The sequence below is a fragment of the Pelotomaculum propionicicum genome, assembly GCF_004369225.1.
In the GTDB taxonomy this organism is placed as follows: Bacteria; Bacillota; Desulfotomaculia; order Desulfotomaculales; family Pelotomaculaceae; genus Pelotomaculum_B; species Pelotomaculum_B propionicicum.
In genome coordinates this window covers 1-115,343 of sequence record NZ_QFFZ01000008.1, presented here as the reverse complement: position 1 = coordinate 115,343, position 115,343 = coordinate 1, and the positions used below count along the sequence as shown (strand labels likewise).

Annotated in this window: 101 protein-coding genes, 1 tRNA gene, 1 other RNA gene, 1 pseudogene, 1 riboswitch and 1 other annotated feature; of the genes and pseudogenes, 16 read left to right on the top strand and 88 right to left on the bottom strand. The window is 50.0% G+C overall.

Translation table 11 applies throughout. The annotated features are described in order from the left end of the window. Positions 1-87: 87 nt before the first annotated feature. The 22 genes from Pmgp_RS05855 to Pmgp_RS05750 all read right to left on the bottom strand — a co-directional run bounded on the left by Pmgp_RS05855 (position 88) and on the right by Pmgp_RS05750 (position 34,501). A complete protein-coding gene (locus tag Pmgp_RS05855) occupies positions 88-1,446 on the bottom strand; it encodes an MFS transporter (RefSeq protein ID WP_134213036.1) in 1,359 nt (452 codons plus the stop codon). 30 nt (positions 1,447-1,476) lie between these two features. Then, complete coding sequence (locus Pmgp_RS05850; RefSeq protein WP_134213035.1) at positions 1,477-2,808, bottom strand: acetyl-CoA hydrolase/transferase family protein; 1,332 nt, start codon at positions 2,806-2,808, stop codon at positions 1,477-1,479. Between the two features lie 63 nt (positions 2,809-2,871). Then, a complete protein-coding gene (locus Pmgp_RS05845) occupies positions 2,872-3,756 on the bottom strand; it encodes a MaoC/PaaZ C-terminal domain-containing protein (RefSeq protein ID WP_134213034.1) in 885 nt (294 codons plus the stop codon). Between the two features lie 278 nt (positions 3,757-4,034). After that, complete coding sequence (locus tag Pmgp_RS05840; RefSeq protein WP_134213033.1) at positions 4,035-8,276, bottom strand: methyl-accepting chemotaxis protein; 4,242 nt, start codon at positions 8,274-8,276, stop codon at positions 4,035-4,037. A gap of 269 nt (positions 8,277-8,545) precedes the next feature. After that, entirely contained in the window at positions 8,546-10,303 is a 1,758-nt protein-coding gene (locus Pmgp_RS05835; RefSeq protein ID WP_192902806.1) for an HD-GYP domain-containing protein, read from the bottom strand. A 63-nt stretch (positions 10,304-10,366) separates the two neighbouring features. Next, the gene (locus Pmgp_RS05830; RefSeq protein ID WP_134213032.1) at positions 10,367-14,242 is read right to left on the bottom strand and encodes a methyl-accepting chemotaxis protein; all 3,876 of its coding nucleotides are present in this window, start codon (positions 14,240-14,242) and stop codon (positions 10,367-10,369) included. A gap of 340 nt (positions 14,243-14,582) precedes the next feature. Continuing rightward, entirely contained in the window at positions 14,583-14,909 is a 327-nt protein-coding gene (locus Pmgp_RS05825) for a hypothetical protein (RefSeq protein ID WP_134213031.1), read from the bottom strand. 151 nt (positions 14,910-15,060) lie between these two features. Continuing rightward, entirely contained in the window at positions 15,061-15,612 is a 552-nt protein-coding gene (gene yabQ, locus Pmgp_RS05820) for a spore cortex biosynthesis protein YabQ (RefSeq protein ID WP_134213030.1), read from the bottom strand. A 43-nt stretch (positions 15,613-15,655) separates the two neighbouring features. Then, positions 15,656-15,937 carry a sporulation protein YabP gene (yabP, locus tag Pmgp_RS05815; RefSeq protein ID WP_134213029.1) on the bottom strand — a complete coding sequence of 94 codons (282 nt, stop codon included), beginning with the start codon at positions 15,935-15,937 and terminating at the stop codon, positions 15,656-15,658. 101 nt (positions 15,938-16,038) lie between these two features. After that, complete coding sequence (locus tag Pmgp_RS05810; RefSeq protein ID WP_134213028.1) at positions 16,039-20,406, bottom strand: methyl-accepting chemotaxis protein; 4,368 nt, start codon at positions 20,404-20,406, stop codon at positions 16,039-16,041. 368 nt (positions 20,407-20,774) lie between these two features. Further along, on the bottom strand, positions 20,775-21,428 hold the full coding sequence (locus Pmgp_RS05805; RefSeq protein ID WP_134213027.1) for a response regulator: 654 nt from the start codon (positions 21,426-21,428) through the stop codon (positions 20,775-20,777). A 15-nt stretch (positions 21,429-21,443) separates the two neighbouring features. Further along, complete coding sequence (locus Pmgp_RS05800; RefSeq protein ID WP_134213026.1) at positions 21,444-23,447, bottom strand: PAS domain-containing sensor histidine kinase; 2,004 nt, start codon at positions 23,445-23,447, stop codon at positions 21,444-21,446. Positions 23,448-23,692: 245 nt separating this feature from the next. After that, entirely contained in the window at positions 23,693-24,640 is a 948-nt protein-coding gene (locus Pmgp_RS05795; RefSeq protein ID WP_134213025.1) for a SpoIID/LytB domain-containing protein, read from the bottom strand. Between the two features lie 49 nt (positions 24,641-24,689). After that, on the bottom strand, positions 24,690-24,944 hold the full coding sequence (locus Pmgp_RS05790; RefSeq protein WP_134213024.1) for an RNA-binding S4 domain-containing protein: 255 nt from the start codon (positions 24,942-24,944) through the stop codon (positions 24,690-24,692). Positions 24,945-25,014: 70 nt separating this feature from the next. Then, positions 25,015-25,290 (bottom strand): HU family DNA-binding protein, encoded by a 276-nt coding sequence (locus Pmgp_RS05785; protein ID WP_134213023.1) that lies wholly within the window; start codon positions 25,288-25,290, stop codon positions 25,015-25,017. Between the two features lie 84 nt (positions 25,291-25,374). Then, positions 25,375-27,015: a nucleoside triphosphate pyrophosphohydrolase gene (mazG, locus tag Pmgp_RS05780; protein WP_134213022.1), complete on the bottom strand. Its 1,641-nt coding sequence runs from the start codon at positions 27,013-27,015 to the stop codon at positions 25,375-25,377. A gap of 175 nt (positions 27,016-27,190) precedes the next feature. After that, on the bottom strand, positions 27,191-27,751 hold the full coding sequence (gene spoVT / locus Pmgp_RS05775; RefSeq protein ID WP_134213021.1) for a stage V sporulation protein T: 561 nt from the start codon (positions 27,749-27,751) through the stop codon (positions 27,191-27,193). A gap of 124 nt (positions 27,752-27,875) precedes the next feature. Beyond that, positions 27,876-28,844 carry a peptidylprolyl isomerase gene (locus Pmgp_RS05770; protein ID WP_192902804.1) on the bottom strand — a complete coding sequence of 323 codons (969 nt, stop codon included), beginning with the start codon at positions 28,842-28,844 and terminating at the stop codon, positions 27,876-27,878. 31 nt (positions 28,845-28,875) lie between these two features. Further along, entirely contained in the window at positions 28,876-32,460 is a 3,585-nt protein-coding gene (gene mfd / locus Pmgp_RS05765; RefSeq protein WP_134213019.1) for a transcription-repair coupling factor, read from the bottom strand. A 294-nt stretch (positions 32,461-32,754) separates the two neighbouring features. Then, the gene (locus Pmgp_RS05760) at positions 32,755-32,991 is read right to left on the bottom strand and encodes an anti-sigma-F factor Fin (RefSeq protein ID WP_192902803.1); all 237 of its coding nucleotides are present in this window, start codon (positions 32,989-32,991) and stop codon (positions 32,755-32,757) included. A 51-nt stretch (positions 32,992-33,042) separates the two neighbouring features. Then, positions 33,043-33,609, bottom strand: a complete 567-nt coding sequence (gene pth, locus Pmgp_RS05755; RefSeq protein WP_134213017.1) for an aminoacyl-tRNA hydrolase — start codon at positions 33,607-33,609, stop codon at positions 33,043-33,045. 253 nt (positions 33,610-33,862) lie between these two features. Beyond that, positions 33,863-34,501, bottom strand: coding sequence for a 50S ribosomal protein L25 (locus Pmgp_RS05750; RefSeq protein WP_134213016.1), 639 nt, complete (start codon positions 34,499-34,501; stop codon positions 33,863-33,865). A gap of 112 nt (positions 34,502-34,613) precedes the next feature. Between Pmgp_RS05750 and Pmgp_RS05745 the strand changes: the two genes are divergently transcribed. Next, positions 34,614-35,414 carry a PRC-barrel domain-containing protein gene (locus tag Pmgp_RS05745; protein ID WP_134213015.1) on the top strand — a complete coding sequence of 267 codons (801 nt, stop codon included), beginning with the start codon at positions 34,614-34,616 and terminating at the stop codon, positions 35,412-35,414. Positions 35,415-35,594: 180 nt separating this feature from the next. Then, complete coding sequence (locus Pmgp_RS05740) at positions 35,595-36,257, top strand: cell wall hydrolase (RefSeq protein WP_134213014.1); 663 nt, start codon at positions 35,595-35,597, stop codon at positions 36,255-36,257. 179 nt (positions 36,258-36,436) lie between these two features. Here the strand turns inward: Pmgp_RS05740 and Pmgp_RS05735 are convergent, their stop codons facing one another. From Pmgp_RS05735 to ispE, 8 genes are all read right to left on the bottom strand, one after another. Then, positions 36,437-37,381: a ribose-phosphate diphosphokinase gene (locus tag Pmgp_RS05735; protein WP_134213013.1), complete on the bottom strand. Its 945-nt coding sequence runs from the start codon at positions 37,379-37,381 to the stop codon at positions 36,437-36,439. A 46-nt stretch (positions 37,382-37,427) separates the two neighbouring features. Next, the gene (gene glmU, locus Pmgp_RS05730) at positions 37,428-38,795 is read right to left on the bottom strand and encodes a bifunctional UDP-N-acetylglucosamine diphosphorylase/glucosamine-1-phosphate N-acetyltransferase GlmU (RefSeq protein WP_134213012.1); all 1,368 of its coding nucleotides are present in this window, start codon (positions 38,793-38,795) and stop codon (positions 37,428-37,430) included. A gap of 199 nt (positions 38,796-38,994) precedes the next feature. After that, positions 38,995-39,249, bottom strand: a complete 255-nt coding sequence (spoVG, locus tag Pmgp_RS05725; RefSeq protein ID WP_134213011.1) for a septation regulator SpoVG — start codon at positions 39,247-39,249, stop codon at positions 38,995-38,997. A 108-nt stretch (positions 39,250-39,357) separates the two neighbouring features. Next, complete coding sequence (ilvA, locus tag Pmgp_RS05720; RefSeq protein ID WP_134213010.1) at positions 39,358-40,578, bottom strand: threonine ammonia-lyase; 1,221 nt, start codon at positions 40,576-40,578, stop codon at positions 39,358-39,360. A gap of 80 nt (positions 40,579-40,658) precedes the next feature. Continuing rightward, positions 40,659-41,723: a GNAT family N-acetyltransferase gene (locus Pmgp_RS05715; RefSeq protein ID WP_134213009.1), complete on the bottom strand. Its 1,065-nt coding sequence runs from the start codon at positions 41,721-41,723 to the stop codon at positions 40,659-40,661. Positions 41,724-41,869: 146 nt separating this feature from the next. After that, a complete protein-coding gene (locus Pmgp_RS05710) occupies positions 41,870-42,625 on the bottom strand; it encodes a nucleotidyltransferase family protein (RefSeq protein ID WP_134213008.1) in 756 nt (251 codons plus the stop codon). After that, positions 42,625-43,299, bottom strand: coding sequence for a GntR family transcriptional regulator (locus Pmgp_RS05705; protein WP_134213007.1), 675 nt, complete (start codon positions 43,297-43,299; stop codon positions 42,625-42,627). The genes Pmgp_RS05710 and Pmgp_RS05705 overlap by 1 nt, the downstream gene beginning before the upstream one ends. Before the next feature lie 83 nt (positions 43,300-43,382). Then, positions 43,383-44,240 carry a 4-(cytidine 5'-diphospho)-2-C-methyl-D-erythritol kinase gene (gene ispE / locus Pmgp_RS05700; protein WP_134213006.1) on the bottom strand — a complete coding sequence of 286 codons (858 nt, stop codon included), beginning with the start codon at positions 44,238-44,240 and terminating at the stop codon, positions 43,383-43,385. Between the two features lie 144 nt (positions 44,241-44,384). Here ispE and Pmgp_RS05695 point away from each other — a divergent pair, with 144 nt between their 5' ends. Continuing rightward, positions 44,385-44,939: a L,D-transpeptidase family protein gene (locus Pmgp_RS05695; RefSeq protein WP_134213005.1), complete on the top strand. Its 555-nt coding sequence runs from the start codon at positions 44,385-44,387 to the stop codon at positions 44,937-44,939. Between the two features lie 308 nt (positions 44,940-45,247). Further along, positions 45,248-45,970: a ZIP family metal transporter gene (locus tag Pmgp_RS05690; protein WP_134213004.1), complete on the top strand. Its 723-nt coding sequence runs from the start codon at positions 45,248-45,250 to the stop codon at positions 45,968-45,970. Here Pmgp_RS05690 and Pmgp_RS05685 read toward each other — a convergent pair. Further along, a complete protein-coding gene (locus tag Pmgp_RS05685) occupies positions 45,960-46,406 on the bottom strand; it encodes a DMT family transporter (protein ID WP_134213003.1) in 447 nt (148 codons plus the stop codon). The two genes, Pmgp_RS05690 and Pmgp_RS05685, sit on opposite strands and share 11 nt — an antisense overlap. A gap of 275 nt (positions 46,407-46,681) precedes the next feature. On the opposite strand from Pmgp_RS05685, the gene Pmgp_RS05680 reads away from it, so the two are divergent. Beyond that, the gene (locus Pmgp_RS05680; RefSeq protein ID WP_134213002.1) at positions 46,682-46,987 is read left to right on the top strand and encodes a hypothetical protein; all 306 of its coding nucleotides are present in this window, start codon (positions 46,682-46,684) and stop codon (positions 46,985-46,987) included. 218 nt (positions 46,988-47,205) lie between these two features. Here the strand turns inward: Pmgp_RS05680 and Pmgp_RS05675 are convergent, their stop codons facing one another. The 9 genes from Pmgp_RS05675 to yabG all read right to left on the bottom strand — a co-directional run bounded on the left by Pmgp_RS05675 (position 47,206) and on the right by yabG (position 55,904). Next, the gene (locus Pmgp_RS05675) at positions 47,206-47,835 is read right to left on the bottom strand and encodes a hypothetical protein (protein ID WP_134213001.1); all 630 of its coding nucleotides are present in this window, start codon (positions 47,833-47,835) and stop codon (positions 47,206-47,208) included. 19 nt (positions 47,836-47,854) lie between these two features. After that, positions 47,855-48,151, bottom strand: coding sequence for a YbaB/EbfC family nucleoid-associated protein (locus Pmgp_RS05670; RefSeq protein ID WP_134213000.1), 297 nt, complete (start codon positions 48,149-48,151; stop codon positions 47,855-47,857). A gap of 120 nt (positions 48,152-48,271) precedes the next feature. Continuing rightward, complete coding sequence (locus tag Pmgp_RS05665) at positions 48,272-49,351, bottom strand: SPOCS domain-containing protein (RefSeq protein WP_134212999.1); 1,080 nt, start codon at positions 49,349-49,351, stop codon at positions 48,272-48,274. 26 nt (positions 49,352-49,377) lie between these two features. Further along, positions 49,378-50,916, bottom strand: a complete 1,539-nt coding sequence (locus Pmgp_RS05660) for a DUF3794 and LysM peptidoglycan-binding domain-containing protein (RefSeq protein WP_134212998.1) — start codon at positions 50,914-50,916, stop codon at positions 49,378-49,380. A gap of 170 nt (positions 50,917-51,086) precedes the next feature. Next, positions 51,087-52,496, bottom strand: a complete 1,410-nt coding sequence (locus Pmgp_RS20205; RefSeq protein WP_243119742.1) for a CAP domain-containing protein — start codon at positions 52,494-52,496, stop codon at positions 51,087-51,089. A 5-nt stretch (positions 52,497-52,501) separates the two neighbouring features. Continuing rightward, a riboswitch (cyclic di-AMP (ydaO/yuaA leader) is annotated at positions 52,502-52,736 on the bottom strand. A gap of 201 nt (positions 52,737-52,937) precedes the next feature. Continuing rightward, the gene (locus tag Pmgp_RS05645) at positions 52,938-53,351 is read right to left on the bottom strand and encodes a FliH/SctL family protein (protein ID WP_134212997.1); all 414 of its coding nucleotides are present in this window, start codon (positions 53,349-53,351) and stop codon (positions 52,938-52,940) included. 99 nt (positions 53,352-53,450) lie between these two features. Continuing rightward, positions 53,451-53,867 (bottom strand): hypothetical protein, encoded by a 417-nt coding sequence (locus Pmgp_RS05640; protein ID WP_134212996.1) that lies wholly within the window; start codon positions 53,865-53,867, stop codon positions 53,451-53,453. Between the two features lie 2 nt (positions 53,868-53,869). Beyond that, on the bottom strand, positions 53,870-54,874 hold the full coding sequence (locus Pmgp_RS05635; protein WP_134212995.1) for a chymotrypsin family serine protease: 1,005 nt from the start codon (positions 54,872-54,874) through the stop codon (positions 53,870-53,872). A 136-nt stretch (positions 54,875-55,010) separates the two neighbouring features. Further along, positions 55,011-55,904 (bottom strand): sporulation peptidase YabG, encoded by an 894-nt coding sequence (yabG, locus tag Pmgp_RS05630; protein WP_134212994.1) that lies wholly within the window; start codon positions 55,902-55,904, stop codon positions 55,011-55,013. 131 nt (positions 55,905-56,035) lie between these two features. Here yabG and Pmgp_RS05625 point away from each other — a divergent pair, with 131 nt between their 5' ends. Next, on the top strand, positions 56,036-56,848 hold the full coding sequence (locus tag Pmgp_RS05625) for a glycosyltransferase family 2 protein (RefSeq protein ID WP_134212993.1): 813 nt from the start codon (positions 56,036-56,038) through the stop codon (positions 56,846-56,848). Between the two features lie 305 nt (positions 56,849-57,153). Here Pmgp_RS05625 and Pmgp_RS05620 read toward each other — a convergent pair whose 3' ends face one another. From Pmgp_RS05620 to metG, 7 genes are all read right to left on the bottom strand, one after another. Beyond that, complete coding sequence (locus tag Pmgp_RS05620) at positions 57,154-57,633, bottom strand: ribonuclease H-like YkuK family protein (RefSeq protein WP_134212992.1); 480 nt, start codon at positions 57,631-57,633, stop codon at positions 57,154-57,156. Between the two features lie 73 nt (positions 57,634-57,706). Next, a complete protein-coding gene (gene rsmA, locus Pmgp_RS05615) occupies positions 57,707-58,597 on the bottom strand; it encodes a 16S rRNA (adenine(1518)-N(6)/adenine(1519)-N(6))-dimethyltransferase RsmA (protein WP_134212991.1) in 891 nt (296 codons plus the stop codon). 123 nt (positions 58,598-58,720) lie between these two features. Further along, the gene (locus tag Pmgp_RS05610) at positions 58,721-59,740 is read right to left on the bottom strand and encodes a resuscitation-promoting factor (RefSeq protein ID WP_134212990.1); all 1,020 of its coding nucleotides are present in this window, start codon (positions 59,738-59,740) and stop codon (positions 58,721-58,723) included. A 611-nt stretch (positions 59,741-60,351) separates the two neighbouring features. Beyond that, positions 60,352-60,774, bottom strand: coding sequence for a UPF0158 family protein (locus Pmgp_RS05605; RefSeq protein ID WP_134212989.1), 423 nt, complete (start codon positions 60,772-60,774; stop codon positions 60,352-60,354). Positions 60,775-60,825: 51 nt separating this feature from the next. Then, positions 60,826-61,362 carry a cob(I)yrinic acid a,c-diamide adenosyltransferase gene (cobO, locus tag Pmgp_RS05600; protein ID WP_134212988.1) on the bottom strand — a complete coding sequence of 179 codons (537 nt, stop codon included), beginning with the start codon at positions 61,360-61,362 and terminating at the stop codon, positions 60,826-60,828. A gap of 74 nt (positions 61,363-61,436) precedes the next feature. Continuing rightward, a complete protein-coding gene (locus Pmgp_RS05595) occupies positions 61,437-62,204 on the bottom strand; it encodes a TatD family hydrolase (protein ID WP_134213045.1) in 768 nt (255 codons plus the stop codon). Between the two features lie 158 nt (positions 62,205-62,362). Continuing rightward, entirely contained in the window at positions 62,363-63,910 is a 1,548-nt protein-coding gene (gene metG, locus Pmgp_RS05590; protein WP_153189189.1) for a methionine--tRNA ligase, read from the bottom strand. 57 nt (positions 63,911-63,967) lie between these two features. Then, positions 63,968-64,225, bottom strand: a binding site (T-box leader). 188 nt (positions 64,226-64,413) lie between these two features. Between metG and Pmgp_RS05585 the strand changes: the two genes are divergently transcribed. Then, positions 64,414-64,668 carry an AbrB/MazE/SpoVT family DNA-binding domain-containing protein gene (locus Pmgp_RS05585; RefSeq protein WP_134212987.1) on the top strand — a complete coding sequence of 85 codons (255 nt, stop codon included), beginning with the start codon at positions 64,414-64,416 and terminating at the stop codon, positions 64,666-64,668. Positions 64,669-64,719: 51 nt separating this feature from the next. Here Pmgp_RS05585 and rsmI read toward each other — a convergent pair whose 3' ends face one another. The 6 genes from rsmI to Pmgp_RS05555 form a co-directional block, all read right to left on the bottom strand. Beyond that, positions 64,720-65,580, bottom strand: a complete 861-nt coding sequence (gene rsmI, locus Pmgp_RS05580) for a 16S rRNA (cytidine(1402)-2'-O)-methyltransferase (RefSeq protein ID WP_134212986.1) — start codon at positions 65,578-65,580, stop codon at positions 64,720-64,722. Positions 65,581-65,923: 343 nt separating this feature from the next. Further along, complete coding sequence (locus Pmgp_RS05575) at positions 65,924-66,256, bottom strand: initiation control protein YabA (RefSeq protein ID WP_134212985.1); 333 nt, start codon at positions 66,254-66,256, stop codon at positions 65,924-65,926. Further along, positions 66,256-67,134, bottom strand: a complete 879-nt coding sequence (locus Pmgp_RS05570; RefSeq protein ID WP_134212984.1) for a PSP1 domain-containing protein — start codon at positions 67,132-67,134, stop codon at positions 66,256-66,258. The genes Pmgp_RS05575 and Pmgp_RS05570 overlap by 1 nt, the downstream gene beginning before the upstream one ends. A 28-nt stretch (positions 67,135-67,162) precedes the next feature. Then, entirely contained in the window at positions 67,163-68,188 is a 1,026-nt protein-coding gene (holB, locus tag Pmgp_RS05565; protein WP_134212983.1) for a DNA polymerase III subunit delta', read from the bottom strand. Then, on the bottom strand, positions 68,157-68,807 hold the full coding sequence (gene tmk, locus Pmgp_RS05560) for a dTMP kinase (RefSeq protein WP_134212982.1): 651 nt from the start codon (positions 68,805-68,807) through the stop codon (positions 68,157-68,159). The genes holB and tmk overlap by 32 nt, the downstream gene beginning before the upstream one ends. An 11-nt stretch (positions 68,808-68,818) precedes the next feature. After that, complete coding sequence (locus Pmgp_RS05555; RefSeq protein ID WP_243119741.1) at positions 68,819-70,258, bottom strand: aminotransferase class I/II-fold pyridoxal phosphate-dependent enzyme; 1,440 nt, start codon at positions 70,256-70,258, stop codon at positions 68,819-68,821. A gap of 187 nt (positions 70,259-70,445) precedes the next feature. On the opposite strand from Pmgp_RS05555, the gene Pmgp_RS05550 reads away from it, so the two are divergent. Further along, complete coding sequence (locus Pmgp_RS05550) at positions 70,446-70,712, top strand: hypothetical protein (protein WP_134212980.1); 267 nt, start codon at positions 70,446-70,448, stop codon at positions 70,710-70,712. On the opposite strand, the gene Pmgp_RS05545 is transcribed toward Pmgp_RS05550, so the two are convergent. From Pmgp_RS05545 to Pmgp_RS05490, 12 genes are all read right to left on the bottom strand, one after another. Then, positions 70,667-70,858 carry a sigma factor G inhibitor Gin gene (locus Pmgp_RS05545; protein ID WP_192902802.1) on the bottom strand — a complete coding sequence of 64 codons (192 nt, stop codon included), beginning with the start codon at positions 70,856-70,858 and terminating at the stop codon, positions 70,667-70,669. The genes Pmgp_RS05550 and Pmgp_RS05545 overlap by 46 nt on opposite strands. A gap of 99 nt (positions 70,859-70,957) precedes the next feature. Further along, positions 70,958-71,203: a 4Fe-4S dicluster domain-containing protein gene (locus Pmgp_RS05540; protein WP_134213042.1), complete on the bottom strand. Its 246-nt coding sequence runs from the start codon at positions 71,201-71,203 to the stop codon at positions 70,958-70,960. Positions 71,204-71,208: 5 nt separating this feature from the next. Continuing rightward, positions 71,209-71,787: a 2-oxoacid:ferredoxin oxidoreductase subunit gamma family protein gene (locus Pmgp_RS05535; protein ID WP_134212979.1), complete on the bottom strand. Its 579-nt coding sequence runs from the start codon at positions 71,785-71,787 to the stop codon at positions 71,209-71,211. Continuing rightward, entirely contained in the window at positions 71,780-72,541 is a 762-nt protein-coding gene (locus Pmgp_RS05530; RefSeq protein WP_134212978.1) for a thiamine pyrophosphate-dependent enzyme, read from the bottom strand. The genes Pmgp_RS05535 and Pmgp_RS05530 overlap by 8 nt, the downstream gene beginning before the upstream one ends. A 99-nt stretch (positions 72,542-72,640) precedes the next feature. Beyond that, positions 72,641-73,732, bottom strand: coding sequence for a ferredoxin oxidoreductase (locus Pmgp_RS05525; RefSeq protein ID WP_134212977.1), 1,092 nt, complete (start codon positions 73,730-73,732; stop codon positions 72,641-72,643). Positions 73,733-73,771: 39 nt separating this feature from the next. Beyond that, positions 73,772-74,437, bottom strand: coding sequence for a hypothetical protein (locus Pmgp_RS05520; protein WP_134212976.1), 666 nt, complete (start codon positions 74,435-74,437; stop codon positions 73,772-73,774). A gap of 453 nt (positions 74,438-74,890) precedes the next feature. Continuing rightward, positions 74,891-75,157 (bottom strand): pro-sigmaK processing inhibitor BofA family protein, encoded by a 267-nt coding sequence (locus Pmgp_RS05515; protein ID WP_134212975.1) that lies wholly within the window; start codon positions 75,155-75,157, stop codon positions 74,891-74,893. A 51-nt stretch (positions 75,158-75,208) separates the two neighbouring features. Continuing rightward, a complete protein-coding gene (recR, locus tag Pmgp_RS05510; protein ID WP_134212974.1) occupies positions 75,209-75,811 on the bottom strand; it encodes a recombination mediator RecR in 603 nt (200 codons plus the stop codon). Beyond that, positions 75,812-76,129: a YbaB/EbfC family nucleoid-associated protein gene (locus tag Pmgp_RS05505; RefSeq protein ID WP_134212973.1), complete on the bottom strand. Its 318-nt coding sequence runs from the start codon at positions 76,127-76,129 to the stop codon at positions 75,812-75,814. Positions 76,130-76,404: 275 nt separating this feature from the next. Beyond that, positions 76,405-78,048 carry a DNA polymerase III subunit gamma/tau gene (gene dnaX, locus Pmgp_RS05500; RefSeq protein WP_134212972.1) on the bottom strand — a complete coding sequence of 548 codons (1,644 nt, stop codon included), beginning with the start codon at positions 78,046-78,048 and terminating at the stop codon, positions 76,405-76,407. Between the two features lie 119 nt (positions 78,049-78,167). Next, positions 78,168-78,485, bottom strand: a complete 318-nt coding sequence (locus Pmgp_RS05495; RefSeq protein WP_134212971.1) for a type II toxin-antitoxin system RelE/ParE family toxin — start codon at positions 78,483-78,485, stop codon at positions 78,168-78,170. Next, on the bottom strand, positions 78,469-78,753 hold the full coding sequence (locus Pmgp_RS05490; protein WP_134212970.1) for a type II toxin-antitoxin system Phd/YefM family antitoxin: 285 nt from the start codon (positions 78,751-78,753) through the stop codon (positions 78,469-78,471). The genes Pmgp_RS05495 and Pmgp_RS05490 overlap by 17 nt, the downstream gene beginning before the upstream one ends. 187 nt (positions 78,754-78,940) lie before the next feature. Between Pmgp_RS05490 and Pmgp_RS05485 the strand changes: the two genes are divergently transcribed. Then, positions 78,941-79,219, top strand: coding sequence for a DUF3795 domain-containing protein (locus tag Pmgp_RS05485; protein ID WP_134212969.1), 279 nt, complete (start codon positions 78,941-78,943; stop codon positions 79,217-79,219). Positions 79,220-79,270: 51 nt separating this feature from the next. Here the strand turns inward: Pmgp_RS05485 and ffs are convergent. The 17 genes and pseudogenes from ffs to Pmgp_RS05395 all read right to left on the bottom strand — a co-directional run bounded on the left by ffs (position 79,271) and on the right by Pmgp_RS05395 (position 99,599). Further along, positions 79,271-79,536, bottom strand: an RNA gene (ffs, locus tag Pmgp_RS05480) — signal recognition particle sRNA large type. A gap of 16 nt (positions 79,537-79,552) precedes the next feature. After that, a tRNA-Ser gene (locus Pmgp_RS05475) sits at positions 79,553-79,642 on the bottom strand. 315 nt (positions 79,643-79,957) lie between these two features. Beyond that, on the bottom strand, positions 79,958-81,424 hold the full coding sequence (locus Pmgp_RS05470) for an S-layer homology domain-containing protein (RefSeq protein WP_192902801.1): 1,467 nt from the start codon (positions 81,422-81,424) through the stop codon (positions 79,958-79,960). A 1-nt stretch (position 81,425) separates the two neighbouring features. Beyond that, positions 81,426-82,562 carry an outer membrane protein assembly factor BamB family protein gene (locus tag Pmgp_RS05465; protein WP_192902800.1) on the bottom strand — a complete coding sequence of 379 codons (1,137 nt, stop codon included), beginning with the start codon at positions 82,560-82,562 and terminating at the stop codon, positions 81,426-81,428. A gap of 176 nt (positions 82,563-82,738) precedes the next feature. Then, positions 82,739-84,850, bottom strand: a complete 2,112-nt coding sequence (gene recQ / locus Pmgp_RS05460) for a DNA helicase RecQ (RefSeq protein WP_134212966.1) — start codon at positions 84,848-84,850, stop codon at positions 82,739-82,741. A gap of 189 nt (positions 84,851-85,039) precedes the next feature. Next, positions 85,040-85,840: pseudogene (locus Pmgp_RS05455) on the bottom strand (protein kinase family protein); the annotation flags it as partial. Positions 85,841-85,876: 36 nt separating this feature from the next. Beyond that, positions 85,877-86,182, bottom strand: coding sequence for a zinc-ribbon domain-containing protein (locus Pmgp_RS05450; RefSeq protein ID WP_134212964.1), 306 nt, complete (start codon positions 86,180-86,182; stop codon positions 85,877-85,879). Positions 86,183-86,283: 101 nt separating this feature from the next. Continuing rightward, the gene (locus tag Pmgp_RS05445; protein ID WP_192902799.1) at positions 86,284-87,405 is read right to left on the bottom strand and encodes an efflux RND transporter periplasmic adaptor subunit; all 1,122 of its coding nucleotides are present in this window, start codon (positions 87,403-87,405) and stop codon (positions 86,284-86,286) included. 54 nt (positions 87,406-87,459) lie between these two features. Further along, entirely contained in the window at positions 87,460-90,645 is a 3,186-nt protein-coding gene (locus Pmgp_RS05440) for an efflux RND transporter permease subunit (RefSeq protein ID WP_134212962.1), read from the bottom strand. 67 nt (positions 90,646-90,712) lie between these two features. Then, positions 90,713-91,270, bottom strand: coding sequence for a TetR/AcrR family transcriptional regulator (locus Pmgp_RS05435; RefSeq protein ID WP_134212961.1), 558 nt, complete (start codon positions 91,268-91,270; stop codon positions 90,713-90,715). A gap of 609 nt (positions 91,271-91,879) precedes the next feature. Beyond that, complete coding sequence (locus tag Pmgp_RS05425) at positions 91,880-92,863, bottom strand: patatin-like phospholipase family protein (RefSeq protein WP_134212960.1); 984 nt, start codon at positions 92,861-92,863, stop codon at positions 91,880-91,882. Further along, positions 92,860-95,928, bottom strand: coding sequence for an efflux RND transporter permease subunit (locus Pmgp_RS05420; RefSeq protein ID WP_134212959.1), 3,069 nt, complete (start codon positions 95,926-95,928; stop codon positions 92,860-92,862). The genes Pmgp_RS05425 and Pmgp_RS05420 overlap by 4 nt, the downstream gene beginning before the upstream one ends. Continuing rightward, positions 95,925-97,055 (bottom strand): efflux RND transporter periplasmic adaptor subunit, encoded by a 1,131-nt coding sequence (locus Pmgp_RS05415; RefSeq protein ID WP_205077947.1) that lies wholly within the window; start codon positions 97,053-97,055, stop codon positions 95,925-95,927. The genes Pmgp_RS05420 and Pmgp_RS05415 overlap by 4 nt, the downstream gene beginning before the upstream one ends. A 144-nt stretch (positions 97,056-97,199) precedes the next feature. Further along, positions 97,200-97,835: a TetR/AcrR family transcriptional regulator gene (locus Pmgp_RS05410; RefSeq protein ID WP_192902798.1), complete on the bottom strand. Its 636-nt coding sequence runs from the start codon at positions 97,833-97,835 to the stop codon at positions 97,200-97,202. A gap of 83 nt (positions 97,836-97,918) precedes the next feature. Then, a complete protein-coding gene (locus tag Pmgp_RS05405) occupies positions 97,919-98,311 on the bottom strand; it encodes a hypothetical protein (protein WP_134212957.1) in 393 nt (130 codons plus the stop codon). Positions 98,312-98,329: 18 nt separating this feature from the next. Then, on the bottom strand, positions 98,330-99,190 hold the full coding sequence (locus Pmgp_RS05400) for an ankyrin repeat domain-containing protein (protein WP_192902797.1): 861 nt from the start codon (positions 99,188-99,190) through the stop codon (positions 98,330-98,332). Between the two features lie 157 nt (positions 99,191-99,347). Continuing rightward, positions 99,348-99,599: a hypothetical protein gene (locus tag Pmgp_RS05395; RefSeq protein WP_153189188.1), complete on the bottom strand. Its 252-nt coding sequence runs from the start codon at positions 99,597-99,599 to the stop codon at positions 99,348-99,350. Positions 99,600-99,775: 176 nt separating this feature from the next. Here Pmgp_RS05395 and Pmgp_RS05390 point away from each other — a divergent pair, with 176 nt between their 5' ends. From Pmgp_RS05390 to Pmgp_RS05380, 3 genes are all read left to right on the top strand, one after another. Continuing rightward, positions 99,776-101,926, top strand: a complete 2,151-nt coding sequence (locus Pmgp_RS05390) for a Tex family protein (RefSeq protein ID WP_243119740.1) — start codon at positions 99,776-99,778, stop codon at positions 101,924-101,926. 219 nt (positions 101,927-102,145) lie between these two features. After that, a complete protein-coding gene (locus Pmgp_RS20820; protein WP_134213039.1) occupies positions 102,146-102,226 on the top strand; it encodes an ArsC/Spx/MgsR family protein in 81 nt (26 codons plus the stop codon). A gap of 103 nt (positions 102,227-102,329) precedes the next feature. Then, the gene (locus Pmgp_RS05380) at positions 102,330-102,725 is read left to right on the top strand and encodes a MarR family winged helix-turn-helix transcriptional regulator (protein WP_243119739.1); all 396 of its coding nucleotides are present in this window, start codon (positions 102,330-102,332) and stop codon (positions 102,723-102,725) included. A gap of 25 nt (positions 102,726-102,750) precedes the next feature. Here the strand turns inward: Pmgp_RS05380 and Pmgp_RS05375 are convergent, their stop codons facing one another. Next, on the bottom strand, positions 102,751-103,572 hold the full coding sequence (locus Pmgp_RS05375) for an ABC transporter substrate-binding protein (protein WP_134212954.1): 822 nt from the start codon (positions 103,570-103,572) through the stop codon (positions 102,751-102,753). Positions 103,573-104,035: 463 nt separating this feature from the next. On the opposite strand from Pmgp_RS05375, the gene Pmgp_RS05370 reads away from it, so the two are divergent. From Pmgp_RS05370 to asnS, 3 genes are all read left to right on the top strand, one after another. Further along, positions 104,036-104,242: a type II toxin-antitoxin system HicB family antitoxin gene (locus Pmgp_RS05370; protein WP_134212953.1), complete on the top strand. Its 207-nt coding sequence runs from the start codon at positions 104,036-104,038 to the stop codon at positions 104,240-104,242. Between the two features lie 128 nt (positions 104,243-104,370). Next, entirely contained in the window at positions 104,371-104,493 is a 123-nt protein-coding gene (locus tag Pmgp_RS05365) for a S26 family signal peptidase (protein ID WP_134212952.1), read from the top strand. Between the two features lie 339 nt (positions 104,494-104,832). Continuing rightward, positions 104,833-106,224 carry an asparagine--tRNA ligase gene (gene asnS, locus Pmgp_RS05360; RefSeq protein WP_134212951.1) on the top strand — a complete coding sequence of 464 codons (1,392 nt, stop codon included), beginning with the start codon at positions 104,833-104,835 and terminating at the stop codon, positions 106,222-106,224. A gap of 106 nt (positions 106,225-106,330) precedes the next feature. Here asnS and Pmgp_RS05355 read toward each other — a convergent pair whose 3' ends face one another. After that, positions 106,331-107,314 (bottom strand): MFS transporter, encoded by a 984-nt coding sequence (locus tag Pmgp_RS05355; protein WP_134212950.1) that lies wholly within the window; start codon positions 107,312-107,314, stop codon positions 106,331-106,333. 431 nt (positions 107,315-107,745) lie between these two features. Here Pmgp_RS05355 and Pmgp_RS05350 point away from each other — a divergent pair, with 431 nt between their 5' ends. Then, on the top strand, positions 107,746-108,750 hold the full coding sequence (locus Pmgp_RS05350; RefSeq protein ID WP_134212949.1) for a sulfurtransferase: 1,005 nt from the start codon (positions 107,746-107,748) through the stop codon (positions 108,748-108,750). Positions 108,751-109,388: 638 nt separating this feature from the next. Here Pmgp_RS05350 and Pmgp_RS05340 read toward each other — a convergent pair. The 4 genes from Pmgp_RS05340 to Pmgp_RS05325 form a co-directional block, all read right to left on the bottom strand. Continuing rightward, complete coding sequence (locus Pmgp_RS05340; RefSeq protein WP_153189187.1) at positions 109,389-109,568, bottom strand: hypothetical protein; 180 nt, start codon at positions 109,566-109,568, stop codon at positions 109,389-109,391. A gap of 510 nt (positions 109,569-110,078) precedes the next feature. After that, positions 110,079-112,937, bottom strand: coding sequence for a DEAD/DEAH box helicase (locus Pmgp_RS05335; RefSeq protein WP_134212947.1), 2,859 nt, complete (start codon positions 112,935-112,937; stop codon positions 110,079-110,081). Next, positions 112,937-114,538 carry an SWIM zinc finger family protein gene (locus tag Pmgp_RS05330; protein ID WP_134212946.1) on the bottom strand — a complete coding sequence of 534 codons (1,602 nt, stop codon included), beginning with the start codon at positions 114,536-114,538 and terminating at the stop codon, positions 112,937-112,939. Before Pmgp_RS05330 ends, Pmgp_RS05335 begins: the two co-directional genes overlap by 1 nt. A 34-nt stretch (positions 114,539-114,572) precedes the next feature. Next, on the bottom strand, positions 114,573-114,950 hold the full coding sequence (locus tag Pmgp_RS05325) for an RQC-minor-1 family DNA-binding protein (RefSeq protein ID WP_282432878.1): 378 nt from the start codon (positions 114,948-114,950) through the stop codon (positions 114,573-114,575). Positions 114,951-115,343: the final 393 nt, after the last annotated feature.

Here is a 115,343-nt window from a genome sequence, read left to right as displayed (position 1 = left end):
TGGTTGGCTGTTCCAGAATTTCTTTTTGAGGGACGACCGGAAGCTTTTTTACCCGGCCGCCCAAACATTGTGTCCTGTTGTTGGTTTTTAAGCTTTAGCGGCGTTCTCAGCCTGAGTATGTGCCATTGATTTCATCTCCTTGGCCGTAGCGACAAGGATAGCGCCAATTATTGCAAGCGCCGCGATGAAGATCCACGCCCAGGTGTACGACGCGCCCGCATCGGTCTTAATAACCAACCGGCTCATGACCAGCGGCGCTCCAGCCGCGCCAACAAAGTAACCGAACGCGTTAATAATACCCAGGGCTTTTGCGTGTACTTCCGCGCTAAAGATTTCCGCGGGCCAGGCGAACCAGGCGCCCCAGCAGCAGTTTGCGAAGAATCCGCAGGCCGAAAGAGTCAGGAGCAGCGCAATTGGGCTGACACCTTTTTGGAAAAAGGCAAAGAGCAACAAAAACGGGATAACGCCGATATAAGAAACAAGTATTACGGGTTTGCGTTTCCCTTTGAATAACTTATCGCTTAATGTTGATCCCAGTAATGACCCGATTACTCCACCCGCGAAATAGGTGCACGACCACAACCCCATCGTATTCAGGTTGAAACCAAATGTTTCTTTCAAATACAGCGGGATCCAGCTGAAGGCGGCCCAGGCCAGCGCCTGGATGACAATATAGGCGATGCATATTTGAAGCCAGCCCGGGTAAGTCATGATCTTGCCAATTGAGATTCTTTGCGCGGCAATTTTTTCCTGACTTATATTTCCCTTTTGAACCTCTTCTAAAGTATAAACACCGCTCGCAATTTCGTCTTCATAGCTCTCGCTGATTTCTTCAGGCGACAGGCCTTTTTTTTGCTCAGGTCGATCATGTATAAACGACAATATTAACAGGAAAGGCACTATACCAACCAAGGCCGCGATAGTAAATATAGGACGCCAGCTTCCCAGCGCGGTAATCAGCGCCGTCACAATAATCGGAGTAAATGACGGAGTCAGGATCCAGGCGTAGGACAAAGCTGCTTGCGCCTGTGCTCTCTGGCGCTTGGCAAACCAACGCACTAGAATTCTTGAACTCGGTACAAATTCAGTCGCACAGAGGATACCGAAAACTATTTGCCTAAAGTACCATTCATTTACACTATGAATATGAGCCAACCACCAGGTAGCCAGGCTCCATGCTATAATTGAAAAAAGCAGAACCCGTCTTGCGCCGAACTTATCGGTAATAAATCCCACCACAGCCTGCATCGGTCCGTAAAAAGCGAGCATTAAAAAAGTACCATTGCCATACTGCGCATAGGTCATGTTCAGGTCTTTCAACATTGGCGCCGCAACTACGCCCATCGATACCCTGTCAAAGTATTGGACACTGTAACAGATCATGAGCACAGCAGCAACCCAATACCTGTACCTCCACCAAGTTTCCTTAATAGCTGCAGTTGTCATTTACTTGCCTCCTTTTTTAGGGGGATTTGGCTAACGTTTATTGCTCTGACGCCAGATACCCATGTCCTGGGCGCTTTTAATCAGCTCTTCGCGGAAATCCGGGTGCGCGATATTTATCAGGGCCGCCGCCCTTTCCCACAATGACTTGCCCTTTAAGGTGGCAATCCCGTACTCGGTCACTATACTCGGCGCCATACCGCGGTGAATGGTGACGGCGGAGCCGGTTTCCAGGGTCGGCCGGATCCGGGAGAACAACTTGCCGCCTTTGCTGAAAGATGAAGTCATGCAGATAAAGCCTTTCCCGCCGTTAGACCTGAAAGCGCCCAGGGCAAAACAGATGGAGCCGCCGGTGCCGCTGATCTGCCTGGTGCCGGAAGACTCCGAGTTTATTTGTCCGAAAAGATCCACGTCAATACAGTTGTTGATTGACACAAATTTATCCAGCCGTCCGATCACGGCGGGGTCGTTGGTATAGTTAACCGGCATTAAAAGGACCATGGGGTTATAGTTAATAAATTCGTAAGTTTTTTGGGTCCCAAGCGCAAAAGTGGCCACTATCTTATACTTGTCTATGTTCTTTCTCGCTCCGGTGACCCGCCCTTTTTCAACCATCTCCACCATGGAATCTACAAACATCTCGGTGTGAATGCCGAGATCTTTCAGGTCGGAATCCGCAATCATTTCTCCCACCGCGTTTGGCATGCCGCCAATGCCCAGCTGCAGGCAGCTGCCGTCTTCAAGCTGCTCCATAATAATTGACGCGATCTTTTTATCAATATCATTAGGCACGGCGCCCGGTATTTCAGCAATGGGGTAGTCGGTCTCAATGATATGGTCCACCTTTGATATGTGGATTACTTCCTCTTGACCAAAACAGCGCGGTATATTGGGATTGACTTCCAGAATGATCTTTTTGGCCTTTTCACAAATGGCCATGGTGTGAGAGACCTGAGGGCCGAAATTAAAGTAGCCGAACTTGTCCATAGGCGCGACCGGGATCATCGCCACATCCACGTCCATATATTCGCGGTAATACTTGGGCAATTCGTGGTAGACCAGCGGCATATACGAGCAAAGCCCCTGATCGCTCAGTTTGCGCTCATAGCCGCTGAACTGCAGCCCGATATAGGTAAAATGCTCCCTGGTAGGGTCGACTTTCGCCACTTCCGGCGTTCCGGTGGAACGGGTACAGTTGCGGATCTTCACATCCCACAGTTCATCTTTTCGCGCGGCCAAAGCCTTGTCCAGCACAACCGCCGAACCGGAAAAGGAACCGTACTCGACCCAGTCGCCTGATTTCACTACCTTGACCGCTTCTTCCGGCGTAACAAGTTTTCGTTTATATTCCTCCGTATAATCCATGATCTATCCTTCTTTCTACCAAGTCTTTGCCTTTTTAAACCTTCAGTCTAATCTGGATTCACCTTACAAGCTAGCTTTAACATAGCCGTAACTCACGGCTACTTTTCCCGTTGTCTCGTTTAAAACCTGGAAATACAAATCCACAGTGTCGCCTGATACCTTACGCTCAAACAATTGAACTCTCAGATTGTCATTGGCAAATATCATGGATGTAAATTTACCCGCGAGGACTTTTACACGCCTGGCATCCCCGCCCAGTTCACGGTTAATAACCTCTTTAATACCGATCGCCAAATTAGCTGTTCCATGCAAAACATTGGATTTCAGGCCAACCGAACGGGCAAATTTCGGTGAAGTGTGAATAGCAAAAACCAGATCTCCACAACCGTCATAAATATACGGTAAGGCCTGGCTGCAGAAACCGGGAGATTCCCATAACGCATTACCGTTATATTTTGTTTGTTGGTACTCAGGCAAAGAGCCTTTTCCACCGTCAGGACATTCCACGCCCCGGAGCATTGAGCCAACATATTCAGTGTAGTAGGGTTCACCGCTCTTAAAATCCTCAACATCAAACTTGAAAACAATATTGGTACCGGCCCTTTGCGGAATCATGGCGGAAATCTGAGACTTGATGCGGACCTTGACTCCTGGCCGAAGTAGGCGTTTAAAGTCAATGTACTCAGTGTAGTGCATCAGTTGATCCCATACTTCTTGCGGGTAAGGAAGGCCGGGAGGCGCGTATTTTGCACGGTCTGCCAGAATAATACGCCAGATCAGGGTAACCGGAAACATGGGCGACGCATAGAGTCCGCCTTCTTGTTCCTCATCAAAATACAAGGGGTTCATATCATCAAGGGAAGCCGCATAGTTTGTTGTCATACGCCAGGTAATTTCTCTGACGTCTTCCTTCCATGGTACTCCGACAAATTTAGAATCAACGGTCATAAATAACCGGGATAAAACAAAAAGGAGATAATTACTCTCCTTTAAAATGATTGATTTTAAGCAAAACAATAAACAATTTGCTTGTTTTGCGACACTTCCTCTTATAGCTTAGCAGTAACGCGCACCTGGCTTTGTGGCGCATGCTGAAAGCCAGCATATAAAAAACATGAAAAACCCCGGGCAGGTTAACTTTGAACAAGCCGGGGCCTTAATTGATAATCGCTGTAACTGTAACTTATCTAAATAAACATTATAAACATTGGTGCTCTTTCCCATTCCTAAAACTTGCCGTAATCAGAATCATCCAAAGAGATAACATCCTCCGGGTTTAACCTGCCGCCGGTCGGTGAAGTTACAACTTCCAACCTGGACTTCTTCTGTTTGTGGGCCAAGTAAGGCCTGCCCGCTCTCACCGGACCGGCCGTGAAGGAAGCGCCGCCGCCCTGCTTTTTGAGTTTAAATTTGCTGAGCATCTGCCTGACCATCTCGGATTGGCTCGACATCTCTTCGCTGGCCGCGGCAAGCTCTTCGGAACTGGCGGAGTTCTGCTGGGTGACCTGGTCTACCTGGCCCAGGCCTTCGTTAATCTGGCCTATGCCGAGCGCCTGCTCCTTGGAGGCTGAAGCTATCTCGCTGATGAAGTCGGTGACTTTGCTGACGCCCATGACAATCTCCTCAAGCGCGTTAGATGTTTCCTCGGCGATTTTAGTGCCGACTTCGGTTTTCTTGATTGACCCCTCGATCATCTCGGCGGTCTCTTTGGCGGCCTTGGCGCTGCGCTGGGCCAAGTTGCGCACTTCCTCGGCCACCACGGTGAACCCTTTGCCGTGCTTGCCGGCGCGGGCCGCTTCCACCGCGGCGTTTAAGGCCAGCAGGTTGGTCTGGAAGGCGATTTCGTCGATAGCTTTAATTATTTTTGAAATGTTGGTGGCCGACTCGTTAATGTCACTCATAGCCCTGACCATGTTGGCCATCTGTTCATTGCCCCGCTCGGCGTTGGCCCTGGCCTGGGTGGCCAGCCGGTTGGCCTGGGTGGCGTTTTCAGCGTTCTGCCTGGTCTGGTCGTTCATCTGCTGCATGGAGGAGGTAATTTGGGCCATGGTGCTGGCCGATTCGGCCGCGCCCTGCGACAGCGCCTGGCTGGAATCCGACACCTGCTGCGCGCCTGTGTTGACCTGTTCGATGGCAATGGCAATCTGGCTTAAAGTTTCGTTTAAGTCTTCAATTGTTCTGTTGAGAGCGTCCTTCATGATTCCGTAGTCGCCCTTGTAGTTGCCGGTTACCGCTACATCAAGATTCCCTTTGGCAACTTCCTGCAGGCACCTGACCGCCTCTTTCTTGATAATCTCATTGAGCTCCTCCAGGGTGCTGTTGAGGGCGTCCTTGATGATAGCGTGGTCGCCCTGGTAATTACCGTTCACCCTGATGGACAGGTTGCCTTCGGCCATCTGCTTAAGACACTCTGCAGCTTCGTTGATCGGGTTGATTACCGCGTCCAGCATATTGTTGACACCTTCTATAATCTTGCGGTATTCTCCCTCGTGCTGACCGGCGTCGGCGCGGGTTCCCAGCTTTCCTTCAACCGCGGATCCGGCCAGCATATTGGCGTCGTCAAGAAGCTTTTGAATGGCGTCATGCATCCGGATCAGGCCTGGCGTCAGTTCGTCATGATCACACCAGCGCCCGACTGTTTTGAACTTTTCCAAACTACTGAGATCACCCTTGGATGCACTGATGACCGCATTTGTGATATTTCCCATGCGGAAGTGGACCCGGTTAAGCGCATCCTTGAGGTCATTCCAGATTCCTGTATAGTCTTTATCCACTGTTTTGCTGAGGTCGTTGACCTTCAGCCGGTCGAGTACGTCCATAATCTCATTGAGGGGCGCGGCGACAGCCTCTAGCAACCCGTCCATACCTTCCATCAGTTTACGGTATTCGCCATTGTACCTTCCGGTATCGGTTCGTTTGTCCAGTTGGCCCGACGCAGCAGCGAGGGCTGAGTTTTCCACGTCAGCAATCAATTCCTGAATAACCTCCATCATTTTGACAAAAGAAGGGATCAACTCGTCATGCTCACTTCTGCGGCCAACTTTCTTAAAGACTTCCAGATCACCGAAATCTCCATCGCTTATTTTAGTAACAGTTGCGACTATATCTGAGAGTCTTTCTGTTGTAGTGTTGGTGGCGTTCTTCATCTCTTCCCAAATGCCGTTGAAACTCTTCTCAATCTTTTGGCTGAAATCGTTGACCGCTGTCCGCTCCAGCACTCTGATCAGCTCACGTACCGGCTCGGCCGCGGCTTCCATCATACTATTCAGGCCGCCCACCAGCTCACCCCAGTCGCCGCTGAAAGCCGTCGCCTCACAGCGCGCTTCCAGCCTGCCTGCCTTAACAGCCTGGACCATGTTGTCCACTTCCTTAATCAGGCTTTGCAGGGTTTCCCTGATCTGATCCATCTTTTCACTGGCGAAGACTTGCTTGCCCGGCAGCCTTTCCATGACTTTGGAGAAGTCGCCTTCCGCGTAAGCCGCTACTACTTTCAGAAGTTTACTCATATTTTTGACATGTGTTTTAACCACTTTGTTGACCTCTGCGGTCATTTCCCGGTAAACTCCTGTAAAGCCTTCCTCAGGGATATAAAAGTCAATGGCGCCGTCGTTATGGGCCTTGGATAAATTGTTCATCCCGGCGACAACACTGTTGATACTGTCGATGCAGGTGTTCAGGTTGTCCTTGATTTCGTTGAAGTCGCCGTTATAATTGTCTGTGATCCTTGGTGGAATATCTCCTTTACTGATCCTGTCAACATACTCCGCGGCAACGTTTAGCGGGCCGATTACCGCGTCAAGGGTGTTGTTAAACCCTTCGATAACCTTGCGGTACTCTCCCTCGTGCCTGTCAGCGTCCGCCCTGGCGTCCAACTTGCCTTCCACTGCGGCGCCGGCCAGCATATTGGCGTCGTCCAGCAGCTTTTGAATAGCGTCATGCATTTTAATAAATCCAGGCACCAATTCATCATTAGCACTTTTTCGGCCGACCTTCTTGTACATATCAGAGTCGCTCAAGTCGCCCTCGCTGACTTTGACAATTGTATGCTGAATATTGACCAGCCCGGCGTTCAACTCGTTGACAGTGTGTTTAAGCTCATTCCAGATACCGCTGTAATCCTGCTCCATCTTCTTGCTGAGGTCGTTTACCGCCATTTGACGCATGATCACCATTATTTCCTCAACCGGTCCGGCCACTGCTTCCATCAGGCTGTTCATCCCGTAGACCAGTTCACTCCAATTGCCGGTGAAGGCCTCCGCATCACCGCGAGTGTCCAGTCTACCCTCCCTGACCGCGACAATCAGACTGTCGGTTTCTTTTAAGAGGCCATTTACAGCATCTATGCAGCCGTTAAGGTTGTTTTTAATCTCGTTGAAGTCACCGTTATATATTTCGGTAATTCTAGGCGGAATGTCGCCCTTGCTGATCCGGTCAATATATTCGGCCGCCACGTTTAAAGGCCCAACCACGGCGTCAAGGGTCTTGTTGAATCCTTCAATAACATTACGGTACTCACCTTTGTGCCTGGCCGCGTCGGCACGGGTATCCAGCTTGCCTTCCACCGCCGCCCCCGCCAGCATGCCGGCGTCGTCCGCCAGCTTCTTAACAGCTTCGCTCATACTTATAAGAGCGGGAATCAATTGGTCGTTGTCACTTCTCTGTCCGACTTCCTTCATCACAGCCAGGTCGCTGAAATCACCCTGGCCCATATTTTTCATTGCCCTTATGGCGTTCAACACTCGTGCCTGTACTTCATTAGCGGCGTTTTTGAGGTCATCCCATGCTCCTTTATAATCCCCAGCCATGTTTTGGCTATAGTCATTCATAGCCATCCTGGTGAGGACCGCAAATAACTCATCAACCGGCACTGCCACAGCTTTAATCAGGCCGTTCATACCGCCGACCAGCTTACCCCATTCACCATTATAAGCCGCCGCGTTGCCACGGACATCCAGCCTGCCCTCACCCACGGCATGGGTCAGGCTTTCCATCTCTTGCAGCAGATCATTAATGACATCCACGCAACCATTCAGGCTGTTTTTAATTTTATTGAAGTCACCGTTGCAGGCGTCAGTGATCTTCGGCGGGATGTCTCCCCTGGCAATCCGCTCCACATACTCAGCCGCGATATGGAGCGGCCTGGTTACTGTGTCAAGGGTGTCGTTCACCCCCTTGATGACTTCCCGGAATTCCTGAGCCACCTTGCTTTCATCGCCTCTTGTGTCCAACCTGCCTTCTCTGACCGCAGCCGCCAGTCGTTTGCTTTCAGTAAGCAGAGCATTGAAAGAAGTTTTTACAGACATTGCGGTAAAGAAACTTAAAACACCACCGGCCAATAAAGATATACCGCACAAAATGATACTGGCGGTCATGTTTTTTAAAATACTTCCACTAAAGCCTACTACGGCAAGCAACAATAAAAGAATTAAAAAACACATCACAATCTTTGTCCCGATTTTTTGTTTCACTTACTTTAGACCTCCCTCTTTTAATAACAGCTGTTCATCCTTCATGTCGGTTTTTATAACAACAAGAGCACCGACCAAAACTTTTCCTCCCATATATTTCTTCGTAAAATTTTACCTGTTACATTAATAATAAATACTAATAAAATCTATTAGCCAGGCTTAACAATCGAAAGCCGGGGCCACTGATGAGCTTTTATTTGAGCTCACCGGCGGCCCCGGCCTTGAAGAAAATTTGTGATTTTCCCGGGAACAATAATATAGAATAGATATTACATATTTTTACCACTCTGATTATTTTCTAAAAACTTCAAAAAGCTACGCACTAATTCCGGGTCAAACTGGACCCCGGCGGATTTTTCAAGTTCGCCCACAGCAGTTTCGTGGGGCATGGCCTTACGGTAGGGGCGGTCGTTGGTCATGGCGTCGTAAGCGTCGGCAATAGCCAGGATCCGGCATTCCAGCGGGATTTCTTCCTCCTTGAGCCCCAGCGGATAACCACTGCCGTCCCACCATTCATGGTGTTTTAGGATCCAGTCCGCAATGGGCGCCAGGTCCGGCGCCGACTGGGCGATGCGGTGCCCGATCTCACTGTGCCGCTGCATCTCTCCCGCTTCCTCCGTGGTCAGGGGACCAGGCTTAAACAAAATACTGTCACGCACGCCTACCTTGCCGATATCGTGGAACTTGGCCAGCAGGTTGAGATCAGATACATTTCGTTTAGGCATACCGATAGCCCTGGCCAGCGCTGTGACATAATCCTGCAGCCTGAGGGCGTGGCCTTCGGTAATGAAGTCCCTTGCTTCAAGCGCTTTCATCAGGGTCTGGACGAGCGCGCTCCTGGCGCTATGGCTGCGGTGCAGTTTCTCCCTGTACATGTTGTTGTCGGCTTCTTTGAAAAGGTCGCTGACACTCGCTGTCTCGACACTGCCCACTGCAAACCCCATGGATATGTTTAAAGGAATTTCATGCCCCGCCAGGTTGTATTTATCAATAGCTGCCTTTATCCTGTCACAGGCTTCCTCCACGGTTTTTTCTCCGCTTTGATTAAGCAGCACCGCAAATTCATCCCCGCCGATGCGGGCTACTATATCACTTTTCCGGAAAGCACTTTTAATAACATTGGCGGACGCTAAGAGCAACGAGTCCCCGGTGTCGTGCCCCAGGGTATCGTTGATAAACTTCAGCCCGTCCAAATCACAAACTATTATGCCGACAGGATCAAAACGCCCGTCCGCGGCCCGCTGCATCTCCTCTTCAAAAAAGGTTCGGTTATACAGCCCGGTCAGATTATCATGCAGGCTGAGGTACTTTAGTTGCCCTTCAGCCCGCTTGCGTTCCGTGATGTCGCGGACCGATTCGATCGCGCCAGTGATCTTGCCTTCGCTGTCATATAGCGGAGATGCCTTACACCATATATTCGCACCCTCCCCTTTAAACAAGGCTGGCGCAAAAACCTCCGCGTAGATAGTGTTTTCTTTCCTTTCAACGAATTCGTACCCCGGCTCTGTTTCAAGGTCACCATGCATCACCATGTCAATAAGAACTGGCCTGCGCACCCCATAAAAAGGAACCGCGTAAGCGTAATCACCTTTGCCGATAATATCATCCTTCGAAATTCCTGACATCTCCTCCATCGCTTTGTTCCAGGCGATCACAATACCGCTGCGGTCAACAACAAAAGTGGCGTCAGGCAGAAAATCAATGATGTCCAGGAGATGCCGGTTCGCGGCACGCAATTTTTGCTCCGCCAGCCAACTCTGGGTAATGTCCTCACATGTCACCAAATATTCCCCTGTTTGCAGTTTTAAGGGTATAAAGCGGATAATTTTTTCTTTGCCAGCCTCTGCTATCAATTTTTCAAATTTTTGTCTTTCTTTAGCTAGAGCTTCTTCCAGTTTGTTGTGTTTTCTACTGTTACCGGCGAACTCCATCACCTTAATACTACGCTCCTTATTCTTAAACAGGATAGGGCATAAGCCTCTGCATATAAGGTGTTCCACTTTCTCTACATCAAGATTCGGTTTCAACCTCCTGAGTGAAGGCTAGTTATTCATTACCGTCCAAATTTCATGGGTTGCTTTTTTCCATTACTAAAACTTGCCGTAATCAACATCGTCCAAGGATATAATATCCTCCGGGTTTAACCCGCCGCCGGATGATGAGGCTACAACTTCCAACCTGGACCTCTGTGTGCCCCTGCTCTGCCTGTGGGCCAGGTAGGGCTTACCCCCGCTAACAGGCCCGGCCGCGAAGGCAGCGCCGCCGCCCTGCTTTCTGAGTTTAAACTTGCTGAGCATCTGCCTGACCATTTCGGATTGGCTTGACATCTCTTCGCTGGCCGCGGCAAGCTCTTCCGAGCTGGCGGAGTTCTGCTGGGTAACCTGATCCACCTGTCCCAACCCCTCGTTGATCTGTCCTATGCCGAGCGCCTGCTCCTTGGAGGCGGACGCTATCTCGCTGATGAAGTCGGTGACCTTGCTGACTTCTACTACAATCTCTTCCAGCGCATTAGAGGTTTCCTCGGCAATCCTGGCGCCGACCTCGGTTTTCTTGATTGACCCTTCAATCATTTCGGCGGTCTCTTTAGCAGCCTTGGCGCTGCGCTGGGCCAAGTTGCGCACTTCCTCGGCCACCACGGTGAACCCTTTGCCGTGCTTGCCGGCGCGGGCTGCTTCCACCGCCGCGTTTAAGGCCAGCAAATTGGTCTGGAAGGCGATTTCGTCGATGGCTTTGATGATTTTAGAAATGTTGGTGGCCGACTCGTTAATGTCACTCATAGCCCTGACCATGTTGGCCATCTGCTCGTTGCCGCGCTCGGCGTTGGCCCTGGCCTGGGTGGCCAGCTGGTTGGCCTGGGTGGCGTTTTCAGCGTTCTGCCTGGTCTGGGAGTTCATCTGCTGCATGGAGGAAGTAATCTGGGCCATGGTGCTGGCCGACTCGGCCGCGCCTTGCGACAGGGACTGGCTGGAGTCCGACACCTGCTGCGCGCCTGTGTTGACCTGCTCGATGGCGATGGCAACCTGGCTCAAAGTCTCATTCAGGTCTTCGATAGTCTTGTTAAGAGCGTCCTTCATAATACCGTAGTCACCCTTATAATTGCCGGTTACGGCCACGTCAAGATTCCCTTTGGCCACTTCCTGCAGGCACCTGACCGCCTCTTTTTCAATGATGTTGTTGAGCGCCTCAAGGGTGTTGTTGAGGGCGTCCTTGATAATGGCGTGGTCGCCCTGGTAGCTGCCGGTCACCCTGACAGACAGGTTGCCTTCGGCCATTTCCTTCAGGCAGTCGGCTGCTTCGTTAATCGGGTGGATTACCGCGTCCAGCATATTGTTGACGCCTTCGATAATCTTACGGTATTCTCCCTCGTGCCGACCGGCGTCGGCGCGGGTTCCCAGCTTTCCTTCAACCGCGGACCCGGCCAGCATATTGGCGTCATCCAACAGCTTTTGAATAGCTTCGTGCATCCTGATAAAGCCCGGCACTAGATCGTCTTTCTCACTCCTGCGTCCGACCTTGCTATAAAACTCGTAATCGGTTAAATCGCCTTTGGCGACCTTATTTACAGTCCTGTAAATATTGGTCAGCCTTGCGTGAACCCCGTTAATAGCCTGTTTCAGTTCATCCCAGTTGCCGGCGTAATTCTTCTCCATCTTCATACTGAGGTCGTTTACTGACATTCTGCCAAGAACGGCAATCAGTTCTTCAACCGGCTCGGCTACAGCTTCCATCAGGCCGTTCATACCGACCACCAGCTTGCCCCAATCACCGGTAAAGGCCGCCGCGTTGCCGCTTGCATCCAACCTGCCTTCCCTGACCGCGAGAATAAGGCCGTTGACTTCTTTGAGCAGGCCGTTTACGGCATCTATGCAGCCGTTCACGTTATTCTTGATCTCGTTGAAGTCGCCGTTGTAACTGTCGGTGATTCTCGGCGGGATGTCGCCTTTGGAAATCCGGTCAATATACTCGGCGGCCACGTTGAGCGGGCCGATCACGGCGTCCAGGGTGTTGTTAAACCCTTCGATGACTTGACGGTATTCACCCTCATGCCTGCTTACATCCGCCCTGGCATCCAGTTTGCCTTCCATGGCTGTCTTAGCCAGCATATCCGCGTCTGTCACCAGGTTATGGATGGCTTCCATGGCTTTGATAAACGCTGGTATCAGATGGTCGTTTTCACTTCTCTGCCCGACCTTCTTCAATCCATCCAGGTCGACCAGGCTGCCCCGGCTGATATTGGCCAATATTTCCTGGATCCTGGCCATTTGCCCGTGCACCGCGTTGGTGCTGTTTTTGAGGTCGTTCCAGGTACCGGTGTACTCACTTACCATCCGCTGGCTGAAATCATTAACCGCCAGCCGGCTGGAAACTCCCATCAGCTCGCCAACCGGGCCGGCTACTGCGTCGATTAAGCCGTTCATACCATCGACCAGCTTGCCCCAGTCACCGGTATAGGCCGCTGTGTCGCCGCGGGCATCCAACCTGCCCTCCTCGACCGCAAGGATCAGACTTTCCACCTCTTTAAGCAGGCCGTTTACGGCGTCTATGCAGCCGTTGACGTTGTTCTTGATCTCGTTGAAATCGCCGCAGTAGCTGTCGGTGATTTTCGGCGGAATGTCGCCCTTGCTGATCCTGTCTATATATTCGGCCGCCACGTTTAAAGGCCCAACCACAGCATCAAGAGTGTTGTTAAATCCTTCGATGACATTGCGATATTCTCCATCGTGTCTGGTGGCGTCGGCACGGGTATCAAGCTTGCCTGCAACTGCGGACCCGGCCAGCATGTTGGCGTCGTCAAGCAGCTTCTGGATGGCGTCATGCATCCTGATAAAGCCCGGCACGATTTCGTCATTTTCGCTCCTGCGGCCGACTTTCTTGTATGGTTCCGCGTCACTTAAATCACCTTTGCTGACCTTGATTAATGTGTTGCGAATATTTGTCATCCGTCCGTAAACTTCATTAGTGGCGTGTTTTAAATCGTTCCAGACACCTAGCTCCAGAGCCCGTGTTGCGAAGGTATGCCTGATCGTGTGAAATTTGCGGTTTTTTACACCTGCGTTGGCTAATATCCTTTTATACAGCTTCTGATAGGTTCGGGGATCAATCGGAGTATTAGCCCCGGAAAGCACATAACAGTTTTCATTTTTGGCATACATCTTCAACTCGTCAGACAGTTTCAGCAGAAAACCAGGCAGTGGGATTTTCCTGACCGATTTCTGGCTTTTCGGCGTGCCGACAAGCAAGGCTGTTTTGTTTTCACATTGCTGAATATTTTTTATCCGGGATACCGTTCTCATGATGGACATGGTTCCGGCTTCAAAATCCATATCGCCCCATTTCAGAGCGCAGAGTTCTCCAAGCCGTATTCCCGTATAAAAGCACAGCAGTATCCCGAGAGCCCGCCTGTCTTCCGAATGCAGAACCGCGTTTTCAACAAGTCGCTGTTCCTTGATGGAAAATATATGAACCGCCGCATTTTCTATTTTTGGAAGCTTGACGGTTTCCAATATGGACGAGTACTCTGCCGAGTTTTTCAGGATTTCTCTCAGCGCCGTCTTAAAAATCGAAAGGATTTTCCTTTTGTATGACTCGGAGAGAGAAATATTATCCTTGATTGATTTAACAAACTGGGCGACTGAAGGCTTCGTGATCCGATCATTTCCCGTTCTCCTGAAAAAGGGGATCACATACTTTTGCATACAGTAGTAATAATTTTCGTAAGTGGACAGTTTTACCTGATCGGAAATGCCGCTCTTTAACCAATTTTCAAACAACCCGGCGGCACTTTTAATCGGGCCGGGTATACTTGTTTCACGGGGCTTTATGTGTTCCTGATAATTCTTCCTTTTTTCTTTAACTTCCTTATAGGTTTTGGCGTAGACGTATTTATATTTCCCGCCCGGCTTCAGTATGCGTCCTTCCCAGCGCCCGTCCTTACGTTTATAAATGTTTTCGCCTCTTCTTGGCATTATAGTGCTCCTTTCAAATATGACGTTAAAATTGACGGCGAATAAATCATCAAATACCGGGAAATTCCGATATCCTCTAATTGAATATATCGGATATTCTTTTTTTAAGATCGTCGTTCTTTTGAAAGCAGGCAATTTGATAAGTAATTTTAGTTAATTTTTAATCAAAAAGTGTCGATATACAAATATAAATAAGGGCGCAGTTTGAAATAAACTGCGCCCTTATTCGCTGTTTTTATTTAATTTAGGTTAACAAAGTAGTGTTGCATAAAACTAGAAAATAAAACCGGGCGGCCCTTTTTTAATTCCGGCCCCCGGCTTTAATTTACCTGTTTATTTTTTACTGCTTAACAATAACATTTTTTAGTTTATCTTTTAACAGCCTGCCGTCCTCGACAAGTTCCTCGGCTAAAAAGATAAATGTTATAAAATCTTTAATTCCTGCCTTTTCCATGACTTTTTCCATATCCTGAGCGTCGCCAAGTTCCTTTACTACTTCAAACAGGATCTCCTTTTTGGCGTCAATGAAACTGCCGGTTTCCTCCACAAACTTCCTGGTACGGCAGATAACCCCGTCAACCTTGGTAAAGTAACCCATTTTCATAAGTTCCTTAACTTCTTCTTCCTCACCGGCAAACATCAACCGTTTAAACATTATTTCATCCATATGGCCTACCCCCCTCATACATCCCATTCGGCGTCTTTGAAATCCTATCCTCTTTTAACAGTGAACTTTTTTAGATAATTTACCCTTTCACCAGGGAAGTTACGCAGCCTAAAACGGGTTGGGGGCAAAGGGTTTTTCTGTTGTCAGAACACTACTCTTTCCGGTTCCGGAAAGCCGGCCATTTTAATTTTGATTTAATCCAACGCCTGACGCGCTCTATTTTCCCGCCAGTAAACCTGCGAAAAAAAACCGACAGTTTGCTTTTTGTTTTCTTCAGCAGCATTTTTACAAAATAAAACGGGTATGACAGCACATAAATAACCAGGCGGAAGGGGAATAAAACGGTCATATACAAAAGCGAGATCGCTTTTTTCAGCAGTGTCCAGCACTTGTATAGCATGAAGAACTTAAACCTGATCACCCTGCTGGCGGGACGGCTGAAAAGGTTGAAGTAAAGCAGGGCGCCAAGGCCGAGGCCAATCATTACATAAAGGCGCACCTCGCCCCAGTTCCCCCACAGCAGCGCTGTGAAGACTATGACCGTGGTAACCAGCCAAAACAGGGCGTCGCCGATACAGGTGCCAATTTTTTTCAGTCTGAAGGCCCGCCTGACAATCCGGTAATAATCGAAGCAGAAGCCCGCGGCCGCTCCAATACCTATGGTGATCAAAAAAGCCCTCGCCTGAGAATAAAGAGATTCCAATAAAACACCCCCGGGTCAAAAAAAGCGCGTCGCCGCGCTTTCCTTATTTGAAGATCCGGTTCAGTATTCCCTTGCCCTTCCCCCTGCTTTTACTTTCCTGGTACTGCATGGAGTTGAAAAATCCCTCGGCGGCAAGATGGCCTGTTTCCAGGTTAAGCTGGGTAATGTGCAGGTCTTCCCCTTTGAGAATCAGCATGCCCATATTGGTCTCCAGGACCAGTTCCGTCTCGTCGAAACTTTCGACATGCTGTACACCTTCCATGTTCAGATTTTTTCGCCCGCCAATAGAAATGCTGTGAGTAAGCTGCTCTGCCAATTTTATCATCCCCCGCCGGGAATTTCTTTGCCTTTAATCTAATTCATCATATGCCCATCTTTTCAATATATGCCAAAAAAAGAAGGAGCCCTGCGCGGGCTCCTGCATGTTTAAAACTTGCCGTAATCGGCTTCATCCAGGGAAATGATGTCTTCGGGCTTTACTCCGGCGTCAGACGGCTCTTTGACGGGCAGCCTGGCGACCTTCTGAGCCGCGCCCCTGGCCTGGCTGTGAGCCAGGTAAGGCCTGCCTGCGCTGACTATCTCAGGAATAAAGGTTGTGCCGGACGCTTTCTTTTTGAGTGTAAACCTGCCCAACATCTGCTTGACCATTTCCACCTGGCTCGACATCTCTTCACTGGCGGCGGCAAGTTCCTGCGAACTGGCCGAGTTTTGCTGAGTCACCTGATCAACCTGGTTCAGCCCGTCGTTGATCTGCTCAATGCCTGCAGCCTGCTCCTTGGAAGCGGAAGCTATCTCGCTGACGAAGTCCGTGACCTTGCTGACACCCTGTACAATTTCCTCAAGAGCTTTGGAAGTGTCTTCAGCAATCCTGGTTCCCACTTCCGTTTTCTTGATCGAGCCCTCAATCATTTCCGCTGTCTCTTTAGCCGCTTTGGCGCTCCGCTGGGCCAGGTTGCGCACTTCTTCGGCCACTACGGTGAAACCTTTGCCGTGTTTGCCGGCGCGGGCGGCTTCCACGGCGGCATTCAAGGCCAGCAGGTTGGTCTGGAAGGCAATTTCGTCAATAGCCTTAATGATTTTAGATATATTAGCGGCCGACTCGTTTATATCCCCCATAGCCCTGACCATGTTGGCCATTTGCCCGTTGCCCTGCTCAGCGTTAGTCCTGGCCTGGGCGGCAAGCTGGTTGGCCAGGGTGGCGTTTTCAGCATTCTGTTTGGTCTGGTCGTTCATACCATGCATGGAGGATGTAATCTGGGCCATGGTGCCGGCGGACTCTGCCGCGCCCTGCGACAGCGACTGGCTGGAGTCCGATACCTGCTGGGCGGCGTCGGCAACCTGGTTGATCGCCCCAAAGATCTGGCCGAGTGTTTCATTTATGGAATCAAGTGTAGAGTTCAGCGCGTCCTTAATAACAGCATGCTCGCCCTGGTAATCGCCTGTAACCGCCACGTTAAGGTTGCCTTTGGCCATTTCCTGCAGGCATTCCGTAGCTTCTTTTATCGGCTTCAGCATTTCATCCAGGGTGCGGTTGAAACCTTCTATGACCTTCCGGAAGTCACCGCTGTGCCTGGCGGTGTCGGCACGGGTGTCAAGCTTGCCTGCAACCGCCGCCCTGGCCAGCATGTCCGCGTCGGCCACCAGGCTCTGGATTGCCTCCATCGCTCTTATTATTGAAGGTATCAATTGGTCATTGCCGCTTCTCTGCCCAGTCTTTCTATAGTCATCCAATTCACTGAGATTGCCGTCACTGATATTTTTCAAGGTGTCCTGGACGTGTACCACCCGCTTCATCACATCATTTGTGGAGTTTTTCAGGTCATTCCAAACACCTTTATATTCCTGATACATCTTTTGTGTATAATCATTAACAGCCATTCTTGTTAATACAACCATCAGTTCGTTAACAGGGTTAGCTACAGCTTCAATCAGGCCGTTCATCCCTTTGACCAGTTCACCCCAGTCGCCGCTGTAGGCTGTCTCGTCGCCGCGCGTGTTCAGATTGCCCTCTCTCACAGCCTGAATTAAATCATCCGCTTCTTTAAGCAGTCCGCTGATGGCGTCGATGCATCCATTAAGGTTATTCTTGATTTCATTGAAGTCACCGTTGTACGCTTCAGTGATTTTGGGCGGAATGTCGCCCCTGGAAATCCGGTCAACGTATTCGGCAGCCATGTTAAGCGGCCCGATCACCGCGTCCATGGCGTGGTTCATTCCTCTTAAAATCTTCCGCCAGACCCCCTGCGCCCTGTCGGCGTCCGCCCGCTGGTCCAGTTTGCCCTCGCGGCCCGCGCCGATCAACACGCCCACCTCGTCCACCAGGATGCCGATCTCGTCAATGCAGGCGTTCAGGTTGTCCTTGATTACATTAAAGTCGCCTTTGTACTCTTCGGTGATCTTCGGAGGAGTGTCGCCCTTGGCAATCCGGTCAACATATTCGGCAGCCATGTTGAGCGGCCCGATGACCGCGTCCATGGCGTGGTTCATTCCTCTTAAAATCTTCCGCCAGACCCCCTGCGCCCTGTCGGCGTCCGCCCGCTGGTCCAGTTTGCCCTCGCGGCCCGCGCCGATCAACACGCCCACCTCGTCCACCAGGATGCCGATCTCATCGATGCAGGCGTTCAGGTTGTCCTTGATTACATTAAAGTCGCCCCGGTACTCTTCAGTAATCTTCGGCGGCGTGTCGCCCTTGGAAATCCGGTCAACATATTCGGCAGCCACGTTCAGCGGTCCGACAACCCCGTCCATGGCGTGGTTAACGCCCCTTAAGATCTTGCGCCAAACGCCCGCTGTCCTGTCGGCGTTGGCGCGCTGGTCCAGTTTCCCTTCGCTCCCGGCGCAGATTACCACACCAACTTCGTCAACCAGTATATGTATAGTTTCAATTAGCGAGTTCAGGTTGTTCTTGATTTCATTAAAGTCACCCTGGTATTCTTCGGTGATTTCCGGCGGGGTGTCACCCCTGGCAATCCGGTCAACATACTCCGCTGCCATGTTTAACGGCCCTATTATTGCTTCCAGCATCTGGTTGATGCCGTCCACCAGTTTCTTGTAATCACCGCTGGCGGTCACACCGGCGCGGGCTGTCAGGTCGCCTGCCTTGGCTTTTTCCACCAATTCCTGCACTGCTCTCAGGACCACTTTCTGTTCGGTAATGTTGTTGATTACACCAAAGCAGCCGATAATTTCCCCTTTTTCGTTCTTTACCGCGTCACTGCAAAGCACAGAGGGCACAATCCGGTTGTCCCGCGTGCGCAGTTCCAGTTCATTCTGCCAGGTTTTCCCGCTCATAATACTCTTCCAGCAGTCTTGGCCGTCGGACGCGCTGACAAATATCGCGGGCAGGCCGCCGGCGTCGTTAACCTGCTCCTTGGTGTAGCCGAACAGGCTGCCAAAAGCCTTGTTCTGAGAAAGGATCTTGACTCCTTTTTTGTCGGTGATGACAATAGGCGCGGCGGATGCTTCAACCGCCCCTTTGATCCGCAGCATTTCTTCTTCACGCTCTTTGTTTGCCGCAGTTACATCAATCAGCACGTTCAGGTTGTTCTTGATTTCGTTAAAATCCCCGTTGTAGGCCTCTGTTATCTTCGGGGGAATTTCTCCCTTGGCGATCCGGTCCACATATTCGGCTGCAACGTTAAGCGGCCCGATGACCCCGTCCATGGCGTTGTTTACCCCTCTTAAGATCTTGCGCCAAACGCCCGCTGTCCTGTCGGGGTTGGCCCGCTGGTCCAGTTTCCCCTCGCTGCCGGCGCCTATAACCACGCCAACCTCCTCGACCAGTATGCTGATTGTGTCAATACATGTGTTAAGGTTTTCCTTAATTACGTTGAAGTCCCCCTGGTAGTGCCCGGTAATCTTGGGAGGGGTGCTGCCTTTAGAAATACTATCAACGTATTCAGCCGCCATGTTCAAAGGCCTGATTACCCCGTCCATGGCGTCATTTACACCCCGCAGAATCTTGCGCCAAACACCCTGCGTCCTGTCGGCGTTAGCCCTTTGATCAAGTTTCCCCTCTCTGCCGGCTCCTATAACCACACCTACTTCCTCGACCAGTATGCTGATTGTGTCGATACATGTGTTAAGGTTTTCCTTGATTATGTTAAAGTCCCCCTGGTAGGGCTCGGTAATCTTGGGGGGAGTGCTGCCCTTAGAAATCCTGTCCACATATTCCGCAGCAACGTTCAAAGGCCTGATTACCCCGTCCATAGCGTCATTGACACCGCGCAGGATCTTGCGCCAGACGCCCTGCGTCCTGTCGGCGTTGGCCCGCTGGTCCAGTTTGCCTTCGCGGCCAACCCTGATCACCACGCCTACTTCATCTACCAGCGTACTGATTGTATCTATGCAGGCATTAAGGTTGTCCTTGATTTTTGCAAAATCACCGCGATAGGAGCCAGTAATCTTAGGCGGCGTGTCACCCCTGGCGATCCGGTCAATATACTCCGCCGCCATGCTAATTGGGCCGCTTACCTCATCAAGCGTGTCATTCACTCCCTGGATGACTTCCTTGAACTGTGGATCTATTTTACTCAAATCGGCCCGGCTTGCAAGCCTGCCATCCCTGGCTGCTTCGGCAAGCAGCCTGCTTTCCGCAAGAAGCGCGTTGAATGAAATTTTTAGTGAAGTCAATGTAAAAAGACATAAACAGCCGCCTCCCAATAAGGCTGTGACACACAAAGCCGTGTTGCCTGACGAACGGTTTAGAGCAATTGAAGTTAAGCTCACTGCAACCAGCAGCAAAAAAAGAGTTGCCAGCCCTAATGATACTTTGGTCCCAATTTTTAACCTCATCTAAATACCCCCCTAATAAAGTCTCTTCTCTCTAGTTATAATCCATTTCCATTTTACAAACTCCAATGCTGATTCTCTCTCTTTTCAAGTAAAATAACTGCTGGCAGCGTTGGCAGCCAATCAATTCTCTGTCCAAAGTTGAACCGTCTTCATCACCAGGTTGCTATTAAATCCCTCCTTCTGCATTACCAGGTGTTCAACCATTTTTAAGTTCATAAATCAAAAACCCCCGCTTTAAGAGCATAAAAAAACCCTGTCTTATTAGTAATCGTAAGTACAATCCGCCAAAAAGATAGGGATATTCCTGATTTTGGACTTCTAAATTCCTTATTTTTATAAATATTTCAAAACTTAACTAAAAATTCCGACTATTCCTCCAGGGTGGTCAGACCTTCGCGAATAGCATATTTGATCAGTCCTGCCACGCTGTTTATTCCCAATTTACGCATAACCTGCCTGCGGTGGGATTCCACTGTCTTTTCACTGACGAAAAGTGATGAGGCGATCTGGCGTGTGGTTTTGCCTTCAGCCAATAATTGCAGCACCTCCCGCTCTCTGGCCGTCAACACTTCAAAAGCCGAAGAGTTGTCCTGGTGCAAGTTCTTGATATAATCTTTAATAACCATTTTTGTCAAGGCAGGACTGACATAAGGGTTGCCCTCCATCACTGAGTGGATCGCACTGATCAGCTCTTCAAAGACACAATCCTTTAAGATATAAGCTGAGGCGCCTGCCTTAAACATTTCAGCCACAAACCTTTTATCTGAATGCATCGACAGCGCAATGATTTTGATCGACGGGTTCTCAGCGGCGATCCTGCGGGCGGCCTCAATACCGTTAAGGTTAGGCATGCCGATATCAACAATGACCATGTCCGGAGAAAGTTCCCTGGCCAGGTTGGCAACTGTGTTTCCGTCCGGAGCGGTGGCGATTACCTCTAGATCACTCTGTCCCTCCAGCATGGAAAGCAGGCCCTCGCAAAACAGCTTGTGGTCATCAGCAAGGATAATTCTAATGCTCACAATCCAACCTCCCCTTTAATCATCATTTTTGAGTGGAGCCTCAATAACTATGCTGGTTCCATGACCTATTCCTGATATAATTTCCATACGGCCGCCTAAATGTTCCAGCCGCTCCTTGACGCTAAAAAGTCCGTACCCGTCCGGCTTGCCCGGCATGGGGCCAAATAAACGGGCATTAAAGCCAGTTCCGTCATCTTCAACCACTATTCTTACTTTCATTCCCAAGTTTTTAATTGAAACATTAACTTTATGCGCTCCGGCGTGTTTAACAATATTGAAAAAAAGCTCCCGCACTGAGGAAAAAAGAATAACCCTTACCTCTTCTTTCAGTGCTGCGGATGCCAGTTCATTTTTTAAAAATACCTGTAAACCGTTTTTCTCCAATAACTGCTCAGCGAGCCACTCCACCGCCGCTCCAAAACCCAGTTCATAAAGTATGGGCGGGCTTAGTTCGAAGGTCAGCGATCTCGTTTTCATAATAACATCTTCAATAAGAAAAATAATCTCATCCAGATTTTCAAGAACAGCGTCAATTGAAGCAGCCCTTTTCAACTCTCCGATTTTTAACCTGCTGATAGCCAGGGATTGGCTGATCTGATCATGAATGCCTTCCGCAATACGACGTCTTTCCCGTTCTTCGGCCAGGGAGAGTTTGGCGGCCAGAGACCTGAGCTGGGACTGGTAGTTTATGATCCTTTCTTCAGCCTCTTTGCGCCCGGTTTTGTCCTCAATACTTAAAACAGCTCCCTCAACCCGGCCTGACCTGTCAAAAAGAGGAGCGCCATTTATTGAGAGCAGTTTCCTGGTCCCGTCAGGCCACTGAATGCCCTGTTCCACATCAAAAACCTGCTTGCCGCTGATGATAACCTGCATGTACACAAAATCCTCATCTAAAATGGGATTGCCTTTTTCATCGGTCACAAACCAGAGTGGTTTTTGATAGACACGGGGATTTTCACTTTTAATATTTAAACCAAGCAACTGCTCCGCCCTGGTGTTGGCAAAAACAACTTCCATCTTACTGTTTACCACCAGGATGCCGGCCGGACTGGTCCTGATAATCCTGTCCATCAGCTCGCGCTCGTCCAGTTTTTCCAGTGCCTGCTTAAGCTCGTTGCCAGTTAAATGTGTTAATTCCTCCAGGTGTTTGAGACTGCTGATATCACGTATAGATTCGATGGCGCCGACGATATTCCCGTCATGGTCAAAAAGCGGCGAGGCTTTGCCCCACAAGAAAGTCCCTTTTCCCAGATATGCTGACGGTACAAAAGTCTCACCAAAAAAAGTATCCCCTTCTTTCCTCACATAATCGTACAGTAGTTTGATTTCCCTCTCTTCGGTAAAAACAAGATCGATTAAGATAGGCCTGGGCTTACCGTAAAAAGGAACGGCATAAGCGTAATCACCCTTGCCCAGCATACCTTTTTTTGGCACCCCCGTTATCTCCTCAATAGCATGGTTCCAGGCTATTACCCTGCCGTCCCGGTCGATAACGAAAGTAGCGTCCGGCAGAAAATCAATGATATCGAGCAGCTGCTGGTTGGTTATGCGCAGTTTTTCTTCCGAATGCCGCAGGTCTTCTTCCGACCATTTCCGCTGGACTGCTATGGCAAGAGTTTCTTCAGCCAGTTTTTGTTCGGTTATAGCTTTTGTTTTCTCCGGGGCAGGTCCGTGTTTTGTCATATCACGGACTGTGGCAAACAGCAGTTTCCCCTCCTCTGCCGCAGCACTCTTTAAGCCGACTTCCACCGGAAAGGCGCTGCTGTCTTTGCGGCAGTGCCGGGTTGTAACATTAGATTCATTTGAAAGCCCGCCCCTGATTGATTCGATTGCCTTGAACGTCTCAAGGTCAAACAGGTCTTCTACGCGCATTTCCAGCATTTCTTCCCGGGTGTAACCATAGGCCTTTACCGCGGCATCATTGACTTTTACAATAATTCCGTCACTTTCCCGGATAATAAACATGCTATCCTGGCCCTGCTTAAAAAAAAGCTGGTACAACACGTTTCCCCACTCCATTGTTTAACCAGTCAGATCATTAGTTCGACTTTGTATTATAAATTTTACCTTAACGCGGTATTTTTCGACTATCTGGTAAAAAATCCTTTCATGAAATAATCTTTTGTTCAGAAAATTTAGCTGCTTTTTAAAATAAACCAGCGGAGACAGAGAAAAGGGGACACACCTCTACCTTAAGACCATCTCTTAGGAGAGGCATGTCCCCAATGTTCTCCCGCAAAAACCTTAACTGAGCCGGGAAAGCCCTATTTCCACTGTCTTTGTATGTTGATATCCTTGAAATAAAAATTGACTATATCCTCCGGTGATTTGCCCTGCTCCGCCATCAGCCGGGCGCCCCACTGGCACATGCCGACCCCGTGTCCGAAGCCTTTGCCGCTCATGACCAATTGGCCGCCCTCCACACGGGCGTCAGACAGCAGCATAGACCTTACTTTTTCACTGCCCAGGGCCAGTCTTAAAGCCGGCCCTCCTATAGTGGCGCTGCCCAGCTTAATCTGTTCGGCCCGGCCGGATGGTCCCTTCTTCTCAATGGATACTGAAGTGATGGCGCCGGGATCCTTGCCCGTTTTACTCTGGACCGCAGCTCTGGCCTGGTCTAAAGGTATCCTTGCCTCCCAGGCTTTGTTCTTGGGCTCGGTTATAGCAAGGCAGCCGTCCTGGACGCCCCCTTTGATATAAGGTGTGGGCTCCTTGGTGAACGCCAGCCCCTCCTCGGCGGTTGCAGAAATACCGCCGTCACAGGCGGAAAACCAGGCGTGAATATAGTTATCGCCGTATGTGACCACTTCCCCCCTGGTCATTTCGACTGCCTGCCGGACACTATCATTTATTTTTGACGGCTCATAGGCCTGAAACTCCTCAACGCTGGTCGAAACGTCAGTACCGTGCGTCTGCTTGACCCGGCCGGACTTGATGTTTTCCATGGTAAAAGTGCGGGCGAGGATAGCCTGGGCGGCCAGGGCGTTCACCGGCCACTTGGTGTCCATTTCCGCCGCCACCACACCCTGGACATATTCCTCTATTTTCATATTTTTCTTCTGGCCGGTTTTGTTGTCATAAAGGGAAATTGTCGGCTCCTCCTGGGTAGGGGCCGGGGGCGAAGGTTTGGGCGCCGGCTTTTTGGCGCAGCCCGCGGCGGCAAAAAGCGCTGTGATACAGATTAAAATAATTATCAGTGGTCGGCGTAACACAAAAACCCCTCCTGCTTTTTCTTCTTAGTTTGAGCAGGAGGGGCCGGAATTATGTGGTTTTGTCCTCAATCACCTGATAGAGTTCAGCGGCTAACTTGGCCGGGACGTCCTCCTTGATGTCAATAACCTGCAGCTTAAACTTCCGGTTGCCGAAATTTATGTTGATAATGTCACCGGTTTTTATTTCAGCCCCCGCTTTCGCCACCCGGCCGTTGACTTCCACCTGTCCCCGGTCACATACTTCTTTAGCCAGGGTGCGCCGTTTGATCACCCTTGCCACTTTTAAAAACTTATCCAGGCGCAAATTGCCGCCACCATCCTTTGGTTCGTGGAAAAAAATCAGACTTATGCAGTCTGATCAGTTTTATTCGATATTATTTAACCACCGCTTCCCTTAATGATTTCCCTGCTTTAAAAACAGGAACACGGGCGGCAGCGATGCTGATCTCTTGGCCGGTTTGCGGGTTTCTCCCCTTGCGGGCTGCCCTCTCCCTGATTTCAAATGTTCCGAAGCCGACCAACTGAACTTTGTCACCATTGCCCAAAGCCGCACCAATAGTTTCCAAAACTGCGTTTACAGCTTTCTCGGAATCTTTTTTGGTCAGTTCCGTTTTTTCGGCAACACTTGAAATTAATTCTGCCTTATTCATACGAACCCTCCTTTAGGAAAAGAAATATTAATTCCCTACTATTCGCGAAAATTCTTGCAGTTCCTTCCTACAAGAAAATGTTTCCTATATTTTTTCTTGTTTTTTTGCGTTTTCCCACCATTTATCCAACTCGGAAAGTGTGCAGGATGATAGATCCCTTCCCGCAAGCCCGGCCATTTTTTCAATATAAGCGAATCGCCTTATAAATTTCCCTGATGTTTCCAGCAGTGCGGTCTCTGGATCTATGCCCAGGAGCCTGGCCAGGTTTACCACGGAAAAAAGCAGATCTCCCAGCTCTCTTTCTGTCTCAACCGGCTTGCCGCTTGATATGGCAGACTCAAGTTCGACAATCTCCTCACTGACCTTGGCCAGGGCGCCCCTGTAGTCGGGCCAGTCAAACCCGACACTGGCCGCCTTCTCCTGCAGCTTCGCCGCGCGCATTAATGACGGAAGCGACTTTGCAACACCGGACAGCAGACCTGCAGGATTATTTCCCGCCTTTTCCTTCGCCTTAATCTTTTCCCAGTTGATAATTACTTCCCTGCTGTCCTTTACAGCGACTGAGCCGAACACATGAGGGTGGCGCCGGATCATCTTCTCTGAAATCCCCTCAACCACGTCATTCATGTTGAAACAGCTTTCCTCGTTGGCTATTTGGGCGTGAAATACAATTTGTAGTAATAAGTCTCCCAATTCTTCACATATTTTATACGTATCCTCCTCTCCGATGGCTTCTAAAACTTCGTATGTTTCCTCAAGCAAATAAGGCCTTAAGCTGCGGTGGTCCTGTTCCCGGTCCCAAGGACAACCGCCCTCGCCGCGCAGCCGGGCCATTATGTTCACCAGAGGGTCAAGCGGATAAAGGCTCGTTTCGCCTGTCATTTCGGGAACACCATCTTCATCCTCATATACCTGAACAACTTCAACTCCTTCCCCCAACTCGGCATCTCCAGCAGGCACGGCAGCTTGTCCATCCTTCTCTCCGTTGTTTTCCTCACATCCCACAGCCCACTTCTCACGTCCCATTTCCCACTTCTCACTGCTCACTTCGGGTACAAATACACTCGTGAGATGGTCAACCCATTCCAGCCGGTCCAGCTCAAAAAGAGGTATTTTTTTGATCCTTTCCAAACCCGGGATACCCGCTCCTCTGACTACCGTAACCGGATGTTCTGGCGGGTACAGCTCCAGCAGGCTTAATTTTACGTCGGCAGCAACCATCCGGCTGTATACCTGGGTAATTACAGCGGCTATTGCGGGCAGCGGCGGTTTTTGATCCAGCCTTAAGCCGTCTATCACCTGCAGCCCCCTGCCGGGATCAAGACGGAGCACTGTAAAGAGATCGTCCAGAAAGCTTGCCGCCGGGAGCAGTTCAACCTCCAAGCCATCCTTTTCCGCCTTCTCAATGACCAGGCGCACAGACTCTTCCGCCACCAGAGGATGGCCAGGCACTGCGTAAAGCACATTAATGCCAGCCAGGGCTTGCCGGATTATTTCTGCGGCAATTCTGGCGTATACCTGTTCAAAATAAGCCTCTTCTTCGTAAATATAATCAAAAGTTGAGAAGGATATTCCCTCCCGGCTGAGATAGTCCACCACAGGATGTTTTCCCGTGCGCAGCATAATACAGGAGGATGATTTCAGCGCTTTCCAGACACCCATGGTAATACTGTCCGGAGAACCGGCGCCCAGACCGGCAATAGTTATTTTATTTTTAGGGGACATGAAGAAAAATTTCCTTTCATTAACCGGGGGACAAGCGCTTGTCCCTTAATAAAAAAGAGATCTGTTACATGTTAACACAATATTGGAAATATGTCCTCTTATGTTGACAAATTTGTGCATAAATACGGTACTTATCTTACTCAAAAGTAAAAAGTGGCCCCAAGAGGCCACTCTATTATTGCTCCATTTGTTTGGCCAGAAAACCTGCTGCGGTTTCTGCCAGCTTTAATTCCATCTCACCCATCTTTATATCCGGCTCCTTGGAGGCCAGTATAACCGCGCCGATTGGGTCACCCTCGGCGATGATCGGTGAGATTACTTCGCAGGAGAACTTGCATTCACCATCCTCAATCAGTATGCATTCCTTACATGCCGGGTCTTCCCCCGGGTTATTGATAATTACTGCTTTACGCTCTTCCATAACTTTTTCCACAACATTCCCGATGGGCTTATTTAAAAATTCCTTTTTGGGTGCGCCGGAAACAGCTATAATGTTGTCCCGGTCCGCAATGCAGGCAATATGACCTAATGCTTCATATAAAGAATCGGCGTACTCTTTAGCGAAATCACCTAATTCGCCGATGGGCGAATACTTCTTTAGGATTACTTCACCTTCCCTGTCCACAAAAATCTCCAGGGGATCTCCTTCGCGGATTCTAAGGGTTCTTCTTATTTCTTTGGGGATGACTACCCTTCCCAGATCATCAATGCGGCGGACTATGCCCGTAGCTTTCATTAATCTACCCTTCCCTCCTTTTGGCTGATTTCACTAAATCTTTATATGATAGTATATATCCGGAGGGAAACAGTTATTCATTTTTTTCCAAATACCATTTAAAAACTTTTATCTTTTCCCATTTTTACTGCTGCTTCAGGTTGTTTACTATTGTCGCCTTCTCTTTAGCTTCCTTGATAAACTGGTCAAACTTGTCCTGCTTGGCCTGACCGGATAAATGGTCGGCAATCTGCTGTTTCACTTCATCAAAGGGTTTCTGTGAAGCGGGAATAATCTTTTCCAGCTTGATTACATGGTAGCCGTAATCGGTTTTAACCGGCTCAGTGGTATACTCTCCTTCATTAAGAGCAGTTGCAGCGTCAGAAAATTCCTGGACTGTTTCCCCTTTAGCAAAGGTGTAAAGACCACCGTTGCTTTTGGTAGTACTATCTTCCGACTTCTGGCTGGCCAGTTCGGCGAAATCCTTGCCCTGATCCAACTGGGTGATAACATCCTCAGCCAGTTTCCTGGCCTCTTCGTCTGTGTGCTGCGCCGGGTAGCCCTTGGTCCCGTCATCAATAAAGAACAAAATGTGGCGGACCTGATACTGCTCCGGCTCGCTGAACTGTTCCTTGTAGTCATCATAAAACTTTTTGAGCTCTTCGTCTGAGGCGGGGGCAACGTCTTTAGTAACTTCTTCCTGTAAGAATAAGATGCAGGCGACATCCTCTTCCTTGAGATTCACCTGAGTAAGAAACTTTTGGTATTCCTCTTCAGATGGAAACTGTTCTTTCAGCGGCTTGACTCTTTCCTGCACCTGGTCTTTAGTCAATTTGCCTTTCTTTTTGGCTTCCTGCAGCAAAAGCTTGGTGTCGATCATCTGGTCAAGAGTGTCCTTTTCAAGTGATTGCAGCATATTTTGAGCATTGTCGCCGCTGAAATCGATTCCCTGCTGCTCGTAGCTTTTTTTCAACTCGTCAACCTGTTTGGTTAAATCTTCCCTGGTGATTTTTTCACCGTTCACCGTTGCCACAACTTCTTTGCCGCAGCCTGCGGCCGCTATGGCCGTCAACACCAGCAAAGCCGTAAGTAGTACAATAATTTTATATTTCACTGGTTCATCCCCTTTTTTAAACATAAGCCTATTATAAATTAATTTGCCTGCCTGTGGCAACCTCAGGTGGTCCGCCGGCAAAACTTACCGGTTCAGTGTCATCGCCGCTGCCCAGCATAACTAAAAAATCCTCCAGCTGCGACAGCAGCTGTTTACTGTCGCTGCGGGTGTCACCCGCTACACGGAGCTTGATCTCAAAATCATCCCCGGCATTGATAAACTTGACCCTGTTATGGTAATGCCTGCTGGCGGCCACCAGCGCCTCCCCGGTAAGAGGATGGCCCGAACCAAAGATTAAACGCAGCTGGCCTGGCAAAAGGGTAATTGTTTTAACTTTAAGCCCTCCGGCCAGAACTTTTACCTTGGCCACCGCCAGCAGATTCTGCACCGGCCCGGGCAAATCGCCGAAACGGTCCACCAGCTCTTCCTCCAGGTCGGACACATCGCTTGCTGAGATCAGGCCTGCCAGCCTTTTATATATCTCCACTTTCTGGTTGGTGTCAGATATATACGAGTCCGGGATAAAAGCCTCCACCGGAAGTTCGATGGTGGTTTCCACCGCCCGGGGAATCTGCTCGCCCCTGGCTTCCCGGACGGCTTCTTCCAGCAGCCGGCTGTACAGGTCAAAGCCGACCGCCGCTATATGGCCGTGCTGCTCGGCGCCGAGAATATTGCCGGCGCCGCGTATTTCCAGGTCACGCATGGCTATTTTAAAACCAGAGCCAAGCTCGGTAAACTCACGGATAGCTGTCAGCCGTTTTTCGGCGGCTTCTCCCAGAATTTTATCCTTACGGAAGGTAAAGTAAGCGTAAGCAAGCCGGTTCGAACGGCCAACCCTCCCCCTGAGCTGGTAAAGCTGGGCCAGACCAAGCGCGCCTGACTCTTTTACAATAAGTGTATTGACATTGGGAAGGTCCAGGCCGTTTTCAATAATGGTGGTGCAGACGAGGACGTCATACTCCCTGTTCATAAAATCAAGCATGGCCTGCTCCAGTTCCTCTTCTCTCATCTGACCGTGGGCCATAACGACCCTGGCCTCGGGAACGAGCCCCTGGATCCAGGCTGCCACCCTGTCCAGGTCCAGCACTCTGTTGTAAACCACAAAAACCTGGCCGCCCCGTCCTATCTCCCGGCGGACAGCCTCGCGGATCAACACAGGCTCTTCTTCCAGGACATAAGTTTGTACAGGGTAGCGGTCTTCCGGCGGTGTTTCCAGAATACTGGTGTCCCTGATTCCTACCAAAGACATGTGCAGTGTGCGCGGGATTGGGGTAGCGGACAGTGTAAGCACATCTACATCCTTGCGCATTATTTTCAGCCGCTCCTTATGCGCCACGCCAAAACGCTGCTCTTCGTCCACAATCAACAGGCCTAAATCCTTGAAGCAGACATCTTCCTGCAGCAGGCGGTGTGTACCGATTACCACATCCACATTGCCCCGCAGCAGGCCCTGCAAAACCTGGCGCTGTTCGCGCGGTGTCCGGAAACGGCTTAACACCTCCACATTAAATGGATACCCCTCAAGCCTTTCCATAAATGTGTTATAATGCTGCTGGGCCAGGATAGTGGTAGGCGCCAGCATAGCTACCTGCTTGCCGTCCATCACCGCTTTGAAGGCCGCCCGCAGGGCCACCTCTGTTTTTCCGTAGCCCACATCGCCGCACAACAGGCGGTCCATCGGCCTCGGGCGTTCCATGTCAGCTTTAATCTCATCTATAGCACGCAGCTGGTCGGGGGTTTCCTCATAGGGAAAGGCATCTTCAAACTCTCTCTGCCAAACCGTGTCCTTGCCAAAAGCATAGCCCTTCATGGTCTCTCTGGCAGCGTAAAGGTCAAGCAGTTCCCCGGCCATTTCTTTTACCGCTTCTTTAACCTTGCTCTTGGCCCTGGCCCAATCAGCGCCGCCCAGGCGGGACAGCCGCGGGGATTCTCCTTCACCGCCCAGGTATTTCTGAATCAGCCCTACCTGGTCCACCGGCACATAGAGTTTATCTTCACCCGCATATTTCAGCAGCAGGTATTCCTTTTGGATGCCTTCAATAGTCAGCGGCACTACCCCAAGGTAACGTCCAATCCCGTGGTTCACGTGAACCACATGGTCGCCCATTTTTATATCTACAAACGGGGCCAGACGGTCGCTGCGCTTCCATTCTTTCCTGGCCTTTTTGCGCTGCCCGTAAATATCTGTTTCGGTAATAACAACCAGCCTGCAGCAGGGCAGTTCAAATCCGCTCCCCAGGTTAACTGGTGTGAGCAATACATTGCCGCCTCTGACGCGCCCCTCCGGGGACCCGGCGTAAAAGGCGTCAATGTTGCTGTCTTTCAAAGCTGAGAGCAGCTGTTGTGAACGCTGGTGGCTGGAAACCAGGATGACCACCGCGGACCCGTCTTTGCGCCACTGCACAATCTCACTGGCAAGCATTTCAATATTGCCCAGGAAACTGGGCATGGTCTTGCCGGGAAAGCTGACAACATTGGCCGGGCTGACAAACTGGGGCTGCCGCGGCAGCAAGGAGGAGTAGATAACCCTGCGGGATGACAGTGCTTTCAGGATGTTATCCCACTCCGCGTAGCCGAGCGCCTGGGCAGGCAGCAGTCTACCCTGCTCCAGCAGGTCGGTGTAGGTAATACTTCGCTCCTGCTGGACCGCGTTAATTACTTCTTTCACCCGGGCCGGCTCGTCGACCAGCACGACGGCTTCCGGCGGCAGGTAATCAAAAAGGGTGATATACCTGCTGTAAAAATAGGGCAAGAAATGCTCGACGCCATTAAAATACCCGTCAAAACCTTCTATGATTTCGGGGTATTTTTCGTAGAGCTGTTTTACCGCCCCGGCTTCACCGAGCTTTTCAAGTTTGCCCAGCTGGGCCCGGTATTCTTTTTCTACCGCGAGCCTGGCCTTTTCCAGCCCCGACTCGCTGATAACCAGCTCCCTGGCGGGATATATGGTAACATCCTTTATGTTTTCTTCTGATCTCTGGGTGGCCGCGTTAAAACGGCGGATCGAGTCCAGTTCTTCATCAAAAAACTCCAGCCTGACCGGCCTGTGCGCGGTCATCGGGTAGATATCCAGAATGCCGCCGCGCAGGCCAAACTGCCCCCGCTCCTCCACCAGTTCAACCCGTTCATAGCCCAGTTTGAGCAAGCTTAGCAGCAAGCCCTCCAAGTCCGTCCGGTCACCCACTGCCAGCTGCAAAACCGGCCCGGCGAACTCTTCCGTGGGGGCCAGGCGCCTTAAAAGAGCCTCGGCGGGAGCTATAATTACTGAACGTTCTCTTTTTAGCAGGCTTTCCAGCACCTGGAGCCGCTGCGCTTCAACTTCTTTACTGTGGGCCAGGATCTGGTAAGGCGGGACCCGCCAAACCGGGAAAAGGCGGATTACCTCACCCGGCAGCAGCCCGGCCATCTCCTCCGCAAGTATACTTGCCTCCCGCTCGCCCGGTGTTACGATCAATACTGGAAACTGCGGGGTTAATTCGGCCACCCCCGCAAAAAGATAGCTGCGCTGGGAACCGGCCAGCCCAAAAATCATCTGCTGTTTATAATTTTTCTCCAGTCCCTTTCGCAGGCTCTGAAACTCCGCCGCCGCCTGCAGCGGTTTTAAAATTCCGCGCATAACAATCCTCCAGAATATCTCCCATTCAGACATAAGCTATAAGTCGTAGGCTATAGGCCCTTTTAGCCGTAGGCCGTAGGTATATCCTGCATTCCTGTTCAGTCGTGGGACGTGAGACGTGGGCCGTGAGTATCCTGGCATTCCTTTGGGGTCTTTGACCCTTAATACTATCTTGCAGTCCCACTTCCCACTTCTTAATTCTCACGTCCCATTTCCGATATTTTCCCATCACAAAAAGAGCTTTAACGGCATAAGGTTAAAGCTCTGAATTTACTTTATATCTGATCCATCAAGTCAATTCAGTACTGGCCCGTTATAAAAAGTGCTGTCCGGACCCCCGTAAATCGTTTCCCGGCAGTCGTCACAAATAGTCGTCAAAAAAAAAGTTTCCTCCTGACCGCCGCCTGTTTTCATTATATCTTGGGGCTCTATACCCGTCAAGCCGGACACCGCGGCGTCAGACAACCGGGCCGGAAGTTCAACTTCTTCAATTATTGCGTCACAGTAATCACAAACATACAGCAGCTTCAAATTCCGGCCTCCTTCACCCAATAATATCCCCTTTTAAGACTGTTTTTAACCTTATTTTCTATTATATTCATTCATAGCCCGTTCCACACCGTGCCTGACCAAACAATATACAGCCTCAACAGCCAGCGCGATTGAATGCTCGATAACCTTGGCGTCCTCCCCGCTGATGCGGCCCAGGACATAATCAGCGCCGTCAAAACCCGGCTCCGCCGGCCTGCCGATGCCGATTCTCACCCTGGTAATGATGTCATTTCCCAGCGCCTCAATAATAGACTGCATTCCTTTATGCCCGCCGGAACCACCTTCGGAGCGAATGCGCAGTTTACCCAGCGGCAGGTCCATATCGTCATAAATGATTATCAGGTCCGCTGCTGTCAGCCTGTAATATCTGGACAGCGCGCCAACCGCCCCGCCGCTCAGGTTCATATAGGTCTGGGGCTTTGCCAGCACTACTTTTTCAGAATCTATCTGAGCCTGGCCGACCAGAGTCTTGAACATTGTTTTCTTTATGTCCAGGCCTAGTTTTTGAGCCAGGTTGTCAATCACCATAAAACCGACATTATGCCTGGTTGCGGCATATTCCCTGCCCGGGTTACCCAGGCCTACTATTAGTTTCAAAAACGGCACCTCCCAACTATCTCCACCTATTTTACCCCAGCGGCACTAACTTTGGTAGTGGGTAGTCGGAAGTGAGAAGTGAGAAGTGGGATTGAAAGATAGTTACAAGGGTCAAAAATCTCCAATAAATACAGAATATTACGACGCATGATAAGGTCCATGGCCCAATAGGAATACGTATATACTCACGTCCCACGGCTAACGGCCCACAGCCCAATTTCCACGTCTCACGGCCCATATCACACTTCCCACGTCACTTATCTTCTTCCTTCGCCTCCTCAGTTACTTTCTCTTCCTTGGCCTCGCCGGCTGTTCCTGTTTCAGCCGCAGCTTTTGCCGCTGTTGAAACGCTTACGACAGGAGTACGGTGTTCTTCTAAAATCCTTACCTCCTGCGGCAGGATCAGGTCTGCGACAGTAATGGCATCACCGATGCCCAGGCTGGAAATGTCCACATTTATAGCATCTGGGATTTTTGTAGCCAGGCATTCAACCTCGGCCCTGCGCAGCTGCAGGTTTAAAACACCCCCCTCGTCTACGCCCGGGGCCGAGCCAACCAGGTGGATCGGAACAGCGGCATGCACCTTGTCTTTTAAAGAAATCTGGTGAAAATCAACATGTATTAACTCCCGGCGCACCGGATCCCGCTGAATTGCTTTAACCAGCACCTTGCACTTCCGGGTTTTTCCGTTTTCTTTTATTCTCATGTTAATTAAAGCGTTAGAACCGGCTTCTTCAAGGATTTTTTTCAGGTCCCTGCCATCCACAGCAATTGAAATGCTGCCCAGGTTTTTGCCATAAACAATAGCGGGAATCAATCCCTTTTCCCTCAACTGATGGTTGCTGCCGCCCGTTTTTTCAAGCCTTACACTGCCTACCAATTCTGATTCCATTAAAACCAAGCCCCCTTTTAAGTTTTATTATTCCCTTTATTTGTCATAAACATTCTGCAGGCGGCATATGAATTAGCTAAATAACCTATTGGAATTTAAGGGGGGCCAGAAGATGCGGAAAAGCAAACGGTTTGCCTCCATGCCTGTGATCAGCCTGGAGGAGGGACAGCATATCGGGATTGTCAAAGAACTTGTAATTGATCCCGCCGGTAAAAGGGTGGCGGCGCTGATCATAGAACAAAAAGGTTGGTTTAAGGAGCAGCGGTTTATTCCCTATGCCAAAGTTCACAGCGTTGGCGCAGACGCCATCACCATTGAAAAATCCTCCGGGGTGCAGAAAGCGGCCGGGCTGCCGGAAATCGTGAAGCTGCACAGGGAAAAAATAAAAATAGCCGGCGCCAGGCTCGTTGCCGAAAATGGAACTGTGCTGGGCAACGTCGATGAATATTATGTTGATATTGAAACCGGAACTATCGCGGGGCTGGAGTTTTCAGGCAACGTTATCAACAGCGTGATCAAAGGAAGGGCTTTTTTAGATATTGCCTATGTCCGCACTATGGGTAAAGAAGTAATTGTGGTCACCAATGAGGCGGTGGAAAATGCTTTCAAACTGGACGGAGGGCTCCAGGAAACTATTAAAAATGTCCGGGAAAGCACAGGCCACCTCTGGGAAAGCACCATGCAAAAAACCAGGGAATTTGGCACAAGTTTAAATAAGTCCCTGGAAAAGGTGAAGAAAGAAATAAAGCGGATGGACCTTGACGACAGCGAGATCTTCGAGGATATAGATGACGGGAAAGGACCCGCAGTCTCTAAACCGGTTGAAACAAACCTTGAAACTAAAAAAAAGCCCCCCCTGCCTCCCGCTGACATCAGCGAACACAGGGATAATGTCCCTCCGCCCACCCCTTAAAATACCAGCTTTTTAATGTTTAAATTAAACGCCCGGGAAAGCAAACAGCTACCCGGGTGTTTTATTTTTCTTTAATCTGTCTATAATTTACAGCATAGGGATGTTTCATCCCTTAAATCTTGCGGTTTAGCCGCTTGGAGAGAGGTACTGATAGTATGTGCTAGAAGAACAGCTCCCGGCATGATTGTGCTGGTGGTAATTTTAACCATAGCCCTGTCGCCTTTGGCCTTATATACCCGGGAGCAGGAACACCGGTGCGCAAATGCTGCCGGTTCCAGATCATTAACTTATACCGTCAAAGAAGGTGATACTCTTTATGATATTGCCGGAAATCACCGGATAGAGTTGTCTGAACTGATGAAAGCAAACAACCTGACAGGCAGCCTGATCCTGCCCGGTGACACGCTGGTCCTGCCTTCGGAAAAGACAACACCTGTTTCTTTGTCCCGCGGCATAATCCCTGGCGGTATATCAGAGGAAGAACTTATCCTGCTGGCCCGGCTGATTCACGCTGAGGCCAGGGGCGAGAGCTTTCTCGGGCAGGTTGCGGTCGGCGCCGTAATTATGAACCGGCTGGCCAGCCCGCACTTTCCCAAAACAATAACAAAAGTGATTTACCAGAGGAGCAGTCAGGTATACCAGTTTTCTCCGGTTGCCGACGGCTCCATCAACCTGGAACCGGACGAAAAGGCTGTGCAAGCCGCCCTGCGGGCGTTGAACGGTGAAGACCCCACCGGCGGGGCGCTGTTTTTTTATAACCCCGACCTCAGCAGGGACAGTTGGATCCGTTCACTGCCGGTAATAACCAGGATCGGAAACCATGTTTTCGCAACATGCGTATAACCAAAAGAGACTGCCGGGACAAACCGGCAGCCTCTCCGATTATCGACAAATATATGCAATAAGTAACACTAAGTCCATGGTGTTGAAACAAGCTGCTCCATTGCGTAGCGTCGGTTCAAGGAAATGGGGACACATCTCTATTTGGAGCCTGCCTCTGGGGACGAGCTATGTCCCCATAATTAGTCAAACAGCTTGCTGACAGAAAGGTCTTCGTGGATGCGGATAATCGCCTCGCCCAGCAGCGGGGCGACAGAAAGGATCTTGATCTTGTCAATCAGCTTCTCCTTGGGCACAGGTATGGTATTGGTTATGATTACTTCTTTAATCGGGGATTCTGTCAGCCGCTGGATGGCCGGCCCTGACAGCACGGCATGCGTGCAGGCCACGTAAATCTCCTTGGCCCCCCATTTTTTAAGAGCTGCCGCTCCCTGGGTAATGGTTCCTGCCGTGTCGATGATATCATCGAACATAATGACGGTTTTATTGTGTATATCTCCTATAAGCCCAACCACCTCAGCCACGTTCGGCTGCGGCCTGCGCTTATCAATAATCGCGATAGTCGCCCCGATGCGCTGGGCTAAATCCCTGGCCCGGGTCACCCCGCCCAAATCGGGCGACACTACCACAACATCCTGCAGGCCGCTTTGCAGGATATACTCGGCCAGGATGGGAACTCCCGGCAAATGGTCCACAGGTATATCAAAGAAACCCTGGATCTGGCCGGCGTGCAGGTCCATGGTAAGCACCCGCCTGGCGCCGGCGGAGGTGACAAGGTTGGCTATCAGCTTGGCTGTGATAGGGTCCCGCGCCCTGGACTTGCGGTCCTGCCGGGCATACCCGTAGTAAGGCATTACAGCGGTAATACGTCTGGCTGAGGCGCGCCGCACCGCGTCAATTAAAATTAAAAGCTCCATGATGTTTTCATTGATGGGTGTGCAGGTCGGCTGAATAATATACACGTCAGCTCCCCTGACACTCTCGTTGATGGTAACCTGGATTTCGCCGTCGCTGAAGCGCGTGACCTTGGCCGACCCCACAGAGACACCCAGATACCTGGCTATTTCTTCAGCGAGTTCGGGGTTGGCGTTGCCGGTGAAAATCCTCAGCCTGTTACTAGATGACATTTTAAGTTTACCTCCAAATCTGACTCATGAAACTACAATAATCGCTCTACTTATCTTTTTCCCGGTCTGCCCAATTCAGTACATTTTTTTGTTTTGCTCTTTCAACACCCAGGGCGCCGGCGGGAACATCCTTGGTAATGGTGGATCCAGCGCCTGTAACCGCTCCCGCTCCAATGTTCACCGGGGCGACCAGGTTGGTGTTGCTGCCGATAAAGGCGCCGTCGCCGATGCGAGTGGGCCACTTATTGTGCCCGTCATAATTGCAGGTAATTGTACCCGCGCCTATATTAACGTTCCTGCCGATCGTCGCGTCGCCCACATAACTTAAGTGAGGAACTTTGCTGCCTTCTCCAATCGTAGATTTTTTAATTTCTGAGAAATTCCCCACTTTTACGCCCCGGGCTAATTCCGTGCCGGGCCTGAGGTAAGCAAAGGGGCCGATACTGCAGAGATCTCCCATACTGCTTTCAGTAACCAGGGAGTTTTGAATAGATACACCGTTTCCTACCACTGAGTTAATGAGGCGGGTATTCGGGCCGATAACACAGTCCTCCCCTATTATCGTATCCCCCTCGATAAAAGTAAACGGGTAAATTACTGTATCCCTGCCCACCCGGACTTGTTTGTCCACAAAAGTGGAAAGAGGGTCAATAATAGTTACACCTGAAAGCATCAATTCATTTAGAATTCGCCCGCGCATATGCTTTTCAGCTTCAGCCAGCTGCACCCGGTCGTTAATGCCCATGATCTCTATGGGGTCATCCAGCCTCACCGCGCCTACCCGGCGCCCCTCACTGATATACATTTCCAGGATATCTGTCAGGTAATATTCTCCCTGGGCATTGTTGGGGGCAAGTCTGTTGAGGGCTTCAAAAAGCCCGGCAGCCGCAAAACAGTAAATACCGGTATTAATTTCCCGGATCTGCTTTTCTTCCGGGGCAGCGTCTTTTTGTTCAACTATTTTTACCAGATCCCCCCGGTCATTCCGGACAACCCGGCCGTAACCCGCCGGATCAGCGACTGTCGCAGTCAGTACCGTAGCATCAGATCCCGCTTCGGTATGGCTGTGATAAAGGTCCAGCAGGGTTGAGGCCTCTATCAGCGGCGTATCGCCGCACAGGACCAGGATCTCCCCCTGGAAACTGCTTAAATAAGGGGCGGCCTGCATCAGCGCATGTGCTGTACCGAGCTGCTCTTCCTGCAGGGCAACCTGCGCCCGGCCTGCAACCTCACTGGTTACCCGATCGGCGCCGTGCCCTACCACCACAATTGTTTTTTTCACCCCCGCGGCGGCAACAGCATTAATGACATGTGAGATCATTGTATCGCCGCAAATCTTATGCAGCACCTTGGGCAGTTTTGACTTCATCCGCGTGCCTTTGCCGGCAGCAAGAATAACCGTCGCCAGATTCATCCGGCGACCTCCTTTGTTAACATAGTTTTTTGACTGCAAACATCAGGAAACCAGCCGTTAAAACTTTCCGGCCGGCGTGCTACTTTTATATAACTTTGTATTATTAGATAACACGATCAAATCTATTCAACATAAAACTCAGATTTCCTTTTATTCTTAAACAAAAAGAGAGCTTAACGCTCTCAGGTATAATTCTAAATTAAATAGCCTCAGCGTAGGCTTGTAATACAGCATTCTGAATCACTTCACGGGCCATAGAAGTGATTGGGTGTGCTATGTCGCGAAATTCCCCGTCCGGGGTCTTTCTGCTCGGCATTGCTACGAACAATCCATTTTGACCCTCCACTACCTTAACATCATGAATAACGAATGAATCGTCAAAAGTTACCGAAACTATGGCTTTCATTTTTCCTTCACTTAAAACTTTGCGCACTCGTACATCAGTGACAGTCAGTTAAAATCACCACCTTCCCCAGTATGGCAACGCCCTATAATTGTTACTTTCTGCAGCACTTGTCAAATTCCTTCTTATTTCCAAGAATTTAAGAAAATTTTTCCTTAATTATGAAATAATTTCCGCCGCATAACCAATCCCTGCAAGTGAGGTTATAATTTGTTCAAGATGATCCCTGTTTCTTGTCTCCAGCGCCAGGATAACTTCTGCTTGTTTTAAGGGTATGCCTGGTTTGATCCGGTCGTGCGAAACCGAAATTACATTAGCCCGCGCCTCTGCCACAGCCCCCAGCAGCCTGCGCAGGTTGCCCGGCTGGTCCGTTACCATTACACGCAGGCGCGCGTAACGTCCTGTCTTGATCAGCCCGCGCTCGATAATTATGGACAGAATGTTCACATCTATATTTCCCCCGCTAAGCAGGACGACGGTTTTTGCTGACTTCAGCCCGGTCTTCTTATGGATCAGGGCAGCCAGGCCAACCGCCCCCGCCCCTTCAACCATTATTTTGGATCGTTCCAAAAGCATCAGGACTGAGCTGGCAATTTCCTCATCATCAACAGTAAACATTTCATCGACATGCTTTTTTATAATTGAAAAGGCCAGATCCCCGGGCTGTCTGACAGCTATACCGTCCGCAAAAGTGCAGGTATGCCGGCATCCGGTCAGTTTGCCTTCTTTAAATGACAGGAACATGGACGGCGCACCCAGGGCCTGAACTCCGATGATACGCACGCTTGGCTTAATCTTTTTGATCACAAAGGCTATACCGGCAATCAGGCCCCCGCCGCCGACCGGCGCCAGGATTGCCTCTATTTCGGGCAGTTGTTCCAGCAGTTCGAGCGCTATTGTACCCTGGCCGGCAATTACCTCAGGGTCATTGAAACTATGCACCAGGACAGCCCCGCTCTTAGCCTGCAGTTCAACCGCGTATTGAAAAGCCTCGTCATAACCTCCTCCGGCCAGGATTACCTCAGCGCCGTAACCGCGTGTAGCCATCACTTTGGAGATGGGCGCCCCTTCAGGCATTATCACAGTGCACCGCAGGCCCGCCCTGCCGGCGGCATAAGCGACACCCTGGGCGTGGTTGCCGGCGGAAGCGGCAATGACGCCGCGCGTGCGCTCCTCTTCAGACAGGCTCATGATCTTGTTATAAGCCCCGCGGATTTTAAAGGAACCTGTTTTCTGCATGTTTTCAAGCTTTAGAAACACTGTGTTGCCGGTCAGCGCGCTGAAGGTAACAGAGTGGTCCAGAGGAGTCAGGGTGGCCACTCCGGCCAGCTGCCTTTTCGCTTCTTCTATCTTTTCAAGGCTTAACACATCTGCCGTCACGCAAACATCCTCCCCCTGCTCCGGGGCTGCTGGGCTGACCTTTATTTTTCCAGAAGTAGTATTTAGCTGGCACAATTTTTTTATGCGGGGCTGATATTCTTCCTGTAGATTGTATAGCTCCTGCTTTTTCTGACGCCGTCAAGGTTATTAATAATGGTATTCATCATGGCATTGTTTTCAGCGATCAGAGAGAGTTCAAGTGCTGCAATGCCGCGGGCGCGGGCCCGCCGGACGCATTCCATGATTAAGGCCGCTTCGATGCCCTTAAACCGGTACTCCGGCAATACCGCCAGGATCGCCAGCCTGGCGTTCAGATCGCTGGCCTGGCTTATAAAAACATTTCTTCGCACAGGGCACATTGCCAGGCAGATGCCTGCCGGCGCGCCGTTAACTTCGGCAAAAAGGATTAAGCGGGGGTCAAAAAGGTTCTTCAGCTTTTTCCAGATAGCGGCGCCTTCAAGCGGGGAAAGGTGCGCGTAACCCCATATCTCATGCATCGAACCGTTGTGAATCAGTGAAAATGCTTCACCCTCCCGGTTAAGGTTGTTGAAGTCTATCTCTCTGATCCTGATCCCTTTTGATTTTGAGGCCCGCTGGGCGACCCTGGCCAATCTTCCCGGCGCCTGCCTGCGCAAATCGTAATGGTAGGCGTTAAGGTTTATTTCTTTTTCCAGGCCGCATTGGTCTAATAGCGATGGATAATAAGCATGGTTATAAGGCATGCCGGGATTGTGGTATCCTCCAAAGCCCTCGATTAAAAGCCCCAAACGTTCGTGAGGGCTTAAATCCACCGGGCCGATCATCTTTTTTTTCCCTCTGTTGGAGAGCCAGCTGGCCGCTGCTTCCACCAGGCCGCCGGCGACAGCGGCATCCTGCAAAGTTTCGAAAAAGCCAAAAAAACCTGCTTCAGTGTCCGCAAGCGCGTGGTTGACGCTTGCGGCTATCCTGCCCAGCACCCGGCCTTTCCTTACCGCCAGAAAAGGCATTGCTTCCACCCTTTCAAACAGGGGGTCGTAATGCGGGTTTGACCGTACGAGAACTGGAAAAGGCGGGGCCATATAAAAATTCCGGTAAATCTTACGCGGGAAGGAATTAAACGCGTGTACCGCTTCTGGTGATGAAGCCTCTATCACCTCGAAACTCATGAAATCACCCCCGGCTTTTTATTATCAGGTTATGACTTTTTTGCCGGGTCTGATTACAATTACAAAAAAAATAAAAAACATCAGGCCTATGACGCGGCATGATGTTTGATTAATATATTATAAGTTCAACTATTAGATTATTAAAACTAGCTGCTCATCATTTTTGTCGCCAGTTCATAATCACCGGGCTTATCCACATCCACACCAATTTCAGGGTGTTTTGAAGTAACCACAACCCCCTTAATTCCGCCCAGCAGTTGAGATACTTTTTCCTCGGCTTCACGGATGGTCAGGGTCCTCATCAGGAACTTTATTACAAAGCCCAGGCCCAACAAGCGGCATAGTCTCAGCGGGCTTTTACGCAGGTTGATAATCTTTTGGCCGTTCTCAACACATTTTTGAAAAACCGCCGGGTTAATAATAAAAATATTGCCCCCGGTGAAGACACCTTCCTTTAATCTAACATAAGTCCGCCTGGTGGCCGGAAACTTATTCTCGACAACCTGTTTGCTCAGGACAGGGTAATACAGATCCCCGGACATATCTCCGCAAATTTCAAGAAAATTATCAACCGCTTCCGGTGTCAGCATTGGAATATCGGATGTGGCAAGCAGCACCCTTTTTTCCCTGTTAAGCAATTTAAGCCCGGCGCCTATATTCTCCAGCATGCCCCCGGGGGAATGCGCGACGGATACCCTTTCATTATTCACCAGGGCGGAAAGCTCTTTAACAGGTCCTATAACCAGTATCCTGCCGATATTTTGTGCCTTTAACAACGCCCCCACCACGTGTTCCACCATGGTCTTGGAACCAACCGGTATTAACGCTTCATAGCGGGCCGGACTGCATTCCTTTAAAAGGCCGTTATTAGGGCTCCCGGCCAGGACAACGGCGTCTACCATTAAGCTTCTTCCTCCCTGATCGCGTTCAAAAGGTTTTGCTCAGCGTTTTCCATGTGTTCACTGGCAAGCCTGTGGGCGAGGTCAACATCGCGGTCACATATAGCTTCAATCATCTTTTTGTGTTCATCCACAGCAATTTTAAGACGGCCGGGCACCGATAAGGAAGTCAGCCTGAACCTGTTGATCTGTTCCTGGAGGTGGGTAATAATCTGAATCAGGCGGTGGTTGCGGGATGCCCGGTAAATCAAATCATGGAATGCCGAGTCTGCTTTTACCACCGTTAAAATGTCTTCCTCACCGCTGATCTTAATTACGGCCTTTTCCAGCTGATCCATCTCTTCTTCTGTGATCCGCTCGGCCGCCAAACCAGCGGCAAGTCCCTCAAGAGCAGCTCTGACTTCAAAAACATCGGCAATGTCTTTAATAGACACTCCAGCGACATAAGCTCCCTTGCGGGGTACCATCACCACAAAGCCTTCCAGTTCCAGTTTGCGGATGGCTTCCCGTACAGGTGTGCGGCTGACGCCCATTTCTTCCGCCAGCTGGATTTCCATTAGACGTTCTCCTGGCCTTAACTTACCAAGGATGATTGCCTCCCGGAGGGACTCGAAAACCATCTCCCGCAGGGGCTTGTAGTTATCCAACTTAATAGGCACTAATCTTGGTTGTTCCATTTTTGTCCCCCCACCAAAAAAATTCAATGCAAAAAACTATGTTTATTTTAACTCCCTGCGCCTTTTCCCGCAAGTGCCGCCTGTTATTCCGTGTTAAATACACTGGTTACCAGCAGTTTTTCGTCAGTTTTTTTATAGCGGGCGGCAACTGACCGGGCAGAGGCAAGATCAGGGGTCAGTCCAAAAACAGTAGGACCGCTGCCGGACATAAGTGAGCCGGCAGCACCCGCCTCAATTAGTTTTTCCTTAATTCTGGTCAGCTCAGGGTGCATCCTGGTTGTAACAGACTCGAGAGCATTCGCCAAACAGCGGGCGATGCCCAAAATATTATTAGCCCGGATGGCCTCGACCATGGCCTGGTTATCCGGCCTTTCTACCGCCGGCCCGAACCTGAAAGCCTGGTACACCGAACCTGTTGATACACTAAAAGGTGGTTTGACCAGGACCAGTCCCAGCGGCGGGCAGGGCGGCAGGCGAAAAACTTGTTCTCCTTTTCCCCGGGCCAACGCGGTACCACCCAACAGGCAGAACGGGACATCCGCGCCCAGTTGTTCTCCGAGCACGATCAATTCTGACATAGAGAGACCAATTCCCCAGATTTGATTCAAAGCTTTAAGTGTTGCCGCGGCGTCCGCCGACCCCCCCCCCAAACCGGCTGCCACCGGAATATTCTTGATAAGCCTGACCTTAACCCCGGACCGGACACAGCCCCGCGAGCGCAAGAGCTCTGCGGCGCGGTAGACCAGATTATCCGCACCGGGTGAAAGATCCATGCCTTCAATAGTGATTACAATATCTTTCTCTGCCGGACTGAATTCCAAAGTGTCATGCAGTTCAACCGACTGCATCACCATCTCAACCTCGTGGTATCCATCCGGCCTTTTCCCAAGGACATCCAGGGTAAGGTTCACTTTAGCCCTGGCCAGGAATTTTATAGCCATAAGTTTCCTCCGTATCTTTCCAGTATTAGTTAGCCGTTTAAATTAAAAATCCTTTATTACCAGAAATTTAAATAATCGATAATGAGAATGCCCTCATAAGATAAAAAAATGGCTTTTCAGGGAAGGAGGAAATTTAAACAGACAATGAAAAGGGCTTCAGGCAGCCACATTTTAGTCAACCTCTACACTAGAAGGCTTGCTTATTTCGAGGGCGACCGCCAGGTTAACCTGTACCCTGTCGGAGTGGGCAAGGCCGCCACGCCGACACCTACCGGCAGCTATGTTGTGGTGGTAAAAATAGTGCAGCCCGGGGGTATGCTTGGCACCCGCTGGATGGGCCTGTCCATACCCGGCGGCAATTACGGCATCCACGGCACCAATAATCCTTCGTCCATCGGCGGTTATGTTTCAAACGGATGCATCAGGATGTACAATCATGATGTCGAAGCACTGTTCCCAAAGGTCTCCATAGGCACACCGGTTGAAATTATCAAGGGTACTGCCGGGTCAAAACAAGTCAATCTACAGGGCAACCCGGGTGCAGGATCAAAAATCCATGTGGTCCAGGCAGGAGAAAACCTCTGGGCAATAGCCGCCAGGTATGATACAGATCTCAGCCTCCTGTTGGAAACCAATAAAATCAGCAACCCGGAAATTATTTACCCAGGCCGGCAGATAATCATACCAACTGAGATGTGAGTCGTGGGACGTGGGTATATTCTGCATTCCTTTTGGGTCGTGGGATGTTAGACGTGGGAAGTGGGTATATCCTGCATTCCTTAGGGGTCTTAGACGGTTGACAATATCTCAATCTCACGTCCTATTTCCCACTTCTCACGGCCACGTCCACATGGTATTTCCTGCATTCCTCTTGAGATCTTTGACCCTTGAGGCTCTCTTTCATTCCCACGTCTCACGTCTTACGGCCCACGTCCATTTTTTACGTCTATTTTTTACCATCGCCTAATAAGATCCATTCTAGATAGTATTGTGGAGATGGTGATAAATTGGGCGGTATTGTACTGCTGGGACTAATCGCGGGGCTTGGAACATGCCTGGGCGCTTTGCTGGTGACATCGTGCGGGCGCCTGCGCCCGGGCACGCTGTCTTTGCTGCTGGGTTTTGCGGCAGGGATAATGGCTGCCGTTATTATCTTCGACCTTCTGCCTTCATCCTTACGTTATGGCAGTCTCCCTCTGGCCTGCGCGGGCTTTTGCGCGGGGACCGGCCTGATGTACGCTCTGGATTTGTGGCTTAACACCCTGTCACCCTCCTTTATTAATAAAAAAGGGTACTATCTTAAAATGGGCTATCTGATTTCCACCGGTATCGCCCTGCATGATTTTCCCGAGGGGCTGGCTATCGCGGCCGGTTTCGCCGCCGCGGACAAACTTGGGCCGCTGCTGGTACTGGCCATCGGTATTCATAATATCCCGGAAGGGATGGCGACAGCGGCGCCCTTAAAGATCGGCGGGCTGAGCGCCAGGCGGGTCCTTGCGATTAACGCGCTGATCAGCCTGGTTACTCCACTGGGTGTTTTTGTGGGACAGGTACTGGTGGAGTCCTCCCGGACCTTTATCGGCCTCCTCCTCTCCTTTGCCGCCGGAGCTATGACCTATATCGTCCTGCACGAACTAGTCCCTGAATCACGGCGCAACAGCAAACCTCTCGCCCACTTCGGCATAATCTGGGGCCTGTTATTAATCCTGACCCTTAACCTCATTGCTTGAGTATCAGCCAGGCCCCCCCGGCCATCATCAGAGTGCCCAGCAAATTGTATAAGCTGAAGGGTATTTTATGCATGCCGAACAGCCCGAAGTGATCCACAAGACCCGCAGTGAGTACCTGCCCGAGAATAATAGCGGTTGTTGCCGGCGCTACCCCAACTTTGGGGATGCTCAGGACAACACTGTAAATAATCAAAACTCCCAGCACACCGCCTGTATAGGAATACCAGGGCGCCTGAAAAAAATCAGCCATACAGCCTCTGCCTGTCCTGCAGATAAAAAGAAGTATGGCCGTCAGCAGGAGTCCTGTAAGGTGTACAATAAATGTGGATTCCCATAAACCAATCACTTTACCCAGAGCGGAATTAACTGTTCCCTGGACAGCCATGGCAATTCCGGAAACAGCGGCTATCAACAGGGGCCAGACCTCTAACCGCATACACAAAACCTCCTTTTTTTTATTCTTTCCGCCTGGACTTTCCTTATTCCGCATCCGGATAGGCCAAAGTCCATGGTGTTGTAACAAGCCGCCGCCGCAACACCATGGACTGCTTTGTCCACAGAATGAAATATGGGTACAAACTCCTGCAGGCCGTCAGCCCTGTAACAGATTACCACATCAATACATAAAATGATTCTAAAGAGTGCCAGAATAAAGTGTTCTAAAACAAATTGCCGGTGTTGAAAATGATGTTTAAATCTGGAGGTGATTCTTTGAAAAAAGTGTTTAATCCCATGCTATTTTTAATGTCTTACGCCCCTGATGTGGAAAAAAACATGGAGATTATCATGTCCATATTACAGGCGACAACGGAATCGCTAAAAAACATAAAAAGCGGCATTGATAATTTTCACACTTCTGTTTTACGAGTTGCCAGCGTAATGCCCAATTCACCCCTTAACCAGAAGCAGCCTGCCAGCGTTTCTGAACCGGTGACCGGACCCGTACCCTCCGGGGACGCGGTTTCTGCCGATCCTGCCTTGCAGATTCAGATGCCGCCCCAAAACAGCATGGAGTAGCTGCTTATAACCCAACATGGCAAGGTCCTAATAAAAAACCGGGCGCCTATTTTGAGGCGCCTAATATTTTGGTCGTAGGTCGTAGGCCGTGGGCTGTAGGTATATCCTGCATTCCTCCCGGGTCTGACTTACTAAACTTTCATGCAAACCTACGCCATATGCCCATTAGCATACGGCTTAATTTGCCTACGTCTTACGGCCTGTAGCTTACGTCTTATTCAGGCCTTCTTCCGTTCTTCCAGCTGATCCCACTTCATAATTTTTGGGGGTTCCCTTTTTACTGCTTTATCTTCCACCTGCGTTTTCTGAACGGTGCTTTCAGGCGCAGCAGGCAAGGGAGATCCTGGTGATGCAGGCGGCATGACAGAACCTGCTTCCGGTTTGGCTGCTGCCTTTGAACCTGAACTTAAAAGACCCGCCATTAGATTGATCAGGCTGCCTAAATCAACATTCTGCCCCAAAACGCTTAATAAATTCAAAAGAGAGGACATGTTTATACCCTGCCCCGCAGTCGAGTTTCCAGCGCCCTGGCCTCCCAGCGCCTTCATCAGTGTACCCATCATATTTTCCAATGCCGGGCCTACCGCTGGCGCCGCTCCAGGCGCCGCGGCCGCCGGCGCAGGACCCTGCACCAGTGCCGGCAGCGCCGGCAGCGAGACCGGCACTGGCAGGGAGAAATTCGATTTAACCCCGTAACGGCGGCCCAACAGGCTTAAAATACTCATTAAATTTACCGAGTTGATGTAAATAAGCATTGTTTCCTGATCCAGCCCATACTTGGATGACTGCTCCAAAAGCCTGATTACATGTTCCCCCGGCATGACTTCACCCTTAATTTCTTCCGCCAAACAGATCACTCCTTGCTTTTTACAATAAACCCGGAATATTGGGGAGATTTAAGCCGCCAGTGATTTTAACAACTTCTGTTTTGATCATATCTTTTGAAGCTGTAATTGCCTTGTTAAACGCGCTTGCAGTCATGATTTGCAGTGCCGCGATATTGTCCGGACTCAGCGCGGCGGGATCAAATGAAACATTTAAAACCTCCTGGGAGCCATTCATCACAATTTTAACAGCTCCCTCTCCTTCACTGGTCTCGATTGTCATACTTTGCAAACCCTGCTGCAGCCTCTGTATTTCAGCCAGGATAGGGCCCATATTCATCTTTTTCTTTCCCTTCCTCTCAATAATGTAAAAAAAATTAAAAGAGTTTTAGGTGTAAAAAGAAAGCTGTTTTGCAACAGCTTTGCAACAGCTTTCTTTTTTCGCTCATTATATAAATATTTAGAACTGACTGGTGGCTAAAGGTGTACATTCCAGCACCACGTCATCGATTTTGACAGTGTTGGTATTGCCTGCCGCCGGGATAAAGGAGAAACGTACCATGGCGCTTTGCACGTTTTGATCGGTAACCGGCGTGACAAACTGGACCATGGTGTAGGCGCCGTCAGGGATACCGGTGCTGTCCAGTCTCTCCGAGCCAATCCCGATCTGGACACCCATACTGTCAAAGAACACAACTTCAGCAGTCAAGTTGAAAGCGCTAACCGCGGTAGCAGCCCCCAATGGATTTACATCTTCAGCCACCCAGAAGCTGAGGCGGTACTGGCGCCCGCTTACTATCCCGCTGGAGGTCATCTGGAACAAAGACCCAGGCAGGGTTGGGTTCAGGATGCCGATTTCAGCCGCATAGGTGCCGGAGTGCGCAAATGTGGTCTGCTGTACGTTGCTGGCGCCCCAGAAAATGGGATGATACGGATCCGCCCACCCCTCCAGGCCGCCGTCCCTGAGCCGGGTGCCGGCCGGGCAAACTTTCGGGCTCGGGCAGACCTGCACAAATATCTGACGGTCCTCAGAAACCTTGGCGGTAACCTGGACTACAGAAGTCTGGTGCAGCCGGCTGGCCCGCGGCAGTTCCCAGTTAATGTCCACATCGATGTTATGAAACTGGATAAACACATCATCCCTGTTTTTAACCTTGATCATTCTGCTCAGTTCCTGCAATTTGGTGAACTGAAGGTCTTCGGCAAAGTGTTTGACCTCATTATTCTTATTCACATAGAATATTTGTTTATGGATGGTGCCGCTGACAATAACCTTTTTTACATAAACTTCTCTCTCCGGGCTTACTGTGGGAACTAATACAATATCACCGGATGCAAGCTGGTCGACAAACACCGGCGTACCCTGCAGGTCCCGGACAGATGCGGTGATATGATCTACTTTCAATGCTAGTTCCGGCAGGGTGATGGTACTGTCCACCACTTGTTCAATATCCACTGCTTCAATAACTACCGGAACCTTGATTTCAATGCACTGAACCGGCTGGGTCTCACTGAAGAAAAACTGTGAAGGAACGGGCATGCTAATTAAACCTCCTTTAAAATTTATTAACCCATAGCGGGGCAGGGTATCTTGATTACCTGGCCGACGCTTATTACATCCGGGTTGGTGATATCAGGATTTATATCCAATATCATCTGAACAGTAACCCTGTTGGCAGCCGCAATCGAGCTGAGGGTGTCGCCTGCCCTAACTGTATATTCAGTTGGCGGGCATGGTGACGGAGTCACGGTCGGCACCGCGGCCGGCGTATATACATAAGGCTGGGACATTTCCCAAACTGTGGCTGTAACCCTTAATACCACTTCCGTGTGCAGGTCTGTGTTGACCTGATCTACATTGACATACTCCGGCTCAACTTTTACTTTTACATTCATACCATGCTTGGCGCCTTCAACCACTACGAATGTACGGAAATTAAGACGCTGGTGCAGGGCGTGGACAGCCTGGTCAGGGCATTCACCAACATAAACGACCTCCACATCGACTGTGCCTCTGATCAATACTTTGCCACTTAGAATATTGGTTTCTGTAACCTCGGTACTATCGACCCTGGTTTCCAGGACCTTCGTAACATCGGGTTTTGACTCGGGAACTTCGGTGGTTTCTCTTAGGACCACCTGGGTTTCACCGGACCCGATCTCTTGTTCAACTTTAAGCCGGATCCTCTCATAACCCTCTTCGTCTTCAAGCTCAGTCGGCACATCTCTCAAGGTCCTGGTTTCTGTTACAAAAACAGTAAGTTTGATAATTACATCCGCAAACAGAGCGGGATCAACAATCAGGCCAACATCAGCGCTTTCCACCTCGGCGTATGCCTGGACATTCATCCCCGCCTCGGCTTCGGGGACCTCCACAAATTCGCTGAACTTTATGGTGTGGTGCAGGTCGTGAACTGACTGCTCGGGTTCCATGGCAACATACAGCACCTGGAGCCTGACCTCTCCCTCAACAATAACCTTGTTGGCAATCACTCTTTTATCAGTAATTACGACTCTAGCCTCGGTGTTTAAAATTCTTTCCGCATCTGGTTTTTCCTCAGGCATGTCAAACCTGTCGCTGACAATAACCTGCTTGGTTTCCTTTTCGCCGATCAGGTGCTCCACTGTGATGTCCTGTGTTTCCAGTGCTTTGTTGCCGGCGGGTGTTTCTGTGAGGACTTCCAGTTCGTCAACATCGGTAACCTTAACAAAAACACTGAGCACAGCCGCAACATCAAACTTACGAGGGTTTCTGGAACTCGGTGTCAGGCTCACATCCTCCACTGTAAACTCGACATCATAGTCATCCCCTGGCCCGGCGCCCGTCACGTCTAAAGAGGTGGTAAAGTTTACATTGTCATGAAAAAAGTTGACAGACTGCTCCGGCTTAAAGGCAACATACGTCACCTGTAAGGTCAAGGTCCCATTGACAATAACCTTATTTGGAACAATGCTGACATCTCTTACTTTGGCCTTGGCTTCCTTGGACAGGATCTTTTCCACGTCCGGCTTGGCTTCCGGAACTTCGATCTGTCCCCTGACTACGGCCTGGACTCTATTTTCACCCTGAACCATATGGACTTTAAGCCGCTCGGTTTCAGCCATACTTAATCCTCCTTTCAAAACTTTTCTATACTAATATATGAGTGTGATACGAAAAAGTACCAAAAAGTGTAGCCAACCATGCAAAAAACAAAAAAAGAGGACCTAAGTCCTCTTCCTTATATTACTAATTAAACCTTTTTTGTTAATTGTGATATGTTTTTGCCATTTTTTTACCCGGTAAACATTTGAACAAACATTTTGCCGTAAGGACCGCCGCTCACCACACCAATCCCCACTTTAGTGTAGTTGGTGTTGAGAATGTTGGCACGGTGCCCGGACGAATTCATCAGGTTGGTATGAGCGCTTTGTACCGTGCCCGCCCCCGCCAGGTTCTCTCCGGCATAGCTGTACCGGACCCCGTACGACTTCATCATGTCAAAAGGCGACCCGTAAGTGGGAGAGGTATGGCTGAAATAGCCCTTGTCAATCATATCCTGAGCTTTCATTCTGGCCAGTTTGACCAGAGTCATATCTATTTGCAGGGGTTTTAACCCCGCGCTGGTGCGTTCCTGGTTGACCAGGTTAAACATGGTCTGCTCGTCCGCGCTCAACCCGCTGTTAGTCTGGGTTGGTGTTGTTGGTGTTGTTGGTGTCGTTGGTGTTGTTGGTGTCGTTGGTGTTGTTGGTGTAGTCGTCGTTGTTGTCAGGGGCTTGATAAACATCTGAACAAACATCTTGCCGTAAGGACCGCCGCTCACTACACCAATTCCCACTTTAGTGTAGTTGGTGTTGAGAATGTTGGCACGGTGTCCTGACGAATTCATCAGGTTGGTATGGGCGCTCTGTACCGTGCCTGCCCCCGCCAGGTTCTCCCCGGCATAGCTGTACCGGACCCCGTACGACTTCATCATGTCAAAAGGCGACCCGTAAGTGGGAGAGGTATGGCTGAAATAGCCCTTGTCAATCATATCCTGAGCTTTCAGCCGGGCTAACTTAACCAGGGTCATGTCTATCTGCAGAGGTTTTAATCCCGCTTTGGCACGTTCCTGGTTGATCAGGTTAAACATGGTCTGCTCGTCCACGTTCAAACCACTTGTTGTGGTTGTCGGTGTGGTTGTCGGTGTGGTTGTCGGAGTAGTGGCAACGGTTTTTTGTCCGCCGGTAAACATCTGCACAACAATCTTTCTGGAACCCTGGGTAACAATTCCCAAACCAACCCTGTCAAAATTCTTGCTGAGTATGTTTGCCCGGTGACCGCTGGAAGACATCAAGGCACTGTGGGCCGAACTCACCGAAGATGCTTTGGCCAGGTTTTCGCCGGCGTAGAGGTACTGAATACCAGCTTTCTTCAACATGTCAAAGGCTGAACCGTAAGTGGGTGAAGTATGGCTGAAATAGTTGTTGGTAGCCATATCCATAGCTTTGGCCCGGGCCAGGCTCGAGAGGGTCGCGTCATACACCAGGGGATCAAGTCCGGCGCTGCTTCTGGCCTGGTTAATCAGGCTCAGCATCTGCTGCTCGTCCGCTGTGGCCGCAGCGGACGCGTTGGCAGGGGCCATGAAGCCTAAAGATAAAAAGCACAGAAAAAGGAAAATGGTAACAATGAAACCAGTCGTAATACTCTTCGAACGGAATCTCATAACACTTCCCCTTTCTTTTTTAGCCTCCGGAGTTAGCTGACGGGTTCGGTAAAAGACAACCCTACCGTTTGGGTGGTTGGTGGTTGGTGGTTAGTGGTTGGTGGATAGAAGGAATTCGCTAAAGCGAATTCCAACAAGCAGCCCAACGACCAACGTCCAACGACAAACGACCAAATGGATTCACCCCTGAAATTGGGCCCTCCGTACCTAAGTGATTTTAGGATTCGGCTTTTTTTTGATTAAGCAACCAGTTGCTGAATTCGGAAAAAGCAAAGCTTGTACAAAGGTAATTTTTGTACAAGCCTAATATAACCGTAAATAGTTCAGTCTGGCAAAGCCGGTAAATTTAACGGATATGGGATATTATAAACAGAACTGGCCGTGTTCTAGTGGAAATTAGATTTCACTTAAAATTAGTGAAGGGTGTTAAATATTAACAATCTAAATTTTCAATCCTTTTTTAGCTACAGCGGCATCTATCTGCACCAGTTTCAGCAGTATTTTCGCTTCTTGGGCGGCACAGCCTGAAAGCAGCAGCCTGGCCTGCCCCTGGACGATTAATTTTTGCAGAGCCTGGATAACATAAATTTCAAGTGTTTTCCCTGGGGCGGGGCTGTCCTCACCCAGCCCCAGGGCTGCCAGGAAACCATTATTATACCCGAGGGTGCTGCCCTCGGAATAGCCTTTTTCATACCCAGACTCAAACCCCAGGCAGTACCCCTGGTGATAGCCTGTATTCCTGCCTGACCGGTAAGCCTCTTCTTCCGCCTTTTTTCTGTCTGCCAGGGTTTCTTGCTCATCCTGCGGACCATAGGCCGCACCTAACTCAAGGTCCCCTGAAATATTTTTACCCATGGTCACCGCCCTTTCCGACTGTTTATTCTTTTAGCAGCAAGGCTTAAATAAGGCCCGGGAGACAAGCCCGGGGGTTTTTCAATATACTTGTGCCGCATTTTAAGACCGCCACTTTTTAATATAATCCGGCGCGTAAAAAACCGCACCCAGCCCTTCTGTCAGAACCAGGCATTCCAGACCATCAATTTCTTCCACGAAACAGGTTAATATAAACAGTTTCTTTTTCAACCCCTTGCAAAACCTTTTTAAAAAAAGTTCATCGAGGTTATAAAGCTCCCCCCATGTTTGACAGATGCCTTCCATCACAAGGGAAAATCTCCCGTCTTTCTGTTTCTTTATTTCAATATTTACAGGTGTTTTACGGGTTAAGCCGGTTAATTCCCTAATCCCTTCCAGATAATGGCGGGCTGTTTTTATAGCCTCATCCCTGTTTTTAAATCTGGGGCCGATTACAGGGATATTTTCTCCAAGAAAAGTTAAAGCAATGTCTCCTGAGACTATGGGCCGGTACATCATAACTAAAACTCTATATTCAGGCGGTTAATAACATTGCTGATCCTGTTAAACACTGTCAGCTTATCTGAGCCTGCAAACAACAGGCCCACGACTTCCTGGCCCTCGTTCAGGACCAGAGCACCGCTGTCGCCAGGCTGAGAATTCATATCTGATACAACCTGATCAGAAAACCATACTTTCTCCTCTTCTTCCATTTCCACCTGTAAAGTTGTACCGGTAGATTTAACCACACCCCTGGTAATACCTGTAGTCCTGCCGCTTTTTACCACCTTGTCACCTGGTTTAACCTCCGCAACCCCCCGCATTTCACCAACTTCCAGAATACTGGCCATGGCCAGACTGGAAGAATCAAGTTTGGCCAGAGCGCAGTCAACCGTATTTTCACCCTTAAACCGCTTATAAAAGCGCACCTCGTAATCCTTTTTAACCAGGTTGAGAAGCCTGGTGCCGCCATTGGCCATAGCCAGCGCCACCGGGCATTCTGATTTGGACACATGTTTTTCTATAGGAACATAACGGTACAGTGTACCCACCCGGTCTTCCATTTTACCGCCGTCATAAGGACCTGGCTGCAGAATAGGATCGCCTATTTTAGCCCTGGGTTTCTGCAGGCTTGATCCATTGGCCAGCACATGATTATTGGAGAGTATCATTAATTCCTTGGTGGCCTTGTCTTTAACTATAGCGCCCAGCGTGCCGGCAGTAGATTTGTAATGTCCGATACTCACACCCGGATGGCAGGGCCTTTCGCGCCTGGTTCGCACATCAAGCATCTTAACCACACCGATTTCCACCACATCGGTAGCCAGGCCGTTGATTTTCTCAGGCACAATATGGCCCCTGGTAAGATCAGCGGAGGGTATTTTTTTTTCAACATAAACCACAAATGCCGGTTCGCCTGTACTTTTGTCTCCAATATGTTTGTAACCAATCCCGACACCAACAACATTTTGGAGGCCAAGCAGTTTTCCCCGGGTCTTTTTCAGCGCCCTGAAATATCGATCCATAAGCAAATCCCCCTTTTAAATTGGGGACATTCTTAGCCGGGGGCGCTCCTCCGACAATGATATGTCCCCTTAGCCGTTGTCCCCATTCCAAAGTCCTACAACATCATATGCAGGACCCTAAAAAGGGGTACTTGGCCTAATAAGGGGATTTTGGTATGCCCATACGGTATTTGCCGCGGGTTTCCATACCGCCGATACCGTTAAAGCCGGTGATCGTCCCGGCAATAATGTCTTTAATGGAAATAGGGTCATAAATGGAAGTATAAGCTATTTTTTCAACCACAAACACCGGGTCGTAAGCGTGGATCATAACACGCTGGGGTGAACTCGCGAAGTTTGCGCCCGCGTTCAGGATGGCCTCGTAATGCGACTGGCACGCGCCAGCGAAAATAACCAGGTCATCCCTGCTTTTTTCATATTGGCGGGCAGCTTTAACTGCTTCAACAAAATAACTTGACGAATAGTAATTGCTGATGTCACTGAAGTCAGTCTTGCCCTTGATGAACCCGTCATGTCCGGTCAGCACCAGCAGGTCCGGGGCGTGTTTTTTCAGCAGGGACTCCACCACTTTGGGCTGCTGTTCTTCTTCAATATTGTAGCCGTTGGCCGGTATGCTAAGCTGTTTATATGTGGTTAAACAAAGATCCAGGTAATCGGCGTCCCCGTCAATATGCAAAACTGCCCCCGGCACATCGAAGCCGTCCAGGTTATTGGGATTGTTTTTATCGTTTTCTCCCTGTTTCGCCGCCCTGCCTAAAATGAACTCCCTGTCCTTCTGCCGCCTTGCGAAAATACGGCCCATATGTTCATTGCTTTTAATCGTATGCTCCCGCAGGTAAAAGGCCAGTTCACTTGATTCTATTTTTACCAGGTCTTCCAAAGGGGCATTGGCGTAAAGCCTGTAGTGAATGCCTTTGAGCAGGCAGTGTTTTTTCCCGACGTTATCTTTAACTAAATCCATAACTTTGAAGAAAATATCCTTGTTATAAGATTTTCTGCCAACCACATCTCCTACTTTTATCTCTCCCATTATTAAAACCCCTTGTTTTTTTCTATATCATATGAAAGTGACAATCTAGGTTGTGTATGACTACGGTAACTTTTTACAAGGGTTTCCATATATTAGTTATTAAAGAGAAATCTTTTGGAAGGAAATATAAAATGCTTGCAGCCGTGGTCCCTGTTCTTAATGAAGAGAAACGCGTGAAGAAAACGCTTGAAACCTTGTTATCCTTACCCTCAGACCTGATTGTCCCTGTTATTAACGGCAGCAGTGATAATTCCGGCAGCATTATCCGGCAAATCAAATCGCCGCGGGTCCTGCCCCTTGAATTTATTGAACCACTGGGTATCGACATCCCGAGGGCGGTAGGTGCGAAGGTTGCCCTGGACAGAGGAGCGACAGCGGTTCTTTTCGTCGACGGGGATATGAACGGAAATATCGCGGGGAACTTAAGAGAACTGGTGGCAAAACTATGGGGAAATGGCGCCGATATGGCTTTGACTGACTGTTATCCCGGAGAGTACCAGGCCAGTCTTTCAAGCCTCGCCTTCGAGGTATTAAACGCCCGCACTAAGTTAAACAAGGCTATAGGCCTTAACGGCTCCATAGGAGCGGCTTCACCCAGCCACGGGCCGCACGCTGTCTCACGCCGCCTGCTCCAGTCCGTCCCCCTGCGGGAGCTGGCCATACCGCCAGTGTCCCTGGGGCTGGCTGTTAAGAAAAACTTAAAAATTATCGTGGGCACCACTATACCCCATAAGGCGCTTGGTTCACCCGACAAAGACCCCGTCCATTCCGAACTGATCGCCCAAACAATAATAGGTGACTGTGCGGAAGCGCTTTATGCTTTCCGGAATGAAAAGCGCCGCCGCATCTTCAACGATGTGGAATACAACGGCTACCACCCCCAGCGGCGCTGGGACCTGCTGGAAGACTTCTGCCAGGGGAAATACAAAAACCCCGGCTCTTAGTACAGCCGAGGTCAGTTTGCATCTAGAGTCGTCCATGGTGTTGAAACCCGCTTGGCTCCTCTGCTCCGCGTCGAGTGAACTTCCAGCTCGCTTCGGGCGAAATTGGACCGCCTTCAATTCGCCGTCCTGGCTCAGTTCAGGCTTTCGCGGACATCCTTGTCCGCTCATCCAATTTCGCAACCTTAGCTTCGCTGAGTTCACTTACGACGCTGCGCAATGGAGCAGCTTGTTTCAACACCATGGACTTAGTATTATCTTACTTCTATCTCTGATATAAAAACTCCGGCTCATGGTACAGCCGGGGTTTATTTGGTGTGCTTGTCTGCCACGGTGGATGCGCCGTAGGCCTCGGGTTTGATTTTGGCCCTGAAGCCGCTGCCGGTGACCATGCCGACCACTTCGCGGATCAGGTTTTTGGTATCCCCGTGCACACTTACGTCAATATGGATTTCCACATTTAGGTCGTCCAGGTCGTCAAACCCGAAATCTGCAAAGTACTTGTGGACCAGGCCGCCCACTTCCAGGCTCAGCGCGGTCTCATAAAATATTTTTTGGCGCAGGCTTTTAATTTTGCGCTGAATTTTTTTATGGTAGTAATAACGTGCTCCTTTACCCAGCCGGTGGACTACGATGGCAGTAATAAAGCAGGTATCGTTTTTCACCATGGAGTCTGAGCCGATAATAATCTTATAGGCCGAAGTCGGCAGGCCTTTGATATACCTGATAATATCGGCCATCATTTCCTCAAAATCCATTTTTCCTTTGGAAGGGCTGGTAAAATACATGTTCACCCCTCTATCCTTTACCCATACACCAACCTGCTGCTGTTAATACAATATTACTAATCAACACTACTTGTCAAACTTCTCCCTTTAGCTCCATAATATTTCCGGTTAAGACGGCAAACTCCGCCAGGCTTAAAGTTTCACCCCTGCGGGCGTGGTCGATCCCGGATTTTTTGAGCGCACGCAGAAAGCTTTCCTTGTCCAGGCCCAGGTTGGAGCCTGTCAGGGAGTTTAATAGTGTTTTGCGCCTCTGGCCGAAAGAAGCCCTGATTATTTTGAAAAACTCCTCCTCGCTGGCCACCCGCACAGCAGGTGACGGCCTTACCGACAGGCGGACCACCGCCGAGTCGACATCAGGCTGCGGAAAAAAAACCGTCCTGGGAACCCGAAAAAGCATCTTAGGCTCGGTAAAATATTGAACAGCCAGGCTTAAGGCGCCATAAGCTTTAGTTCCGGGCAGTGCTGTCATGCGGGCCGCTACTTCCAACTGGACCATGACAATAATCATAGAAAGATTAAAATGATTCATAAGCAGGTGCATGATGAGTGGACTGGTAATATAGTAAGGCAGGTTAGCCATTAATTTATACTTTCCCCTGCCGCGGCCAAATTCTCCCCCTGTCTTTTCCCATACCAGCCGGTCAAAATCAATTTTTAGGGCGTCGCCCTCAATGACTTCTATAACCCCCGCCCCTGCCAGCATTTCCGACAGGGCCGGCAGCAGCCCCTTATCCACTTCCACAGCCAGCACCCTGCCGGCCCTGCCGGCTATACGCCCGGTCAAAGCGCCCAAACCGGGGCCAATTTCCACAACCAGGTCCGCAGCGGTCAGTTCTGCCGCGGCTATAATTTTATTGATAATATTTGAGTCAACCAGGAAGTTTTGTCCGAGGCTCTTGCGGCAAGAAAGCCCGAAGCGCTGCATTACGGCGCGTACCACTGCCGGCGATATAGCTTCAAACACCCCCTGCCCCCCTGTTCCAGCTGTTTCTAAATATAACTCCCTTGATGTTCGACATAATGCAAATGTTTACCTTTTATTATTCCCGATTAAAGGCAAAAGAAAAAGGCCTTGCGGCCTTACGCTCTAATCTAAAACATATACTTTAACATGTCTCAAGCCCCAGCTGAGCGCCTCCTCCTGTGATTCAAAAAACAGGTCGATCCTGTTTCCGGTGATGCTGCTCCCCCGGTCGAGCGCTGTGGCATAACCATAGCCCTCCACGTAAAGCCTGGTCCCCAGCGGGATTTGGTTGGGGTCAACCGCGACAACCCCGTAATAGGGCTCTATTCCGCTGGATGTGTTGTAACCGGTGTAGGAATAGGCGGATGCTAACATATCAAGAGCTTCAGAATACCTGATATCCTCGCCGCCCCTTGACACTACCAGGCCGCTGCCGACCATAATGATTTTATTTACAGCTTCTGAAATAACCTCAGTTGACAGCAACTGGCGGCCTATCTCAACCTTGTCCCTGTATGTAACCAGCCAGGTTTGCCGCTCGGACCCCGCCTGACCTTCCCGGGCAACGCGGGTAGCGCCCTGCGGCAGCTGAGTGGTATACTTTCTTTCCGTCTCAAAATCAATAGCAACCTCTTTTATTTCTGTTGATGTGCCAATCCTGGCCACCAGGATATTCATACCCTGTTCGACGGGAGCACCCGCCTCAGGCTGAACCTCGTCGTCCGGCCCCAGTTCTATCGCGTATTCTTTTAGAAGGTCGCCTACTGTTTGACTTTGCGTCCTAACCTGCAAAAATTGCCCGTCCAGAGCTATATTCGCATCAAGCGCGCTTTTAACTGATATAACCATACCCTTCTTTGTTGATGTGTCTACCGGTGGTACAACCAGATCCTTCTCCAGCAGCACTACATCGTTTGCTTTCAAGACCCCGCCGACTGTACGGGAAAAGGTGTTGAGCCTGGTTTCCCTGCCGTCCACAACCAGTGTGACATTTTTGTTTAACCAGGCGTAACAGCCCAGCAGACATGCTGTCAGTACAAGCGCGGCCAATGCCAGGTGCATTGAAAACCTGTGTATCCGGAACTTGCCCGGCCTTTTATTCCCTTTGTGCAAAAACCTTTCCAATAATACTTGCCAACTCATCAAATGCCTCCTTTGCAACAGGTCCGGCACTTCTTAGGTTTGTAAGCCTTTTATCTTTTCACCTTCCATTTGCATATTTTACTGCTGTTGTGCCTTTCAAATGCTGTCCTGATACCTGTGCTGATAGTATGCTAACACACTTATATTTTACTACAAGTTGGCGGTTTTGGGTAGGGTTTATTTTTGTCGCTTTTTATCGCCTGCCTGTCTCTTATTCCAGAAACCTTGTCCGTCCTATAGCCATCCAGCAAATGTAAGGCAAATTTTAAAGCAAAATATGATTATTCCATTTACTCAGTAACACCTTAAGATTGTCTTGTAAGTCTTCTTTCAATAAACAAATTGACAGGATTTACAAGATTATAAGGATTTACAGGATTCTATAAACAAATGAAGACTTATAATTATTATTCATTTAATATTGAAACCTTTTAATGTTGTCTTAAAAAAACTTTTGCAAATAAGAATTCTAAAAAATCGATTTTATAATCCTGTTAATCTTCTAAAATCCTGTTAATCCTGTCAATTTGTTTTATCTTTACACTGAGCCAACGATATAATTTTTAAACAAAAAAAAGCCGGGTGCTTAAAACCGGCGCCCGGTACGCTTTTCACATCGATTTTTCAACCAGTTCTATATTCTTTTCCCCGAACCATTTTTTTAGGAATTCCGTATACCTCTCGTTTTGGAACCTGTACCATTTGCGGCGTTCCTCCTCGTAGTCCATCAATACCCGCCTGAACCTGATGTCCTCAAGTTCATTTTCCAGCTGTTTTTTTAAATTCGCATCATCCAGTCCAGCGATAAAGTCCTGCTTAATCTTTAATGACAGTTCTTTTTCGAGCTTGGGGAGCCTGACGAAACGTTCAGGTTGTTTGTCAAGCTTTTTCATAGTGTCTTCATGCTCGGGAAAATCCATTGGTGAAAAATATCTAACGTCACCTGTCTGCAGGTCAACATAGTATTCAGAGTGCTTGCTGCTGTTCTCAAAAGCGTTGATGATCCATGCCAACGTTACTGCTACCTGGCGCATTAACTCTACCCTCCCCTAGATAAATGCGTTCCCGTGGGAATACCTTTTAATCTAAAATTCTATCCCTTTCTGGGCGGGTATACCCTTGGTGTAGTGGTGTTTTATTTCCTTCATTTCGGTAACCAGGTCCGCCCGTTCAATAACCTCCGGGGGAGCGTTGCGGCCGGTCAGAACAAGGTGAAGACTTTCCGGTTTCTTCTTCATCAGGCCAAGTACATCGTCCAGTGAGACCAGCCCGTAATTAACAGCATACAGGATCTCGTCAAGAATGATCAGGTCATATTTACCGGAGGAAATTTCGACACTGGCTGCCTCCAGGGCTTCCTGGGCGGCTTGACGGTGTTCTTCCAGGGACTGATCGCCGGGTCCTTTGATAAAACCCTCTCCCATCTGGCGCATTTCAAAGTTAGGGCCGAGTTTTTCAGCGGCCTTCAATTCACCGTACTTCCAGCCTCCTTTAATAAACTGGAGTACCAACACCTTCATCCCCTGCCCCCAGGCTCTGAAAGCCATTCCTAAAGCAGCGGTGGTTTTACCCTTGCCATTGCCGGTGTTTACCAGAATCAAACCGTTTCTTTTCTCACCCATCAATTGCCCTCCTTTACACACCTTTTTCCAAACCCGTGTTACCAGATTAAATCTTTCTGCTTTAGGTACATTATTCAAGCAATTCGGAATAATCTCCTGCCGTTTTCAGCACACATCTGTGCTAAATCTTCAGTTTCCATACCCCTGAGCCCGGCGACTTCTTCAGCTGTATAAAAAACATAGGCCGGCTCATTTCTCTTGCCCCGGTGCGGCACGGGAGTCAGATAAGGGGCGTCGGTCTCAACCAGCAGGCGGTCTGCCGGAACCCGGGCAGCCACGTCTTTTAACCTGGGGGCCTTGGGAAAAGTGACTGGCCCCGCGATTGAAATATAAAACCCCATCGCCAGGCATTCCCTGGCCATCTCCCAACTGCCGGAATAACAGTGCATAACCCCTCCGGCAGACCCCAAACCTTCCTGGCGCAAGATGTCCATGAGATCGCCATGGGCCTCACGGTCATGAATAATCACAGGCTTCCCCACCTTTTTAGCCAGAGACAGCTGTTCCCTGAACACTCTCTGCTGCACCGGGCGGGGCGATAAATCACGGTAATAATCCAGGCCCATTTCACCCAGCGCCACTACCTTTGGGTGAGCAGCCAATTCTTCAAGTTCTTGCAGGTAACCGGTAGCGGCCTCAGTGGCATTATGGGGATGAAACCCCACTGCCGCGTAAATCAAGTCGTATTTTTCAGCCAGCTTAATTGAGCTGTAAGCCGACTCAAAGTTAAAGCCCACATTTACTATATGTTTTACGCCAGCTTGCCTGGCACGCTGGATCATCTCATCCCTGTCCTGGTCATAAGCTTCATCGTCAAGGTGGGCATGCGTGTCAAACAGAATCATATTACACCTTTCCCTTTTGAAATTTTAAAACAACCAGACAGGATTAACAGGATTCAAAAACCGATTAACAGGATTTATTATTATTTTTAACTTCTATAATAATTATTAAAAAATCCTGTAAATCCATTTAATCCCGTAAATCCTGTCAATTTGTTTTACTTCTTACCCGCAGTATCTATTCTCGGGAACAGGGCCTCGCCGCGTTTGACGACGGTGCCGGCGGGCAGTTTGCCCCAACTCAGAGATTCCCAGGTCTGCAGGTCGGGGCGGTCCTCCAGGCCCAGCTGGGCCCAGACCCTGGCCGGCAGTTTGGGCATAAAGGGCGCGGCCATAACGGTAATAAACCTCAGGCTCTCTGCCAGGTTATACATAACCGTGGTCAGCCTCTCCCGCTTGGCGGGGTCCTTGGCCAGCCCCCACGGCGCGGACTCGTCAACATATTTGTTGGCCCGCCCTACCAGGCGCCAGATCGCAGACAGAGCATTGGAGAGGTCCATTTTATCCATCCATTCTTCTACAACGGCAGGTGTATCCTCAGCCAGATCGATAAGTTCCCGGTCAGGCCCTTCAGGCGCTCCCGGAGGTTCTACTGTGCCCTTGCAGTATTTTTCCACCATGGCTATGGAACGGCTTACCAGATTGCCAAAGTCATTGGCCAGGTCTTTATTGATCCTTTCTATCAGTGCTTCCTCGCTGTAATAGCCATCTGACCCGAAAGGCAGTTCCCGGAGCAGGTAATAGCGGATGGCATCCACACCGTATTTATCAATGAGCGCCAGCGGGTCGATCACATTACCCTTGGATTTGGACATTTTGCCGCTGTCTAAAAGAAGCCAGCCATGACCTACCACCCGCTTCGGCAGATCCAAGCCCGCGGCCATTAACAGCATAGGCCAGATAATACTGTGGAAGCGTACGATGTCCTTGCCCATCAGGTGCACATCCGCAGGCCAGTATTTTTTAAAGAGACTGTCATCTTCCGTGCCGTAGCCCAGGGCCGAGATATAGTTGGTAAGGGCATCCACCCAGACATAGATTACGTGCTTGGGATTAAAGGGCACTGGAATACCCCAGTTGAAAGTCGTCCTGGAAACACAAAGGTCCTCCAGGCCGCTTTTAATGAAACTGACCATCTCGTTGCGCCGGGAAACAGGCTGGATGAACTCCGGATGCTCTTCAATATGTTTTAACAGGCGGTCCGCGTATTTTGACATTTTAAAAAAGTAGCTTTCTTCCTGCAGCAGTTCCACCGGCCGCCCGCAGTCCGGGCAATTGCCTTCTTCCAGCCTGCTTTCGGCCCAAAAAGCTTCACAGGGTGTGCAGTACCAGCCCTCATAGCTGGCATTATAAATGTCACCCTGGTCATACAGTTTCTCAAAAAGCTTAGATACCACCTCCTGGTGGCGGGGTTCAGTGGTACGGATAAAATCGTTATAGTCCACCTCCAATTGTTGCCAGAGATGCTGAAAACCTGCAACGATTTTATCCACATACTCCTTGGGAGACTCTCCCTTGGCTTTGGCCGCCCTTTCAATCTTCTGTCCATGTTCATCCGAACCGGTGAGAAAGCGGGTATCGAAACCTGTCAGCTTTTTGAAGCGGGCCATGGCGTCTGCCGCCACGGTGGTGTAAGCGTGCCCGATATGCAGGTTGTCGCTTGGGTAATAAATCGGTGTAGTGATGTAAAATGTTCCTTTGCTCATGTTTGATCGCCCTTTCTTAAAGAAATTAATCGAAAATAAAAACTCCGCCTCTGTTTGAACAGGGGCGAAGTTTAACTCCTCGCGGTACCACCCTTTTTCACCCGACCCCATAACGGATCGGGCCTCATCAGGCACGGGGAACTGCTCCCGATACCCTAGCCTGGTAACGGCGCTAAACCCGGCGCGGCTTACTGATATTTCAGCCACGCGGCTCGAAGGCCATGTTCAGCCTGCTTTCCCCGGCGGGCTTCCACCTTGTCCCCGCTCTCTGTCCGGGTAATCATCCGGCTTACTCTTCCTCTTCATCGCCATTTAAACACATTTTAACAATCAATAACCTGATTCTAAATGAAGGTCCTATTTTTGTCAAGTTTCTGGATAACGCACAAAATTATTGTAGATTTTTACAAAAACTACTTGACTTTTAATGGAATCGCTGGTACCATTTACTTGCAAAAAATATTATTTTCTTGTCGAAATTTGTCACAAGGGAGGGATAGAATATGAAATCAACTGGTATCGTCAGAAAAGTGGACGAACTCGGCAGGGTAGTTATCCCTATCGAACTCAGGCGGACTTTAGGCATCGACGAAAAAGACGCTCTTGAAATTTATGTTGATGCGGAAAAGATCATCCTCAAAAAATATGAGCCCGCCTGTGTTTTCTGCGGCAATGCATCCGACGTCCAACACTACAAGAATAAAATGGTCTGCCGTGAATGTGCCACGGCTATGTTTGAAAACGCCAAAGCAATGTAACTGACTAATAGATGAGAGAGACTTCCTGTCTCTCTTTTTTTTTGCGCTTATTTAACTTCTTTCATCAAGTACCGCCCGGTAAACCTCTCGCTTCGGCAGACCCCGCAGCTGTGCGACCTCGCGAATCGCTTCCTTGCGGGCCATGCCCGCGGCTTCCAGGGCAAATACGTGATCAGGCACGCTGAGCCCGGGGCAAATTGCTTCATCTTCCAAATTCCGCTCTTCACCTGTGGCCCCGGCCACCACCAGAGTAAATTCCCCTCTGGGTTCGTTTGACTTAAAATGTTCCGCCATGTCAGTTAGAAAGCCCCTGATAACTTCTTCATGCCGTTTGGTTAATTCCCTGGCAGCAGCAGCCCGGCGGTTGCCAAGCGACGCAATAAGCTCCTCCAGTGTTTCCCTGAGGCGGTGCGGCGCTTCATAGAAGATCAGTGTCCCCCTTTGACGGCGGAGTTCCTCTAATTTTTCCCGCCGTGCTTTTTTAGCTGCGGGCAGAAAGCCGGTGAAAACAAACTGCTCTGTGGGAAGGCCCGAAATCACCAGGGCGGTTATGCCGGCGCTGGGGCCGGGAACTGGAATCACATCACACCCTTGCTCTATAGCCCCTGACACCAGTTCCGATCCGGGGTCGGAAACCCCGGGCATTCCGGCGTCTGACACCAGGGCAATACTTTTGCCGCCGGCAAGCAGCTCAAGCAGGTAGTCACCCTTCTTTTTCCGGTTGTGCCGGTGGTAACTGGTAAGCGGTGTATGAATCTGGTAATGGCTGAGCAGTTTACGGGTGTGGCGGGTATCCTCCGCGGCGATCAAGTCGGCTTCCCGCAGCACTCTTAACGCGCGGAGAGTTATATCCTCCAGGTTGCCGATAGGTGTGGCGCATAAGTAAAGCACACCATTTTTGGCTTCAGTCAAAGGTTTGTCACCTCACATTTGGGGAGGTGGGCCGTGAGCCGTGGGACGTGGGTATATCCTGCATTCCTGTTGGGTCGTGAGGCTTGGGACGTGAGACGTGAGATAAAGTTATCCTTTAGGGTTAAAACCGTCCAACATATAACTACTGAAATTGCAGGTGATACCTATATGTCTTATGGTCTTTGACCCTTGATGCTATCATGCAGTCCCACTTCTCACTTCTCACGTCCCACTACCCAAATAATTCGCACCTACAATTATTGTGTGCCTATTGTTGCACTTAAAGACCCAAGAGGAATACCCAGGCCTCACATCTCACGTCTCATTTCTCACTTCCCAAATCTCACGTCCCACTGCCCAATTGCGGTTCTTGCTCTTTTCTCAGGAAGGCCATGCAGAAAAGACAATCGCCTGAGCGCTTGCGGCCAAAATAAGCGTTGCAGATATGAAAATTATGGTCGTACAGACCAAGCAGGTTAAAAAAGCCTTTATGGGGGACTCCCGAATCTGCTCCGTCGCCGCCTAAGCCCTCGCGGTAAAGAGCGGCCAGGTCCTTTCTGAGCCGGGAGTTTTCTTCTTCCAGTTCCTGCGCTTTATTCTTCAACTCCTGTACCTCAGCCAGGAGAGCATGCAGTTTTAGTTCCATTTCCCTGGTCAATTTGAACAATGATTGCATTAAACGGTCTCCTCGCCGGCCTGCTCAGCGGGCTCTTTCTTACAGCCCCTGCAGTTCCTGGCCTGGCCTTCTTTCAGTGTTATATCCTCACAGAGATATTCCTTTACGATCTTACTCTCTTTTAATTCAACGCTAAGGCTGTTTTTAAAAATATTGATGGCCACAACCTTTCCTTCCCCGTCAGGCGCCACTACCAGGCTGCCGATCTCCGGAAAATCTTCTTTGGCCTGTTCGTAAGACTCGTTTTCGTACTTGAGGCAGCACATCAGCCTGCCGCATATACCTGAAATCTTGGTCGGGTTGAGGGACAGGTTTTGATCCTTGGCCATGCGTATGGAAACTGAAGCGAAATCCGACAGCCAGGTGGAACAGCAGAGAACCCTGCCGCAGCAGCCCAGTCCACCGATCATCTTGGCCTCATCCCGTACCCCGATCTGCCTCAGTTCAATGCGGGTCCTGAAGACGGAAGCCAGGTCCTTGACCAACTCCCGGAAATCAATGCGCCCGTCAGCTGTAAAGTAAAAAATAATTTTATTGGCGTCGAAGGTTTGTTCAACCCCCACAAGTTTCATGGGCAGGTTATGGTCCGCGATTTTTTCCAAACCTACCTGAAAAGCCCTGCTCTCCTTTTCCCTGTTGAGCAAAAGCTGTTCCTGATCCTGTTCCGTGGCCTTCCGGATTACCTTTTTAAGCGGCGCCACCACTTCATTTTCTCTAACTTTAAGAGGGCCGGCAACCACCTGCCCGTACTCAACTCCCCTGGCGGTTTCCACTATGGCGCCGTCGCCGGGCGCCAGCGAGTTTTCGCCGGGGTCAAAATAATAAATTTTTCCTGCTTTTTTAAAGCGTACTCCAACAACTGTTATTTCCACCGGCATTCATCCCTCCCTGGTGCAGATCATGTTCTTAAGTATAATTCAGTGTTCCCGGTAATTTTTTGTAGTTATAAGCAAACCCGGCCAGCTTCAAAAACAAGGCCTCCAGGATCAGCCTGGTGTTTATGTTGGTCTCTGCCTTGCCTTTGGCGGATTCTATACTCTCTATTATTTCCAAAAGAGCGGGGGTCTCAAATCGTTCCGATTCGCTTTTGATCAGCGCGGTATGGTCATGGTTGAACAACAGTCCGGCTTCGCCAGTTTCCCTGTACACCATCAGGTCGCGGTACCAGCAGGATAGTATTTCCAGGGTAAAATAAGCGCTCTCCCTGCTTTCCGCGGCCTTTTCAGCCATTTCCAGAGCCTCACAGGGTCCCGCTTCACTCAGTGCCTGCAGCAACTTGTAAACCGCCTGCCTCTTCTCCTGGTAAGACCCGGATGTGTAAGCCAAAGCTTTGCCCATACTTCCGCCGGAGAGGGCTGCGGGCAGCAGCGCGTCTTCTTCAGCCATACCGTGCAGCCTAACCAGACCCTCAACTAATTCCGGCAACGGGATGTTTTTAAAAAAAACCTGCTGGCAGCGTGAAAGAATTGTCGGGGGAAGAAGCTGGGGCCTTGCGGTAATCAGAATGAACACAGTATCCGGCGGGGGCTCCTCCAGGGTTTTCAACAGGCAGTTGGACGCCTGGCCGGTCATGGTTTCGGCCTGCCGGATTAAAAAAATCTTGCGGCCGCCCTGGTAAGAACGGTAAGGCACCTTGCGCTGAATGTCCCTGATTTGTTCGATTTTAATCGATGCGCCGTCCGGGCCCAAGGCATAAAAGTCGGGATGATTGCCGCTTCGCACCTGGCGGCACGACCGGCAAACACCGCAGGCGTCCCCGTCGGCGGAACTGGAGCAGAGCAAGGCCCGGGCAAAGGAAAGGGCGACTGTCTCCTTGCCGACTCCCTCGGGACCGGCAAAAAGATAGGCATGCGCCACCCGCCCCTGGGAGACGGTATTCCTGAGCATTCTTACAACTTGTTTATGTCCCGCTGCCTTTTTCAGGAGAAGCATTTAAAATTTCCTCCACTGCCCTCAGAACATCCGCGTAAACTTGTCCAACCGGCCTGTTGGCGTTGACCACACTGTAGCGGGACGGATCCCTTGCGGCCAGTTCCAGGTAACCCGAGCGGACTTTCCGGTGAAACGCGCGCGCTTCCCGTTCAATCCGGTCAGCGTCCCGCCCTGACAGGCTGATCCGGTCCATACCGTCCTCAATCCCGGAATCTAGGATAATCGTCAAATCCGGCGCCAGGCCATCCGTCGCCGGTTCATTGATCCGCTCCAGCAGCCCTACCTCAATGCCCCGCCCGAATCCCTGGTAGGCCAGGCTTGAGTCCAGAAACCGGTCACAGAGCACAATCCTGCCCTCACGCAGCGCGGGTAAAATTACCTGGGCTACATGCTGGGCCCTGGCAGCCGCGTAAAGCAAGGCTTCAGCCCTGGGAACCAGCTCGCCGTATGCCGGGTCGAGCAGGATTTCCCTGATTAATTCTCCCACCCTGGTGCCGCCCGGCTCCCTGGTATTTAACACTGCGAAGCCGCGGCTTCTCAAATCATCTGCCAGAAGGTTAAGCTGAGTGGTCTTGCCTGACCCGTCGATACCTTCAAAGACGATAAACTTCCCTTTCATCAACCTACGTCCTATTCTATCACAATTTTTATACTTTTTAATGCCGGATCGGACATCCCCTGGCAGGGCAGCCTCATCCTGCTGACCAGTGTCAGGTATTCATGAATTTCCGCCGTTATTTCTTCGCCCGGGTTAACAGCGGGAATACCGGGCGGGTAAACTGCCACCGTTTCAGCGCTGATCCTTCCCCTGGCTTCAGCCAGGGGCACCTGCCGCGACCTGGCAAACCAGGCTTCCCGGGGCTTCATCCTTTTTTTGAAACCCGCCGGGGCGCCAGGCAATACCGCCGCGGCGGGGAGCTTATCCCTGGCTGCGATATCTTCCAGAGCACTTGCCAGCGCGTCACACTCTTCCCTGGTTGAGCCGATTGAAACAAAAGCTACTATATTGCAGGCGTCCGCCATTTCCACAAAAACATGATAGCGCCGGGCCAGCAGCCCGCTGACCTGAAAGCCGGTCAGGCCCAGCCCCCGCACTGAAATAACCAGCTTGGTGGGATCCAGCCTTAAAAAGCCTTCCGGCAAGTTTTCTTCAGTCAGCACACGCAGGCCTTTAATCCCGGCAAGCCGCTCGCGGGTATAGCGGGAAAGCGCCAGAGTTTTATCAAGAAGGTATTCGCCCTGTACGGCCAACTGCCGCCTGGCCAGGTCCAGGGAAACCATCAGGAGGTAGGAAGGGCTGGTGGTCTGCAGCAGCCGCAAAGCCGCGGCGACCGCGTCACTGTCCACAATTTCACCTTTTAAATGCAGGATGGAGCTTTGGCCCAGCGAGCCCCCCAGTTTATGAGTGCTCTGGACGGCGGCGTCCGCGCCAGCCGCCATGGCATCTTCCGGCAAACCGGGGTGAAACCGCAGGTGGGCGCCGTGCGCTTCGTCCACTAAAACCGGCTTGTCCGCCTCATGCGCGGCAGAGGCCTGCCCGTCCAGGTCACACAGCACACCGTAAAAGTTGGGACACACCGCCAGGACCGCGGCCGCGCCCGGGTGACCCTCCAGCGCCTGGCGGATCCTCAGGGGCGGCACGCCGCAGTCAACTTCAAAACCAGGCATGATTTCCGGCAAAACATACACAGGGTCGGCGCCGGCAATAACCAGGCCGCCCAGCACCGAGCGGTGGACGTTTCTGGGCACGATCACTTCCCTGTTCCCTGCCTGCGCGGTCAGCAGTGCCTGGATGCCGACAGAAGTGCCGTTGACAAGAAAGAAACTCCTGTCGGCGCCATAGATTTCCGCCGCCAGTGCCTGGGACTCGGCTATGGGCCCATGTGGGTTGTGCAGGTCGTCCAGTCCCGGCAGTTCAGTCAGGTCAAAAGCAAAAATTGCCCGCTCTCCAAGCTCTGGCGGGAGAGCCTGGCCCTGCCTGTGGCCGGGGATATGAAAACCAGCCGGGTTCTTAGCGTTGTGTCTTACCAGGGCTTCAAAAAGGGGCGCCCTGTCCTGCCTCCTGCGCAAAAAAATAAAAACCTCCGCTTGCAATAATTTTAAAAAAATACAGCTTTTACTGAAACTTAATTTTATCATAACAGAAGAGCTGTTTCCAAGTATACCCTGCAATTTTACCAGCAGTTTAATCTTATAGATGAACTAAACCGGGCTAAAATATCAAAAATGAACTTTTTAAAAAAGAGGGGTGGTACTTGTGATCGGTTATTTTCCTGATAAAATAGACGAAAAAACCCTGTCCAGAAAATACCGCACCAACGTCGGCAAACTGATCAGGGCTTGGAAACACGGCATCTCGGATCAAGAAATCTCGACCAAAACAGGCCTTGGATTGTCCACTATCAATTCAATAAAACAGGACCTGGAACTGGCTCACAGGTACATTCGCCTCAGCCAGAGAAAGCAGCGTCCCGATGCTCACGCGCTAAACCCCGCCCAGATTTTTTTCAGCCCAGATATATAAATATCGTAATCCGGATCATTCCTGGTAAGGGAGATAATTCTCGCCTCGCAGGCGGGGCAGATATAATTGCCTCTTAAACACAGGCCTTTCTTGTCGTCCCGGCTCAATCGCCGGCAAAGGATACAGGCAGATGATTCTACAGCCACCAGCTTTCACCACCCGGAGCCAGATTGCTTAAAAAATCTTGATTTAAAATATGAAGCGCACCGTGGTTTGGTGAGAGGGACTGCAGCTTAAGGGCTGTCTCAATTTTTGTTCTTCTTTTTGTCAATTCTGATGGCGCAATCCGGGCAAACGTTCTGGCAGACACCACAGGCGATACACCTGTTGTCCGCTTTTACCGAGGGAGTACCGTAAACTCCCAGCACATCGCTCCAGTCAATGCAATCAACAGGACACTTTTCTACGCATAGCCCGCAGCCCTTACATAGACCGGGGAATAAGGTCCAGAAACCTTTGTCCAGCTCCAGCGTCCTGCCTTTAAACTCCAGTGACATCAGTGCAGTCCTCCTAACATCTCACTACCCAACTTTACTCCGCGCTCCAGCGCCTTGAAGTTTAAGTCACGCAGGTGCGGCTGTTTCTCAAATTTATAGCCAAGTTTTTTTTCCACAGCAGCTTTGGCCTTGTCCAGAGTAATTACTCCGGTCGCGCCTATTACCGCTCCCATTATGACCATATTGAAAACACGCGGCTGAAGTTCTTTTTTAGCGACCTCCATAGCTGGGACAGGCATAACTCTGGCCGCGTTCTTCGGCAGTTCATCGGCTACACCCTCCATAGCGCTGTCGTAAATAAAAGTGGTTTCAGGCCCGGTGTATTGAGCGGTGCGCTGTACGGCACGGTCGCTTAAAGCCGCTACAATATCACCTTTCAGGAATTTGGGTGACCCGATGGTCTGGTCGCTGATCTGTAGAAAAGCGACTGAGACCCCTCCTCTTTGCTCTACCCCAAAATTCGGAATGTATAGGGCCTGCCTGCCCTCTTCATTGGCGGCCTCAGCCAGAATTTCGGCAATGGCCTGAACTCCCTGACCGCCTTCACCCGCCAGTACCATCCGTGTAGTATCAGGCATCTGCTGTAACCTCCCCCCGGCCCGGTATTTTTATTTCTCCCACTTTAAAGTACCCGGCCATGTCCTTTTCAATAAATTCCCAGGTCCTGGCCGCATCGGTCCGCCAGTTGGTGGGACAGGAGGAAAGCGCTTCCACAAAAGAAAAACCTTTACCTTCGATCTGATTTTTCAATGCCTTTTTTAAATACCCGGTTAACTGCCGCAGGTTGGCAATACTGCCCCTGGCCACATAAGCTCCTTCCTGCACAATAGAAGAAATCATTTCCGCCCCCCGGAAAGGCATCCCTGTTGTGCCGGGATCGCGGCCGAAAGGAGAAGTTTCTGTTTTTTGGCCCGGCAGGGTGGTGGGCGCCATCTGGCCGCCGGTCATGGCATACTGTGTGTTATTGGCGACAATCACCGTAATTTTTTCATTGCGCATGGCTGAACTGACCAGGTGCTGCACTCCAATTGAGTACCCCCCGCCGTCGCCCATATAAGCGATGCAAATCAGCTCCGGCCTGGCTCTTTTAATCCCCGTCATGACCGGGGTCGTCCGCCCGTGGTGGGCCTGGACCGTATCAAGGTTGAAAAGGTCCCAGGAAAGCAGGGAGCAGCCTATATCACAGCCATACACTACCCTGGACTGTATTTCAAGATCATCGATTGCCTCACCCAGGCATTTCAAAATTAACCCGTGGCCGCACCCGGGACAAAATTTGTGCGGTTTGGTATCAACCCGCCATGTTTTAGGCATTACTGGCGCTGGCTGCATAATAACCTCCCAATCTTGAGAATACAGGAGTCAGGAGTCAGAATACAGAATAAAAACTTTTCTGTTGTCTTCTGAATTCTGAATTCTGTCTTCTGAATTCTACGATTTTATTATTTCTTTTACTCTGGCTTCCACTTCTCCGGCTGTGATGCCGACGCCGGGCTTGAAGAAAGTAGATATTTCAGTGGCGGAGCCGCAGGCCACCTCCTTCAGCAGCCTTGCCATCTGCCCGTACGAGGACTCCACCAGCAGGATTTTCGGCGCCCCGGCCACCAGTTCCTTGATCTGTGTTACCGGAAGCGGGCGCAGCGTGACCGGCCTGAAGCCGCCTACTCTAAACCTCTGTTGGCGCAGGTTTGCGACAGCTTCCCTGACTGCACGGAAAACAATGCCGTGCGCTATAACCACCAGTTCCGCCCCTTCAGTTTCCATTGACTCATATTCCGCGATTTCGGGGGCGACTTTTTCAAACTCCCTTATATCGCTCATAACTTTTTCGTAAAGCTCTTCTTCCAGGTTAAAGGTGTTTCTGTACTGGGCCGGCGGCCTGTCCTTGCCTGGTTCCCCTTCTTTGCCGACAAAGGGCTCCGGCTCAAGCAGGCTGATGCCCCGCGTTTCCGGGTCATAAATGGTCAGGGGCTCACGCATTTTAGCCTGGTAGCCGTCCCCCAGCACAAAGGTGGGGAAACGGTATTTCCAGGCTGTGTTAAAAGCTTTGATCGTGTAGTCATAAAGTTCCTGGTGCCCGGCAGTGGAGTAAACAACCCTCATCCCTTCACCGTTGCCACCTATGGTTGTAAGGGTCACTTCCTGCTGGGAGTAAATCACCGTGGCAGTGGAAGGGCCGCCTCTTTGCTGCAATACCGCCACAGTGGGCAGCCTCATCATTTCAGCCATAGCCATAGGCTCCTGCATCAATACACTGCCGCTGCCGGCTGTCGCCGTAAAGGCTTTGCGGCCTGCCATCACCCCGCCGGCAGTGGCAAAACCGGCTGAAAGCTCATCTTCAGTCTGCAGAAATTTCTTGTCGTACTTGGGAGCAAGCCTGGTCCAGTAATGCATAACCTCGTTCTGAGGTGTGATTGGATAACCGTACATAATATCAGCCCCGGCAGCCAGCGCCGCCCAGGCTACAACCTCGTTCCCGGTCATAAAAACTCTTTTTTCTTCTGTCACAGCTTTCTCTGACATTCAATACCCCCCATTTGGGTCGACTTCTCACTTCCCATATTACCAAAATGCTCTAGGCATAAATCTTTCCAGCGGCCGGACCGGGTTGCCCATGCAGTCCGCCGGACCTATTTTCTCTGCCAGCTCGGTGTCCGCCAGGGTCGCCACCACAGGCAGGTCAAGTATTGAGGCGGCTTCAGCCACCATCCTGGCGCCTTTCTGAACCAGTTCCACAGTGGTTTCCCCCGCCAGGTGAGAATTGTTGATTAAGCCGTCCACCCGCCCCATTAAACTTACTTCCGCCACAATATCTTTCACACTGGACGTCATCGGGCGGCAAATATTGATAACAGCAAAAACTTTCAGGTCGGGGTCCCGCACAGCGCCTTCCAGCAGGTTCAGAGTCCTGGCGCCGTCCACCCCGTAGCCGATATCCAGAATAATATCGCCCTCGCGCTTCAGCGCCCAGCGCGCCTCCGGCTTGAGCAATGTGCCGGCCTCACCCAGCCCCATGGTTTCCCCGGTTTGCCAGGCGATCACGTCAAGCCCAAGGGTCGCAAGCTCTTTTTGCAAGGGGCGCAGGGTATAAAAAGGCTCAACTATGTCCAAATCAACCAGAGCGACTTTCCTGCCCTGGCGGGCCAGCTCCAAAGCGCGGTTGATCGCGCTCTCACTTTTGCCGGCTGCATATTCACCTATGTAAGCCTCGACGATACGTCCTGTCATTAGTATGCATGTCCCCCTGTTTTTTAAGCGGAAAATACCGTGATAATTAATCTAGAAATTTGTGGTTAATGCAGGTGTACGTAACACAAAAGCAAAGGAAGCAGGTTGGCCACGTTGAAAAAGAGTATCATAACTCTTCCTTCTCTACCCTCCCTGCTTCCTGTTATCAACCTCTTGCATCCTGTTTTTGGCTAACCAGTCAAAAACAAGCAGGTTTCATGCTTGATCAACAGGAATACTCTATCACATCTGGTCTTTAAAGGTATCTGACGACCTTTTCTATTTGACCAGAACTCCCCCAAACAATCTTTTAAGAGACTGTACAACGAATATTCTTACAGAAAATTTTGAATTTGTCAACTACTCTTTCAATATTATTTGCCAATTATCCCATTTGGTTCTTTTGCTTTTTAAAATCATATTTTATTTATGCACAATACAAAGCAATTTTAATCAGCCCATCAACAGGCAGTTTAGCAGCACCAGCAAAACCACCCCCGGCAGCTGAAGTATGCCGGCGGTTAGTACAGTTGCCGGATTAATGGCAATGTGAAAACCAAACTGGCCGAATACCGTATTGATGGCAGCCAGCAAAACGCCGCCCAGCAATGCCCAGGCGCCCAAACGGATTAAAAATTTTAAGGGGCGAAACAATGCCGTCCCCAGCAGATAAATACCGAAAAGCCCTGCCAACCCGATGATCACTATTTTCCATTCCAATGCCGGTGCACCTCCTTAGCACCATTATATGGCCCGGAATGAAATATATTCCTATTTCATTTCCCGCCTGCCTTCCAATGCCTTACACAGGGTCACTTCATCGGCATATTCCAGGTCGGCGCCCACCGGCAGGCCGTGCGCGATTCTTGTCACCAGCAGGCCCAGGGGCTTAAGTAGGCCGGACAGGTACAGGGCGGTAGCATCCCCTTCCACATTGGGGTTGGTGGCCAGGATGATTTCTTTTACTTTCCCGTCTTCCAGGCGCCTCAGCAGTTCTCTGACGCGCAGCTGTTCCGGGCCTATCCCCTCCATGGGTGAAATGGCCCCGTGCAGCACATGATAAAGGCCTTTAAAACTCCTGGCCTTTTCCATAGCCACCACGTCCCTGGGCCTTTCCACAACACAAATGACATCTCCCCTGCGCCGCTCATCCCGGCAAATAAAACAGGGGTCCTCATCAGTAAAATTACCGCATACCCGGCAGTGCCCAACAGTGCGCCTGGCCTCCTCAATAGCCCGCGCCAGGCCGGCGGCCGCCTCGGGAGCGGCGTTTAACAGGTGAAAAGCCAGGCGCTGAGCTGTTTTGGGGCCGATACCGGGAAGCTTGGAAAGCTCGTCTATCAATCTGGCTACTGGCTTGGCGTAATAATTCATTTAGAATAAACCGGGTATTTTAAGCCCGCCGGTAAGTCTGTTCATCTCCGCGGCAACCATATCCTGGGCTTTTTTCAGCGCTTCATTTACAGCGGCGATAATCAAGTCCTGCAGCATTTCCACATCTTCCGGGTCAACTGCCTCGGGTTTTATTTCCATGGATATAATCTCATTTTTACCGTTGGCGATCACCTTTACCGCACCGCCCCCGGCGCTGCTTTCCACCGTACGGCTGGCCAGTTCGTCCTGCAGCTTAAGCATATCCTGCTGCATCTTCTGGACCTGTTTCATCATTTTATTCATATTGCCGCCCATCATTTAACCATCCCCCTTCAATTTAATAATTATTATACTGTTAGCTCATTTGAAAAAACAATTTGACAGGATTTACTGGATTTTAAAAGATTAACAGGATTATAAAACATCTTCTTTTAAAATTCTTACTTGTAAAAGTTTTACAAGGCAACATTAATGAGTAAAGAAATAATCATATAAAGTCTTTATATACATTTTATTAAATCCTGTAAATCCTTTTAATCCTGTAAATCCTGTCAATTTGTTTAATGAATAAAAGAACACAATCATAAATTTTACTAAAATAAAGTGCCCTGTTCCTCGTCATCCAGAATAATTTCCTCTCCCCCGAAACGCCTTTTCACCTCGACAACCGCATCCCTGGCAGCCGGCTCTTGCTCTGTGGGTTCAGTTTTATCCTGGTAATTTTTAAAAGTTATCTGCCATTTTCCCTGCAATAATCTGCCCAGCAGGCCTTCCAGGTATTTCTTATTATCGGCGCGCTCAGCCATTTCTCTGCCCAGCACGTCACTCGCCGGGAATCCCACAGTCAGGCTCCTGCCTTTCAGAGCCAGGGGCTGCGCTTTGGCATAGTTATGGTAGAGGGGCAGCCGCTCCCTGCGCATGATGTCCATCAGGTCAAACCATGCCTGCCGTACTTTCTCCAGTGAAATCTCATTATCCTGCGGTCCCGTCTGTTCTATCGCCAGCCCCTGTTCCCGGGGCCGGGGCGCTTCTTGATGCTTCCTGTCCGGCGCTGCCGCCGGTTTTGCAGGTGTTTTAACTTCAACACCCGCCAGGCTGTTTAGTTTTTCTTCGACCGCTGCCAGTCTGGCCGATAAAGATTCGGTGTCTGAAAGCCCCCCGGCGCTGCATGCTCTGACCAGAGCCAACTCAAGGACGATAGCAGGCATGGCGCTCCACTTCATATTCTGCTCAGCCTCAGCCATGATTTCCACCGCCCGCACCAGGCCTTCTTTAGAAAACTTGGCCGCCATCCCGGCCACCTGAGCCGGCTCTCCCCAGGCTTCTTCCGCCGCGGCATGCGGAGAGATCTTTTCGAGGAGAAGCGCCCGCAGGTAGCCGGCCATCTCCCTGGCAAAAAGGCGCAGGTCCTTCCCTTCGCCTGTAAGCTCAGCTACCAGGCGCAAAGCCGGTCCTGTCTCCCTGCCGGCCAGGTGGCCGGCCATCCTGTTTAAAGCGTCTATCCTGACCGTCCCTAAAATATTGTGAACGTCCCCGGCTGTGATTTTCATTCCCCCAAAAGCGGCGCCCTGGTCCAGAATGCTCAAAGCGTCCCTGAGCCCGCCCTCGGCCGCCCGGGCGATCAGCCTCAAGGCTTCCTCCTCCACCTCCAGGCCGGCTCCCGCGGCTACCTCTTTCAACCTCTTGATCATATCAGCCGGCAGGATGCGCCTGAAGTCAAAACGCTGGCAGCGGGAAAGTATGGTCAGGGGCACCTTGTGCGGCTCAGTGGTGGCCAGGATCAAAACCGCGTGCCGGGGCGGCTCCTCTAAAGTCTTTAACAGGGCGTTGAAAGCTTCGTTGGTAAGCATATGCACTTCATCTATTATATACACTCTGGAGTTGCCCATGGTGGGGGCAAACTTAATTTTTTCCCTCAGGTCCCTGATTTCGTCAATACCGCGGTTGGAAGCCGCGTCAATCTCAATTACATCGACAGACAGCCCCTCGTTGATGCTCTTACAGCTTTCACAGCGGTTGCACGGTTCAGGGCCTTCACGCCCGGCGCAGTTCAGTGCTTTGGCCAGTACCTTGGCGGTGGTCGTTTTGCCGGTGCCGCGGGTGCCGCAGAAAAGATAAGCGTGTCCTGTCCTGCCGGACTCCACGGCATTTTTCAAGGTCCGGGTGATATGCTCCTGCCCGATGATTTCTCCGAACGTGCGGGGACGCCATTCCCTGTATAAAGCCAAATAAGTCATGGAGGGTTCCTTTCCGATACTCCCTGCAATATGTTTTGTCTTTTATACTTCGTCGATCGATACGTATTTCCTGTTGGGGCTTTACATTTAGGAAACATTCTATAAATTTTGAACACTAATCACAGCAACCATTTATAATCCTGACGGCAATCTAAAATATACTCTATAAATACTGCATCATCTTTTATTTGATAAATAAGCAAATAACGCTTACTTATTATCATCTTGCGATATTTATGCGCGGGCAACACCGGGTCTGAAAGCCATGAATTCCGTTCCGGGAAACTCTCTAAAGATTTCGCTGCTTCTATTATTTCCGTCCGAAGTTTATCTGCCGCTTTAAGACTTATCTGTGCCATAAAACGCACATGTTGCATTAACATATCTGTGGCTCTGTCAGAAACAATAACCGTATACAGCTTATTCGCGCCGCCCATCGGCGACCTCCCCGATGGTTTTCTTCATCATCTCATCGACATCATCAATGGAAAAGCCTTTCTTGCCGGCCAGTCTGTCCTCTTCAACCGCGACGAGGGTTTCCCTGAGGCGCAACATACTTTCCCGGCGTGAAAATGCTGTAATGTCCATTACGACCAAATCACCCTCGCCATTTTTAGTCAAATAGACCGGCTCTCCTGATTCCTTGCAAAGCTTCGATATTTCATTATAGTTTTTGCGGATTGCCGCAGATGGTTTTATATGCAAAACACAACCCTCCCTTGTTGTAGTATTATATGCTTATTATATCCTAATTTTACTATGATGATTGCCCCGTGTCAAAAGCGCTATTCTTTACAACCGTCTAGAAATCCTTGAACTCGTGAAAATGAGCCCTCTTTTTTTGATACTCGTTTTTTGTTAGAATAATTTTGTAAAGGGAGGTTTTAGAGAAATGGAATATTATTCCCAGTTTGAAGAAATACTAAAGAATTTTTCCCGCGCTTCATGCGGCGGTTGCAGGAGCGAAAACGTTCAATGCCCGATAATATGTGAGGCTAAAACATGCTACAGGGAAAAAGGCATTGATTTCTGCTTTCAGTGCGGCGAGTATCCCTGCGAAAAGCAGTTTTCCGGCCGCCTGAGAGAACGTTGGAAAGAAAAAAACGACCGTATGAAAGAAATAGGCGTAGTTGAGTTTTATTATGAACAAAAGAATCTTCCAAGATATTAACACAGGAGATATAAAAACCGCCCCTGAAAAATGGGGCGGTTTAAATTTTAGCCGTGCACCTGCCTTTGAATATTAGCTTCCGGGCGATACACCCGCAGGTAGCTCGGACCAGGCGACCTCGCGGCACCCGGAGTATTTCCCTTAGTGCTGCTTCCGTCAAGACCTGACACGGTTCAGGAAGCTCCGTCGCACGAGACCCAATCGTCTACGCCCCTTACGGGAGCCGGACCCCACAAGCTAAACCCTGGGGCAGGAATTCGACCCCGCTGCAGCGGTTTGCGGGTTACAGGGCACCGCTACCTCCCCGTCTAGCACGGCAATGCTTTAAAAAAATGGCGGAGAGAGTGGGATTCGAACCCACGAGACAGTTACCCGTCCACACGCTCTCCAGGCGTGCGCCTTCATCCACTCGGCCATCTCTCCGTGCACTACGCAACAAACATTATACATTTATTTCGTTCTGACTGCAAGCTCCACTCAGTAAAACATATAGACAGGATTAACAGGATTAACCTGATTTACAGGATTTTAATTAATTTAAATTAAAATTATAGTTTATCCTTATAACTACGAAGCCAATAAATCATAAAAGTAAAACTTAATTAGTACTTTTAAATCCTGTTAATCTAATAGAATCCTGTTAATCCTGTCAATTTGTTGTTCTAATTAGCGGTCTCAAAAACCTTTTCTAATTATATACCCCATTAAACGCTTTCCTCCCGGCTGTGGAAAACCGACTCATTTTGTAACTTTTATCTCCAGTGGAATTTCATCATCAATTTCTTTCGGAAAAGGATCCAGGTAGGTTATTTGCACTGTTTCACCAACCTGCACATCTCCTCTTCTATCCCCTTCTTTATCAACCACCCGGGCGCGGTCATAGTAGTTGAACCACCCGGGTTTGCTGCCCGACAGTCCACCCTTTAAAAACAAACGCTTGCTGTCTAACTTTTCTATTTGTCCGGAAACGGTCTTCACCTCAAGCACATTTGCTTTTTTGATTTTATCACAGTTTATTTCCACATCCAAAAATGTACCGGGCTTAAGGGAGGCAAAACTCTGCAGGGCATCTTTTTTATAGACTACTGCATCCCAGTCCAGAAATAGAATCCTGTTTTCGCAATTCGAGTCGCTGAGCACCAATAAGTTTTCCCTGCCCAATGCCACTGATTTTACCGAACCCCTAATTTTTTCCACAGCCGGCGCAGTTTCCTTGCGCTGAAGCAGGTTTACCCAGAGAACCTGCTTGCTGCTGTTCAGGATCACCTCAGCACGCCAGTCCACAGCCTGCTCGAAGTCAGCCTCCTCGCCCGATCCGTAGCAATAAACGCCCTGGGCCACTTTGCATTTTTGCAATCCCTCAGGGGTGATTAATTCAAGTTCCCTGGCACTCTTGGCAATGTTTATCTTCGAAATCAACCCTGTGAGTCGCCGCCCGTCAGCTATCTTAATCCAGCCCTGGTCCACCAACTGGCTGAGAATCACGGTCATTTCAGCCCGGGTAAGGTAGTTCAAGGGGCGGAAGGCGCCGTCGGGATAGCCGGACATGATGCCGGCCGCGGCCAATGCCCTGAGGCAGGTCCGGTCGCCCGGCTGCACCAAATATTCGTCAGTAAAAGTTTTATCTAACGCAAAGCCGGCTATACTGCTGCTGTTTTCATTTTCACCTGTCCCCGCCCCGGCTGTCGACGGCGGCAGCAGGTACAGGGCATGGGCCAGCAGCCGGGCCACTTCCAGGCGGGTAGCCGGAGCGTCAAAGTCAAATTCCGACGGGTTGTCGAGCTGCAGAAAACCCTTATGCACAGCCAGGTTAAGGTACTGCTGCCCCCATGGCACAACGGGCGTGGTGTTCTGGGCAGCCTTGGCGCCTGCTGTTGAGGAAGTACGAATTCTGGCCAACTGCTCGGCCTCAGCGGTAAAACCGCCTGACCTCATTAACAAAACCACTGTCTCCAGCCGGCTGATCTGCTGGTCAGGCTTAAAAGTATGGTCCGGATTTCCCTTGACCGCATCCAGGGCGGCAAGGCGAGTAATGTGACTGCGTGCCCAGTGTCCCTCCAGGTCGCTGAAAGAAACCGTACTCCCGGGCAGCGCCGCCAGTGCGGCCGCCGGCAGCCGGAAAACAATTACCTGCAAAACCAGTAATATTAATACCGGGTATAAAAGATGTAAAAAGCGATCTTGTTTGACAGCTCTTTTATCCATTCTATTGATCTCCCGAATAAGCCTCGTCTTTAATTTTATACAGGCTTCCTTTGTCCGTTGACACATAGACAATACCACCCGGGCCTGTCAGGGGCTGGCCCGTTATCTTGCCATCCAGGGTCAAATCCCAGTCCAGCCGTCCTTGCAGGGTTACCGCCAGCAGGCGGCTGTCGTCAGTACCCAGGTAAACATGCCGGCTGCTTTCGTCAAAGGCCGGACATGACACTGTTTTATACAATGTTACCCGCCATGACTCTTTCCCATCTGCCTGATTAAGAGCAAAAAGTTTATTATCGGCGCAAAAATATAGCTGGCCGTGCTTAGACGGGGTAGGCGCCGTCAGGTTGTCAAACTTAACTGGATAATACCAGAGAGGTTTACCATCGCCATTACTATCGAAGGCATAGACCTTCCCCGGAGTCGAACGCTTACTCTGGCCGGTAATAACCGCGACATAAAGCCGCCCGTCAGATCCTGTTACCAGACTGACCTCTTTTATATCCCCAAGCCAGTAGCGCCAGAGAACAGTGCCTTCCCCGCTTATGGCTAAAAGGATGTTTCCCTTGCCCTTTTTACCAATAACAACAAAGATAGCCTGGTCGTTTCCGGCGCAGGCCAGAATCTCCCGCCCGCTTACAGTCTGGGTGTTGATGGCGTCCTGACTTTCATACACCTGCATCAGCCATTTATAGTGGCCCTCCGTGTCAAGGGCATAAAGTCCAGACGGCAAAGGCAGATACAGAAGGTTACCGGGACCGAAAGTCACCTGTGTATCGCTGTTGTTACCATCGTAAACAGTAAAATCCCAGCCATTGCTTCCGTTTAGCTTAAGCTCCTGGACAGATGAGCCGCCCGAAAAAAAAATAGAGCCGCACGCATCAAAAACCGGCCGCCCGCCTTTACCGCCTCCCGCTACAGCAGCCTCCCAGAGCTTTTGGCCATGATCATCCACCACCATCAGCTTGTTGCCTGACGAAACATAAAGCAGCTTATTCGGCCCCATAACAAGGCTGGTTAGTTTACCCAACCGGGAAGCCTGCCAAACTATTGCAGGATGCCCTTCCCCATAGCAGGGTACAGCAGCGGCCAGTAGAAAAACAAATATGGTTAAAATACAGACAGTAATTTTCCGGCACATATATTTCAGCCTCCGGTACATAAGCGGAGCAAACATTTAATTGCACAATAAAAATCGTTTATGCTCTTGTATTTGAAATCGGCCCTGAAAAAGCACAACTTAACGGAATTGCAAAAAAAATTGGGAAAGTTGCTCTTAATTTAATGGTCAAAGGCAAGTTAGTTGTTGGTTGTTCTTTACCAACCCAGCTTAGTAATAACCGCCCTGATACTGAGATAGCTAACTTCTTCAGGCAGCGCTTCTTTGAGCGGTCTGAGCTTGGCAGTTCCCAGTTCTTTGATTTTTTCAACTATTAACTGTTCATGCTGTGGATTGATCAAGTCATTCCAGTCAAGATCAAGGCCCTCCTGCCCGCAGCGGATGATATGGTCCTCAACAGAGCGTTCGGCCAGGTCTCTCAAACGGGCAATTTCCTTTATAGAATGGCCTTCTTTATACATGTTATAAGTGACCACATGGCTTGCCGTCCTGACACTCTTTTTTTGACTCCGCGGCAGACCAGTTTCAGGCTGGTTAACTGTATCCCCGGCAAACTCGCGCAGCACATTTAAAAACTGGCTGCCGTAATTCTTCAGCTTGGCTTCTCCCACACCTTTAATAGCCAGCAGGGCGGCAGGGGTGGCCGGCAGGCGTTCACACATTTCCCGCAATGTGCTGTCTGAGAAAATGATGTAAGGCGGCACCTGTTCCCTTTGCGCTATTTCCCGGCGCAGTTGGCGCAGCCGGTCAAAAAGCGACTGGTCGAGCAGCGGCTGGCTCTTTTTCAGCCGCACCTGGCGAAAAACCCTCTTTTCACCTTTCAACACCGGGGCCGCCCCGGGTAAAAGCCTGACCACAGGGTACTGCCCATCCGTCAAGCCGATATACCCTTCGGCTATCAACACTTTAATCAGGTGCTGGATTTCTTTTTCCGGGTAATCCTGCAGCAGGCCGTAAGAAGTCAACTTATCAAAACCGTTCCGCAGGACTTTTTTGTTTCTGGAGCCTTTCAGCACACTGGCCACCATGTTTACGCCAAACTGCTCCCGCATCCGCCAGACGCATGACAATATTTTTTGAGCCTCCATAGTAATATCAACCAGTTCTCTGTCGCTGCTGCAATTGCTGCAGCCGGCGCAGTTCTCCGGCGCTTCCGACTGCCCAAAATACTGCAGGATATAGCCCCGCAGGCATCTGGAGGTGTGGCAGTAGTCAACCATGGACTGCAGCTTTCTATATTCGCTGTCCCTTCTTTCCGGAGAAGCAGTGGAACTCTCAATTAAAAATCTTTGGATCTGGACATCCTGAGGGCTGAACAGCAGGATACACTCAGCGGGACCGTCATCCCTCCCCGCGCGCCCGGCCTCCTGGTAATAGGCCTCCAGGTTCTTGGGCATGTGGTAGTGGATAACATACCGTACGTTGGATTTGTCTATACCCATCCCAAAAGCATTGGTGGCCACCATCACCCTGATTTCGTCATAGATAAATTGCTCCTGGCTTAGCTCCCTTTCAGGCGCCGTCATACCGGCATGGTATTTCCCGGCCGCAAATCCCTTTTGCTGTAAGAAGGTATGGATCTGGTCGACATCTTTCCTGGTGGCGGCATAGATGATGCCTGATTTATCCCTGTTTTCCGCAAGGTAACTCTCCACAAAGTCCCTTTTGCCGGCGCCGTTGATTACGGCAAAAAACAGGTTGGCGCGGTCAAATCCGGTTACAAACACATTGGGCTGGTCTAATGCCAGCAGGTTAACCATGTCACGCGTTACTTCGGTTGTGGCGGTAGCGGTAAAGGCCGCTATGACCGGCCGCCGCTTGAGCTCTTTGACAAACGGCGCAATTGACAGGTAGGCCGGGCGAAAATCGTGCCCCCACTGGGAAATACAGTGGGCCTCATCCACAGCCAGCAGTTGTATGTCCAACTCCTTGACCATGTCCGTAAACTGCTCGCTTTCCAGACGTTCCGGCGCCATGTAAATAAGCTTATACCTGCCCCGCCTGGCCTGAGCCAGGACAGCGGACAACTCCCGGTAATCCAGGGAGCTGTTGATAAAGGCGGCTGTTATGCCGTGGCCGCGCAAATCGTCCACCTGGTCCTTCATCAGGGAAATCAGCGGTGAAATAACCAGCGTGGTACCGTACAACAAAGCGGGCAGCTGATAACAAATGGACTTGCCTCCCCCGGTGGGCATGATTCCGACAGTATCCCGGCCCTGCAGAATACTGCCGATGATCTGTTCCTGGCCGGATTTGAAGGAAGGATAGCCGAAATATTTCTTTAACAAACCTGCCGCTTTCTGCATCATAAAAATAACCTCTTCCATTATTTAAAATTTTACAATTCACACGTTATTCCATGCTAAAAAGACAAATCCTTCCATGAAGCAGCAGTTTTAATTACTTATATAATTATAATTGAAAAATGTATCCTTAATTGAAAAAGGATACATTTTCTCATGATTACAACGGATCGATCGCGCTTCAAACAAATGTATTCACAATATAGATCCTAAATATTCCAGGGCTCCGGCGGCAGTATGGAAACCGTCTTCCCGGCTTAAAAGCCTCGCCAGGAAGCTTACAAATGGTTCCGAGAGAGGGAGCACTTCCTGCCAGGGTCTGTCGAACAGGGTTTCATCCTCAACCCAACTGGTAAATAGGTCAACAGCCACGACCCCGGCCCCGAAGAGATCGCTGCGCGGGGAGATCTCCTTACGCAAAAGCCGGTAGGTCTCAGCTCCCGGTATCTTTTTTCTTGAAGGAAGATCACTTAACAGTCTTAGCGGTTGTCCATCACCGTTACTGTCTTTGTACTTGTTTTCCAGAGGGTCCGGGCAGGAGAGATTCCGGGACAGGTCAAGGAACCGTGCAAAGCCAAAATCAATTAAAAACAGCTCGTCATCTTTCAGCAGCAGGTTGGAAAGGCGCAGATCACGGTGAACCACAGCGTTTTCCCGCTGCGGCGGAGTGTGCAAATCTCGCAGAATGGAAAGAAGCTGCGTAACGATGTTCTTTACCTCATCTTCGCTGAAACGGCGGCCTGAATCCAACAGGCAGCTTAAGGGCAATCCCTCGCTGAACTCCTGGACAATGTAATGGATCTCACCAAACGAAAAAGCCCCCACAAAACCTGGTATGCGCGGATGGGAAACACTTCTGAGAATCTCTGATTCCAGCTCAAAAGGCAAAATATTTGGATTTTGATCATCCCTGTTGAACAAAGCCTTAATAGCGTAAAATCTTTTTCCCCGGCTGGCTTTGATTACAACCCCGTAACTGCCCTGGCCGAGCAATGCTTCAACAGCATATTCTCTGAGCCTGGGATGTTCCCTTCAGGAAGAAAATATACGGCCCAGAAAACCCCTCCTGTGGCGTTTATTGTAAGAACTGCTGCCGTGGTGGTAACCGTGCTGGTACGGGTTATGCGGGTAATGCTGCTGCTGCGGCGGCGGGGGGGGATTGACCGGGTGATGCTGGCTCGCCCGTCCTTTTAACCCGGCGCCGCAGTGGGGGCAGGACACCCAGGCGGGATCAACCTGCTTGCCGCATGAGTAACAGTTATTAGCTATTGGTGCACCACAGTGAGGGCAAAATTTAAAATCATCCTGCAAGGCTCTCTGACAGCTTGGGCAGTTCATTAAACAACCTCCTTAAGTAAATCTTCCATTTTTAGTATATCACAGCTTGCTAAGAATTAGCCAAGGGAAAGCTAAAAGAATGCTGAAAATTCATTTAATGGTCAGGCCGTAATTATTTCAACCAGCGAGCCGTTCTGCACCAGGGCTTGTCCCGCTGTGATCACCGGGTCACCCTCCTGCAGCCCTTCCAGCACCTCTGCCATTTCTCCTTCCATAAGACCTGTGCTGATGCGTGTTTCCACTGCTTTACCCTCTTTGGCCAGGTAAACAAGTTTTTGGCCGGCTTTTTCCACGATGGCCTCCTTGGGAATCAAAAGCGCCTGCTGGTGTTCCTCCGTGGCCAGTTCCACCTCCGCAAACATCCCCGGCTTTAGTTTTTGGGCGCTGTTTTCGATCTTGATCCGGGCGCTGAAAGTTTTGCTGGAGGAGTCCGCGGCGGGAGCCAGGTTGGTCAGTGTCCCCTCAAATGGCTCTACTGACACCGACGCCACCCGTACTTTTATCTTCTGTCCCTGTGCCAGGCGGCTGATCTCGCTCTCGGGAATACTAAATTCGGCGTAAACGCTGGAAATGTCCACCATGGTCATAACCGTGCCGCCGGTATTTACCATCTCCCCGATATCAACCTGGCGTCCTGATACCAATCCGTCGATAGGCGCACAAATAGCTGTGTTGGCAACCTGGTTGCGGGCGTTGGCCAGAGCGGCGGCGGCCTGTTTGACCTGGGCGTCGGCCTGCTCAGAAGCGGTGCGGGCGCTGTCCAGATCATGCTGCGCCACAGCCCCCGTTTTGGCCAACTGCTCATACCTCGTCAGGTTCAGGGCTGCCGCTTTCTGCCCCGCCACGGCCAGTTCGAGATTTGCTTCCATCTGCTGTACCTGGATGCTGTAATCGGTATCGTCGAGCTGAATCAGGGTCTGCCCCGCCCTGACCGTGTCGCCCAGGTCCACCGTAACTTCCGCTACCCTGCCGCCAACCTTGGGGATAATGGTGACCTCGGTGGCGGGAACTATTTTAGCGGCGAGGTTCACCCGGCGGCTGATTGAGCCTTTCTGCACCGCCGCTAACTTGACGGAAACAGGTTTTATTTCATAGGCCGCAGGGGTGGTTTTACCGGTACCACGGAAGCCCCGCACCACCAAAAACCCGATCAGCAATATGACGATCACACCCACTGTGATCAACAATTTGCGGTTGACTTTTCCCTTCACTTCTTTAGCCACTGACCTTCCCCCCGTCAATTTAGTATTGCATAAAAATGTTATCTCATGTATTCCCTAAACCCTTGCCTCCGCTGCTTCAGACAGCCGGCGCAGTTTATCCATTTTCTTCTGCTTGCGCCGCTTGTTATAATCATCCACCACGGTATAAAAGACCGGGATTACAATCAGGGTAAATAAAGTAGATGTGATCAGCCCGCCAATCAACACAACAGCCATGCCGGAGCGGATTTCCGTCCCCTCTGTCAGGGCCAGGGCGGTTGGCAGCATACCGAAGATCATGGTCACCGACGTCATGATAATCGGCCGCAGACGTGTCTTGGCCGCCTGCTGGACCGCCTCGCGCAACTCTACACCCCGGTCGCGCAGGGTGTTGGTGTAGTCGATCAGCAGGGTGCCGTTCTTGGCCACCAGTCCATCCATCATGATCACCCCGATCATCGAAAACAGGTTGAGCGTGTTGTGGGTCAGAGCCAGCGCTATCAGCGAGCCGATTAACCCCAGCGGCAGCGAGAACATCCTGATCAGCGGGGTAATCAACGACTCGTACAAAATCGCCAGCACCATATAGACCAGTACTATCGCCAGCGCGAAAGCCGCCAGCATATCTCCCATAATGTCGTTCATGTCCTGGGTCTGGCCGGCCTGCTTGACTGAATACCCGGGCTGAAGCTGTAACCTGGCAAGTTTTTTGCCGACTTCCTGGCTGAAGGCCCCCTGGTTCGTACCCCCAATGTTGCCGCTCACTGTTATGGTCCGCTGGCGGTTGACCCGGTTGATCTGGGTGGGCCCGCTCCCTTTAACAACCTCTGCCACCTGGGATAAGGGCAGTTGTATACCGCTCGTGGTGGCTATGGTCAGGTGTTTTAAACTTTCCATTTCAGTCTTGTCCAGCCCCTCAATGCTGACATCCACATCCACGTCTTTGTCCCCGGTCCTCAGCACAGTCGCGGTGCTGCCGTTGAGGGCCGTCCTTAAGGTATTGGCCACATCGTTGACCGACAGGCCGTAAGAACCGGCCCGCTGTCGGTCAATTCTTATCTGTACCTCCGGCTGGCCCAGCCGGTAGTTCATATCCACATCTTTTGCCCCCGGGGTTTCCGCCACCAGCTGCTTCACTTGTTCCGCCAGCGCCACCAGTTGGGTGTAATCCGGCCCGGCAACTTCGATCTGGAAATCGGACTCCGTGCCGCCGCCCATGGAATCAGACTCGCTGACAGTAATCTTGCCGTAAGGAAAACTATCGGCCAGTTTCCTTACCTCGTCTCCCACCTGCCAGACAGAGCGGTCGCGCTCGGACTTGTCATAAAGCGTTATAATTACCTGCCCCTTGTTCGCCCCCGAGGAGTACGAACCGTATCCCCCGGACGAACCGACGCTGGCCTGGTAGTATTTCACCTCTGGGATTTTCTTGATGTAATCTTCGATCTGCCTCAAAGCAGACTCGGTTTTCTGAAGTGGTGTGCCGATCGGCGTCTCCATTGTTACGGTAAGTGTTGACTGGTCGGTTTGGGGCATTAATTCAAAACCCACCTTGCCCAGCGGGATTAAGGTCAGGCTCAGAATGAACCCAACAATTGCCAGGACCAGTACCTTTTTGCGGTTGCCCAGCGACCATTTCAGCGCCCGGTCGTACCAGACCAGAGTTCCACTGGTTTTCCTGTCCAAGAAAGACCAGAACCTGTCAAACAGTTTCTGCACCCTGCTGCCCAACCAGCCCCAGAGCGTGTGCCGCCGCGCTTTGGCTTTCAGCTCCCGTGTCTCGGCGTCTTCTTCCATGTAAAAACGGTGCGCCAGCATCGGGGCCAGGGTGAACGAGACAAACAGCGAGAACAGGGTGGCAATTACCACCGTCAGTCCGAACTGGCGGAAGTACTGCCCGATCATTCCCCCCATAAAGGCGATAGGTGCGAACACCACCACGTCCGACATGGTAATGGCGATAGCCGCCATGCCCACCTCGGAGCGCCCCTCCAGGGCCGCCTGCAGCGCTGACTTGCCCATAGCGCGGTGCCGGTGGATATTTTCAAGCACCACGATGGAGTCATCCACCAGGATACCGATGCACAGAGCCATCCCCATCAGGGACATCATGTTGAAACTGAAACCGGCGAAATACATCCCCATCAGGGTCGAGACCAGGGAGGTCGGGATGGCTATCAGCACCGTAACCATTGACCTCCACTCCCGCAGGAAGAAAAACAGGATAAAAGCAGTCGTGAAGATACCCTCAATAATGGTCAGCAGTGTTCCATTTAACGAGTCAGTTATAAACTTTGAAGAGTCGATGTTTACTACTATTTCAAAATCCGGCGGCAGCGCTTTTTGTATATTAGGCAGTTCCCTTTTAATTACCTTGCCGACATCCACCGTGCTGGCGTCGCTCTGCTTGAGGATATTTACCCCGATGGACGGGTCCCCGTTGAGCCTGCTGTACTGCCGGACATCTTTATAGGTATCCTCGACCGTGGCCACATCCCGCAGGTAAACCGACTTACCGTTGCCCAGCGGGATCTGAATATTCTTGATATCGTCGGCTGACTTAAACTCGCCCATAACCCGCACATTGTACTCGGCTTCCGGTTGGTCAAGCCGCCCGCTGGGCTGGTTCAGGTTTTCCACCCCCAGGCGGCTGGTGACGCTGTTGACCGACAGGCCGTACCCCGCCAGGCGGTTTTTATCCAGCTTGACCTTAATCACCCGGTCCTGCCCGCCGTCCAGCGAAACGTCGGCCACGCCTGAAAGCTTCTGTAAACTTTCCTTGACGATTTTATCCGCGTAGTAGTAGGTTTCATGCAGCGGGCGCGGGCTTTTAACCGCCAGGGTCATTACCGGGAAGGCGTTCAGGTCGATCTTGGACACCACCGGGTCGCTGGCGTCCTCCGGCAGGGTGCCCTTGATTGAATCAATCTTTTTTTGGACATCAAGCGCGGCCTGGTCGGCGTTGGCGGTCAAATCAAACTCCAGAACTACGAACCCCAAACCCTCGTTTGACTGCGAGGTTATTTTTTTCACCTTGCTTAAGGTGGCCAGCGACGATTCAATAGGCTTCAGGATCTGAGTCTCTATTTCCTCCGCTCCCGCCCCGGGGTAGGTGGAGATAACAGTGACGTAAGGTATATTTATCGACGGAAAGAGGTCCACGCCGATCATCCGGTAACTGTAAAGGCCCAGTACCACGAACATCGCGATGATTACGCACATACCCACCGGCCTCTTTACCGCAAATTCAGTCAAACCCATAAATTAAACCCCTCTCTTGACTTCTGTCCGTCAACTGCTTCTTTTGATAACATTAATTTTCCTGGCATTATACTTTTCTCATTTTGCTTTCAGGGGTAAGAATTCCGTACATGACCACATTCCAGAACTCCTTAAGTACCTGCTTCGTGGTTAAAACACTGGCGTCTATATTGAACACCGCGTCAACGCAGGCTTGCATAATTATGTCAAGCACATCAAGATCTATATCCGGCCTGATATTTCCACTGGCTACCCCCTGCTCCATAAAGCTTTTCTTATGTTGCGACAGGAAGTTTTGCATATCCATAACCTTTTTCCATTCATCCGGGAAATGTTTTTTAAGTTCAAAGGCCAGTTGCTCATTCCTTGACGGTTCCTCGCAGATAAACGCTGTCATTTTATCCACCCAGGCGCCTTCAGACTCTAGAATTTTGAGGATTTTCTCTTTTTCCGTTTCAACAAAGCTTGTACAAACCGCACTGATAATATCTTCTTTCCCTTTAAAGTACTTGTAGACTGTTTTAGTGCTGATCCCCAGATCGGCGATAATATCCCCGATCGTGAATTTCCGGAAACCGTATTTTTGGATTTGTTCCATGGCCGAGTGTATAATTCTGTTTCTCATATCAGTCAACCCCAACCCTCATTGGAAAATAATTTGTTTTCCATCTTTTCCATGTTAGCATTCACCAGCTAATTGGTCAAGATTAAAAACTCCGAATTTAATCTTACATGATTGGAAACAATTTACTCATACAACAAAGGGGGTTATAAAAAATGAGGATGTTTTACGGAGGGGCGTTGGACGGTTTTGGCATGGGCTTGTTGATGGTACTATGTCTGGCAGCGGTTTATATTGTTTTCCTGATTTCTGGAGGACGGTGCGCTGGCGCCGGCCCCGCAATTTTTAAATCACGACAACGTAGCAGCTGGCAAGTCGTTGGAGAAGCTTACCCGTTACGACATTCAAACTGTCATCTGCTACCACGGCGGCCTGTATCAGGACAACCCCAACCGGCGCATTGCCGAACTGGCCAAATCCAATATTTAATGTTGATTAAGAAAAGGTGCTTATTTGGAAAAGAACAAGGCCAGCCTTACCGCGCTGATAACTGCCTACGGCCGGGCCTACCACGCAGTGCATGATGAGCCCAAGATTTTTGATGACTTTCTGGCCTATCAGTTTTTTACAGAAGAAGAACGGGCAGAACTGGAGAAGAACCTGGCTGAGTCCTTAAAATTTTTTGACCCCGAACGCGCCGTCCGTTTTATCCAAAAAACATGGCGACTTATCACTCGTTGGTATAGAGAAGCCTTCTGTTGCAACAAGGGTTTTGATCTGCTCGACAGCCTGCCGCCCTACCGCTTCACCCGCCCGGATGCACTCTTCGGCTTTGTGAAACTCATACCACCTTATTTTTTCAACAGCAGGTTTCAACAGTATGTAATTTTTCGACAAAATCTTTTCTTGTTTGAGTATTCCAACGTGTTGCTCGTTCAGTTTCAATGAACGGTCAATAATTTTTATAGATGCGGGCATCGACGAGTTAAGCCAGCGTCTCAGATTCCCCATCCAAGCCATTTGCCTGCCTTTTTTTGAGGCTATTTCCTCACACCATTTCCTTGCCCTTATCAAGATATCAGCCCGATCAACCTGCGAGCAGACATCCACGGCAACTACAACATCCGAACCTGCTTCCTGAACTGCCGCTAATGGTACGGGTGTGCTTATCGAACCATCCACAAGCAAATGTGAACCAGCCTTTACCGGATAAAAGATACCTGGTAAGGCGGTGCTTGCCCTTAATGCCTTAGCCACCGGACCTGAGTTAATACGTACTTCTTCTCCTGAAATTACGTCAGTGGCAACAACGACCAGCGCTTTTTCTAATTGGTTAAAATCTTTCCCACGGGCTAAAATATTAAAGTACTTTTCTAACCGGTTTCCAATAATCAATCCTTGACTTGGTAAAGACGGATCTGCTAATTCGAACATTTGTCTCCACCCAATTTGAAAGACCATGTTCTCCATTTCCTTGATTCCATATCCCGCGGCATAAACGGCGCCTACCACTGCTCCCATGCTGGTGCCGGCAATAACATCAATAGGAATGTCAGCCTCCAGCAAAATCTTAAGTACTCCCAGGTGGGCATAGCCCCTGGCGCCACCCCCGCCGAGCGCCAGCCCTATCCTAGGCCTAACATTGCCACGTTTCATTTCTTTTCCTCCAATACCGGTTTTACTTTAAACCAGGCCGCGTACATAGCCGGAAAGACCAGCAGTGTGAGTACGGTAGCCCCCAATAAACCTCCCCCGATGGCGGTTGCCATCGGCCCCCAGAAGGCGCTGCCGGATAGAGGTATCATGGCCAGTATGGCTGCCGCCGCCGTCAGCATAATGGGGCGAAACCGTGATATTGTAGCGTTGATGATGGCATCCCAGGCCGGCAGGCCCTCTGCTATAAGCTTTTCAATTTGATCTATCAAGATGATGGAATTCCGTATAATCATCCCGCAGAGGGCCATAATACCAAAAATGGCCACAAACCCCATTGGTTTCTGGAACAGCAGCATGGCCGCGCTTACCCCGATAATACCCAGGGGAGCTGTAAGCAAAACCAGTATCATTTTGGGGATGCTTTGCAGCTGCAGCATCAACAGGGTCATGATGATTACAACCATGGCAGGTACAGGCTGCATCAACAACCCTATCCCCTCGTCTCTTAACTCAACTGAGCCGCCCATTTCGATACTATAACCGGGAGGCAGGTTTTTACGCAACTCTTCCAGATCTTGATACGCTTGTATGGTGGCGTCATTGCCCGTAATGCCGGGAACAGTGTCGGCCTGGATGTCAATGGTCGGTTTCAGGTTTCTGCGCCATACCGTTCCTTCCTCCGCGCCGTAACTGATTTCGGCGATCTGCCCAAGAGGGACAAACTTGCCGGCGCCGGCCGCAACACTTAAATCCTTAACCCGGGACAGGTCGTTGGGATCCAGGTCCGCCGCACGGTAAACAATATCAATCTTTTTATCACCCTCGCGGAACTCGGCGATGGGTATGCCGGATAACTTCGACTGCAGGGCGACAGCCAGACTCTGCTTGTCGATACCGAGCGCGCGCGCTTTGTCCTGGTCGATATGCAGACGCATGGTTTTGGTTTTTTCGAACCAGTTAAAATTAATATTAAGCAAATTGGGGTTTTGAACCATGATATCCCTGGCCTGTGAGGCTATTTCCCGGACCTTGTCCCGATCATAGCCCGAAACCCGGAGCATAACCGGATAAGCGGAACCCGGCCCCAGCGCAAGCACCTTGGTTTTCATCCGGACGTTTTCAAATTCCCGGTCAAATAGTTCTTCCAACTCCCGGCGCAGTTCATCCCTTGCTTTAGTGTCTTTCGCCAATATTACGAACTGGGCGTAATTGGCATTATCCTGAGGCAGGCCTGCAACCGAGAGAACAAACCTCGGCGCGCTTGTACGGGTATAGCTTGAAAAGTTAACAATGCGCGGATCATCCTTCAGCTTTTCAGCTAATTTGGCCGCTTCCTGCTCGGTAGCTTTTAGAGAGGACCCTTCCGGCAAACGCATGTCAACAATCAATTCCGGGCGGGTGGAATTAGGGAAAAATTCTTTGGGGATATAATTCATCAACTGAATGGATAAAATGAAAGCCGCTACCGCCAGGGCGATTACCAGCCAGCGCACCCGCAGCGCGCCTTCCAGGACCCGCCTGAACAGGCGGTAAAAGCGGGTGTTGTACAGGTTGAACTCATGCTGGCCGCCAGCCGTCTTCTTTAACTGAATCAAACGGCACCCCAGCAAGGGAGTGACCGTTCCCGCCACCACCCATGAAATCATCAGCGAGATCGTGACAACCCAGAAAATACTACCCACGAATTCCGACGCGGCGCCAACCGAAAAGCCGACCGGCATGAACCCCGCACAGGTAACTAAAGCGCCGACCAGTCGCGGCAAAGCGGTTTGGGCAAATGAAAAACTGGCGGCTTTTGCTTTATCCCAACCCTGTTCCATCTTCACAAGCATCATCTCTATTGAAATGATGGCGTCGTCCACCAGCAGGCCCAGGGCAATAATTAGCGCCCCCAGGGAAACCCTGTGCAGGTATATTCCGGTGTAATTCATGCAAGCAAACAGGGCGGCCACGATCAAAGGTATGCAAAAGGTGACAACAACACCCGCACGGGCGCCCAGGCTGAGAAAACACACGCATAAGACGATTGCCAGGGCTTCCACCAGAGTCTTGACGAACTCGTTAATTGAATTTTTGACCACTTCCGGCTGGTTGGCCACCTGGTGGATTTCCATCCCCAGCGGTAAATTTGTGCGGATATCTTCCACTGTTGCTGCGAGGTCGTCCCCCATGGTTAGGATATTGCCGCCTTTCTCCATGGAAATTGCCAGTCCGACAGCCTGCCGGCCGTTATAAAACATCTTCTCCTGAGCAGGCTCGGCATACCCCCGGCGCACAGTGGCTATGTCTCCCAAGCGGAACACGCTGTTATTAGCCCGGATGGCCAGGTTTCGAATATTATCAATGTTTTCAAAAATGCCGCTTACCCTTAAATAAACGTTATCTGATGACGTTTCCAGCATCCCTGCGGCGGCTACCGCGTTTTGACTCTGCAAAGTTTGTATTATTGATGATTGGTCAACACCAAGCTGGGCCAGTTTGCTGCTTTCGATTTCCACAAAGATTTTTTCCGGCTGGACTCCAACCAGTTCAACCTTCGCAACATTTTTAACGCCGAGCAGTTTCTGGCGGATCTCTTCGGCGTATTGCCTTACCTCCTCATGAGTAAACCCCTCCGCCGTCAATGCGTAAATGTTGCCGTATACATCGTCGAACCTGTCGTTAAAAACGGGGGGCAGCACTCCTTTAGGAAACGTCGCGGCAACATCGTTAACCATGTTGCGCACTTCCTGCCAGGTCGGCCGCAACTGTCCTTCTTTAACCTCGTACTTCAGGCTCAGGAAAATCACCGACTGGCCGGGCATGGAATAGCTCTCGACCTTATCGAAACCCGGTGTTTCCTGAAGCTTCCGTTCGATTTTATAAGTAACCTGTTCTTCCACTTCAGGTTCGGTGGCGCCAGGCCAGGCCGTGGCGATTACCATCTGGCGGATAACAAAATCAGGATCTTCAGACCTTCCCATTTGCTGGTAAGATAACGCTCCAAGCGTAAAAATCACTACGATAAAAAAATATACCAGTTGTTGTTTTTTCAGCGCCAATTCAGCCAAATTAAACTTACTCATCTGGCTTCACCCGCGCTAGTCCGCACTCTTTGCCCTTCGCGCAGTTTTTGCACACCGGCGGTGACAATAATCTCGCCGTCTTTAAGTCCTTCAAGTACCTGAACCTGGTTGTCTCCAAAGGCGCCAACCTTTATGGAGCGCAAGTGAACAACACCGTCATTTACAACCCAAACCGCGGGAGTGTCTCCGGTTTGATAAATCGCCGACAAAGGGATATAAGCAGTTGCCTGTTGCCGTGCCGCGCCGCTTATGATTACGGAAGACGTCATGCCAAGTTCAATTCCTTCCGGCGGATTTACCAGACTGACACGCACTTTATATGTACGGGATACTTGATCCGCCACGGGCGATATTTCCCTCACCCGGCCATCTATAACCACATCGGGCAAGGCCCAAAATTTGACCTGGATTTTTTCTGCCTTGCGCAATTCATCAAGGCGATTTTCCGGGACATTTATTTCCACCTCCCGCTCGCCGTCCCGCACTATCGTTACTACTTGCGGGCGGGAAGTCACCACACCGGGACCCACCATCTGCCCCACCTCACCATCAATGCTCTTTACGACACCATTACAATCGGAATACAGGTTAGTGTAATTCAATTGATTCACAGCTTGTTCATATTGAGCCGTAATCTGCCGTACCAATGCTTCGGCGGAATTATAAGTGTTCTGAAAGCTGTCGTATTCCGCTTTACTTATGGCTTTTTGCTCATATAGTTGCCTGTAGCGCTTTAAATTGTCCGTCGCCAGATTCAATTGAGATTGAGCCGAAGACAATTGCGCTCCAATCGCGTCAATGTTCTGCTGAAAATCCCGTGCATCAAGTTGCATAAGCAAATCCCCTTGTGTTACGATACTTCCCAAATCAACATAACGATTAATAATTTTTCCGTTAACCTGAAAAGCCAGTTTTGTTTCATTGCGACCGCAAACTTCTCCCGGATATACCGATTTTAGGTTCCCTTCAACGCTTTTTATGGTTAGTGTCCGGACTAAAGGAGCATCTTCCTTGACCTCTTGTGCCTCGGGCGAACATCCCATCAACCACAAAGACGTAGAAAGAGCCAGGAGAAAAACAAGAATAATTCTGCCGGACTGGACGATCGTTCTTTTTTGTGTTTTCACAGGAGACCTCCTAATAAGTATCTATTCAAATAATTACACCTGACTGATATTAGTCAGTTAAATAGTGAGGCTAAACTATTTTGCTGCTTTTATGTAAATATCTTAGCGAAATGACTGTTATCAGTCAGTATAATACAAAAAATTTTAAGTCCTTCTGAATTTTAACCTGCCCTTCTCTATGCCCAGGGCTGTTTCGATAAGCCTTTCACCAACAAATATTTTCCCGGCAAAGACGTTCGGATTAGTTTCATCAGGCTTTTCCAGATAAGATTCTATAATGGGCAAAAGGATTGTTACAAAATAATCCAACGCCGCCGCCGGATATGGTATATTCATTGTCCCTTCTTTTTGCCCTTGTTTAAAGACTTTAAGAAGGCTGGGTTCAGCAAGTTTTTTAGCGTGATTTTCTATCTTGGCCATTAAGTGCAGTTGTTTCTCTTCAAATAAAACAGCTAATAATGATTCTTCATTTTTTATCTTGTCAAAAAACAATTGCACTATCTGGCAGATTTTTTCCTCCGCGGAAATGGCCTGATTGTCCACCAACTCCTCAAGCTCATTAATAATGAGTATGACCATACGTGAAATGATCGCTTCCAGGACATCTTCTTTAGTTTCAAAATAGTAATAGAAGGTCCCCTGCGCGACGCCGATATTTTTCACGATATCGCTGACCGAAGTCTGGTGATAACCCCTGGTACGGAATAATTCTTCCGCGGCATCAATCAGTTCCGCTTTTCTAATCTCTGGATCCTTAGTAATTCTGGTTATTATCAGCACCTCAATTTCCACTGACTGCAATCAGTCAGCATAATCGTACCTCCAAAATATTTTGTTGTCAACCATTATTTGGGACTATCGAACTAAATGCTGAGCATATACTCCTCTGTCACATGTACTTCAACATTATACAAACCCTGCTTGACCGACCAGTTCCTGACCCGTGGAAAAGGGACGTCTTTTTTCAGGGACTTGAAGGTTATATAAGGTTTAGCGCTGCCTTTTAAGTCGTACAAAATAGTGATTTCACCGGCGGAAAATGTTTTGGTGGCAGTCTTTCCCTGTTCCATAAAAGAAACGATATATTGATTTTTGGCTTTTTTCATCTCTAAAATATCCGCTTTTTTAACGGGCAATTTTGATAATGTATATTCAACAAAATCTGAATAATCTCTTTTTGACTTGAAATACCCTACCACACCAAAAACAATAACAAATAGGGCTAATATACCAACAGCTAATAAAAAATAGATCATTGACACCCTCCCCCTGTTCTACCTCACAAAATTACGGATCATGTCGACAATATTGCTGAAGCCGTTATTTTGGGCAAGGGTCAGCGCCGTTTCACCTGTTTCCGTTTTAAGATCAATGTCAGCGCCTCTTTCCAGCAACAGTTTTACCAGTTCTTCGCTGCCCGTTTCCGCAGCGGCCATCAAAGCGCTCCACCCTTCTTTACTCCTGTCATTCACCCTGGCCCCGTTGTCCAGCAAAGTCTTGACCACTCGCACATGGCCATTGAACGACGCCCACAAAAGCGGCGTCTCCTGGTCATCATTCGCGGCATTCACGTCAGCGCCGTTTTTAATCATCTCAGACAGCCACCTGGCGTCGCCGATCCTGGCCGCGTAAATCAGGTCGGCATTTTTCAAAGAACCAGCCTGGTGTAGCGCCTGTAGCAGCTGGTGGTTTCCTTTCTGCTTGGCAAGGTCCAGGGCGCTCCACCCTTTGCTGTTTTTAACCTGGACGTCGGCCCCTTTTTCCAGCAAATAATGCGTCATCTCAAAACTGTCTGAATAGACAGCTGTCATGAGCGGGGTCAAGCCCTGCCCGTCACAGGCGTTGACATCGGCGCCGCTGTCAATCAGCAGCCTGGCGATCTCCTGGTTTCTCGCGTTTTGCAGTGCGGCCATCAACACAGTAACGCCGCTGTTGCCGCGGGTGTTTACATCCGCTCCGCAGTCCAGCAGCGTTTTAACAACTTCAGCATGACCGAAAAAAGCGGCGTAAATGAGCGGGCTCATGCCATTTTCATCCCGCACGTTGACATCCATCCCTTTTTCCTCAACCAGGTATTTAATCTTTTCCGGTGGATCCCCCCGGCCTGCCGCCTTAATCAATTTATTTACCGCCAATGACAATACCTCCCAATATCAATAACAAATTAAAGTTTTACCATTTTAGTAATTATAACCTGTTTTATGAGTTAAATCAGCAACAGTAATGTAGTTGAAGACAATTAAAAACAAAAAGCGCCTGTGGGGTTATAAAATACAGGCGCTTTTTTACTTTTTAATAAAAAGTAAAAACTGTGATTACCAGCAAAACCAGGAGAATAACCGGCCAGTATAAAAGCTTCGGAATCAGGTTATCCCGGTAGTGGACAAAACACAAGTTGTTTTCCGAACCAAATACGAAGGAATTAACAATAGTAAACAGGATCGCAAAATACATTGCAATGTAGAAATATTCCAGGTACAGCACTTCCCTGACGGGAAAATCCCCCCTGAGCTTTATATGCACCAGCAAAACTGAAAAGAACAAAGCGGAACAGGATCCCAGGACCGACGGCAGTTTAAATTCGGCTATTTTGGATCTTCCCCCCCGCGGGTCCTTAAAAAGTCCTTCGAAATACTTGTAGCTGATTCACTGTTTAGGTAGAATAAAGAATGTCCCGGGCTATGGAAACAGCTGAAAAACCAACAAAGAGGAGAAATAAGTTGAATATAAATCAGGTTGATATTATCGCGCTTATAGCAAAGGATACCGGTCTTCCACGGCATAAAGTGGAACATACGGTCAGTCTCTTAGCCGACAACACCATTCCTTTTATTGCCCGTTACCGCAAAGAGCAGACTGGTGAGCTGGATGAGGAACAGATCCGTAATATTGACGAGCTAAATAAGCACTACACCAGCCTCGAACAGAGAAAGTCGGAAATAATTCGCCTGATTGACGGGCAGGGCAAGCTCACCGGTGAACTGCAGGCTAAAATCACCAGCTGCACCAAACTCTCGCAGTTAGAAGATTTATACCTGCCCTATAAGCCAAAGCGCAAAACCAGGGCCAGTACTGCCAGAGAAAACGGTCTTGAACCTCTTTCAGCATATCTTTTGTCCTTCCCAAGTTCTGGAAGCCCGGAGGAAGAGGCTTCGTCCTATATATCTGAAGCAGTCCCCACAGTTGAAGATGCCCTGCAGGGAGCTATGGACATAGTCGCTGAGATTGTCGCCGAGGATGCCGACGTGCGCAGCTGGGTGCGCGAGCAAACCCGGCGGACCGCTTCCCTGGTCACCAGCGTGCGCAAAACCTCTGAAGACAAAATATACCTCAACTATTACGATTACCGGGAACCGGTCGGCAGAATAGTGCCGCACCGTGTACTGGCCATTAACAGGGGCGAAAAAGAAGAAGTACTGAGTGTGTCTGTTGAAGTGGATGAAAATCCTATCATCAAGTGGATCAGCAGCAGATTCTTAAAGGAAGGGACCGCTACCACCAGCTATGTTGACCGGGCGATCAGGGACGGGTACAAGCGGCTCATTGCCCCCTCCGTGGCACGGGATATCCGCAATGAATTAACTGAGAAGGCAGCGGCTCAGGCGATCAAGGTCTTTTCCCAAAACCTGCGCAGCCTGCTGCTCCAGCCGCCGGTGCGCGGCAAGGTCGTGCTGGGCATAGACCCGGCTTACCGTACGGGATGTAAATGGTGTGTCATAGACCAGACGGGGAAGCTGCTGGAGACAGGGGTGTTTTACCCTACCCCCCCTCTGAAAAAAATTAAGGAGGCCGAAGAAATCCTGTCCGGCCTGGTAGAAAAGTATGGGGTTACGGCCATAGTGATAGGCAATGGCACAGCCTCCAGGGAAACAGAGGTCTTTGTGGCAGAGTTTATCAGGTCCTATAACAAGCCGGGGCTGTCTTATACCATTGTCAGCGAAGCCGGAGCAAGCGTTTATTCCGCCTCCAAACTGGCCAAGAAAGAATTTCCCGGCCTGGACGTGTCAGAACGGGGCGCGGTTTCCATAGCCCGCCGCATTCAGGACCCCTTGTCCGAATTAGTCAAAATTGAGCCGCGCGCGGTAGGTGTGGGCCAGTACCAGCACGATCTTCCTCCCAAACAGCTTGATGAAAAGCTTGCCGAGGTTGTCGAATCTGTCGTAAACTACGTGGGTGTTGACCTTAACACAGCTTCTGCGCAGCTGTTGGGCTATGTGGCCGGCATCAAAGCAAAAGTTGCCGAAAATATAGTCCAGTACCGTGATGAAAACGGTGGTTTCAAACGCCGCAAGGAGTTATCCAAAGTGCCCGGGCTGGGGCCCAAGACACTTGAGCAGTGTGTTGGTTTTTTGCGTATCAGCAACGGGGAAAACATCCTGGACGCAACAGCAATACACCCGGAGTCATACGACCTGGCCTACCGCTTGATTGATCTGATCGGCTTCGGGCTGAATGAGGTTGGCCGCCCTGAAGCCAGGGCTAAGATTGCCCGGGTCGATGTCAAGGAGATCGCGGCGCAGCTCGAAGCCGGCGTCCCGACCCTGAGAGATATTTTAGACTCCCTGGCCCGGCCGGGCAGGGACCCCAGGGAGGACCTGCCGGCGCCGGTATTCCGCACCGACGTTTTAAGCCTTGAAGATCTGCGGCCCGGCATGGAACTCAGCGGCACTGTCCGCAACGTGGTGGATTTTGGGGCATTTGTTGACATTGGCATCAAAAATGACGGGTTGGTTCACATTTCACAGCTGTCGGACACCCGTGTTAAACACCCCCTGGACCTGGTTTCGGTAGGAGACGTGGTCAAAGTATGGGTACTGGCGGTAGATTTGGAAAGAGGCAGGGTATCTCTTTCTATGAAAAACAGGGTGTAAGGCTCTTCGTGAACCTTCTCCGGGACAAGCCCGGAGGTTTTCAGGGGCGAAGTTCTATAAAAACTCCTCCATTCAATATAAAAACTAACATGGAATAATAATTGTTAATTCTGTGTTAGCTGTAGTTTTACCGTATAAGGGTTGCCTAAAATAAGAAATCTCTTCCTCTGTTCAAATAAAATGCCAAATGCTAATATGTAAGCAACAGCCAACCCCAAAATGATGTACCGCCCACTGCTGACTGACGGAAAAACACTGGTGGTAGGTTTCAACCCGGAACAAATTAAAGAAATTTTATAATAAACGGGTTGCATTATACAACTGTTGTATTATACAATACCCCTGGGAGGTGTTTCATATACCTGCGCAAGAAGATCTGTCGCGACTGAGGGAGTGTGTCAGGGTGCTGACCAGGAAACTAGGACTGCTGGAGAAAAGTGAGGCTTCCTGCTGCGGTGTTACTTTAAGCCAGTGCCATGCTGTGGTGGAGATAGGCAGAGTTGGCAGTATTTCTGTCAATAACCTGGCCGGCATACTGGGACTGGATAAGAGCACTATGAGCAGGACTGTCAACAACCTGGTGGAGCAGGGTTTGGTTACACGAGAAACAGATCCTGAGGACAGAAGGTATCTGAGCATCGGGCTGACTGACCAGGGCCGCCAACTTTTTGTAAATATAGAGAGCGGTATGGAACAATTCTACCAGGATGCTTTCAAAGCCATTCCCCCGGAAAAGCGGGAACAAGTGCTGGAAAGCCTTGAAATACTGGTAAAAAGCCTGCCCAATAAGTGTTGTTGATTAATCTCCGGCTCCTTCTTTGTCTTTATTTCAGTGTCACATAAAAATAGCGGCTGTGCAACTTTTCCATGCCGTCAATCAACCTGGGACCGGGCCTGCATATCGTATGGCAGGGTATGGGATAAACCCTGTTTTCACGGAAGGCCGTTATTTGCGCCCACTCTCTTCTTATGATATCATCCACTGTCCTCTGACATATGGGTCTTTTGGCAACACAGCCTTTACATCTCAGGGGCGGCGCTTGCCCCTTAGCAACACCGCAAAACAAAACCACTTCCGGATCGAATGCTATGATTTGCTCCGGCGCCACCTTAATGTAAGGATCCTTCGTTGGGAAAACCATCATTTGGGCGCCGGCCTTTTGCAGCGCGTCATATTGAAATGACCCGGGCCCAGGTGCAACAATGGGGTCCATGCTCATTATGCGGAAAACCCTCGGCCTTCCATGGCCGGACTTCCGGCCAAGCTGCTCCACCCTCTCCCTCATCGAATCGATCAGCGGCCGCACAGCGGCTTCAACATCGCAAACTTGCGCGATCTCGTTCATCACCCAAAAGATATCGTCCACACTTACAGGAGTAAAGGGAATTACTTCAACTCCGGCGTTTTTCAGATCACCTGAGACCGCCTTGTGCAAAGCCGCGTCAGCCAGCACCAGGTCCGGCTGAAGAGCAAGAATCCTGGTCAGCCGCGGCTGGCCGAATGTTCCGACTTTAGCCCTGGTTTTAGCTTCCTCCGGAAAATCGCAATGCTCCGTTACTCCCGTTAACCGCTCTTCCAGGCCCAAAAAGTACAGCATCTCCGTAAACGAAGGAACTAAAGAAACTATTCTTTGCATCCTGCTCATAACCTACCTCACCCGCCCGGACCGCCGCGGCGGCTTTCCCATAAATTCAGCGTCATGTCCAATATCTCCTGGTATGATTCGAAAGCATGACCGTTTATTCCTGTTGTCTGAATTAAAAACAAAAAAAATCCCCCCCGAATTATTTTTTCGGGAGGATTATCCTCGCAAAAACCCGCCAAAATGGCAGAAGACCTTAACAAAATGGTATACTGCTAAGAACTCTGTAAACAACGGGCATATTTAAATACAAGGCGGGGATAACCCATCCCGGAACAGAATTGCCCCCGGCAACTCTCTAAACATTTGTTTGTTCCAGAACTAGCTGTTCCTCATTCCTCTCTACCCGTCCCTTTCTTCAGTGTACAAAAATATATTAACAGAACCTTTCCTGAAATTCAATCAGACCTGCATGACCGTAGCTGTATAGCTTTTTAAATTTATTTGTGGTATTATAGTAAGTGCTATGAAAGACTTAAACTATTACCTCAATCTGCAGTATGAAGTAAAGATGATAGGCGCTGCCGGGGCGTGGGCTGCCGCGATTCCCGCCCTGCCTGACTGTGTGGCCGAGGGCAAAACGCCGCAGGAAGCCATGGCCAAACTGGAGGAAGCCAAAAAAAGCTGGATCGAGAGCCGGCTGAAATCGGGTCAGCCGGTACCGGAACCTTAAAAAAAGACGCTTAAGGGCGTCTTTTACTTTCTAAAAGGCAGTGAATACAATGGAGATAATTATAAGGCCGTTATCATTGAATATGCCAAAATTATTGTAACAGCGCTTGTTATATCCATATTTTCCTCATGGGTGACAACCGGAACAAAAGCAATGACAGCAGATACTGGGGCCCCCTGCCTGTTCAAAACATAATCGGCAAGGCTGAATTTCGCTTTTATCCCTTTGCTGATATAGGGACAATAAACTAATAGCTGGTGTTTAAACACCGGCTTTTTTTTGGCGCAGGAAGGGCTCTACCCTCTCTTGGATATCACCTGGGGAGAGGAAACCATGAGGTTTCTGTTGCATCCAATCTTGTAAAGCCTTTTTCATAATGAAGCCTTTGAACATACCTCTGTAAGTATAAAAAAGAAAAAGGCTCTGTATGTAACTGCGACGATATCCAAAGGGGGTTGTGTATCTCTACTTGATCATATAAGTACAAAAAAATAAAATAATAGAAAAGAATAATTGCTAAAATCAGGGTAAAAAATGAAGGGGAAAATAAATATCTCCACATAAGTCATTACCGGGAAGGGGAACTTGAATTGGAAGCAGCTACGGTGAAGGAACTGTATGCGGGGAAGGGAAAATACCTGCATCAAAGAATACAAATAAATGGCTGGGTTAGGACACTCAGGTCTTCTAAGACATTTGGTTTTATAGAACTCAATGACGGGACTTTTTTTTCCAACCTCCAGGTTGTATTTGACGAAAACCTGGCCAACTATAAGGAAGTATCTAAGCTGATCACCGGTTCAGCCATAAAGGTGGCGGGCCAACTTACAGAATCCCCCGGGGCCAAACAACCTTTCGAGTTAAAGGCGGAGTGTATAGAAATCGAAGGACTTTCCGCGCCGGACTACCCTCTGCAGAAAAAAAGACACACCTTTGAATACCTGCGCACCATTGCTCACCTGCGCTCCCGTACAAACACCTTTTCCGCGGTCTTCAGAATCAGGTCGGTCGCCGCTTACGCCATCCATAAATTCTTTCAGGAAAACGGCTTTGTTCACGTACACACACCCATTATCACGGGCAGTGACGCGGAAGGCGCCGGAGAAATGTTCCGGTTAACCACCCTGGATTTTGACAAGCCCCCGCGTGATGAAAAAGGGGCGGTCGACTTCACCAAAGATTTCTTCGGCAAAGAAACAAACTTAACGGTAAGCGGCCAGTTAGAAGCGGAAACCTACTGTATGGCTTTTAACAAAGTATATACCTTTGGCCCTACATTCCGGGCTGAAAACTCCAACACACCGCGTCACGCGGCTGAATTCTGGATGATCGAGCCGGAGATCGCTTTTGCCGGGCTCAGGGAAAACATGAACCTGGCCGAAGATATGCTTAAGTTTATAGTAAGCTATGTGTTGGAAAACACCCCGGCAGAAATGCAGTTTTTGAATAGCTTTGTCGACAAGTCGCTGCTGGAGCGCCTTACAAATATCGTTAAATCCGATTTCGGCCATCTAACTTACAGTCAGGCAGTGGAGATCCTGAAAAAATCCGGTGAACAATTCGAATACCCTGTTGCATGGGGCATCGACCTGCAGACCGAGCATGAGCGGTACATTACCGAAAAACACTTCGGCAAGCCGGTTTTCGTAACAGATTACCCGAAAGAAATCAAAGCTTTTTACATGCGGCTGAACGATGACGGCAGGACTGTCGCAGCCATGGACCTTTTGGTGCCGGGCGTCGGTGAGCTCGTCGGCGGGAGTCAGAGAGAAGAAAGGCTGGACTACCTGTCAAAAAGGATGGACGAATTGGGATTAAATAAAGAAGATTACTGGTGGTACCTGGATCTCCGCAAATACGGGGGCGTCAGGCACGCGGGCTTTGGCCTGGGGTTCGAAAGACTGATCATGTACCTGACAGGGATGACCAACATCCGCGATGTTATCTCCTTCCCCAGAACCCCTAAAAACGCCGAGTTCTAAATAACGTGCGCTCAAATCACAGCTTGCCGCAATACAGGGAACTGGTGTTTAATGTGCCAGTTCTTTTTTTGTTATGACCAATATCAGTCCGGCATATATTTCTATACTAAAGCAGCCCGACCGCGACAGCCATGCCGATGAAAAGAACAATCATTATGTAGGGCAAACTGATGACAATGCCATTGCTCCTGGCAAGCCCCAAAAGGGTGAAACACAGCCCAAATGTAATGATGGCTGCAAACAGAGGCCTGGTGTTTACGCTTTTTAGTTTCTGGTGTCCAATCAGCACTGCTCCCAGGATCATACCCGCTCCCATGGCAGTTTCAAAATAAGCCAGGTTGCGGATACCGTTTCCCGCCAAGCTTTTGGCCAGGAACGGCATGCCCACCGCCAGGCTGCCGTAGAAGACATGGACAATGCCAATGACCAATAAGATAGTGAATACTAACCTGTTTTTTGATATGAACTTAAAACCATCTTTTAATTCCTTCAGCAAACTGGCTTTATGTCCAGCCTGCGAGCCGCGCGGCAAGCCGATAAAAGACGCCAGCAAGGCTGCCGCAAGATAAGACAGCCCGTTCGTCAGAAACACCGGCCAGTAACCGGCTATGCCGACAAGCGCGGCCCCCAGGACCGGCCCCGCGACACTGGCCAGGCCGCCGATCATCTGGCTTAGGGAATTGGCCCTGGGGATCTCGTCACTTTCGACCAATTGAGGTACTACAGCCATCACCGAAGGGTTAAAGAAGGCGGAAGCAAGTGAAATAACAGCCGCGGCGACAAAAACATGCCAGACCTCCAGCAGGCCCACCGTCAGCAGTAATGTAACCGTGATTACTGTCAGCCCCCTGAATATGTCCGCCGCAACAATAATAGTCTTGCGGTTCCACCTGTCAATAAAGCCTCCCGCTATCAGCCCGAACAACAATTCCGGCAATACTGACACAACCATGAAAAAGCCCATCACGGCCGGTGAGTTTGTCCTCTCCAGCACCCACCAGGCCAGGGCAATGGCGTAGAATTTATCCCCCAGCTGGGAAACCAGCTGCCCTGTCCACAAAAGAAAATAATTTTTATTAATCCAAAACATAATTGTTATACACCCTTTCCATTAATTTTTCAGTGTCAATGCTTGGATGGTTATTTATTCTTACGCTCTGCCACCTCTCTTTCCATAAAAAAATAACCAAGGGAACCATCAAGGCTCCCCTGGTTTAAAGGCAAATTTAAATTAAAATATCAAATGTTATATACCTGAGGCATCAAGATCGGCCTAAAGCATTCCAAGTAGTGTACTACTTTCAAGCCCTTTTTCAAAACCTGAAAAATAATTGTGCCGGTTGTTGAATTGTTGAATTACTGCGAAGCAATTGGTATAAAACCGGCTGCACAGCATACAATTCCCTTAAAGAATCCTCTCCCGGCCAGTAAAGTAGTGCGCTTTGATAACGCCGTGCCTCCACCGCCAGGTTCACTAAAAAGTTTCGTTAAGCCAATTATTATCTAAGGAGAGAAAGGGGAATGAACAACCGGCAACTGCTTCTTCTTACGTATCTCCTGACGGCCGCTATGATCGTTGTTGCTTTAACCGCGATAATCGTCAACTGCGCCCGGAGCAGGCAGGCGGCTAATGTGTTGCCCCAGGCTAAAGACAATCCGGTGATCCAGGCGGCGGCTAAAATTTCCCGGTACCAGAACCCTGGAGCTTTAATCAGTATTTATGAGCTAAAAGAGCTTGTAGGCGATCCCAATGTGGTGCTCATTAATACCCTCGGCAGCAGCTACGAGGTTTTTGCAGCTACCTATCAGGTGGGCCATATCCCCGGCGCCGCCTATATCTTGAATTGTGAGTACGACTACCCGAACTATTACGGCCGGATCGGCACACCGGCGGTGATTCAAGAGGTCTTGCGGCGTAAGGGTGTGGATAATCAAAAAAGAATCATTATCTACGGTAATGAAGGCGCGGGACGTTTTTACTGGATGATGAAAATGTTTGGCTCAGCCAACCAAATCCAGGTTTTGGACGGAGACATCGAGACATGGCGCGCAGCGGGGTTTCCGGTAGATACAGCGGCACCACCCAGCCAGCCTACTTTATTCACCTTCGACCTGAGCAGGGCTAATATGGAGTACATAGCCGGCCTGGACCAAGTGATCGACGCCGTAGTTAATTATACTCCAGCGATCACTATTTTGGACATCCGGCCGCATGAATATTACCTGGCCGCGCATATCCCTCAAAGCATCAATATCGCCATGGAGGAAGTGTTCAACAAGGACCGGACTTTCAAGTCCGCCAGCGAATTACAGGCCATCTTTGCAGCCAAGGGAGTGACAGCGGATAAAACAATTTATATTTATGGGCAGGACGGCTTCCATTCACCACTGATTTGGTTTGTTTTACATGAGCTTTTAGGTTACTCCAACGTCAAAATCTACGACGGCGGAATTATTGAGTGGCGCGAACATCCATTGATTATCGAGTGCGGCGAGCAAAAGCAGATCATCAAGCCAAATTCCTAAATAATCGAGAAAAACTCATACTTTACTTTGGAAAGTCAGATTACCCGGCTCCTGGTGATAAGCTGGTGGAATTGGCCCCCCGATGTCGTTTTTGCCCGTCCCCACACAGCACGGAAACGGGCTTCGCGTCGCGCTATTCCACCACTGCCCAGGCAAAGTGCAAATGCTCACACGCATGATAGCCGTCCGTACGCCCCTGGTAGTATCGTTCTTGGATGTCGGACCTTAGGACGACAAATAAAACTCGGGTTCTTTTCTTCCCAAGCACTTTTTTTGCAGATTTTCCATCGCTTGCGACCAATATATATTATTTATTTCTCTAACATCATTTTGGTTAGTCAAGAGATCGCACTCTTTTTGAATTATAACGCCGAATTTTCTTGCCTTTGCCAGATCTTCTTCATCCGGCCGGCCATAGGCTATCGATTGTCGGGAAGGGCAAGGATGGAATGCCAACTGCAAGCTGTTTCCAATGGGAGGGCCAGTGCCAGAGAGTGAAATTGTTGATAGGGAGAACTTTATTTCTTCTCTCCAAACACGCTTAGCTGAAGGTCAGAGCGTTATACTGGCAGGTCCGCGAAGGATTGGTAAAACGTCACTGGCGATTGAGAGGAATTATTAAATATCATCCTTGTTCATTACTGCAAACTTAGCCGGTTAATTACCAAACTGTAAAATTCCAGCCATTCGGCAGACAGGTGGCTAAGATTCGGCTGTTTCGGTTGAGTGGCTTTTCCGGCGGTGTTTCCCGGCACGGCACTGACGGGTTCCTCAACCCGGCGCTTTTTCTTTTTCTTCTCTCTTTTTTTTCGTCCCACTTTCAGACCTGGTTTCTGAAATCTAAACAAATCATTTGTTTAGATTTCTCTCCCGTCCGACTATACGGGAGGCAGTTTCACAGGATTCAACTGCTGAGCTATGGACTCTCGTCCATATTCCGGGTGGCAGAAATGCCGCCCCAACACTCAACCTAATGCTTGATAGATTACATCCCTAGCGGAAAGATAAAACCTTCTCTAATTCTCTTACCTATCAAACGCTAGGTTGAGTGCTGGGTTCTGCCCGGAAGGGGGTGTTACCCACCGCCTGGTTGATATAACCTCCGCGCCCGACTTTCACCGCGTGTCTTTGCGACGCCTCATCGGATGTAACTGCTTAGAAACCTTTTCCTCTCTAAATTTTACTTAACTCTCATATGCCACTCACCTCCTGTGTCCATTATGAAATAGAACAGATGTTCGTGTCAATGAGTTATCATTCTTTACATACTTTTATTTAACTATTTTGTAGCTGCTTACAACCTCCTTACGAATGACACCTGCCTTTGATTATAAACCAACCCATTCCTTGCGGAGGGCGAAAAGCTCCCGCAGCTCACCGGTGGAGATTTCCGTGATCCAGGCTTCACTGCCGCCTACAATCTGCTCGCTTAAGCCTGACTTACGCTCCAGCACTTCGTCGATACGTTCCTCCATCGTGCCCAGGCTGATGAACTTGTGGACCATCACATGACGGGTCTGTCCAATCCGGTGGGAGCGGTCGGTGGCCTGATTCTCTACAGCCGGGTTCCACCAGCGGTCATAATGAAAGACATGGTTTGCGGCGGTAAGGTTCAGCCCCAAACCGCCGGCTTTCAGGGAAAGGATGAAGATATTACAATTGTCCACGGCATTTAAGTCCTGAAAACGGTCAATCATCTCATCCCGGACCTTCTTTGGAGTGCCGCCGTGCAAGAAATAAGACTGCTCTCCCAGTTCTTTCATCAATACCTCCTGGAGCAACTGGCCCATCCTGATAAACTGCGTGAAAATAAGACAGCGGTCCCCTTGCTGACGCAGTTCGGCTATCATCTCTAAAAGGCGCTCCACTTTTTTGGAACGCCCGCTGATATTATCAGGCCGGCTGTCTTTCAACAAAAGCGCCGGGTGGCCGCAGACCTGTTTCAGCCTGCTCAGGGTTGACAGGATCAGCCCGCGGCGGGCCATGCCCTCTGAGTTTTCCAGCTTTTCAAACAGGTCGTGCAAAACGCTTTCATAGAGGGACGCCTGTTCCACTGTCAGGGGGACATATTCTTTATGTTCCTGCTTTTCCGGAAGGTCCAGCTCAATGGCCGGGTCGCTTTTAACCCGCCTCAGCAGGAAAGGCCGGATTAGCTTTTGCACTCGCCCGATATCTGCCGCGTCTCCTTTTTTCTCAATAACATTGACGAACTTGCGGCTGAATTCCCCGCTGCTCCCGAGGTAGCCGGGGTTGATAAAGTCGAAAAGCGACCATAGCTCGGTGAGGCGGTTTTCCATGGGGGTTCCCGTCATGGCGACGCGGTGGCCGCTTTTAAACCTCCGTACCGCGGCGGCCTGTTTCGTGTAGGTGTTCTTGATGTTCTGGGCTTCGTCCAGGCAGACGCAGTCCCATTCCACCATGGACAATTCTTCTTCGTCTATATGGGCCAGGTTGTATGAAGTAACCACAAGGTCAACTCCCTCGACGGACGGGAGAAAATCAGAGCCTTTCGCCCGCTGCGGGCCATAATGAAGCCGCACCTTAAGTTCCGGGGCAAAGCGGGCCAGTTCTTTTTGCCAGTTGCCCAGGACTGACGTCGGACATACCAATAGTGACGGTAGCGCTGAATTCTCGCTTTCTTTGACTTTTAAAAGGTAGGCAATCCACTGTATAGTTTTCCCCAGGCCCATGTCATCGGCCAGGCAGCCGCCCAGGCCGAAACGGCGCAAGAACAACAGCCAGGAAGTCCCCGCCTGCTGGTATTTTCTCAGCGTGCCCCGGAAAGAAGCCGCGGCTTCGAGGACGGGAATCCGGGAAAGGTTGTGCAGCTGTTCTACCATTTGCGCCAGCTGTCCGCCAAGTTCCACCTCGATCCGCAGCGCATCTGCCGCGCCCGCTTCCTGTTTGGCTGAAAGCGGGGCATCCTGGTCAAGAAGGCTCAAATGCAGGATTTCTCCCAGTGAAACTCCGTCTTTTTTCCGGATGAATTGCTGAATTTTTTTTAAAAAAGACGGGTCGAGTTGAATCCATTTACCCCGGACCCGGATCAGGCGCCGTTTTTTTTCAACAATCTTCCTGAACTCTTCTTCCGACAGTTCCAGGCCGCCAACAGCCAGGTTCCAGTCAAACTGAATGATCTGGCTGAGTCCCAGCCGGCTCTCCTTCCAGGAGCCTACAGAGGAGCGGGTCCTGATTTTAAGCGCCGGCACGAGCTTTTTTACTTCCTCCCACCACCCGGGCAGAAAGACAGTATGCCCGGCCTGCGCCAGTTGGATGGCGCCGGTGTTGAGAAACTCCCAGGCCTCTTCCTCACTGAGGTCCAGGCGCAGTCCGGCCGTGCCCTCAGGCTGCTCCCCTCCGGTATCTTCCAGCCACGGCAGGACACTTGTCCATCTTTTTATCTCACGTTCGATCCGGCCACTGTGATGCCGCCAGTCCGGCGGCATTTCAACTGACCGGTCCGGTTCTCCGGGCTCCCAGGCAGCCACAATATTACGATCGTGCTTGTCCTGCAAAATAATATTGAGACGCCAGGCAGGGCTGTCTCCTTCCGGTTCCGCCAGTTCCAGGCAGACCCTGAAGGGCGTGTGGTCCTGCTTCCAGCCGGCGGCTTCCAGCCAAGTTTCTTCATCGCAGGTTAAAGGCTGTGCGTCTGTCCGGACGGGAGTAAGCGCAGGGTAGGACGACAGGATTTTATCCCAGGTTTGGCCGATTTCCGGGTATTGTTCAATCAGTTCATTGATAATCAAGTCAGCCCATTCATAAATAAACGGCGCCTTGGCCGGTATATCATTGAATTCCGGGTCGCCGCCCCATTCTACAACCCACCCTCTCCTGCCCTCCCGCCATTTGTAAAAGTCCGGCTTCCATTTTCCACAGGCCAGGGCTGTCTTGAGATGTGGGGCTGTTTCCCTCAGCGTTGCGATCTCCTCGCTCCACCGCCAGTCCGTCTCTCCCGACCAGGTCTGCGTGGTGAAGAAGTCCAGGGAAGTCAGGGGGGAAAGAAAAACGGCCTGCCTGCCCCGGTGGCTGACGGTGTCAATAAATGTCCCGTAGTAAGAAGGCTTGTGCCAGGCAAAAAGCAGGTACTTCAAATCGCCGCTGTTTGTTCCCCCTCCGCCGTCCCAGAGTACGAAGCCTTTACCGGAAACCCACTCCGAAAAAACGTAGATGCTGTTATCCGCCATTATGAAATCAACTTTCCTTTCCGCAATTCTTCCTGAAACGCCCTCATGCGCGGGTAGCGTGAAGCTAAGCGGGCAATGAATGTATTCCATTCTTTGCCCATTTTTTGTTTATTGTAGAGACCGCGCAGTTTTTTCAGCAGCCTGACCGCTTCACGGTAAGATCTCCGGTTTTTCTCCTCAATCAGCCTCGCCGCCCACTGGTGGTAAAGCGGTATCAGAACAGCCGGCTCGCGTGACTCCAGGTGCCTTAAGGCGCCTTTGTTTATACTCTGCCAGTAAATCCCGTAACTTATGTTTAACTCAACCCATTCCCTGAACAGGCCCGCCGCCAGGAGGTAACCGGCATAGGAATCGAAACTGCGGGGAAGCCAGGACTTGACGAGCTTAATGAACTCGTCCCCGGCCTGACTGTTTTTAGCCGCCAGGATACAGTAGTCGCAGACACCTTCAAGAAAAACAGGATTTGCCGCTTTTATCTCGTTATCCAGCCAGCGGAGCCAGACCAGGAGTTTTTCCCATTCTTTCGCCCCGGCAAGGTTCTGCAGGTAAAAAAACATATCTTCAAATCTTTTTTCTTTTAGCTTTTGCAGTACAGCCAGGGCATCGTCGCTCCTGTGCGCCGACATTTTGAGGCAGGCCAGCCCCAGGGCCGCGTAATAATACCCCTGCTGGTTCTCCTTAAGCCCCCTCATTAATTCTTCCAGGCAAGCCGTCTCGCTTACCACCCCCTGGCTGTCCAAAAAAGTGTCGCATATAAGCCGGTATATATAAATCCAGGCAAACAGCTGCTCTTTCTCCCGCAGGAAGTTTTCGCGTACCAATTCTACAGCTTTCTGAAAAAATGACCGGAATTTCTCCCGACGTTTGACGGACATTACTGAATCCAGCGCCTCCATAAAGTCTTCTTCAATTCTTTCGATTTGATAACTGCCCATATATGACAAGCTCACATTATCCGTACTCTTTTCCAGCCTGGTCATAAAAAAGAGTATGCTGTGTAAACGGTATAAGTTTCTGTTGAGAGAAGGCCAGTTGTTGCTGTGGACGGACACTGTGGCGATAAAGTTATAAAACTGCCTGTCCGAGTAGTACAACTCGTCCAATTGATACTCCATATATTGCTGGTAATACTTCTTCGGGGTCTCTTTCAGCCGGCCGTATTCACGTTCAAAATACTCGTACCAGCGTTCAACCGGCCCTTCTTCTGTGACTGGAATGTCCAAAACCTGATTTTTTAACTGGAGAGGGGAATTTTCGTTGGATGTTTTTTTACCCAAGGTGGAATTTATATTAGATAAAATTTCATTTGACATCAGCCAAGGCTCGTAGTAATGAAGAAAAACCGCGGCTATGTGTTCGCAAAAATGCTTTTTTACACATGTGCAGGTGCTTTTGGAAAAGTCATTAATGTGGATGATCACGGTATTTTTTTTGCCGTCATCAACAACGGAGTAAATCCTTGGCCCGAATAACTTGGCCCAATCAACACGGCCACAATTGTAATAATTTTTTCCTTTTTCATATAATTCCGGATCCATGGACCGGGCTACCTCGGCAGCCATATTGATCATATTCTCGTCAGAAATATATTCCTTAAACATGTTCGGACACCCTTAACTTTATAGTTGGTTTTCTTTATTTCTTATTTTTAAGCCTGTATTCGTGAAGGGAAATCACTTTATCAGGCAAGTCGCCGCTTTTTTCAAGATGATTTATAACTTTGGCTATTTCCTCCCTGACCTTCCTGTAATCTATCTCCATCCAGGCTTGTAAAAGCGGAATAAACCCCTTTTCCCCGGATTTTTTGATCTTATCAATCAACAACAGGATCATGCCCCTGTTTCTGTCCTTCAGCTCATTTACAAAGCTGTAATCCCCGCCCGGAATCAGTGACCCGAGTTTTTCCAGCAATTCATCTGAGAAAGTGTCCCGTTCAATTTCCCAGCCCCTATCAGTAAAAATGATCACAGGCAGCCTGCCGTTATACTCGATATCCAGATAACCTTTCTTTATAAGCCCCTCTTTAAGATTTTCCCATAATCCTTTTGCTAATTCAACAACGGTGTTATCATCTTTACGCCGCCAATCTAACTCTTGCTTACCCCGGAGGCTTATGACATCATTTTACCCACATTTGCTCCTCCGAATATTGTTTACATGATGACACCCTGTCTGAAAAACAAGGGCATATAACCAGCCCCTATGGAGATAGAGTTTATATCTCATTTGGCACGTCTCCTGCCGGCACGATCAAGAGATGGATTTTTCACTTATAGTTCCCTCGTATAATAGATTTAGGACCACCGAACAGCCATAATTCCAGTTAAGGAACTATATGGATGATGGATGGTAGTTTGGGAACCGGTTCCCTTAAATTACGGGTACCGAAGCCAATAAAATCAAGTA

What these genes read in the sequence shown, in the direction of transcription:
- Pmgp_RS05525 (WP_134212977.1), bottom strand. Translation starts at nt 73,732, where the DNA reads ATGTCAGAGAAAGCTGTGACAGAAGAAAAAAGAGTTTTTATGACCGGG.
- Pmgp_RS05645 (WP_134212997.1), bottom strand. Translation starts at nt 53,351, where the DNA reads ATGGGTAAAAATATTTCAGGGGACCTTGAGTTAGGTGCGGCCTATGGT.
- Pmgp_RS05715 (WP_134213009.1), bottom strand. Translation starts at nt 41,723, where the DNA reads ATGAGTTTCGAGGTGATAGAGGCTTCATCACCAGAAGCGGTACACGCG.
- Pmgp_RS05405 (WP_134212957.1), bottom strand. Translation starts at nt 98,311, where the DNA reads ATGATCTATTTTTTATTAGCTGTTGGTATATTAGCCCTATTTGTTATT.
- Pmgp_RS05350 (WP_134212949.1), top strand. Translation starts at nt 107,746, where the DNA reads ATGAACAACCGGCAACTGCTTCTTCTTACGTATCTCCTGACGGCCGCT.
- Pmgp_RS05750 (WP_134213016.1), bottom strand. Translation starts at nt 34,501, where the DNA reads ATGGAATCAGAATTGGTAGGCAGTGTAAGGCTTGAAAAAACGGGCGGC.
- Pmgp_RS05335 (WP_134212947.1), bottom strand. Translation starts at nt 112,937, where the DNA reads ATGGCGGATAACAGCATCTACGTTTTTTCGGAGTGGGTTTCCGGTAAA.
- Pmgp_RS05705 (WP_134213007.1), bottom strand. Translation starts at nt 43,299, where the DNA reads ATGGAACAACCAAGATTAGTGCCTATTAAGTTGGATAACTACAAGCCC.
- glmU (WP_134213012.1), bottom strand. Translation starts at nt 38,795, where the DNA reads ATGAATCTGGCGACGGTTATTCTTGCTGCCGGCAAAGGCACGCGGATG.
- Pmgp_RS05670 (WP_134213000.1), bottom strand. Translation starts at nt 48,151, where the DNA reads ATGAATATGGGCCCTATCCTGGCTGAAATACAGAGGCTGCAGCAGGGT.
- Pmgp_RS05465 (WP_192902800.1), bottom strand. Translation starts at nt 82,562, where the DNA reads ATGTGCCGGAAAATTACTGTCTGTATTTTAACCATATTTGTTTTTCTA.
- holB (WP_134212983.1), bottom strand. Translation starts at nt 68,188, where the DNA reads ATGCTTCTCCTGAAAAAGGCAGCGGGACATAAACAAGTTGTAAGAATG.
- Pmgp_RS05495 (WP_134212971.1), bottom strand. Translation starts at nt 78,485, where the DNA reads ATGGGCGGCGCGAATAAGCTGTATACGGTTATTGTTTCTGACAGAGCC.
- Pmgp_RS05535 (WP_134212979.1), bottom strand. Translation starts at nt 71,787, where the DNA reads ATGCCTGATACTACACGGATGGTACTGGCGGGTGAAGGCGGTCAGGGA.
- Pmgp_RS05635 (WP_134212995.1), bottom strand. Translation starts at nt 54,874, where the DNA reads ATGGATCGATATTTCAGGGCGCTGAAAAAGACCCGGGGAAAACTGCTT.
- Pmgp_RS05845 (WP_134213034.1), bottom strand. Translation starts at nt 3,756, where the DNA reads ATGACCGTTGATTCTAAATTTGTCGGAGTACCATGGAAGGAAGACGTC.
- Pmgp_RS05745 (WP_134213015.1), top strand. Translation starts at nt 34,614, where the DNA reads ATGCGGAAAAGCAAACGGTTTGCCTCCATGCCTGTGATCAGCCTGGAG.
- yabG (WP_134212994.1), bottom strand. Translation starts at nt 55,904, where the DNA reads ATGGGAGAGATAAAAGTAGGAGATGTGGTTGGCAGAAAATCTTATAAC.
- recR (WP_134212974.1), bottom strand. Translation starts at nt 75,811, where the DNA reads ATGAATTATTACGCCAAGCCAGTAGCCAGATTGATAGACGAGCTTTCC.
- Pmgp_RS05850 (WP_134213035.1), bottom strand. Translation starts at nt 2,808, where the DNA reads ATGGATTATACGGAGGAATATAAACGAAAACTTGTTACGCCGGAAGAA.
- Pmgp_RS05520 (WP_134212976.1), bottom strand. Translation starts at nt 74,437, where the DNA reads ATGACAGGACGTATCGTCGAGGCTTACATAGGTGAATATGCAGCCGGC.
- yabP (WP_134213029.1), bottom strand. Translation starts at nt 15,937, where the DNA reads ATGATAAAATTGGCAGAGCAGCTTACTCACAGCATTTCTATTGGCGGG.
- Pmgp_RS05605 (WP_134212989.1), bottom strand. Translation starts at nt 60,774, where the DNA reads ATGCGCCAGGTAGCAGTAACGTTGGCATGGATCATCAACGCTTTTGAG.
- Pmgp_RS05660 (WP_134212998.1), bottom strand. Translation starts at nt 50,916, where the DNA reads ATGGCTGAAACCGAGCGGCTTAAAGTCCATATGGTTCAGGGTGAAAAT.
- mfd (WP_134213019.1), bottom strand. Translation starts at nt 32,460, where the DNA reads ATGCGCGGAATTTTAAAACCGCTGCAGGCGGCGGCGGAGTTTCAGAGC.
- Pmgp_RS05420 (WP_134212959.1), bottom strand. Translation starts at nt 95,928, where the DNA reads ATGAGTAAGTTTAATTTGGCTGAATTGGCGCTGAAAAAACAACAACTG.
- Pmgp_RS05585 (WP_134212987.1), top strand. Translation starts at nt 64,414, where the DNA reads ATGAAATCAACTGGTATCGTCAGAAAAGTGGACGAACTCGGCAGGGTA.
- Pmgp_RS05710 (WP_134213008.1), bottom strand. Translation starts at nt 42,625, where the DNA reads ATGGTAGACGCCGTTGTCCTGGCCGGGAGCCCTAATAACGGCCTTTTA.
- tmk (WP_134212982.1), bottom strand. Translation starts at nt 68,807, where the DNA reads ATGAAAGGGAAGTTTATCGTCTTTGAAGGTATCGACGGGTCAGGCAAG.
- ispE (WP_134213006.1), bottom strand. Translation starts at nt 44,240, where the DNA reads ATGGCTATAAAATTCCTGGCCAGGGCTAAAGTGAACCTTACCCTGGAT.
- Pmgp_RS05505 (WP_134212973.1), bottom strand. Translation starts at nt 76,129, where the DNA reads ATGATGGGCGGCAATATGAATAAAATGATGAAACAGGTCCAGAAGATG.
- Pmgp_RS05695 (WP_134213005.1), top strand. Translation starts at nt 44,385, where the DNA reads ATGAAAAGGGCTTCAGGCAGCCACATTTTAGTCAACCTCTACACTAGA.
- Pmgp_RS05685 (WP_134213003.1), bottom strand. Translation starts at nt 46,406, where the DNA reads ATGCGGTTAGAGGTCTGGCCCCTGTTGATAGCCGCTGTTTCCGGAATT.
- Pmgp_RS05610 (WP_134212990.1), bottom strand. Translation starts at nt 59,740, where the DNA reads ATGAGTTGGCAAGTATTATTGGAAAGGTTTTTGCACAAAGGGAATAAA.
- Pmgp_RS05735 (WP_134213013.1), bottom strand. Translation starts at nt 37,381, where the DNA reads ATGTCATCTAGTAACAGGCTGAGGATTTTCACCGGCAACGCCAACCCC.
- Pmgp_RS05530 (WP_134212978.1), bottom strand. Translation starts at nt 72,541, where the DNA reads ATGCAGCCAGCGCCAGTAATGCCTAAAACATGGCGGGTTGATACCAAA.
- Pmgp_RS05450 (WP_134212964.1), bottom strand. Translation starts at nt 86,182, where the DNA reads ATGAACTGCCCAAGCTGTCAGAGAGCCTTGCAGGATGATTTTAAATTT.
- spoVT (WP_134213021.1), bottom strand. Translation starts at nt 27,751, where the DNA reads ATGAAAGCTACGGGCATAGTCCGCCGCATTGATGATCTGGGAAGGGTA.
- Pmgp_RS05370 (WP_134212953.1), top strand. Translation starts at nt 104,036, where the DNA reads ATGAAAGACTTAAACTATTACCTCAATCTGCAGTATGAAGTAAAGATG.
- Pmgp_RS05855 (WP_134213036.1), bottom strand. Translation starts at nt 1,446, where the DNA reads ATGACAACTGCAGCTATTAAGGAAACTTGGTGGAGGTACAGGTATTGG.
- Pmgp_RS05330 (WP_134212946.1), bottom strand. Translation starts at nt 114,538, where the DNA reads ATGTTTAAGGAATATATTTCTGACGAGAATATGATCAATATGGCTGCC.
- Pmgp_RS05365 (WP_134212952.1), top strand. Translation starts at nt 104,371, where the DNA reads ATGGGTGACAACCGGAACAAAAGCAATGACAGCAGATACTGGGGCCCC.
- Pmgp_RS05640 (WP_134212996.1), bottom strand. Translation starts at nt 53,867, where the DNA reads ATGATGTACCGGCCCATAGTCTCAGGAGACATTGCTTTAACTTTTCTT.
- Pmgp_RS05625 (WP_134212993.1), top strand. Translation starts at nt 56,036, where the DNA reads ATGCTTGCAGCCGTGGTCCCTGTTCTTAATGAAGAGAAACGCGTGAAG.
- Pmgp_RS05800 (WP_134213026.1), bottom strand. Translation starts at nt 23,447, where the DNA reads ATGGAGTGGGGAAACGTGTTGTACCAGCTTTTTTTTAAGCAGGGCCAG.
- Pmgp_RS05570 (WP_134212984.1), bottom strand. Translation starts at nt 67,134, where the DNA reads ATGCCGGTGGAAATAACAGTTGTTGGAGTACGCTTTAAAAAAGCAGGA.
- Pmgp_RS05740 (WP_134213014.1), top strand. Translation starts at nt 35,595, where the DNA reads ATGATTGTGCTGGTGGTAATTTTAACCATAGCCCTGTCGCCTTTGGCC.
- Pmgp_RS20820 (WP_134213039.1), top strand. Translation starts at nt 102,146, where the DNA reads ATGATGTACCGCCCACTGCTGACTGACGGAAAAACACTGGTGGTAGGT.
- Pmgp_RS05575 (WP_134212985.1), bottom strand. Translation starts at nt 66,256, where the DNA reads ATGCAATCATTGTTCAAATTGACCAGGGAAATGGAACTAAAACTGCAT.
- metG (WP_153189189.1), bottom strand. Translation starts at nt 63,910, where the DNA reads ATGAGCAAAGGAACATTTTACATCACTACACCGATTTATTACCCAAGC.
- dnaX (WP_134212972.1), bottom strand. Translation starts at nt 78,048, where the DNA reads ATGACTTATTTGGCTTTATACAGGGAATGGCGTCCCCGCACGTTCGGA.
- Pmgp_RS20205 (WP_243119742.1), bottom strand. Translation starts at nt 52,496, where the DNA reads ATGAGATTCCGTTCGAAGAGTATTACGACTGGTTTCATTGTTACCATT.
- Pmgp_RS05485 (WP_134212969.1), top strand. Translation starts at nt 78,941, where the DNA reads ATGGAATATTATTCCCAGTTTGAAGAAATACTAAAGAATTTTTCCCGC.
- Pmgp_RS05425 (WP_134212960.1), bottom strand. Translation starts at nt 92,863, where the DNA reads ATGAAACGTGGCAATGTTAGGCCTAGGATAGGGCTGGCGCTCGGCGGG.
- Pmgp_RS05665 (WP_134212999.1), bottom strand. Translation starts at nt 49,351, where the DNA reads ATGCCCGTTCCTTCACAGTTTTTCTTCAGTGAGACCCAGCCGGTTCAG.
- Pmgp_RS05470 (WP_192902801.1), bottom strand. Translation starts at nt 81,424, where the DNA reads ATGGATAAAAGAGCTGTCAAACAAGATCGCTTTTTACATCTTTTATAC.
- Pmgp_RS05620 (WP_134212992.1), bottom strand. Translation starts at nt 57,633, where the DNA reads ATGTATTTTACCAGCCCTTCCAAAGGAAAAATGGATTTTGAGGAAATG.
- Pmgp_RS05440 (WP_134212962.1), bottom strand. Translation starts at nt 90,645, where the DNA reads ATGGGTTTGACTGAATTTGCGGTAAAGAGGCCGGTGGGTATGTGCGTA.
- Pmgp_RS05355 (WP_134212950.1), bottom strand. Translation starts at nt 107,314, where the DNA reads ATGTTTTGGATTAATAAAAATTATTTTCTTTTGTGGACAGGGCAGCTG.
- mazG (WP_134213022.1), bottom strand. Translation starts at nt 27,015, where the DNA reads ATGTCCCCTAAAAATAAAATAACTATTGCCGGTCTGGGCGCCGGTTCT.
- Pmgp_RS05375 (WP_134212954.1), bottom strand. Translation starts at nt 103,572, where the DNA reads ATGAGCAGGATGCAAAGAATAGTTTCTTTAGTTCCTTCGTTTACGGAG.
- Pmgp_RS05435 (WP_134212961.1), bottom strand. Translation starts at nt 91,270, where the DNA reads ATGAGAAACAGAATTATACACTCGGCCATGGAACAAATCCAAAAATAC.
- cobO (WP_134212988.1), bottom strand. Translation starts at nt 61,362, where the DNA reads ATGGGTGAGAAAAGAAACGGTTTGATTCTGGTAAACACCGGCAATGGC.
- Pmgp_RS05810 (WP_134213028.1), bottom strand. Translation starts at nt 20,406, where the DNA reads ATGAGGTTAAAAATTGGGACCAAAGTATCATTAGGGCTGGCAACTCTT.
- Pmgp_RS05825 (WP_134213031.1), bottom strand. Translation starts at nt 14,909, where the DNA reads ATGGATGAAATAATGTTTAAACGGTTGATGTTTGCCGGTGAGGAAGAA.
- Pmgp_RS05785 (WP_134213023.1), bottom strand. Translation starts at nt 25,290, where the DNA reads ATGAATAAGGCAGAATTAATTTCAAGTGTTGCCGAAAAAACGGAACTG.
- recQ (WP_134212966.1), bottom strand. Translation starts at nt 84,850, where the DNA reads ATGATGCAGAAAGCGGCAGGTTTGTTAAAGAAATATTTCGGCTATCCT.
- Pmgp_RS05830 (WP_134213032.1), bottom strand. Translation starts at nt 14,242, where the DNA reads ATGCCAAGAAGAGGCGAAAACATTTATAAACGTAAGGACGGGCGCTGG.